The sequence below is a fragment of the Luteimonas pelagia genome (assembly GCF_054776035.1).
The window spans coordinates 624,430-732,487 of record NZ_BAAHCG010000001.1 but is presented as its reverse complement, the minus strand read 5'-3'; the positions used below and the strand labels follow the sequence as shown (position 1 = coordinate 732,487).

Here is a 108,058-nt window from a genome sequence, read left to right as displayed (position 1 = left end):
GGCGAGGCGGAGGAGGTCAGCCACATGCTGTTCGGCGATGGCGTCGGGCTGGCGGGCTGGTTCGCCACGCACCCGCCGCTGCTCGAACGCATCCGGGCGCTGGAGCCTTCCTTCGATGCCAGCGGCCTGGCGGCGCTTTCCAGGCGCTGGGCCAGCCATCCACCGCAGGGGCTGGAAGAGGACGCACTGCTCGGGATGGCACCCGTCGATGGCCTGTCAACGGACGAGGCGGAATTCCGCATCGAGCCGGGGCGCGTGAGCGCGCAGGTCGCCGACCCGCGCGCGGACGACTACCGGCGGGCCGACGCGATCGTGGCGGCGATGCCGGCCGACCTCCATGCGATGGCGGTCGACCGGGGCACGGCCTTCGACGTGGTGCTGTCGCTGCTGCTCGACCGAGACCCCGACGTGGCGTCGCTCCAGCTCGAGGAGATCGCCGCGCGCCTGGGCACCCAGCTGTCCGAACGCGTGCGCGCGGCGGCTGAACGGAGCGCGGGCCTGCATCCACAGCTCCGCCTCCCGCTCGCGCAGATCGCGTTCCCCGCGTTGCGGCGTCGGCCGCGGCCCGAAGTCGCCGCGTTCCTGGACGTCGCGCACGCGATGGTGCATGCGGACGGCCGCGTGGCCCTGTTCGAGTACTGCCTCGGGCGGTTGCTGGACGTGCAGGTGCGCGAGGCGCTCGATCCCGCGGCCTTCGCGCGCCTCGGACGCCGACGGCTCCCGGATGTCGGCAGCGAGATCGCGACGTTGCTGTGCGTGGTCGCGCAGCACGGCCACGCGGACGAGGCCGGCGCGCGGCGCGCCTACCTCGCCGGGATCCGCCGCGTGCTCCCGGAGCAGGGCCTGCCCTACCTGCCGCGCCGCGACTGGGTTCGGCAGCTCGATGCGGTCTGGTGGCCGCTCGATGCGCTCGACCCGCTCGCCAAACAGCAACTCGTCGAGGCACTGGCCGACACGGTCGCCCATGACGGGCGGGTCTCGGTCGCCGAGGCCGAATTGCTGCGGACGGTCTGCGGCGTCCTGCACTGCCCGCTGCCGCCGATGCTGGAGCACTGACGCCTAGGCGTCCCCGAGGACCAGGTCCGCGGCACGCTCGGCGATCATCGTCACCGGGGCGTTGGTGTTGCCGCCGGGCAGCGTGGGCATGACCGACGCATCGACCACGCGCAGTCCGTCGACGCCGTGCACGCGCAGGCGCGGGTCGACGACCGACATGTCGTCCACGCCCATGCGGCACGTCCCCGCGGGGTGGTAGATCGTCTCGGCCTTCGCGCGGATGAAGTCCGCCAGCCCGGCGTCGTCCAGGTCGTCGCGCGCGGGCAGGACCGGGTCGCCGCGGAAGGCGTCGAAGGCCGGCTGGGCGAGGATCCCGCGGGCGAGCCGGGCCGCCTCGACCATCACGGCCAGGTCGTGGCCCGCGTCATCCGTCAGGTAGCCGGCATGGATCCTCGGCGGTTGCGTCGCGCGGTTGCCCGCCAGGCGGATCCGGCCGCGGCTGCGCGGGCGCAGGGCGCAGGCATGCAGGGTGTAGCCGCGACCCGGCAGGCGGTTCCGGCCGTGGTCGTCGAGCTGCGCGGGGACGAAGTGGAACTGGATGTCCGGGCGCGCGTCCGGCGCCAGCGACGAGCGCGCGAATCCGCCGGCCTCGGCGATGTTGCTGGTGCCCGGGCCGCGCCGGCCGCGCAGGTAGTAGTCGAAGGCGACGCCGAGGGGATTCAGTCGGTCGTAGCCCACAGGGCGGCTCGTCGACACGAGCGTGCAGATGTCGAGGTGGTCCTGCAGGTTCCCGCCGACGCCGGGCAGGTCGGCGACCCGGTCGATCGCGTGCGCGCGCAGTTCCGCCGACGGCCCGATCCCCGACAGCATCAGCAGTTGCGGGGAATTGACCGCCCCGCCGCACAGGATCACCTCGCGCGCGGCGGGCTGGTGGTACGCGCTGCCGCGCATGGCATACACGACGCCGTTCGCCCGTGCCCGCGTGCCGCGCGAGAAGGTGATCCGCACGACGTGCGCGCCGGCGTGGACCACGAGGTTGGCGCGGTCGCGGACGGGCGCCAGGTAGGCCGTGGCCGCCGAGCACCGGGCGCCGTCGCGCTGCGTCACCTGGTACGTCCCGACGCCCAGTTGCGCGGCGCCGTTGAAGTCGTCGTTCGCCGGCAGCCCGGACTGCACGCCCGCGGCGACGAAGGCGCGCGACAGCGTGTCGACGTGCCGCGGGTCGGACACCGAGAGGGGCCCGTCGGCGCCATGGAAGGCATCGGCGCCCCGCGCGTTGCCCTCCGAGCGGCGGAAATAGGGCAGCACCGTGGCCCAGTCCCATCCCGTCGCGCCCGACGCCGCCCAGTCGTCGTAGTCGCCGGGGGCGCCGCGCGTGTAGCACATCGCGTTGATGGCGCTGGAACCACCCAGGACCTTTCCGCGCGGCCACCACAGCCGGCGACCGTCGAGCCCGGGTTCGGGTTCGGTTTCGTAGTTCCAGTTGATGCGCCGGTTGCGCACCAGGCGCGACAGCCCGGCCGGCATGTGGATGAGCGGATTGGCGTCGCGCGGCCCGGCCTCGAGCAGCAGGACGCGGCAGGACGGGTCGGCTGACAGCCGGTTCGCGAGCACGCAGCCGGCCGACCCAGCGCCGATGATGATGTAGTCGAACACGCGTCGCAGGCCGCCCCCCGGGTGGACGCGCATTGTGCACCGCCCGGGCACGGTCGCCGGTCCGGCGCGATGGCGGCGCACGGACCCTTCGGCTACCGTGCTCGCCTGCTGCCGGCGCCGCGGTGCACCGTGAATCCAGGGGCCACGCCCGACCCGCGAGGAACAGGACGACCGACCGGGTCAGGCATGGCGCGGCTGCGCGCCGCGCTGGCCGGGTCACCGCCGCTGTGGTGGGCGCTGCTGTATTTCTTCAGCCTGCTGTGCGGCTACTACGTGCTGCGTCCGGTCCGCGACGCGATGGGGGCGTCGGGCGACATGGCCGCGCTGTTCCCGCCGGGGCTCGTCGCCTGGGCCGGGGCACGCGGCTTCGACCTGGCGGACTTCACCCTGCAGGTCCTGTTCACCGGCACGTTCGTGGCGATGGTGCTGCTGCAGCCGGTGTACGGGGCGCTGGTGGCGCGTTTCCCGCGGCGTGTGTTCCTTCCCGTGGTGTACGGCGTGTTCATCGCCTGCCTGCTCGCGTTCTGGATCCTGTTCGACCGCGATGCGCCGGGACGTGGCGCGGCGTTCTTCATCTGGGTGGCGGTGTTCAACCTGTTCGCCGTGGTGGTGTTCTGGAGCTTCATGGCGGACGTGTTCGACGACGTACAGGCGCGTTCGGTGTACGGGTACATCGGCGCGGGCGGCACCGTCGGGGCATTGCTCGGGCCAATGATCACGCGGCTGGTCGTCGAGCGCATCGGTGTCGCCAACCTGCTGCTGGTGTCGTGCGCCTTCCTCTGCATCTGCCTCGTCTGCATCCTCAAGCTGCGGCCGTGGGCCGTTGCCCGGGAGCGGAGGCAGGGCACGACCGACGGCGAGCGCGCGATGGGCGGGGGCGTGCTCGCCGGCCTGCGGCTCGTGTTCCGCGATCCCCTGCTCGGGGCGCTGGCGCTCGTGATGTTCTTCGGCGTTGGCGTCGGAACGCTGCTCTACAACGAACAGGCGGCGATCGCGCGCGCGCACTTCACCACCGCGGAAGCCCGCACGGCCTTCTACGCGGGCATCGACCTCGCGGTGAACACGCTCACGATCCTCGTGCAGGTGTTCGCGACGCGCTGGCTGCTCCGGCGGCATGGCGTCGCGCCCGCGCTGCTCCTGCCGGCCGGCGCGATCCTGGTCGGCTTCTGCCTGCTGGCGGCCTCGCCGCTGCCGGCCCTGGTGGCGATGGTCCAGGTCGCCACCCGCGCGGGCGAGTTCTCCCTGGCCAAGCCGGCGCGCGAATCCCTCTACACGCGAATGGACCGCGAAGCGCGCTACAAGGCGCACGCGGCGATCGACACGGCCATCTACCGCGCGTCGGACCTGTCGTTCGTCTGGCTGCACAAGGGCCTCGCGTTCGCCGGGTCGTCCGCGGTGTTCGCCGCGGGCGTGGGCGTGGCGGGGGCGCTGGCCTGGTCGGCCTGGCGGGTCGTCCGGCGGCAGCGCGACCTCCCGGGCGGCGGGGGCGTGCCGGCGGTCGGCGGCGCGGGTGCCCGCGCGTGATGCGCTGGCAGTGGCGGCGCCGGGCGCTGCAATGGTCGGCCTGGGTCGGCGCGCTGGCGCTCGTGGCCTTCTGCGTGCGGGGGTTCGTGTGGGAACCCGCGCAACTGGTGGAACGCGACCACGTGCTCGCCGGCCTGCCTGGCTGGACAGCCGAATGCGAAGGGCTGCGCGTCGATGTCCTGGCGGACATCCACACCGGCTCGCCCGGCAACGGCATCGACAAGCTCGACCGGATCGCGGCGACCGTGGCGGGAGGGGACGCCGACCTCGTGCTGCTGGCCGGCGACTACCTGATCCTGAGCGTCTTCCTCGGGGAATACGTGCCACCCGAGGTCGTGGCCGCGCGCCTGCGCGGGCTGGCACGGGCGAAGCCGGTGTTCGGCGTGCTCGGCAACCATGACTGGTGGAAGGGCGGGGCCAAGGTGCGCGCCGCCTTCGAGGCCGCGGGCATCCCGATCATCGACAACCGCGCGGTCCCGGTCGAAGTCGATGGCTGTCGCCTCTGGCTCGCGGGCATCGGCGACCTGTGGGAAGGGGACCCCGACATCGAGTCCGCCTTCGAAGGCATCCCGCCGGCGGGCGCGCCGGTGTTGGCGCTCACGCACCACCCGGACCTGTTCGCGCGCATCCCCGCCCGGGCATCGCTGCTCGTGGCGGGGCACACCCATGGAGGCCAGGTCAGCTTCGCGCCGTTCGTCGACCCGCGCGTCGGCACGCCCTGGGTGAACGGCCACTACGTGCGGGACGGGCGGCACCTGTTCGTCTCGCCCGGCCTGGGCACCAGCATCCTGCCGCTCCGGTTCCGCGTGCCGCCGGAGATCTCCCGCCTGACACTCTCGCGATGAAGGCGGCCGGCCCCTACGCCGCGGCGCGATTCCCGCTGGTGGAGATCTCGGCCTCGTAGTAACCGGCCGCGCGCAGCTCCCAGGCGGCGAAGTCGTCGACGCTGATCGCGTCGAGCGTCATTGCGCGCAGCTCCTCGAGCTGCGCCTTCTCGTCCTGGGTAATCCAGCCCTCGCGCACGCCTTCCTCGAGCTGGGCCCCGAAGTCCAGCGCCTCGATGTCGCTGTGCTTGAGCGCCTTGGCGAGCTTGCGTTCCACCGGCTCGGCGAGGATCACCTTCTGCAGGTAGCTGTTGACGCGGCCGGCCGGGTTGTTCGCGGTCGGCGTGGTGAACACGCCCTCGGCCAGGCGGTCGCGCGCCTCGTTGGGCGACATGAGCAGGCTGGCGGCCTTGTGGCCGAGGCGGTCGCTGGGTGCCTGCGCGCGGCGGCCGACGGGGAAGACCAGCAGCCACAGCAGCCAGCCGACCGGGCGGATCGGGAAGTTGCGCAGCGCGGCGGACAGCGACGTCTCGATGCGATGCACGCTGTCGTGGAAGGCCCAGGCGAGGAGCGGCCGGTCGGCCACCGGGCGGCCCTGGTCCTCGTAGCGCTTGAGCATGGCGCTGGCGAGGTACAGGTGGCTGAGCACGTCGCCCAGGCGGCCCGACAGCGATTCCTTGAACTTGAGCTTGCCGCCCAGCAGCAGCATCGACGTGTCGGCACACAGTGCCAGGACCGCGGAGTAGCGGTTGAGCTTGCGGTAGTAGCGCCGCGTGTAGGCATCGCCGGGCGCCTTGCCGATGCGCGCCGCCGTCAGCCCGAACCAGAAACTCCGCACGGCGTTGGAGATGGCGAAGCCGATGTGGCCGAAGAGGTTGCGGTCGAATTCCTCCAGCCGTTGCGCCTCGTCCTCGAGCGCGGCCGCGCGCATTTCCTTGAGCACCCACGGATGGCAGAGGATCGCGCCCTGGCCGAAGATCATCAGCGAGCGGGTCATGATGTTCGCGCCCTCGACGGTGATCGAGATCGGCGTCGCCTGCCACGCCCGGCCCAGGTAGTTGCGCGGGCCGAGGATGATGCCCTTGCCGCCGTGCACGTCCATGGCGTCGATGACCACGTCGCGGCCCATCTCCGTGCAGTGGTACTTCGCGATCGCGGACGGGACGGCCGGCTTCTCGCCCCGGTCGACCGCGGCCGCCGTCGCCTCCGACAGCGCGCTGATCGCGTAGGCCTTGCCGGCGATCCGCGCCAGCGCCTCCTGCACGCCCTCGAATCGGCCGATCGACAGGCCGAACTGCTTGCGGATGCGCGCATACGCGCCCGTCGCGATGGCGCCCATCTTCGATCCGCCGCTCGCGGTGGAGGGCAGGGTGATCGACCGGCCGATCGACAGGCATTCGACGAGCATCTGCCAGCCCTTGCCCGCGTAATCCTCGCCGCCGATCAGCTGGCTGAGCGGGATGAAGACGTCCTCGCCCGAGACCGGTCCGTTCTGGAACGGCGAGTTGAGCGGGAAGTGGCGGCGCCCGACCTCGACCCCCGCGGTGTCGCGCGGCAGCAGCGCAAGCGTGATGCCGATGTCGTTCGTCTCGCCGATCAGGCCCTCCGGGTCGTACATCCGGAACGCCAGGCCGATCACGGTCGCCACGGGGGCGAGCGTGATGTAGCGCTTCTCGAAGGTCAGCCGAACCCCGACCACGTTCGCGCCGTTCCACTCGCCCATGCAGACGATGCCGTAGTCCGGGATCGAGGTCGCGTCGGAACCCGCGAAGGGGCCGGTCAGGCCGAAGCAGGGCACCTCGCGGCCGTCGGCGAGCCGCGGCAGGTAGTGCTGCTTCTGCTCATCCGTCCCGTAATGCATCAGCAACTCGCCGGGTCCGAGCGAGTTGGGCACGCCCACGGTCGAGCTGACGACGGTGGAGATGGATGCGATCTTCTGGATGACCTTGTGGTGCGCGAGCGCGGAGAACCCGAGGCCGCCGTATTCCTTCGGGATGATCATCCCGAAGAAGCGCTCGCGCTTGATGTAGTCCCACAGCTCCGGGGGCAGGTCGGCGTGCACGTGCGTGATCTGCCACTCGTCGATCATGCGGCACAGCTGTTCGACCGGGCCGTCGAGGAATGCCTGCTCCTCGTCCGTCAGTTGCGGTTTCGCCTGCCCGAGGAGCACGGACCAGTCGGGCCGGCCCGAGAACAGTTCCCCCTCGAAACCCACGGTGCCCGACTCCAGCGCGGTCCGCTCCGTCGCGGAGAGCGGCGGGAGGATGCGCGTGTAGAAGCGGAGCAGGGGGGCGGTGATCGCGGGCTTTCGCACCGACGGGACCAGGAGGGGAATGGAGACCAGGCCGAGGAGCACCAGTGCGATGGCGGTCGCGGCGGGGTCCGCGCCGAGGAGCCAGCAGGCGACCAGGCCGGTCGCGGTCGCGGCCGCCCAGGTGGCGAGGCGCCAGCGGTGGTAGGCCGCGATGCCTGCGAGGACGAGAAAGGCGATGAAGGGCGTGGCGACGTCCATGGAGACCTCCTCGGGACGCTGCGGGTCCCAGTGCGCGGCGGGATGGCGGCGTGGTCGCGGGTCCCACACCACGGCGCCTGACCATACGCTGAAGTATGGTATTGCCGGTTTTCCACTGTCAACGCACCCGCCTGCCACTCGGGCCACGGTCCATGCTGTTCGTCGCCGGGCGGCCACCACGAACATACTGCCGCCCGCCCGACCGTACGGTTACACTCCTGCCATGCCGCCCGCCGCCGCCCGCACGCCCACCGCCGAGTCCGGCAAACGTCCTCGCCAGGACGGTAGCGGGCGCCTGAGCGCGACGGACTGGGCACAGGCGGCCCTCGACCAGATCGCCGAGGGCGGCGTGGCCTCCGTCGCGGTCGAGCCGCTCGCCCGGCGACTTGGCGTCACCAAGGGCAGCTTCTACTGGCACTTCCCCTCGCGCGACGCCCTGCTCCAGGCGGCGCTCGAGCGTTGGGAGACCGTCGAGCAGCAGGAAGTCTTCGGCCAGCTCGAGGCCATCCCGGATCCCCGCGAGCGCCTGCGCGCGCTCTTCCGCCTGGTCGCCAACGAGGCGACCTCCCACATCATCTATTCGGAACTGCTCAAGGCCCTCGACCACCCTGCGGTGCAGCCGGTGATCGGCCGGGTCTCCCAGCGCCGCTTCGACTGGCTCGCCGCGTCGTTCCGCCAGGCGGGACTGACGCGCACCGATGCACAGCATCGCGCCCGCCTTGCGTATGCCGCGTACGTCGGCTTCCTGCAGCTCAACCTGCAACTCCACCACGCACGGTTGCCGCACGAGGAGTTCGACGACTACGTCGAACACGTGATGGCGACGCTGATCCCCCCGGACTGACGTCCGGTCGGAACGTGGCGCCGGTGGCGTGCGAGCCGCCGGCGTCGCTGCTTTCCCGACGCGCCACGCGCGACTCGCACGCACTCCATCCGCAGAGCAAGGAAACACCGCCGTGAACGCCGTTCCCCAGTCCGCCAACCCGGAATCCGCCCGTGCCCCCTCGCGCCTGGAGGCACTCAATGACTGGGTGGCCGAAGTCGCGGCGCTCACGCAGCCGGACGCGGTGCACTGGTGCGACGGCAGCGACGCCGAGAACGACCGGCTCGTGCAGGCGATGCTCGCGGACGGGACGTTGCAGGCGCTCAACCAGGAGACGAATCCCGGCAGCTTCCTGCATCGCTCCGACCCGGACGACGTCGCGCGCGTCGAGCACCTGACCTTCGTCTGCACGACGCGGCAGGATGACGCGGGCCCCAACAACCACTGGATGGCGCCGGACGAGGCGCACCGCAAGATGGACGCGCTGTTCGAGGGCTGCATGCGCGGACGCACCATGTACGTCATCCCGTACTGCATGGGCCCCATCGACTCGCCGCTGTCGCGCTGCGGCGTCGAGGTCACCGACTCGCCGTACGTGGTCGCGAACATGCGGCTGATGACGCGCATGGGTGCGCCCGCGCTGCGCCGCATCGAGGATGAGGGCACGTTCGTCAGGGGCCTGCACTCGATCGGAGAACTCGATCCCGGGCGCCGCTTCATCATGCACTTCCCCGAGGAACTGACGATCAAGTCGTTCGGTTCGGGCTACGGCGGCAACGCGCTGCTCGGCAAGAAGTGCCACGCGTTGCGCATCGCCTCGCACCAGGCGCGCAACGAGGGATGGCTCGCCGAGCACATGCTGATCGTCGGCGTCGAGAACCCGCAGGGCGAAACGCACTACATCGCCGCCGCCTTCCCCTCCGCCTGCGGCAAGACCAACCTGGCGATGCTGATCCCGCCCGCGTCGTACCGCGAGAAGGGCTGGAAGGTGTGGACCGTGGGCGACGACATCTGCTGGATGCGCCCGGGCGACGACGGCCGGCTCTACGCGATCAATCCCGAAGCGGGCTTCTTCGGCGTGGCGCCCGGCACGAGTGCGAAGTCGAACCCGAATGCCCTGGCGACGCTGTCGCGCGACGCGATCTTCACCAACGTCGGGCTGACCGCGGACGACCGCCCGTGGTGGGAAGGCCTGGACGACGGCAGCACCCCGGCGATCGACTGGCGTGGCGAGGACTACGACCCGTCCAAGCGCCCGGCCGCGCATCCCAACGCCCGCTTCACGGTCAGCGCGAAGCAGTGCCCTAGCTATTCCGTGCAGGCCGAGAACCCGAAGGGCGTGCCCATCAGCGCGATCGTGTTCGGCGGGCGCCGGCCCTCGCTCGTGCCGCTGGTGTTCGAGGCGCGCGACTGGACGCACGGCGTGCTCGTCGGCGCGGCGATGGGTTCGGAAACCACCGCCGCCGCGAGCGGCGCGGTCGGCGTCATGCGCCGCGACCCGATGGCGATGAAGCCGTTCTGCGGCTACAACTTCGCCGACTACTTCGCGCACTGGCTGTCGTTCGACGACGGCAGGAACGCGCTGCCGAAGATCTTCCACGTCAACTGGTTCCGCAAGGGCGACGACGGTTCGTTCCTGTGGCCGGGCTTCGGCGACAACCTGCGCGTGCTCGAGTGGATCATCGGGCGCGTCAGGGGCGAAGCCGGCGCGACCGAAACACCCATCGGCAGGTTGCCCGGCCCCGGGGACCTGGATCTCGAGGGGCTGGCCCTCGACGGGGAAGCCGAGGCCAAGCTGTTCGGCTTCGACCGCGACGGATGGCGCGCGGAGTTCGCCAGCATCGCCGAGTACCTCGAGAGCTTCGGCGCGAGGATGCCGCCGGCGCTGCGCGAGGAATGCACGCGCGTCTCCGGTGCGCTCGATGCCGGCGCGCCGTGACGCCTCCTGCGGCGCACGACGCGTATTCAGGTGCGATTGTGCAGCGCACCACTGTGTCCCTTCGCGATCGATTTCCAGCGCAAGTGACTGTTGCGGAAGGTATTTCACGGCGTTTTAGCAACCCGTGGTGCAGGCCCTTCCATCGCCCGTAAAAATTGCGTTATGCTCGGCCGGGCCAGGCATTGGGCTGGGCTTCATATCGTTGGCCAGCGTGATCTTGGGCTGCTGCACTTACCAAAAATTTTTGGAGAGAAAGCGAGATGATCAACCTTAAGAAGCTGCCGAGCGCGATCCAGTTCGCGCTGTTCGTCGGCGCCGCTTCGCTGGTCTCGGGCAACGCGCTTGCCCAGGACGACCAGGAAGAGGAGTCCGACCAGCAAGCCACCACCCTGGATCGCATCCAGGTCACCGGCTCCCGCCTGACCCGTGCCGACATCGAAGGCGCCGTGCCGGTCGTCACCATCGACCGCGAGGACATCGACGTCTCCGGTGACGTGTCCGTCGCCGACGTGCTGCGCGACACCACCTTCGCGTCGTTCGGTAACTTCAAGCCGCAGTCGGGCTCCTCCGCCCAGGCGCTGGCCACCATCGACCTGCGTGGCCTGGGTTCGGGCCGCACGCTGGTGCTGATCGACGGCCGCCGCGCCCCGACCAGCCCGATGGCCGCCTCCTCCGGCGTGGACGTCAACGCCATCCCGCTGGCCGCGGTCGAGCGCATCGAGATCCTGTCCGACGGCGCGTCCGCGGTCTACGGCTCCGACGCGATCGGCGGCGTGGTCAACATCATCCTGCGCAAGGACTTCGACGGCGCCGAGCTGCGTTACGGCATCGGCCAGACGAAGGTCACCGGCGGCGACACCGAGGAAGCCTCGGCCGTCTTCGGTGCGACCTCCGAGCGTGGCCGCATCGTCGGTGGCGCCGGCATGTCGCGTCGCGGCATGGTGTTCACCCGCGACCAGATCGGCGGCAGCACCCGCGGCGTGTCGACCTACGGCAACAACTACTACGCCTGGGCGTTCGACGCCGACGGCGACCTGGTGGGTGCCTCGATCGAGGCGGCGCCGGGCTTCTCGTGCGACCAGGGCGCGTTCTACTTCCTGGGCAACACCACCGGCCAGCCGGCGTTCTCGCCGAACGGCAACTGCTCGTTCAACTTCAACTCGGTGGCGGCCAACGAGGCCTCGATCGAGAACGAGTCGGTGTTCCTGCGTGGTGACTACCAGATCAACGACAACTGGAACGTCTACAGCGCCGCCAGCTCGACCAAGACCGAGTCCTTCGGTCGCTACGCGCCGGTCCCGGGCGTGGTCCGCGTCGAAGACGGCACCCCGAACGACGTGAACTTCGGCGAGCGTTGCGATTCGACCCCGGGCGCCTGCGCCTCGGATGGCCTGCCGACGTACTACTTCCACCGCTTCGCGGCGGCCGGCAACCGCGACAACTTCACCGATTCGACCAACCGTGACTTCCTGCTGGGCTTCGAAGGCCAGCTGACCGACACGATCGGCGTCGACTTCGGCATCCGTCGCACCGACTACAAGTACCTCGAGCTGGGCCGTGGCTACATCGTCGGCAGCCTCGCCAACGCGGCGGCCAACAACGGCGACTACCTGCTGAACGATCCGTTCGGCGCGGACGAGTCGGTCCTGAACAGCTTCAAGGTCACCATCAACCGCGAGTCGCGCTACTCCAGCGACGAGATCTACGCGCAGACCTTCTTCGACGTGTTCGAAATGGCCGGCGGCATCTCCAACGCGGTCATCGGTGCCGAGCACCGCGAAGACACCTTCACCGACCAGTACGATTCGCTTTCCGAGGCCGGCGTCGTGCTGGGTTCGGCCGGCAACTCGTCCGGTGGCGAGCGCAGCGTCTCGGCGGTGTTCTTCGAGTGGCTGTTCCCGTTCACCACGACGTTCGACATGACCGTCGCGGGCCGCTACGACAACTACAGCGACTACGGCAACGACTTCTCGCCGAAGGTCTCGTTCCGCTGGCAGCCGCTGGATGCGCTGACCTTCCGCGGTTCGTACGGCCAGGGCTTCCGCGCCCCGCCGCTGGACATCCTGTCGCAGAAGACCACCTTCTCGGCCGAGCCGGTCAACGACCCGCAGTCCTGCGCCGCCCTCGGCCAGCCGACGACCTGCCAGCTGCAGGTCGACACGTTCTTCGTGGCCAACCCGGACCTGCTGTCGGAGCAGTCCAAGCAGTACAGCCTGGGCGTTGTCTGGGCCCCGCTCGACTGGCTCGACATGAGCCTCGACCACTACAACATCACGGTTGAGGACACCATCGTCGCGATCGGTGCGCAGGACATCATCAACTCCGACCTCGATCCGGGCACCTACGGTCCGATCCCGGCCGGCCTGGGCCTGGTCCGCAACCCGCTGACCGGTCGCATCACGTCGATCACCGCGGGTTACGCCAACGCCGGTGAGCTCAACACCAACGGTTACGACTTCCGTCTGAACACCAACTTCGACCTGGGCGCGATGGGCAACCTGCGCAACCAGCTGATGGTGTCGTACATCGACGAGTACGAGATCACCGACCCGAACGGCGTCAAGACGGAGTACACCGGCCTGGAGGGCACGCCGCACGGTCGCGCCAGCCTGCGCAACGCGTGGGGCATCGGTGACTGGACGTTCGGCTTCAACAGCAACTACATCCACCACCAGCCGACGGTGACCTCGTCGGGCCGTGGCCCGGGCGGCTACACCACCCACGACGTCCAGATCGCCTGGGAAGCGCCGTGGAACGCCACCGTCGCCGTGGGTGCGATCAACGTCGGTGACCGGTACCCGGAGCTGAACGCGTACGATGGTCGTCCGTGGAACTTCTACCTCTACGACGCCAACGGCCGCACCACGTACTTCCGCTACACCCAGCGCTTCTGATCCATCGAACCGCTGTTGCGTCACCAGGAAGGGCCCCGAAAGGGGCCCTTCTTTTTTTGTGCGCATGGCGGCCATCGCGGAGAATGCCCGCCATGGAGATCGATCCGGAAGAAGCCGTACCCGGCAAGCCGACGGGGCAACGCCGCGCCGCATGGGACCAGTACTGGTCGAGCGGCGCACTGCATTCGTGCGTGGGTTCGTTCGACGGGAACTACGGCGGGGCCATCGGTACGCTCTGGGATGCAGTCGCCGACCATCTGGCGCCCGGCGCGCGCGTCCTCGACCTGGCGACGGGCAATGGCGCCTTGCCCCGGCGGCTCTGGGAACGCAGGGGCGGTGAGGCGAAGCTCGAGATCGATGCCATCGACCTCGCCAACGTGCGGCCCGCCTGGCACGACCCCGCAAGGCATGCCGCGATCCGCTTCCACGCCGGCGTCGACATGTGCGCCCTCCCGTTCCCGGATGACGCCTTCGACTGGGTGCTCAGCCAGTTCGGGTTCGAGTACGCGCCACGGTCGGCCGCATTGCATGAAGCGCTGCGCGTGCTGTCGAGCGACGGCGCGTTGTACCTGGTGATGCACCACGCGGACTCGGTACTGGCCACCGTCGCGCGCGAGGAACTCCGCAACCAGCAGGCGCTGCTGGCGCCCGGCGGCGTGCTGGAATCCGCCGAGGCGGTCGTGGGGTGGATCGCACGCGCGGCAGCGGGCGAGCAGGTGGCGGGCGACCCGCGCGCGGAGTCAGCCAGGCACGCCTACAACATGGCAATGCGGGACATCGATCGACGGATCGCCGGAAGCGCCGTGCCCGACCAGCTGCACGCCACGCGCGATTCCGTGCATGCGCTCCTGGCGAAGCGCGATCTCCGGCCCGCCGCGGCGATCGAGGCGTTGCGGGAGCACGGCCGCGCGCTGCTGGCTGCATCGTTGCGGACGGGCGAACTGCTCGATCACGCCCTGGACGCGCCACAGGTCGAGGCCCTGGCGGCCGAAGTCGGCGCCCTGCGCCCGGGCTGGCGTGTTCGCGCCTCGCCCGTGTCGCAGGCCGAGGGGCTGCTCGCGTGGGTATTCGCCGCTGGCCCAGCGGCGGATGGCCTGGAACTCAGTTGAGTTCCGCCAACAGGTCGTCGTCCAGTGCCTCCAGGAGCGGCGCGATGTCGTCCCGGTAGTGGCGCCAGCGCCCGACCGAGCGGGCGTGCAGGGGTTCCCGGACCTGCCACCGGCTCGGGGTCTGCACCGCGCGCGTGCTGCGGTGGAAGGACAGGCAGGCCGGATCCCAGTCCAGCCCGGCGAAGTCGACGAGGGCGCGCGTGCGCGCCTCGGGCTCGGCGACCAGCGCTTCATAGCGGAACTCGACGATCGGCAGCGGCAGCACGGCCTGCCAATGGCGCATCAGCCGATGCTGCAGGCTGATGTAGCGACCCAACCCACGGAAATCGGTTGCGAGCGTCTCGTCGAGCGCGAAGTTCTCGCCATAGATCGAGATGGCCACGTCCCGGGGGTCGCGGCGGCACCAGATGACGCGCGCATGGGGGAAGAGCCGCGCGATCCAACCGAGCTGCAGGAAATTCAACGGCTCCTTGTCGACGATGCGCACCACGTCCGGCGGCGCGCTCCGCGTCAACGCCTCGAGATAGCGCGAGGCCGCCGCGGCCAGCATGGGTTGATCGACGTGCGCGGGGTCGGGAGGGAGCCGCCGCGCGACCAGCTCCATGTCCGGCAATTCGCCCGCGCCGTGGACGCGTGGGTGCCTTGCAATGATCTGCTCGGTGAGCGTCGTGCCACTGCGGGGCATGCCCACGATGAAGACAGGCCGCGGGTCGTGCGATCCCGTCGCCGTTCCGCGGAACGAGGATGCGTCGAAGTGCCGGATGGTCGCCTCGACGCGCGCGCGAAGGGGCTCCGGATCCGGGGGGCCGATCATTCGCTGGCGGGCCAGGTTCGCATCCCGCCATCGCCGCATCGCATCGGCGTGCGCGCCACGCGCATCGAGGGCACGGCCCAGCGCGTAGCCCAGCATCGAACGGTCATGGTCGTCGAGCCGATCGCCATCGAGCTGGCGCGCGGCTTCCTCGAGCCATCGGCTCGTCGCGTCGCCCCGCTGCAGGCCGAGCAGGCAGGCGAGGGGATAGGTCCAGCCCGGTCGACGGTCCAATGCGGCTTCGTAGGCCCCGGACGCACCCTGCCGATCACCGTCGTCCTCGAGCGCCTGGCCGAGTGCGAGTTGCAGGCCCGGATCGTCTGGCGCGGCCTCCAGCCCCACGCGGAAGAGCCCGGCCGCCTCGGCTTGGCGACCCAGGCGGCTCAGGCACTCGCCGGTCTTCAGCCGGGCGTCGACGTCGTTCGGTGCGCGCGCCAGCACGCGCTGCCAGAGGGGAAGGGCATCCGCGGGAAACCCGTGGTCGAATTCGAGCCGCGCGAGGGCGGGCAGGCTCGCGCCCGCGTCGCCTTCGAGGTCGCACGCGCGCGCCAGTGCCTCCCGCGCGCGCGGGATCTCGCCCCGGCGATGTTCGGCCAGGCCCAGCAGGTGCCATGCGCGCGCGTTCCCGGGTTCGAGTGTGGCGGCCGCGGACAGGTGCCTTGCCGCGAGGTCGAACCGCCCTGCATGCGCCAGGAGGCTGCCGAACTGCAGCCGGGTGTCCGCCTCGTCGGGCGCGAGTTCGACCGCGCGTGCCATCGCCTGCAGCGCACCTGGCGCGTCGCCACGGCGCAGCGCGACCCGGGCCACGAGGCGATGCACCCGCGCACTCCGGGGATGTGCATCCAGGAGCGCCTGCGCGACGCGCCGAGCGTCGACGATCGCGCCACGCGCAAGCAGGGCTTCGCCCTCGCGGATGCGCGCGTCGATTTCCAGGGCGTGGGCAGGATCCGTCATCCCCGCATTCTAGGGGTGCGTACGGAACTCACGAAGGTTGGCGATCAAGTCCGGCGGCCCGCGCGTTGCTGCCTTTGGCGCGGCGTCGCGTCGGAGCGCCCGTGCCGGCACGAGGCTGCCACGGCAGCGTCAGCGCTCAGAGATCCTGTTCGTACCTGACGTACGGGATCGCGCCTTCTTCCTCGCCATTGGCCTGCGGCGAGAAAGGATTGCGCCCGCGCGTGACGACGTTGTCGGCACCGACGCTGAGCTTGCCGCTCCAGGGCGTGCGCCACGTCAGGCCGACGCCATAGCCCTGCCAGTCTTCCGGCTGGCCTGGCACGTCGACGACGCGGCCGACGATGCTCGCGCCGAAATTGCCGATGCTGCCGCCCACGCGGAGGGTCCGGCTGCTCCACCGGTCGGCGAGCATCGGCACCTCGCCGGGCGACACGATGCGCGCGCGCGCGAGCGTGCCGCCGATCGAGACGACGCCCTCGCTGCCCACGTTGCGCTCGGCGAAGACGGTCAGGTCGGTCTGCTCGACGCGGTCGCCGCGCGGCGTCATCCACGCGGGCAGCCGCGAGAGCGACTCGCCCACGGACAGGCCGAACCGGCCCGACGGGCGCGAGATGCCGGCGCCGAGCGTGGCGACGCTGCAGTCCGACAGGCTGACGAGCGAGCTGCCGATGCCACGGTCGCAGAGCAGTCCGAGGGACGACTGCGAAGACGCCGGCGTGCGACCGAACTGCCATCGCGCCTCGCCGTTCTTCTGCGGCTCAAGGAGGAGGAAGCCCTGCAGGCGGTCCTGGTGCCAGATCGGCAACGCGGTCGCGTCGGCGGCATCCTGCGCACGTGCGCCGGCCACCGCGCCGAAGGCGAGGACGAGGGCGAACGCTGCGCGCGCGAGGGTCAGGGACATGGCTTGGGATGGACCGCTTCAGTGCCGGAATCGTTCCCCTGTTCCGGGCATCCGATGGTAGTCGATTTATGGTTCTTTAACAATCCATCCCGGGTCGTTCCGACCGCGTGAAGACGGCTACTGCAGGCGGTCCGGTGCCGCGCCCTCCACCCCCGCGGGGAACAGCCCGGCGATGGCATCGGCATCGAAATGGTAGCGCTCGCCGCAGAACTCGCAGCGGATCTCGGCCACGCCGTCGGCGGCGGCCGCCAGCGCCTCCTCCTGGCCCAGCGAGGCCAGGACCTCCGCCACCCGGGCCCTTGAACAGGAGCAGCCGAACTGCAGGGGGCGCGCCGGGGGCAACCGGACCTCCTCCTCGTGGAACAGCCGCCTGAGAAGCTCGAGGCCGGGAACCTCGAGCAATTCGGCCTCGCCGAGGGTCTCCATCAGCGCGGAGGCACGGGCCCAGCCGTCGGCGTCGCCCGGCGCGCCATGGCCGCCTTCGCCCGGGATGCGCTGGAGCAGGAGCCCCGCCACCCGCCCGCCGTCCACGGCCAGGAGGATGCGCGTGGGCAGTTGCTCGGACTGCCGGAAATAGTCCTCCAGCGCGCCGGCGAGGGTGTCGGACTCCATGGGCACCAGCCCCTGGTAGCGCCTGGCGTCCCGGCCCGGGGCGCCAGGATTCTCGATGGTGATCGCCAGCACTGCGCCGGTGCCCAGTTCCCTCAGGTCGCGGGTGAGGCCGCCTTCCGGCGGTTCGCCGTCCACCTGCGCGATGCCGCGGACCGTGCCTTCCCCCGTGCATTCGGCGAACAGCAGCCGGATGGCACCGCTGCCGCGCAACTGCAGCGACAGCCGGCCCTCGATCTTGGCGTGCGCGGTCAGCAGCGCGGCGGCGGCCAGCGCTTCGCCCAGCAGTTCGGTGACGGCGACCGGGTGGTCGGCCCGCGCCTCGATCTCCCTCCATGCACCATCCAGCCGGACGTGCACGCCACGGACGCCCGCGCCGTCGAGCACGAAGCGGGTGAGGCGGTCATCGGTGGGAAGCGGGGTTGTCGTCAAGGCGTATGTCCGGCGGGAAGGCGTGGCCGGGCGCGATACCATGCCGCGCCCCGGGAAACATCCACAGTATGAGGCCAGCTGGCATGCAGCACCGTCACCGTTCGACCGGCCGACCCGCGAAGCGCGGGCGCTGGTGGCGCTGGCCCCTCCTCGTGGTGGCGGCATTCATGGTGCTCAGCGTCGCGCAGGTGCTGGCCCTGAAGTTCATCGACCCGCCCGCGAGCGCCTACATGGCGGCGCGCTGGATCGAGGCCACCGTGGATCGCGAGCCGGATTTCGCGCTCCGCCACGAGTGGCGCGACCTCGACGCGCAATCGGCGCACCTGCTGCTCGCGGTGATCGCCGCGGAGGACCAGCGCTTCGCGGAACACCGCGGCTTCGACTTCGAACAGATCCGCAAGGCACGCGAAACGCACCGGCGGGGCGGCCGGCTGCGCGGCGCCAGCACCCTCACCCAGCAGGTCGCGCGCAACCTGTTCCTGTGGAGTGGTGGCGGCTGGTTCCGCAAGGGGCTGGAAGCCTGGTACACGTTGCTGATCGAGACGTTCTGGAGCAAGTCGCGGATCATCGAGCTGTACGTCAACGTCGCGGAGTTCGGCGATGGCACCTATGGCGCCCAGGCCGCGGCCCGGCGCTATTTCGGCAAGGACGCGGCGCGCCTCGCGCCGTCGGAGGCGGCCCGCCTCGCGGCCGTGCTGCCGAGCCCGCGGCGCTACAGCGCGGCCAACCCGGGCCCCTACGTCCGGCGCAGGACGGCCCAGATCCAGCGGCAGATGCGGCAGATCGGCGGGCCGGGCTACCTGGAGCGCCTGGACTGACCGCACGGGCACGCGTGCCCGCGAGGGCGCCGACCGCTACCATCCCCGCATGGACCGCCCCGCGCACGCCAGTGACGACCGCCTGACGGTCGTGGTCGCCGCCTTCGACGAGGAGGCCGTGCTGCCGGCGGTGCACCCGCGGATCCTCGCCGCGCTGGATGCGTGCCGCCGCGATTTCGGGCTCGAGGGAACCGTGTTGTACGTCGACGACGGCAGCGCGGACGGCACGTGGCCGTTGCTCGAGTCGTTCGCCGCGGCGGATGCGCGCGTCTCGGTGCTGCGGCTGAGCCGCAACTTCGGCAAGGAGGCCGCGCTGACGGCGGGGCTGGACCACGTGCATGCCGGCGCGGCGATCATCCTGGACGCCGACGGGCAGGATCCGCCGGAACTGATCCCCCGGTTCGTCGAGAAGTGGCGGGAAGGCTTCGACGACGTCCACGGCACGCGGATCGAGCGGGACGGCGAGGGCTGGCTCAAGCGCGCCACCGCGCACGCCTTCTACCGCGTGATCGGGCGCCTGTCGAAGACGCCGATCCCGCGCGATACCGGCGACTTCCGGCTGCTGTCCCCGCGGGCCCTCGCTGCGTTGCGACAGTTGCGCGAGCGGCACCGCTTCATGAAGGGACTGTTCGGCTGGGTGGGGTACGAGCGCACCGCGATCGCCTACCAGCGCGACGCGCGCGCGGCGGGCCGGAGCAAGTTCAATTTCTGGCGGCTGTGGAACTTCGCGCTGGAAGGCATCACCAGCTTCACCACCGCGCCATTGCGCGTGGCGACCTACCTGGGCGTGCTGACCGCGGTGCTCGCGTTCGCCTACGGCACCTGGATCGTGGTCAAGGCGCTGCTCTGGGGCGACCCGGTCGCGGGCTGGCCGACGATGATGGCGGTCATCCTGTTCCTGGGCGGCGTGCAACTGGTCGCCCTCGGGCTGATCGGCGAGTACCTCGGCCGGCTGTACGAGGAGGCCAAGCAGCGCCCGCTGTACCTCGTCGACGCCTGGCGGCCGGGGACGGCGGTATCCTCCGGCCAGCCCGCCCACCAGGCGCCACTCCACGCCGTCGGAGGAGAAGACCATGCGCACCGTCCGCCAACTGCTCGAGGCCAAGGGGCCTGACGTCCACGCGATCGCGCCGGACGCGCCGGTGATCGACGCATTGCGCCTCATGGCCGAGCGGGGCATCGGCGCCGTCATGGTGATGGAGGGCGGACGCCTGGTCGGCGTCGTTTCGGAGCGGGACTACGCCCGCAAGGTGGCGCTCGAAGGGCGCTCGTCCGCGGACACGCCGGTGCGCGACATCATGACCCCGGACGTCATCCGCGTCGCGCCGGAGGACAGCGATGCGCGCTGCATGCAGCTGGTGACCGAGCGGCGCATCCGCCACCTGCCGGTGTGCGAGGGCGACGCCGTCGTCGGCGTGGTCTCGATCGGCGACCTGGTCAAGGCCGTGATCGAGGACCAGCAGGTCGAGATCGAGCAGCTCCAGCGCTACATCGCGAGCTGAGCCGGATGGCCGCGCCGGGCGGCCTCAGGCGTCCATCAGTGCCTGGGCATGCTCGCGCGTGGCCTCGAAGCGCAGGTCGGGCCAGCGCTCCTGCGCCAGCTGCAGGTTGACCCGGGTGGGCGCCAGGTAGACGAGCTGCCCCGCGGCATCGAGCGCGAGGTTCATCGCGTTCTTGTCCCGGAACTCCTCCCGCTTGCGCGCATCGCCGCCTTTCACCCAACGGGCCGTCGCGACCTGCACCGGCTCGAACGACGCCTCCACGCCGTACTCGTCCTTGAGCCGGTAGGCGACCACGTCGAACTGCAGCATGCCGACAGCGCCCAGGATCAGGTCGTTGCTCATCATCGGCCGGAAGAACTGCGTCGCGCCTTCCTCCGACAGCTGCGCCAGGCCCTTCTGCAGCTGCTTGAGCTTGAGCGGGTCGCGCAGGCGCGCGCGGCGGAACAGTTCCGGCGCGAAGTTGGGGATGCCGGTGAAGTGCAGCGCCTCGCCCTCGCTGAAGCTGTCGCCGATGGAGATCGTGCCGTGGTTGTGTATGCCGATGACGTCGCCCGGCCAGGCGTCCTGCGCGATCTCGCGGTCCGAGGCCATGAACGTCAATGCGTTGGCCAGCTTCACGTCCTTGCCGGTGCGCACGTGGAAGGCCTTCATGCCGGCGGTGAACCGGCCCGAGCACACGCGCATGAATGCCACGCGATCACGATGCTGCGGATCCATGTTGGCCTGGATCTTGAACACGAAGCCGGACAGCGCGGGTTCCTGGGGCGCGACCTCGCGGGTCGCCGTCTCATGCGGCTGCGGCGAAGGCGCGTGCGCGACGAAGAAGTCGAGCAGCGGCTGCACGCCGAAGTTGTTGACGGCCGAGCCGAAGAACACCGGCGTCTGTTCGCCGCGCAGGTAGGCGTCCTTGTCGAACGGGTGGCTCGCGCCCTGGACGAGCTCCAGCTCGTCCCGAAGTTCGGCCAGCATGTCCGCGCCGATCGCCGCGGCGACGCCCGGGTCGTCGATCGACGGGAAGATGGTCGAATCCTGGCGGGTGAAGTTCCGGCCCTGTTCGTACAGGTGGACCTCGCCGCTGACCAGGTGCACGACGCCCTTCAGCCGCTTGCCCATGCCGATGGGCCAGGTCACGGGCGCGCACTGGATGCCGAGCACGGACTCGACCTCGTCCAGCAGCTCGATGGGTTCGCGTCCCTCGCGGTCGAGCTTGTTGATGAAGGTCATGATCGGCGTGTCGCGCAGCCGGCAGACCTCCATCAGCTTGATGGTGCGCTCCTCGACGCCCTTGGCCACGTCGATGACCATCAGCGCCGAATCCACGGCCGTCAGCACGCGGTAGGTGTCCTCGCCGAAGTCGGCGTGGCCGGGCGTGTCGAGCAGGTTGACGATGCGCCCGCCGTACGGGAACTGCATCACCGAGGAGGTCACCGAAATGCCGCGCTCCTTCTCCAGCGCCATCCAGTCGGACGTCGCGTGGCGCGCCGCCTTGCGGCCCTTGACGCTGCCGGCCATCTGGATCGCGCCGCCGAACAGCAGCAGCTTTTCCGTCAGCGTGGTCTTGCCCGCGTCGGGATGGGAAATGATGGCGAAGGTGCGGCGGCGCGCGGCCTCGCGGGCGACGTCGGACATGGCGAAGGCGCGCGGGCGGCGCGGGGGCGGTGCGGGGAGGGGCGCGATTATACCGGCCCGCGGCGCCGATGCCGGGACGGGCTGCCCGGCCTCAAGTCCCGTCCGCCACGGCCGTTAACGGCTGCGTCCAGCCAGCACAGGGAGCCCGGGTGTATATCGTCATCGCAGGAGAGAAGGGCGCGGCGCGCGCCGATTTCGAGCAGGCGCTCCGGGACTTCGACCTCGAGTGGGAGGTCGCCTGGTGCGATGACGCGACGGCGGCGCTCGCCGTGCCCGCGGACCGCGCGGTGGACGTCGTGGTCGCCGGCTCGGCCGCCAACGACATGCCCGGCGCGGGCCTGCTGGCGCGCATGCGCGAGCTCTGCCCCGGCGCGGTCCGGATCCTGCTGCTGGACGGCGACGCCGACGGCGACGCCCAGCAGGGCCTGGAGAGCGCCCATCGGCTCCTGCGTCGGCCACTGGAGCCGGGCGAACTGATCGAGGCGGTCGAAAGCGTCGTGGAACTGCGCGAGCTGCTCGACAGCCCTCACCTGAAACAGGCCATCGGCGGGGTCGAGTCGCTGCCCACGCCGCCGCACCTGTACATCGACCTGTGCCAGCTGCTGCAGGACCGCGACACGGACACGGCCGACGTGGCCGAACTGCTGAGCCAGGACCCGGCCACGGTGGCGAAGGTCCTGCGCCTGTGCAATTCGGCGTACTTCTCCGCCGGGCGCGTCGTCACCGATATCCGCTCCGCGGTCGTCCGGCTCGGGTTCCAGGCGATCAAGCGCCTGGTGCTGGCGGCCGAGGTGTTCTCCAAGCAGCGCGCCGGCGGGGTGGACCGCGAGGCGATGCAGGCGCGCGCGATGCTCACGTCGCGCCTGGCCGGCCAGATCCTCGCCGGGCCCAGCGCGGAACTCGCCGCCACCGCGGGCCTGCTGTGCGAGATCGGCCTGCTGCTGCCGGGCATCGAAGCGGCGCCGGGCGACGGATCGAAGGGCGCGGATCCCGCCGCGCCGCATTACGCCGAGGCCGGCGCCTACCTGCTCGGGCTGTGGGGCGTGCCGATGCCGATCGTGGAGGCGGTGGCGAGCCACCACGCGCCGGGCCGTCTCCGCATGTCGGGGTTCTGGGTGGCCGGTGCGGTGCACGTGGCGTCGGCGCTGGTCGGTGGCACGCCGCTCGACGAGGAGTACCTCAAGGCGGCCGGCGTCCATGACCGCCTGCCGCGCTGGCGGGCGCTGGCCGAGGATGCCCTCGCCGAAGCCGCCTGACGGGGCTAGCGCAGGCGGGTCTGCCGCGCGTCGGCTTCGAAGCGGAACGGAATCGAGACCAGGCGCATCCCGCGGTTGACCTGCACCACGAAGTGCAGATGCGGGCCGGTGGTGAACCCGGTATTGCCCGACAGCCCGATCTGCTGGCCGGCGCGCACCGCCTGGCCCACGCGCACCATGACGCCGCCTTCCTTGAGGTGCGCGTACAGCGCCATCGTGCCGTCGGCGTGCAGCACGCGGACGAAGTTCGCCCGGCCGGCGTACGCGTCCCGGTCGAGTCCCGCGCCATCGAACCCGGACTCCACCTGCATGACCACGCCCTCGCGCGCGGCCAGCACCGGCGTGCCGACGGGTGCGTCGAAATCGACGGCATGCCGGTTCTGGGCGTCGTTGTGGCTGAACTCGCCGCCGAACCCCTGGTGGATCCGCGCGGTCGGCAGGGCGAGCGGCATGCCGTACTCGACGTCCACCGGCGCGGCCCGCGGGTCGCCCGGCACCACGTCCAGGCGCAGTTCGAACCCGCCGTCGCGCATGGGGTCCACGAGGCCCAGTCGCGACACGAGCGCGGAGCCGCGCGCGGGGACCGTGGCACGCGCGGGGAGCTCCGGCGCGCCCGCGACGTTCTGCCGCTCGCTGAAATGCAGCATCACCTCGACCGGTCCGGCGAGCGCGTTGTCGGCCCACGCCGCGTAGAGGGCACCCTCCCGGTCCACGCGCAGGCGCGCGATCGCGCCGGCCTCGGCGCGCACCGGAATGACCCTGATGTCCATCGGCGTGGCGCCCGCGGGCGGGCGGTCGCCGTAGTGGGTCACGCCGTCCCTGTCCTTCCAGCGGTAGACGCCAGCCGCGACGGCGGGCGCCGCCACGGCGGCGGCGCACGCCAGCAGCGCGAGGCGGGCTAGAGCGCGCACTCCGGCGCGAGCCCGAGCGTGCGGGCCACGTCCGCGAGGTCGAAGGCGGCGACGGCCTTGTCCGCGTGGACCGCATAGAGGGCGCCGGCCGGGAAGGCGGGCGTCGCCGCGGCGTGCAACGCGATGCCGTCGGTCCAGGACGTGGCTTCGCCGGTGAAGCTCGCGACTAGCGCGAGGCCGTCGCGCTCGAACAGGTGGAAGGTCGTCAGCGGCGAGATCTGGTCGACGGCGACCCAGTACCCAACGTCCGGGTCCCCTCCGTCGCAGGTCCACAGCGCGACGCCCTCGGCTTCGGCCGCGAAGCTGTCGCTCGGCAGGCTGCGCCCGGCGTAACGGCCATCGAAGCCGTAGTCGCGCAGCGTCGAACCGCCCGGGGTGAATTCGTCGGCGATGAGCAGGCGCCGGTGCGCGGGATCGCCGGCGATGGATTCGACCTTGCGCAGCGCGCCGGCGCCGGTGTCGCCGAAGCTGCCGAGCAGGCGCGCGCGCACGGGGCCGGCGCCGTCGTCCACCACCTCGAAGCGGCGCACGCGCTCGTCGAGTTCGTCCGCCCCCGGCACGACGTCGTAGGCCTCGCCGTACATGAAGCTGTCGGTGACGAAGACTTCCAGTTCGCCGGGACCGGTCTCGTGCAGCCAGATCCCGTACGGGCTGCGCAGCTCGTCCGCACCGAAGATGCCGGCGGGTTCGAAGCCGGGCAGGCGGAAGGCCTGCACGCGATGGCCGTCGCGCTCGACCACCAGGGCCAGGTCGCCGTGGACCGCGATGCCATTGGGCCGGATGAACTCGCCCGGTGCCTCGCCGCGCCGGCCGACCGTCCGCAGCCGCGCGCCGGTGCCGCCGTCGAAGACCACCAGTTCGTGCGATCCCTTGGCCGTGGCGATCACCCACAGGCCGCCCTCGGGCGTCGGCCAGGTCGCGAGCGAGTCCAGTTCCCCCGGCGTGTCGCCGGACACGAAGCGCTCCGGCAGCGCGACCGAATCCCGCGCGGCGGTGGCGGCGCCGGGTGCGGAGGCATCGGGGGGTGCGCCGGATTCCGCCACGGGACGCGTCGCGCATCCGGCGGCGATCAGGGCGGCGAGGACGGTGGCGGTGGTGGCTCGGAGGGGCCTGGCGTGCATCGGTGGAGTATGCGGAATCGTGCGTGCGAGTGGCAGCGGCCGCGGCCCGGTCGCCGGGCTCAGCATTCGATGACGTTCACGGCCAGCCCGCCCCGCGACGTTTCCTTGTACTTGTCGCGCATGTCGCGGCCCGTGTCCCGCATCGTCTTGATCACCTTGTCCAGGCTGACCTTGTGCTTGCCGTCGCCCCGCATCGCCATGCGCGAGGCGTTGATCGCCTTGACCGAGCCCATGGCGTTGCGCTCGATGCAGGGGATCTGCACCAGCCCGCCGATCGGGTCGCAGGTCAGCCCGAGGTTGTGCTCCATGCCGATCTCGGCGGCGTTCTCCACGCGGTCCGGGTCGCCGCCCAGCGCGGCGGTGAGCCCGCCGGCGGCCATCGAGCAGGCCACGCCGACCTCGCCCTGGCAGCCGACCTCCGCGCCCGAGATCGACGCGTTCTCCTTGTAGAGGATGCCGATCGCGGCCGCGGTCAGCAGGAAATCGCGGATGCCCTGGCGCCGCGCGGCGTCGTCCGCGCCGTGCGCGCAGAACCGCTCGTAGTAGTGGAGGACGGCGGGGATGATGCCGGCCGCGCCATTGGTCGGCGCGGTCACCACGCGGCCGCCGGCCGCGTTCTCCTCGTTCACCGCCAGCGCGAACAGGTTGACCCAGTCGAGCGTGGTCAGCGGGTCTTCGGCGGCGGCCTCCGGCCGGGCCTCGAGTTCCGCATGCAGCGCCGGCGCGCGCCGGGCGACGTGGAGGCCGCCCGGCAGCGTGCCCGGCGAGCGGATGCCGCGCTCCACGCACGACTGCATGGCGGCCCAGATCCGGTCGAGCCCCGCGTCGATCTCCTCGCGCGTCCGCCAGCACTGCTCGTTCGCGTACATCAGGTCCGCGATCGTGATGCCCTCGCGCTTGCAGGTCTCGATCAGCTGGTCGCCCGAGTCGAACGGGTAGGGGACCGCGGTCGTGTCGGCGACGATGCGGTCCTCGGCGGCCTCGTCCTGGTTGACCACGAACCCGCCGCCCACCGAGTAGTAGTCGCGGCTTGCGATCTCGTTGCCGTCGGCGTCGTACGCGGTGAAGCGCATGCCGTTGGTGTGGTAGGGCAGCTTCTGCCGCTTGTTCATCACCAGGTCGCGCTTCTCGTCGAAGGCGATCTCGTGGCGGCCGAGCAGGCGGATGCGGCCGCTGCCGCGGATCCGCTCCAGCGCGCCGGGAATGAGGTCCGGGTCGATCTCGTCGGGCCAGTGGCCCTCCAGTCCCATCAGCACCGCCTTGTCGGTGCCGTGGCCGCGACCGGTGAGCGCCAGCGACCCGAAGACCTCCGCCCGCACGCGCGCAACGTCCGCCAGCCGCCCGGCCTCGTCCAGCCACTTGCCGGCGAAGCGGGCAGCCGCCCGCATCGGCCCCACGGTGTGCGAGGAGCTGGGCCCGATGCCGATCTTGAACAGGTCGAAGGTACTGACGGCCATGCGTTGCGTCGTCCGGTGGGTGCCGGGGATCCGGCGCCATGCGCCTATTCTATGCGCCCGCCGCGCGACGCCCCACCGCCCCGCCATGTCCCTGCGCCTCTACCAGCGCGACGACTGCCACCTGTGCGACCTCGCGCTGGAGGTGCTGGCCGCCGCGCGCGTGCCGGACTTCGAAAGCGTGTTCATCGACGGCGACGCGGCGCTGGAGGCGCGTTACGGGATGCGCGTGCCGGTGCTGTCGGACGGACCCGGCAGGGAGCTGGCGTGGCCGTTCGACGTGGCGCGCGTGCAGGCCTGGCTCGGAGGGGACGGCTAGTCGGGCCGCGCCGGTGCGAACACGACGCGCGTGCTGACCGCGATCGCGTCGGGGAGGACGCCCGTGTCGGCCCAGTCCCCGCCACCGATGCCGAACGCCAGCCGCGACACCGTCGCCCGGCCCTGGAGGACGGGGCGCGGCCCCGCGGACCACGTGAATTCGAGCGGCACGGGCAGTGACACCCCGCGCAGTGTCAGCGTGCCGTCGGCGCGGTACCGGCCCCCGCCAAGCGCCTGGACGCCCGCGGCCTCGTAGCGCGCTTCCGGAAAGCGCGCGGCATCGAAGAAGTCGCGTCCGCGCAGGGTGTCGTCCCGGTCGCGGCTGTCGGTGTCGACGCCGGCCAGCGGGATGGTGACCGCGAGGCGCGCCTCCGCGGGCGCGGCCGGATCGAAGCTCAGCGTCGTGCGGAAGCCGGGGAACCGGCCGGTGAACACCTCGCCCTCGTATTCACCCGCGAACGCGAGCGTGGACCCCGGCGCCTGCAGGTAGTCGGCCGCCTGCGCCGCCGGCGCGCAGAGCAGGAGCAGGACCGCGCCCCGCGACACGACGCGCCGCGCGATGCGTTCAGCCACGATCGGCCTCGCGCGGGTCGGCCCCGCGCAGCCAGCCGCGCGGCAGCATCCGGGCCAGCGTCGCGTCGCCGCGGAACAGGTGGTGGTAGAACGCGGCCAGCACGTGGAGCGCCACGACGCCGAGCAGCACCAGGAACAGCGTTTCGTGCAGGTCGTGCGCGTCGTCGGCCAGCGCCTCGTCCGGGGAGGCCAGCTTCGGCACCCGGAACAGGCCGAACCATTCGAGTGGACGCAGGCCGGAGGCCGAGTCCATCAGCCAGCCCGACAGCGGCATCGCGAAGATCAACACGTACAGCAGGGCATGCGCCGTGGTCGCTCCGATGCGCTCGATGCGTGGCACGCCGGGCACCGGCGCGGGGGCGCCGGCATACAGGCGCCAGGCCAGCCGGACGACGGCGAGGCCGAGCACCGTGAGCCCGGTGGACTTGTGCAGGTCGTAGACCCACAGCGAATCGGGCGAACGCGGGAGCGAATCGAGGCTGAGCCCCACGATCGCCAGCACGACCACCAGCAGGGCGATCGTCCAGTGCAGGACCTGGCTGACCGGTCCCCAGCGTTCCACGTTGCGCAGCGTCATCCCGGCGTCTCCCCGTCGACCGGGCCATCCTGCGCCGCATCACCGTCGGGCGCCACCGTGTCGCCGTCCGGCGCCGGTCCCGCGTGGCGTGCCTCGACCTCGATCCGCAACGCCACCTCGTCGCCGACCATCCGTGGCCAGTCGACGATGCCGAAGTCGCTGCGCCGCAGGGACGCGGTGGCCGAGAAGCCGGCGACGAGGCGGAACGGCGGCACCGAATGGCGCGCGACCCGGTTCGCCTGGACGTCCATGCACAGCGGGCGGGTCACGCCGTGGAGCGTGAGCTCGCCGCACAGGCGGCGCGCCCCGGCCGCGTCCACCGTGGCGCCGCCGGGGCCGGCCACGAACCGCGCGAAGGGATGCACGTCGGTTCCGAGCATCCGGCCGACCGCGGCGTTCCAGCCCGCGTCGCCGAAATCCAGGCGCGACAACGGCACGCTGGCTTCGATCCGCGACTGGCGCCAGTCGTCCGGATCGAAAACGAGCGTGCCCTCGCTTCCCGACACGGTGCCCATCGCCATCGAATAGCCGCCGTGTTCGATGACGGCGAGCACCCGCGTATGCACCGGGTCGAGCGTGTAGCGCGCCGGCTCGGCGAGGCAGGGTGCCGACGCGCCGGTGAGCAGGACGAGCGCCGCGGCGATCCGCGCCCGAAGGCGGCTCGCGGAGCGCGCTGTGTTCGACGGGGCCATGCAGGTGCTCCTCGCGGGACGGATCGATTCTATGTCCGTGGAATGGCCGGCGCCGACGCGCCGACTTGCGTTCATGTCGAGCGGTTGCCACCATCGCGCCCGCGCCTGGACGGCGCAGGGTCCTTGGCCGGGAGTGGGAACGGATGCCGATCGATCGGAAGGGATGCTGGTTCGCCGGCGCGCTCGCCGCCGCGTGTTTCGTGTCCGATGCGACCGCCGCATCGTCCGGCCGGCTCGACGTCGGGGAGGTCCTCCGCCAGGTCGTGGAGCGCGCGCTTCCGGGCGGCGACGCATTCCGCGGGGCCATTCCGGCACGGCCGGTGGAAGGGCTCGTCCCCCTGTCGGGATTCCGGGGCTCGTCCGGGGCCGCGACGCCCGAACTCCCCGGGATGCCCGACCTTCCCGCGCCGCTGGCCGACCGCGACACCTGGCCCGTCGAGGCCGTGTTCGTCGACGCCGAGGACCGGCTGTGGTTCGCCGTGGGCGAGGAGGGCGACTACGCGCTGCACCGGATGGCGTGGGGCATGTCGAACGTGCGTGCCGCGGCGGCGTGCCTGGTGGCGCTGCTTGTGGTCGTGGCGTGCTGGCGCATCCGTCGCTCGGTGCGCCGCCGCGCGCGCCTGCGCAGGATCGACGCGCGGCGCGTGCAGGCGGAGAACGCCTCGCGCGCGAAGTCCAGGTTCCTCGCCACCCTCGGCCACGAGGTCCGGACCCCGATGACCGGCATGCTCGGCATGTCGGAACTGCTGATGGAGACGCCGCTCGACGCCCGTCAACGCCGCTACGTCGAGTCGATCCTGCGCGCGGGCGGCCACCTATTGGCGCTGCTCGACGACGCCATCGACGTCGCCGGCATCGAGGAGGGCCGGCTGGCGATCGCGACGGAGGACGTCGACCTGCGGGCGCTCGTCGACGACATCGCACGCCAGGCCGCGCCGCTCGCCGAACGCAAGGGCCTGCGCTTCCGCTGCGAGGTCGCCGACGCGGCGCCACACGCCGTGCTCGGCGATCCGGTGCGGCTGCGCCAGGTCGTGATCAACCTCGTGTCCAATGCCCTGAAGTTCACCGTGCGCGGGGGCGTGGTGCTGCACGTGGGCAGGCTGGGGGGCGGGGGCATCTGCCTCCGGGTATCGGACACGGGACCGGGCGTGGACGCGGCCCAGCGCGCGCGCCTGTTCACCCGCTTCGTGCAGGTCGGGAAAGGCGAGGCAGGCGACCGTCGCGGCAAGGGGCTCGGGCTGGCGATCAGCCGCGAACTCGTCGAGGCCATGGGGGGCGCCATCCGGGTCGAAAGCACGCCCGGTCGCGGCTCGTGCTTCGTCGTCGAACTGCCGCTCGCCACCCCCGCGTCCGACGCGGATGCGCCGGTCCGCGCGGGATTCAGCCCGTGGCGGCGCGGGTCGCGGGCAACCGTGTCCGGCAAAGCAGGGTGATGCCGAGCAGGGCGGTCCGGTCGTTCCAGGCGATTTCGCGACCGCCGCCCGCGCGCGCGAGATCGGCCACCACCCGGGCCGAGGCCGCGCGGCTGGCGGCCGCGGTCCAGTCCTCGTCGCCGCCCGCGGCGGGGGGCTCCGGCAACCGGAGCCGGTCACCCGGCCGCAACGTCTCGACCAGGTAGCAGGATTCCACGAGCGCGGCGCGGTACTCGTCGTCGTCCCGCGAGAGCGCGGGCGTGAGGGCGCCCGCGGTGGCGTGGCTGGCTTCGTGCAGGGCCGTGGCGAGCGCGCGGCCCAGTTGCGCCGACGGCGCGGTACCCGCCGCCGGATCCAGGGGCGCGGCGATGTCGATGGTGGTCGCGCCGGCACCTGCGTGGACGCGGCGCTGCGAAAGACGGTGGCCGTCCCCCACGAGGGTGAGCACGATGCGTGCCGGGGCGTGGCCATCCGGCGCCAAGCGCGCAAGCCAGTCGACGGCGCGATCGAGTTCGCGATCGACATGCCGCGGGTCGGCGGGCAGCGAGGCGCGCGCGGCGCCGTCGGCCCGGATCGACACGGAAGCGTGCCCGCGCATGCGCCGGGCGAACGGTGTCGCGGCCAGCGCGCCGTCGCGATCCGAACCGCCGGTGTTGATGACGCTGATGCTCTCCACGCGACGCGTGTCGCCCGTGCCCGTCGTCCGTACCTGCCAGTGGTCGACCGCCGGCGCCGAACGCAGCCCGGGCACGCAACATGCCGCCACGAGGGCGGCGGCGATCAGGAACTTGGCGGGACTGGCGCGGGACACACGCATGGCGCCGATGTTGGACGCGCGCGCGCCCGCGTGCATGAACGCGCGCCGGCCGGGCCGGCCGCGCGTCGGGATCAGGCGAGCGTGCGCACCGCGCTGCCCGCGTGGACGGCCTCGACCAGCGCGGCGACGTGCGCCGGATCCATGTCGGGAGACAGCCCATGGCCGAGGTTGAACACGTGGCCCTCGCGCGATCCGCCGTTGCCGCGGGCGTAGTCGTCGAGCGCGTCCTGCACCTTCGCGGCGATGGCCTCCGGCGATGCGTACAGCGTCGCCGGGTCCAGGTTGCCCTGCAGCGCCACCCGGCCGCCGGTGCGGCGGGCGGCGTCCTCGAGGGTGACCGTCCAGTCCACGCCGACGCCTTCCGCGCCCGAGGACGCGAGCGCCTCCAGGTACGGCGCGTTGCCCTTGCCGAACAGGATCAGCGGCGCGCGGTCGGCGCCGTCGCCGCGCGGCAGCTCGCGCGCGATGCGTTCGAGCGAGCGCAGCGAGAACTCGCGGTACATGGCGGGCGAGAGCACGCCGCCCCAGGTGTCGAACACCTGCAGCACCTGCGCGCCCGCGGCGTGCTGCGCCGACAGGTAGGCGATCACCGCGTCGGTCACCACGTCGAGCAGGCGATGCATCGCGGCCGGCTCGTTGAGCGCGAGCGCCTTGACGCGGCCCCAGTCCTTGCTGCCGCCGCCCTCGACCATGTAGCAGGCGAGCGTCCAGGGGCTGCCGGAGAAGCCGATCAGCGGCACGCTGCCGTCGAGCTCGCGGCGGATCGTGCGCACCGCGTCCATCACGTAGCGCAGTTCGGACTCCATGTCCGGGACCGACAGCCGCGCGATGTCGGCGGGCATGCGCAGCGGGCGCTCGAACCTCGGGCCCTCGCCGTCGGCGAAGTACAGGCCCAGGCCCATCGCGTCGGGGATGGTGAGGATGTCCGAGAACAGGATCGCCGCGTCCAGCGGGAAACGGCGCAACGGCTGCAGCGTGACCTCGCAGGCCAGTTCCGGGTTCTTCGCCAGGCCCAGGAAGCTGCCGGCCTGGCGGCGCGTTTCGCGGTACTCGGGCAGGTAGCGACCGGCCTGGCGCATCAGCCAGACGGGGGTGCGGTCCACGGGCGCGCGGCGGAGGGCGCGCAGCAGTCGGTCGTTTCGGAGTTCGGGTTGCGGCATCGTGGACATCCGGAAGTCGGGGGCGCGGGCGCGTCAGCGCCCCGGGGCGACGGCGCCTTCGCTGTAGGTGAGCTGGAAGCCCCGCTTGAGGTGCTGGTCGCGGGCCTGCTCGAACGCGGACACCGCGCCCGCCTGGTCGAGGAACTGCTCGCGGCGGACCTGGCTGCGGCCGCCGACCACGCCCGTCTCGCGGACCAGCGTCCACCCGCCGAGCAGGTCGCGCTGCAGCATGAGCTGGAGGAAGCGGGGCGGCTCGTCGCCGGCGGGGCGTTGCTGCAGGAACACGCGCATGGGACGCGGATTGTACGGGACGGGGCCGGCGGGATGCCGCTCCCGCGAGGGCCGTCAGCCGGCTTCGAGGACCCCCAGCACGGCACCGGGGTCGACACCACCGACGAGCCGGGCCGCGCCGGCACCGTCCCAGAGCACGAAGCGCAGCCCGGACGCATCCGCCTTCTTGTCCAGTCGCATCCGCGACAGCAGGGCGTCCGGCGCGAGTGGGGCCGGTCGCGTGGTGGGCAGGTCGAACCGCGCCAGAAGCCGCGCCAGGCGCAGGGTGTCGGCCTCCGGGGCCATTCCGAGGCGTGCCGAGAGACTGGCCGCGAGGACCATGCCCACCGCCACGGCCTCGCCGTGGTTCAGCGCACCGTCGGTCCCGAAGCCCTGCTCGGCCTCGATCGCGTGGCCGAAGGTGTGCCCGAAGTTGAGCAGCGCGCGCTCGCCCCGTTCGAGCGGGTCGCGCGCGACGATCGCCGCCTTGTGCGCGCAACTGCGCGCGATCGCCTCGGCGAGCAGGGCGGGATCGCCGGCCGCCAGCGCCGCGGCATTCGCTTCCAGCCAGTCCAGGAACACCGCGTCCACGATCGCGCCGTACTTCACCACCTCCGCCAGGCCCGCGCGCAGTTCGCGCGGCGGCAGCGTCCGCAGCGTCCCGGTGTCGGCCAGGACCGCGCGCGGGGGGTGGAACGCACCGGCGAGGTTCTTCCCGGCCGGCAGGTCGACTGCGGTCTTGCCGCCGACCGAGGAATCCACCATCGCCAGCAGCGTCGTCGGCAGCTGGACCACGTCGATGCCGCGCATCCAGCAGGCCGCGGCGAAACCCGCCAGGTCGCCGACCACGCCGCCACCAAGGGCATAGACGCAGGCATCGCGGGTCGCGCCGAGCGCGGCGAGCGCATCGAGCACCTCGCCGAACCGGGCGAGCGACTTCTCCGCTTCTCCCGGCGGCAGGACGTGCATCGCGACGCGTGCGTCGGGCCGCGCCGCCGCGAGCGCCGCCACCACGCGCCCGGCGTGCAGCGGTGCGACGTGCGCGTCCGTCACCACGAGCGCATGGTGCCCGCGCAGGGGCGCCGCCAGCCGCGCGCCGTCGTCGAGCAGGCCGTCCGCGATCGTGATCAGGTAGGGACGGTCGCCACCGACCTCGACCTCGCGCGGGTCATTCACGGCGCCGCCTCCGGTGCCCAGCACCCATCGAGTTCGCGCGCGAGCGCGTCCGCCGCCCGGGGTGCGTCCAGGCCGCCGGTGTCGAACCGGAGGTCCGCCACGTCCGCGTAGAGGGGATCGCGTTCCGCCGCGAGCAACTGCAGCACGGTCGCCGGATCGCCGGTCGCGAGCAGCGGACGTTCGCGGTCCCCGGCCACGCGCCGCAGTTGCTCGTGCAGCGGCACCCGCAGCCACGCGACGCAGGCGCGCGAACGAAGACGTTCGCGGTTGCGGGCGTCGAGGACGCTGCCGCCGCCGGTGGCCACGACCTGTCGCTCGCCGGCGAGCACGCGCGCCAGCTCCGTGCGTTCGCGCTCGCGGAATCCCGTTTCGCCCTCGCGCTCGAAGATTTGCGCGATCGACACACCGGCAAGTGCCTCGATCGCGCGGTCGAGGTCCACGAACGGCACCCGGAAGCGGTCGGCGAGCAACCGTCCGATCGACGACTTGCCGGCGCCCATCGGACCGACCAGCACGAGGTTGGGGGCATTGCGCATCGACGGGATGCTAGCAGCGCGGGCCGTGCGCCAAGGCCGCCGGCGGGAAGGACGCGACGCCGTGCCGGGCGCCCCCGATCCGGGTCACGCGCGACCCCGGCCGGCGTCGTGCACCGGCTCGCGCGTGGCGTCGATGCGCACCACGCGGTCCGCGATCGCCGGCAGGGTCGCCAGCGCGTGCCTGCTGACGCGCTCGAAGAACCGGATGAACCGGTCGACCTGCGCCCGGTCCATGGTGCGACGGCCTGGATGGGCGGCCTGCAGGGTTCGTTCCTGCTGCCACCGCCAGTCGCGCACGACCTCGAAGCCCGGGCCCTGCAGGAACAGCAGGTGGGGCAGGCGGGCCCACAGCGGGGGGAAATCCCGCGCGAGCGCGTCGTTCGCCCAGCGCCGCCAGGTGCCGTCCGGATCCTCGACGCGTTCCAGCGCGTTCACCGGCACCGTGAGCTCGGACGGATGCTGCGGCGGGACCTTCAGGAACCAGCCCTCGAAGACGACGAGGTCGACGCCGCGCGCGTGCGGCCACCGGGACGGCGGCAGCCGGCGGTCGGCGATCTTGTCGAAGCTTGGCAGGCGGACCGGCCTGCGGTCGCGCAACGCGTCGAGGACTTCGCAGGCCAGCGCCACGTCGTGGGTGCCCGGCGGACCGCGCGTCGCGCACAGCGGGTGGACGGTGCGCGCCAGGCGGAGGCGCTCGCGGCGACCGAGGTAGAAGTCGTCGATCGAAAGCGCGACCGCGCGCAGGCCCCGCGCCTGCGTGGCCCGCGCCAGCTGCGATGCCAGGGTGGACTTGCCCGTGCCCTGCAACCCGGCGATCGCGAACGGCGCGCCCTCGCGCGCGGTCGCCAGCGCATCCGCGAGCATCGCGCCGATGAAGCCGGCGCCCCAGCCGGCCGGCGCGTGCGGGGACGGATGCAGTCGATGGGCCATCTGGCGACAATAGCCGAATGGACACGCCCGCCCATGGCCAGGACCCGGTCCGCATCGCGCGCAAGCTCGAGGCGCTGGAAACCTTCGACACGCTGTTCGCGGAGGCCCGTGCCGCCGGCGAGCCGGACCCGACCGCGATGGTCGTGGCGACCTGCGGCCTGGATGCCCGGCCCGCCGCGCGCATGGTGCTGTTGAAGGCCCACGACGAACTCGGCTTCGTGTTCTACACGCACCTGGACGGCCGCAAGGGCCGCGAGCTGCAGGAGAACCCGCGCGCCGCGCTGCTGTTCCACTGGCCGCGCGTGCGGCAGGGCGTGCAGGTGCGGATCGAGGGTGCGGTGGAGATCGTCTCCGACGCGGAGGCGGATGCCTACTTCGCTTCGCGACCGCGGGGCAGCCAGTTGGGCGCATGGGCGTCGAAGCAGTCCGAGACGCTGCCGTCGCGCGAGGCGTTCGAGGAGCGGCTGGCGCGGGTGGAGCTCGAATTCGAGGGTCGCGACGTCCCGCGCCCGCCGCGCTGGACCGGCCTCCGCGTGCGGCCCCAGTGCTTCGAGTTCTGGTTCGGCGCCGACCACCGCCTGCACGAGCGCCGGCTCTACGAGCGCGACCGCGGCGGGGTCTGGGTCACGCGGATGCTGTATCCGTGACCGCGGGCGGCCCCGGACCGCGGCGCATCGTCTGCCTCACCGAGGAACCGACCGAGGTCCTGTACGCACTGGGCGCGCAGGACCGCATCGTGGGCATCAGCGGCTTCACCGTGCGGCCGTCGCAGGCGCGCAGGGAGAAACCGAAGGTCAGCGCGTTCACCAGCGCGAAGATCGACCGGATCCTCGAACTGCGCCCGGACTTCGCGGTCGGCTTCTCCGACATCCAGGCCGACATCGCGGCCGAACTGGTCCGCCGCGGCGTGGAGGTCTGGATCGCCAACCACCGGAGCGTGGCCGGCATCCTCGACTACGTGCGGCGCCTCGGCGCCCTCGTCGGCCAGGCGCGGGAGGCCGAGGCGTATGCGGACGCGCTCGCCCGCGGACTCGACGCCATCGAGCGCGACGCGGCCCGCCTGACCCGGCGCCCGAAGGTGTACTTCGAGGAGTGGGACGATCCGCTGATCACGGGCATCCAGTGGGTGGCCGAGCTCGTCCGCATCGCCGGCGGCGACGACGTCTTCCCGGAACGCGCGGCAGAGCCGCTCGCGCGCGACCGGATCCTCGCGGACCCGGGGGAGGTCGTCGCGCGTGCGCCGGACATCATCCTCGGCTCCTGGTGCGGCAAGAAGTTCCAGCCTTCGAAGGTGGCCGCGCGCCCCGGATGGAGCGGCATCCCCGCCGTGCGCGACGGCGAGCTCCACGAGGTCAAGTCGCCGCGGATCCTGCAGCCTGGGCCGGCCGCGCTGACCGACGGCGTGGGGGACATCGCGCGGATCGTCTCCGCGTGGGCGCGTCGCCACGGATAGCTGCGGCGCCTTCACGCCGGTCGTGGCATACGGCGAAGGCCCGGTCCGGGGCGCATCGCAAGGGAGGAGTCGCCATGTTGCGCAAGTTCGTGCTGGTTCCGTTGCTCGTCGTGTCGCTCGTCTTCTCGGGCTACAGCGGCGCCGTGTCCGCCGCGGTCATCGGCACCCAGGAGGCCCTGTCGGCCGAGATGCGCGCCGTGGCCGAGGGCGAGGTCCGCGCCACGCTCGCGCGCGACGACGTGCGCCAGGCCATGGTGCAGCTCGGCGCCGACCCGCTCGAGGTGGACGGACGGATCGCCTCGCTGAGCGATTCCGAGCTGGTCCGCCTGCAGGGTGAACTCGATCGCCTGCCCGCGGGCGGCGACGGCGTCCTGGTCGTGATCGGCGTGGTGTTCGTTGTGCTGCTGATCCTCGAGCTGACCGGCGTCATCAACATCTTCAACCGGATGTGAGGTCGCTCCGGCGGAACATCGCGGCGGCGGTCCTCGCCGCCGCGTTCGCGTGCACGGGATGCGCGACGATCAATCCGTCGATCGACCTCGCCGACGCGATGCCGCCCGGTTCGCCGGGGGCCGTGCGGCTCGACGCGCCGTTCCATCCCCAGACCGAGTACCAGTGCGGCCCGGCGGCCCTGGCGGGCCTGCTGGGCGAGAGCGGCGTGGACACGCACCCGGACGCGCTCGCGCCGCGCGTCTACCTCCCCGGGCGCCGGGGCAGCCTGCAGCTGGAGCTCGTCGGTGCCACGCGGCGGGCCGGCCGCATCCCGTTCGAGGTCGAGGCGACGCCGGATGCCCTGCTGGCGGAGCTGCAGGCCGGTCGGCCGGTCCTCGTGCTGCAGAACCTGCTCACGCGGACCGTGCCCAAGTGGCACTACGCGGTGCTCGTGGGCGCGGATCCCGCCCGGAACCGGATGCTGCTCAACAGCGGCACGACCGAAGGCCTGGAGGTGAAGGCGCCCTCCTTCCTGCGGACCTGGGACTGGGCCGGGCGCTGGGGCCTGGTGGCGCTCCGCCCCGGCGAGTTGCCCGCGCGCGCGACCCCGGCGGGGTACCTGTCCGCGGTCGCGGATTTCGAGGCCGTGGCGGGTGCCGACGCCGCGGCGCCGGCCTATGCCGCCGCGCTGCGGCGGTGGCCGCGCGAGCCACGCGTGCACCTCGCGCTGGGCAACCAGGCCCATGCCAGGGGCGACGTCGCGGCGGCCGCGCGCCACTTCCGCGACGGGCTCGGTTTCTCCCCGGGCGACCCCGTGCTCGGCAACAACTATGCGAGCGTGCTCGGCGAACTGGGTTGCCCTGCGCGTGCGCGACGCATCATCGCCGACACGCTCGCGGCGACGCCGGTGGACGGACGCTGGCGTGGCAGCCTGGAGGCGACCGCGCGGGAACTGGAGGACGCACCGCCGCAGCCGGGCGTGGATTGCGACGGGTTGTGATGTCCCCCGCGGCGTCAGGGACGCCCGAAGTCGCGCTGCAACTGCAGTTCGCCGCGCCGCGCCGCGCCCCAGTCGGCCTCGATGTCGAAGCGCAGGGTCTCCGGCGGCGCGTACTCGACCGTGCCCGCATAGTCGACGAGTGCCGCGTCGCCCTCGCCGCTGCGCAGCTCGCGCAGCGCGACGGGGCGGGTGTTGCCACGCAGGTCGGTCACGGTCGCGCTGACCCGCGCGGGCAGCGCCTGCTCGCCGGCGCCGTCGCCACGCCGCACGCCGACGAACAGCAGCGCCACGCCGGGCCTGCGCTCGATGCCGTAGCGGCGCGCGACCTCTTCGCCCAGCGTGCCGGTCTCGACGACGTTGGCGCGCAGCGTCACGTCGCCCACGCGCACCGAGGCCTGCGCCGGCGCCGCGTCGACGGGTCGCGCGGGTTCGGGACGCTCGCCGCCGCAGGCCGAGAGCGTCGCGATCGCCGCGAGCAGGAGGGCACCGGCGGGCAGGCGCGGCAGGTTCATGCATTGGCCTCCGACAGTTCCCGACCGCGCACGCGCGCCGCGTGGACCGCCTTGGCCACCAGTTCGCGCAGCCCGCCCGACTCGAAGGTTTCGATCGCGGCCTGCGTCGTCCCGCCCGGCGACGTGACCCGGCGGCGCAATGCGTCGGCCGGTTCGTCGCCCTCGGTGAGCATGCGTGCCGCACCCAGGATGGTCTGCGACGCGAGCAGACGCGCGGCCTCGGCCGGCAGCCCTTCCGCCTCGCCCGCGGCCTGCATCGCCTCGGCGAGCAGGAACACGTAGGCGGGACCACTGCCGGACACCGCGGTCACCGCGTCCATCAGCGCCTCGTCGTCGACCCAGACGGTTTCGCCCGCCGAGGCCATCAGCGCTTCGGCGACCGTGCGGCCCGCGTCGTCGACGGCGGCGTTGGCGTACAGCCCGCTGACGCCGGCGCCGAGCAATGCGGGCGTGTTCGGCATCGTGCGCACGACGGCCTGCCGCGCGCCGTCCGCGTCGCCCAGCCAGCGCGCGATCTGCGCCGACGTGATGCCCGCGGCGATCGACACCGCCGTCGGCCGCCGCTCGCGGGCGGTCGCGGCCAGCGCCTCGCAGGCCTGGCGCATCACCTGCGGCTTGACCGCCAGCATCCACACGTCGGCCGCGCCGGCGGCGTCGGCGTTGTCCGCGTGCACCTGCACGCCGAACTCGCTCGACAGCGCCTTGCGCTGTGCTTCCGACGGGTCGGCGACATGGATGGAACCGGGGGGCGTGCCCCGGGCCAGCAGCCCGCCGATCAGGCTGCGGGCCATGTTGCCGCCGCCGATGAAGGCGACGGGCCGGTCGAAGGCATGGATGCACGCGGGCGGCTGTGCCATGGACGTCCTCGCGGAATGGATCGACCTGCCAGTCTAGTCCCCGCCGCGCCGAGGCGCAGGCGTCGTCAGTCGCGCGGGCCGAAGAGGGCGGTGCCGATGCGCACGAGCGTGGCTCCTTCCGCGATGGCCACCTCGAAGTCGTCGCTCATGCCCATCGACAGCGTGTCGACCGACGCGTGGTCGCGCGCGAGCCGTTCGAACAGGACGCGGCAGCGCGCGAACGCAGGGCGCATCGCGTCCGGGTCGTCGCGCGGCGCGGGGATCGCCATCAGTCCGCGCAGCCGGAGGGCCGGCAGCCCGGCCACCGTGTCCGCCAACCCCGGAAGCGCATCCGCGGTGCATCCGGCCTTGCCCGGCTCGTCGTCCACGTTCACCTGCAGCAGCACGTCCAGGGGCGCATCCGCGCTGCGGTGGCGGGCGAGCGACGTGGCGATCTTCGGCCGGTCGATCGACTGGACCCAGTCGAAGGCGTCCGCGGCGTCGCGCGCCTTGTTGGACTGCAGGTGGCCGACAAGGTGCCACTCGACCGGGACCCCGGCCAGGGCGTCGCCGAGCGCCGCGCGCCGCGCGAGGGCCTCCTGGACGTAGTTGTCGCCGACCAGCACGTCCCGCCCGGCGGCGTGCAGGGCAAGCGCCAGTTCCGCGACCTCGGTCGCGGACCGGGTCTTGGCGACCGCCAACAATCGGGGGGCTGGCCGGCCCGCCGCGCGCGCGGCGTTATCAATCCGTTGCAGGACGCCGTGCAGCGCGGACCCAGGGTCCGGGCGGAGGGCTTGCGGTGGCGGCGGGGCGCTCATTTCCGGGCGCTATACTGCCCGCGGGGTCGCGCCGACGCCAACGGGCGTCGTGCCGCGGGGGCATCACAACGTCTCGGTGCGGGGGAGCACGCATGGACATCGCCGAACTTCTGGCGTTCTCGGTCAAGAACAAGGCTTCGGACCTGCATCTGTCCGCGGGCCTGCCGCCCATGATCCGGGTGGACGGCGACGTGCGCCGGATCAACATCCCGGCGCTGGACCACAAGCAGGTGCACGCGCTGGTCTACGACATCATGTCGGACAAGCAGCGGCGCGACTACGAGGAGTTCCTGGAGGTCGACTTCTCGTTCGAGATCCCGGGCCTGGCCCGGTTCCGCGTCAACGCGTTCAACCAGAACCGCGGCGCCGGCGCGGTCTTCCGGACGGTGCCCTCGGAGGTGCTGACCCTCGAGGACCTGGGTTGCCCGCGGGTGTTCAAGGAACTGATCGACCAGCCGCAGGGCCTGATCCTGGTCACCGGGCCGACCGGCTCGGGCAAGTCGACCACCCTGGCGGCGATGGTCGACCACATCAACAAGAACGAGTACGGGCACATCCTCACCATCGAGGACCCGATCGAGTTCGTGCACACCGCGCAGAAGTGCCTGATCAACCAGCGCGAGGTGCACCGCGACACCCACGGCTTCAACGAGGCGCTGCGCTCGGCGCTGCGCGAGGACCCGGACTACATCCTGGTCGGCGAGATGCGCGACATCGAGACCATCCGCCTGGCGCTGACCGCGGCGGAGACGGGCCACCTGGTGTTCGCGACGCTGCACACCTCCAGCGCCGCCAAGACCATCGACCGCATCATCGACGTGTTTCCCGCGGGCGAGAAGCCGATGGTGCGCTCGATGCTGTCCGAGTCGCTGCGCGCGGTGATCAGCCAGGCGCTGCTCAAGAAGGTGGGCGGCGGCCGCACCGCGGCGTGGGAGATCATGGTCGGCACGCCGGCCATCCGGAACCTGATCCGCGAGGACAAGGTCGCGCAGATGTACTCGGCGATCCAGACCGGCCAGAACGTCGGGATGATGACGCTCGACCAGCACCTGCAGGACCTGGTCAAGCGCGGCATGATCATGAAGCCCCAGGCGCGCGAGTACGCCAAGGACAAGCGCCTCTTCGAATGATTGCAGTCGGGGATCGGGCATCCTGCCCGACCCCGACGATCCGGTTCCGGTACATGCCCGGAACCGGCTCCGGATCCAGCCGCAAGCGACTGGATCCGGGCGGTGCATCCAGGCACCGCATGCCACCAGGCGGGCCGGGCCCGCGGAGAACGTCCTATGAGCAGCATCGACTTCACCTCGTTCCTCAAGCTGATGGCGCACCAGAAGGCGTCGGACCTGTTCATCACCGCGGGCATGCCGCCGTCCATGAAGGTCCACGGCAAGATCCAGCCGGTGACCCAGAACGCGCTGACGCCGCAGCAGGCGCGCGACCTGGTGCTCAACGTCATGACGCCGCCGCAGCGCGAGGAGTTCGAGAAGACCCACGAGTGCAACTTCGCGATCGGCGTGGCCGGCGTGGGTCGCTTCCGCGTGAGCTGCTTCTACCAGCGCAACCAGGTGGGCATGGTGCTGCGCCGGATCGAGACCAAGATCCCGACGGTCGAGGAACTCAACCTCCCGCCGATCATCAAGACGCTGGCGATGACCAAGCGCGGGATCATCATCTTCGTCGGCGCGACCGGCACCGGTAAATCCACCTCGCTCGCCGCGATGATCGGCTACCGCAACCAGAATTCCACCGGCCACATCATCACGATCGAGGACCCGATCGAGTTCGTGCACAAGCACGAGGGCTGCATCATCACCCAGCGCGAGGTCGGCATCGACACCGACAGCTGGGAGAACGCGCTCAAGAACACGCTGCGCCAGGCGCCGGACGTGATCATGATCGGCGAGGTGCGCACCCGGGAGGGCATGGACCACGCCATCGCCTTCGCCGAGACCGGCCACCTGGTGCTGTGCACCCTGCACGCCAACAACGCCAACCAGGCGATGGACCGCATCATCAACTTCTTCCCCGAGGACCGGCGCGGCCAGCTGCTGATGGACCTGTCGCTCAACCTCAAGGGCGTGGTCGCCCAACAGCTGATCCCCACGCCCGACGGCAAGGGGCGGCGCGTGGCGATGGAGATCCTGCTCGGCACGCCGCTGGTGCAGGACTACATCCGCGACGGCGAGATCCACAAGCTCAAGGAAGTGATGAAGGAATCCACCAACCTCGGCATGAAGACCTTCGACCAGAGCCTGTTCGAGCTGTACCAGGCCGGCGAGATCTCCTACGAGGACGCGCTGCGCTACGCCGACTCCGCCAACGAGGTGCGCCTGCGCATCAAGCTTGCCCAGGGCGGCGACGCCAAGACGCTGGCGCAGGGACTGGACGGCGTGGAGGTGGCGGAGGTCCGCTGACTTCGGCGCCTTTTCCGGAAAGAAGGAGGCCGGGCGGATGCCCGGCCTCTTCCGTTCCGGCCCTCCGCGTGGACTCAGTCCGCGTCGGGTGGATCCGCGGATGCCTCGCCCTCCGCTGCCGGATCGGCGCCATCGGTCGCCGCGTCCGCTCCGGCGCCATCCCCGGGCGCACTCGGATCGCCGGCATACGCCGCAAGGCCGAGCGTTTCCAGGCCCTGCTCGAAGCGGATGTCGATCGGGATGTCGGCCTGCTCCAGGCGCTTGAGATCCCCCGCAAGCTCCGGGCCGACGTTGCCCATCTGCTCGGTCAGCGCCACGGCGGCCGTGTAGTCGCCGTCGCCCTGGATCGTCAGCAGGCGGCCGCCCAGTTCGTTGGTGGCCTCGCGCATCTTCTCGAAGTCGACGCTGTAGCGGCCCGTCTCCGGATCGCGCACGAAGGCGCCGCGCTCGGCGAAGAAGTTGAATCGCACCATGTTCGCCTTGCCGTGGGCCGAGCCCGCGCCGAAGCGCACCGAGCGCATGATCCCGGCCAGGAACGTCACGTAGTTGTCCATCAGCCGGTCGCGGACGGCCGCCTCTTCAGGCGCGGTCCCGGAGTCGTCGTCCAGCAGCCCGCGACGCGCCAGCGAATCGACCATGTACAGCCCGAGGATGTCCGCCTTGCCCTCCTCGAAGCTCGACGCCTGGTCCTTGAGCGCGTCGGTCACCGTGCCCGAGCCGTCGAGCACCTTCTTGATGCCCAGGCCGTGCGCGACCTCGTGGAACATGGTGTTCTGGAAAAAGGCGTCGAAGGTGACGTGCTCGACCTGGTCCTGCGCGATCAGTTCGTTGGCGATCGGGACCATGATCCGGTCGAACTTCGCGCGCATGACGTTCTCGAGCTGCAGGCGCCGCGTGCCCTTGGCGAGCTGGACCTCCGGGTCGTTGGGCAGGTTGATGGCGATCGTCTTTCCGCCGACGTTCGCGTTGCCGCCGTAGTACACGACGGTGTACGCGTTGAGGTCGGCATCCGACCCCGGCGTCTCGGCGCGGTAGCGCGCGTCCACCGGAAGCCCTTCCTGGAGCTCGGGCAGGTAGCCGGCGTAGCGGGCCAGCCGCTCGCTCCAGTCCATGTCCTTGATCAGCACCAGGCCCTCGTACGCGGCCTTGTAGCCGAACAGCTGGTCGTCGTAGCTCTCGATCGGGCCGATCACGACGTCGACCGGGTTCGACTTCATGTCCATCCACGCCATGTCGCTGGGCTGGAAGTCGTCGTCCAGCAGCGCGTCGGCGCGCATGCGCAGGTAGTCGGCGAATTGCGCGTCGGCGCTGACGTCGGCCGCGGCGCGCAGGTGCCGCGCGGCACGCTGCAGGTCCTCCGCATAGGCCTCGTGGTACGGCACGGTGACGAGCTCGCCGGCGTCGTCCCGGCGCAGGAGCGTGTACCAGGACGTCTTGTCGTCCAGGTCCGCGGCCTCGAACTCCTCGCGGGTCATGTTCGGCGGGTAGAACATGCCGCCGGGCGGGCGCGGGCCGATGTCCTCGAGGATCGGCGTGTCCTCGTTGAGCCGGTCCCACGGGCCGAAGTTCCAGGTCACCAGGTCGCGGGTCGCCGCGTCCGGCGCGCTGGCGAGCAGCGCCTCGCGGTCGCCATCCCAGGACTGGCGCCAGTAGATGTCGTCCATCACCTGCGAGGCCTGCACCAGGTGGGCGATCATGCGCTTGCCGTCCTCGTCGAAGGCCGACAGGTCTGCGGTCAGCGGGACGACCGCGTAGTCGTTGGCGTGCTGCTGTGCGTACGACGCCGTGTCCGCGCCGGACGCGGGTTCCGGTGCCGCCTGCGAGGTCGCGGGCGCGTCCCGGTCGCAGGCCGCGAGCGCGAGGGTGGCGACCAGCGCGGCGAGCAGGGCGCGCGGTCGGACGGCGGCGGGTGGTCCTGGCTGGCGCATGGGGGCGCTCCCTCCTGAAGGAAGCGGCCATCCTACGCCCGGCGCGTGCAGCGTCCGTCGACGCCTGCGCGCTAGAATCCCCGCCATGTCGTCGGCCGACTTCCTCGCCAACCAGGTCCTGATCGCGTTGCCCGCGCTCGGCGACCCCCATTTCGCGCGCAGCGTCGCGCTGGTCTGCCAGCACGATGCGGACGGCGCCATGGGCGTGGTCGTCAACCGGCCGTCCGAATACAACCTCGGCGACGTCCTCAGCCAGATGGACATCCCCTGTCCCGACGCCGCGCTGTGCGCGCAACAGGTGCTGTCCGGCGGACCGGTCCACCCCGAGCGCGGCTTCGTGCTGCACGACGGCGGGCGCGACTGGGACTCGACGCTGCGCATCAGCGACGACCTGGCGGTGACCACCTCCCGCGACGTCCTGGAGGCGATCGCCGCCGGCACCGGGCCCGCGCACGCGATCGTCGCGCTCGGCTGCGCGGGATGGGGCGCCGGGCAGCTGGAACAGGAGCTGGTGGACAACAGCTGGCTGACCGCGCCGGTCGCCGCCGACCTCCTGTTCGACGTGCCGCTGGAGGCGCGGTGGCAGGACGCCGCCGGGCGCATCGGCGTGGACATGACGCGGGTCGCGGACTACAGCGGGCACGCATGAGCGAGGGCGCGCCCGGCCCCGGCCCCGAAGGGATCCGCCGCGACGGCACCGTGCTGGGCTTCGACGTCGGTGCACGCCGCATCGGCGTGGCGGTGGGCAGCGCCTTCGGCAGCGGTGCCCGCGCGCTGGCGGTCGTCGACGTGCACGGCGCGGGCCCGGACTGGGGCGCGATCGACCGGCTGCGGCGCGAGTGGCGCCCGGACGGCCTGGTCGTGGGCGACCCCATGACGCTGGAGGGCGGCGACCAGCCGATCCGGGATCGCGCGCGCGCGTTCGCGAAGGCACTGCGCGGACGCTATCGCCTGCCGGTGGTGATGGTCGACGAGCGGAGCAGTTCGATCGAGGCCGCCCACCGGTTCGCCGACGACCGTGCGCAGGGCCGTCGCCGGCGTCGCGACGCGGCGGCCCTCGACGCCATCGCCGCCGCGGTCATCGTCGAGCGATGGCTCGACGCCCCCGGCGACGCCACCGCGGTCGACTGACGCGCATGCACGCCCACCAACCGATGCCCATGACCGAACAACTCGACGCGCACGGCCGCCTCCGGCACCTCCTCACCCTGGACGGGCTGCCCAGGGACGTCCTCCTCCAGTTGCTCGACCGCGCCCAGTGGATGGCGGAGAACACCCGCGAGCCCGCGCTGCGCGCGCGACTGGCGGGGCAGGCCGTGTGCACCCTGTTCTTCGAGCCCTCCACGCGCACGCGCAGCAGCTTCCAGCTGGCCGGCATGCGCCTTGGCGCGGACGTGCTGTCGTTCGACGCCTCCACCTCCTCGACCAGCAAGGGCGAGAGCGCGATCGACACGCTGCGCACGCTCGAGGCGATGGGCGTGCGCGGATTCGTCGTCCGCCACCGCGAGGACGGGGCGGTGGCCGCGCTCGCCGCGGCGGCGGGCGACGGGACGCATCTGGTCAACGCGGGCGACGGCCGCAGCGCGCATCCGACGCAGGGCCTTCTGGACATGCTCACGCTGCGCCAGGCCAAGGGCGACGATTTCGGCGGCATGACCGTGCTGGTGGTCGGGGACATCCGCCATTCGCGCGTGGCGCGCAGCGACCTGCACGCGCTCCGCACCCTCGGCGCCGGCGAGATCCGCGTCTGCGGCCCCGCGTCCCTGCTCCCCGACGACGGCACGCTCGAAGGCTGCCGCCGTTTCGACGCGCTCGACGATGCGCTCCGCGGCGTCGATGCGGTGATGATGCTGCGCCTGCAGCGCGAGCGGATGGAGGAGGGCCTGGTCGGCTCGCTCGAGGCCTACCACCGGGACTACGGACTGACGGCGGAACGCCTCCGCCAGGCCGCGCCCGACGCGGTCGTGATGCATCCGGGTCCGATGAACCGCGGCGTGGAAATCGACGACGACGTGGCCGACGGCCCCCGGTCCCTCGTGCTTCGGCAGGTGGCGAACGGCGTGGCGGTGCGGATGGCGGTGCTGGAGGCCCTGCTGGGCTGATCAGCGCAGCAGCACCAGCGTCGCCAAGCCGAGGAAGCTCAGGAAACCCACCACGTCGGTGACCGTGGTCAGCACGACGCCGCCGGCGAGCGCCGGGTCCACCCGCATGCGCCGCAGCACCAGCGGCACGAGCACGCCGGCGAGGGCCGCGACGACCAGGTTGATCATCATCGCGCCCGCGATCACGCCGCCCAGCATCGCGTCCCCGAACCACAGCGCCGCCACCGTGCCCACGACCACGGCCCACGCCGCGCCGTTGAGCACGCCGACCGAGGCCTCCTTGGCCAGCAGCGCGCGCAGGTTGCCGGTGCCGACCTGGCCGAGCGCCAGGCCGCGGACCATCAGGGTGAGGGTCTGCGTGCCCGCGACGCCACCCATGCTGGCGACGATCGGCATCAGCACCGCCAGCGCCACGATCTGCGCCAGCGTGCCCTCGAACCGGCCGATCACCCACGAGGCGAGGAATGCCGTGGCCAGGTTGATCCCGAGCCAGACCGCGCGGCGGCGCGCGGCGCGCGGCACCGGGCTGAACAGGTCGTCGTCCTCGTCCAGGCCGGCGGCGCCCAGCGCCTGGTGCTCGGCCTGCTCGCGGATGATGTCGACGACGTCGTCGATGGTGATCCGCCCGAGCAGGAAATTGCCGTCGTCCACCACCGGGGCGGACACCCAGTCGTGGTCGGAGAACTGTCGTGCGACTTCCTCGGCGGATTCGTCGATGCGCAGCGCGGTCAGGCTGTCGTCGATCAGCCGGTTGATCGGCGTGGAGGGCTCGCTGGTGACCAGGTCCTGCAGCGCGACCCAGCCGAGCAGCTGGTGGCGCCGGCTCACCACGTACAGGTGGTCGGTGTGCTCGGGCAGCTCGCCGCGCAGCCGCAGGTACCTCAGGACGACGTCGACCGTGGTGTCCGAGCGCACCGTCACCACGTCCGGGTTCATCAGGCGGCCGGCGGTGTCCTCCGGGTAGGACAGCGCCTGCTCCAGCCGCTCGCGGTTCTCGCGGTCCATCGACTTGAGGACCTCGTCGATGACCGTGTCCGGCAGGTCCTCGACCAGGTCGGCGAGGTCGTCGATGTCCAGGTCCTCGACCGCCGCGACGATCTCGTCCGGGTCCATCTCCGCCAGCAGGCTCTCGCGGACCTCGTCGCCGACGTGGACCAGCACCTCGCCGTCGTCCTCCGCGTCGACCAGGCCCCACACGATCGTGCGCTTGGCCGGGGGCAGCGACTCGAGGAGGTTGCCGATCTCGGCCGGCGAGAGCGTGTTGACCAGCCGGCGGACCGGACCCAGGCGGCCGCTGTCCAGCGCGTCCGACAGCAGGCGCAGCTGGCGCGCGGTCTTGTCGTGGCGGACGGCATCGGCCATGCGGCGCTCCGGGCGGGCGAGCGCATCCGCAGGGACGGATGCGACCGGGTCAGGTGTTCATGGCGGGATTATCGCCCGCGTTTCCGCGCACTGGAACCGGTGGCGCCGTCGGCGGCGGGGGCGGGCGCGGTCGACCCGAGCCAGCGTTCGATCGCGCCGCGGTCACGGGCGCGCAGCAGGGCGGACGACCGCGTGGCCAGGCGGCCGAGGTCGAGCGAGCGGATCGCCTGGCGCATCTCCAGCATCGTCGACGGGTGCAGGCTGAACTCCCGCAGGCCCAGCGACAGGAGCAGCGGCACCAGGCGCGGGTCGCCGGCCATCTCGCCGCACACCGCCACCGGGCGCCCCCGGCGCGCGCCCGTCGCGATGACGTCGCGCAGCACGCGCAGCACCGCCGGGTGCAACGGCGAGTAGAGCTCGCCCAGCGCCTCGTTGTTGCGGTCGGCGGCGAGCATGTACTGGACCAGGTCGTTGGTGCCGATCGACAGGAAATCCACGAGGTCGATGAAGGCGGGCAGGGCCAGGGCGGCGGCCGGCACCTCGATCATGGCGCCGAGCGGCAGTCGCTCGGCGATCGCGTGTCCCCCGCCGCGCAGGTCGTCCGTCACGCGCTCGAGCAGGTCGCGCACCGCCAGCAACTGGCCGCGCTCGCCGACCATCGGCACGAGGATGCGCACCGGCCCGTAGCCGGACGCTCGGACGATCGCCCGCAGCTGGGTCTCGAGCAGGCCGGGCCTGGCGAGCGAAAGCCGCACGCCGCGCACGCCGAGTGCAGGATTGGGTTCGTTCGCCAGCGCAAGGCCCGTGCGGTCGGCCTTGTCGGCCCCGAGGTCCAGCGTCCGGATGGTGACCGTCCGGCCGGTCATGCCGAGCACCAGGTCGCGGTAGGCGCGGAACTGGGCCTCTTCGTCCGGGAGCGTGTCCCCCTCCAGGAACAGGAACTCGGTGCGGTACAGGCCGATGCCGGCCGCGCCCAGCGCGTGCGCCTCGGCGACGTCCTCGCGCGATTCGGCGTTCGCCCAGAGCTTCACGTCGACGCCGTCGAGCGTCACCGTCGGTTCGCGGCGAAGGCGGTTGAGCTGCTTGCGCTCGCGACGCAGCTCGCGCACGCGGCGCCGGTGGGCGCGAAGGTCGTCCGCGTCCGGCTCGACGACGACCGTGCCGGCCTCGCCGTCGACCGCCAGCACGTCGCCGTCGTTGACGTGCTGGAGCACGTGCGCGACACCGGTCACCAGTGGCAGGTGGAGACTGCGCGCGAGGATCGCGCTGTGGGACAGGGCGCTGCCGGTCGCGGTGACCACGGCGAGCACGCCCTGCGCCTGGAGCTGCGCGAGTTCCGCGGGCGCGACGGCGTCGGTGACCAGGATCTCGCCGGCCACGCCCTGCAACGCCGCGTCGCGGCGGTGGAGCGCCGCGTGGATGCGCCCCATGACCTGGTCGATGTCCTCCAGGCGGCTGCGCAGGTACGCATCGTCCATGCCCTCGAACACCGCCGCCAGCCGGTCGCGGTGCACGCGCAGCGCGTAGTCCGCGCCATAGCGGTGCTCGCGGACGAGGGTGTCGAGCCCCTGGAGCAGTTCCGGGTCGTCGAGCAGCAGCGCATGCAGGTCGAGGAACTCGCCGATCTCCTGCGCGAGCGCCCCGTGCAGTCGCTCGCGCAGGCCGTGCATCTCCTCGCGGACGCTGGCGATCGCCCCGTGCAGGCGCGCGATCTCGGCGTCGACGGCATCCCCCGGGATCGTCTGCTCGACGACGTCCAGCACGTGCGGCAGGCGCACGCGCGCGCTGCCCAGCGCGCTGCCCTTGGAGGCGCCCTGTCCGGCGAACGCCTGCCTCATGCGCGACCGCCCCGGGGCGCGGTGCCGCCCCGCATCAGGCGTCCTCGTCGAAGCGGCGTTCGAACAGGTCCGCGACCGCGTCCGCGGCGGGCAGCGCGTCCTCGCCCTCCACGCGCAACACGACGGTGCTGCCCTGGCCGGCGGCGAGAAGCATCACGCCCATGATGCTCTTGGCGTTCACCTCGCGGCCCTTGGCCGAGAGGGTCGCCTCGCACCGGTACCCGGACAGCACCTGCACGAGCTTCGCGGTGGCGCGCGCATGCAGGCCCAGCCGGTTGGCCACCTGGAGCTCGCGCTCCACGCAGGTGGTTTCAGGCGTCGTCATGGATCACTCCGTTGCGGGCGCCGGCCGCGGCGACCGGGGGCAGTTCGTCGAGTTCGAGTTCGGCGTAGTTCATCACCCGCAGCAGCATCGGCAGGCTGAGCGCCGCGACGCGGCGGACGGGCGTGCCGAGGCGCGAGAGCCGCGCGGCAAGGTTGCTGGGCGTCGCCCCGTACAGGTCGGTCAGCACCAGCACGCCCTGGCCGCCGTCCACCCGCCGCAGCGCCGCGCTGGCCTGCGGCAACAGGGCGTCCGGGTCCGCGTCGAACGGGATTTCCAGCGCCTCGGCGCGCAGCGGCAGCTGGCGCAGCAGGCGGGTGGCCACCGCGAGCATGGCCGGGCCGATGCCTTCGTGGGTGATGAGGAGGATGCCGACGGACATCCCGGAAACTTAGCAGAGCGCGGCGGAGTCGGGGAGCGGGCGCGGCTGCCTGCGGCGCGCATCGCGCCGGAGACGGCGGTCAGTCGAGCTCGCGATGGTGGGTCGCGACCTCGTCCCAGCCCGCGTCCCGGAAATGCGCGGCGAGGTGCTCGGCGAGATAGACCGAGCGGTGCCGGCCGCCGGTGCAGCCGAAGGCGACGGTCACGTAGCTGCGGGTATCGGACTGCAGCCGCGGCAGCCAGGTATCGAGGAAGCCGGCGACCTGCGCCACGTACCTGCGCACGTCCCCGTCGGCGTCGAGCGCCTCGCGGACCTCGGCGTCGCGCCCGGAGAGGGGACGCAGCCGCGCGTTCCAGTGCGGATTGGGCAACGCGCGCGCATCGAACACGAAGTCGGCTTCCGGCGGCACGCCGCGCTTGTAGGCGAAAGACTCGAACAGCAGCGACACCGCGGCGGCCTGGCCCAGGCCGAACTCGGTGATCACCTGGCGGCGCATCTGGTGGACGTTGAGGTCGCTGGTGTCGATGACCACGTCCGCCAGCTGGCGCAGCGGCTTGAGCACCTGGCGTTCCAGCGAGATCGCGTCGGCGAGCGACAGGCCGAGGTGGCTCAGGGGGTGGCGGCGCCGCGTGTCCGCGTAGCGCTTGAGCAGGACCTCGTCGCGCGTGTCGAAGAACACCAGGCGCGGATCCAGGCCCATCGCGCCGACCGCCGACAGCCATTCCGGGATGCTGGACAGGTCCGAGTGGCGGTTGCGCACGTCGATGCCGACCGCCAGCCGAGGCGCCGTCCCGTCGCCGCCGAGCGCGCCGCGGACGAATTGCGGCAACAGCTCCGCCGGCAGGTTGTCTACGCAGTAGAAGTCCAGGTCCTCGAGCGTGTTGAGGGCGACCGACTTGCCGGAGCCGGACAGGCCGCTCACCACGATGAGCGTGGGGGACTGCGCGGGGCGCGCGGGACCGGGGGATTCGCCGGGCATCATTCGCCGCCGCGCTCGAGGAAATGGCTGTGCCGCGCCATGAAGGCGGCGGCCGGGTCCACGCCCTTGGCGCGGAGGATGTGCGTGCGCGCGGCGGCCTCGGCCAGCACCGCGAGGTTGCGGCCGGGCATCACGGGCAGGGTGATCGTCGGCACGTCGAGGTCCAGCACGCGGCGCGCGCCGAGCTCCCCGGTCAACCGGCCGAGCCCGTCGCCGTCGCCACCGTTGCCCGCCGCGAGCGCGGGCTGCGTGAGGTGCACGATCAGGCGCAGGTACTTGTTCCGCTTGACCGCGGTGTCGCCGAACATCTCGCGGATGTCGAGCACGCCCAGGCCGCGCACCTCGAGCATGTCCTGCAGCATTTCCGGGCAGGTGCCGTCGAGCACGTCCGGCGCGATCTGGGTGAACTCCGGCGCGTCGTCGGCGACCAGCCGGTGCCCGCGGGTGATCAGCTCGAGCGCGAGCTCGCTCTTGCCGGCGCCCGCGTCGCCGGTGATGAGCACGCCGATCGAATAGATCTCCATGAAGACGCCATGGAGGGTGACGCGCGGCGCGAGCTTGCGCGCCAGGTGGTACTGCAGGTGGTTGAGCAGCTCGTGGCCGCGCCGCGGAGAGCCCCACAACGGCGTGTCGGATTCGTCCGCCGCCTCCACCAGGTCGGCGGGCGCGGGCTGGCCCTTGCTGATCACCAGTGCGAGCGGGCGGAACTGGATGATCTTCTCGATCGTTTCCCAGCGCTGGCGGGAGTCGAGCGTGTCGAGCCACGCCAGTTCCTCGGTGCCCAGGATCTGCACCTTGTTGGGATAGATCTTGTTGAGGTAACCGGCGAGCGACGGCCTGCGCGCCACCGTCTGCACGGCCTCCAGGACGCGGTGTTCGCCCTGCTGGCCGGCGATCCACCGCAACCCGAGCCGCTCGGACTGCTCGTCGAACAGTTCGCGGGCGCTGATCTGCGCGGTCACCGGGCGTCGCCCCCCGCGAGTCCCCCCGGCCCGAGCAGGGCCCGCCGAAGTGATTCGACGTCGCCGGCGGCCCGCAGCGCCTCGCGCAGCGCGGGCTCGGCGAAACGCTGCGCGAGTTCCGCAAGCAGTTGCAGGTGCTCCTGGGTGAAATGCCTGGGCACCGCCATCGCGAAGACGAGGTCCACGGGCTCACCGTCGCCGGCGCCGAAATCGACCGGGTCGGCGAGTCGCAGGAACGCGCCGCGCGCCTGTTCGAAGGCGTCCGTGCGGCCGTGGGGAATCGCGATGCCATGCCCGATCGCCGTGCTGCCGAGCCGCTCGCGGGCGCGCAGGCTGTCGCCGATCTGCGCCGTCGTGGCGGGCGCGGCGTCCGAGAGCAGGCGCGCGGCCGCGTCCAGCACGTCCTCGCGGTCCGCGGGCTCGACGAGGATGACGATCCTGTCGGCGGTAAGCAGGTCGGCGAGCGCCATCCCCCCGGGCCCGGTCAGCCGAACTCGCCGGTCCGGGCCACGCCTTCGCCCCGATGGTGGTCGACCATCTTTTCCTTGTGCTTCATCAGCAGGCGGTCGAGCTTGTCGGCGAGCAGGTCGATCGCGGCGTACATGTCCCGGCCGCTGGCGTCGGCGTGCAGGGTCCGGCCGGACAGGTTCACGGTGGCCTCGGCGCGATGGTCGGGCTTGTCGAGGCTGAGCTGGGTGCGGACGTCGAACGGATGGTCGAAGTGTCGCCCGAGGCGCGAGAGCTTGGACTCGACGTAGTCGCGCAGGGCGGGCGTGACCTCGATCTGCTGGCCGTGGGTCTCGATGCGCATGCGTCCTCCTGGCTCGCGAACGGGCGACCAGCATATCCCGCCCGGCCGTGCCGCGCGGCCGTTCAGATCCTCAGGCGGTCCTGCGAGGAGGGCAGCCCGATCGCCTCCCGGTACTTCGCGACGGTGCGGCGGGCGACCGGCACGCCGGCGGCCTTGAGCGCGTCCGCGAGGCGTGCGTCCGAAAGCGGCTTCCGCGGGTCCTCGTGCTCGACCAGGCGCCGGATCATCGCCTGGATCGCGGTACTCGAGGATTCCTCGCCCGAGTGGCCGACGCCGGAGGCGAAGAACGCGCGCAGCGGGATCGTGCCCCGGGGCGTGCGGACGAACTTGCGCGCCACGGCACGCGAGATCGTCGATTCGTGCAGGCCGACCTCGGCGGCGACCTCCCGGAGCGTGAGGGGCCGCAGTGCCTGCTCGCCGAACTCGAGGAAGGCGGACTGCTGCCGCACGAGGCATCGCACGACCCGGACCAGCGTGTGCGCGCGGGCCTCCAGGCTGCGCAGCAGCCAGCGCGCTTCCTGCAGGCGGCCCTTGAGGTAGGTCGCGTCCGCCTCGCTGGCCGAACCGGCCATGGCTTCGTAACCCCGGTGGATCGCGACGCGCGGCCGCGCGTCGGACGACAGCGCGATGCGCCACGTGCCGCCCTGGCGCCACACGACCACGTCGGGGACGACGTAGGTATCGGTCGGCAGCGCCGACAGGGCCGCGCCCGGGCGGGGCTCCAGGCTCCGCAGCAGCGCCACCGCGGCCTCGACCTCCGCCGCCGGCAGGCGCAGCGACGCGGCCAGGCCGCCGACCCCCGACTTCGGCAATTGCTCGAGTGGCCCGGACGCGATGCGCGCGGCGAGTTCGAGGTGCGGGGTGTCGGCCGGGAGGACCGCCAGCTGCAGCCGGAGGCACTCGCCGAGGTCGCGCGCGCCGACGCCCGGCGGGTCGAAGGACTGGATGCAGCGCAGCACCGCGACCACTTCCGGTTCGGCCACGCCCTCGTCCGCGAGCATGCGCGCGACCGCGTCCACCGGCTCGCGCAGGTAGCCGTCGTCGTCGATCGCCTCGACCAGCGCGGCGCCGATGGCGCGGTCCCGCGGCGACAGGTGCGAGAGGTGCAGCTGCCAGAGCAGGTGGTCGTGCAGGTCGTCGTCGGGGGCCGCCTGCTCAGGCGAGAAGTCGTCGTCCGACACGTCCGCGGGACCGAGCCGGGGTTGCCATGCATCCCCGTCCTCGAGCCGCCACTCGCCGTCCGGCGGGGCCGGGTCGGCGCCGTTCGCGCCCGGGTCGCCTTGGCCGTCGTGTCCCGTGCGACGGTCCACCGCGAGCCCGTCCACCGTGACCGCCTGGCCGGGTTCGACCCAGTCGAGCAGGGGGTTGGTCTCCACGGCCTCGGTCAGTTCCGCCTCGAGTTCCGCCGTCGACAGCTGCAGCAGGCGGATCGCCTGCTGCAATTGGGGGGTCATGACCAGCTGTTGGCCGAGGGTGGCCTGCAGGCGGGGCTTCATGTCGGATGAGTACGCGAGCGGAGGGGGTCCCCGGCCGCCCGGCTGGACGCCCGGCCCCGCACCGCGCCCTGGCGCGGTCCTACAGCCGGAACGCTTCGCCCAGGTACACGCGGCGCACGTCGGGATTGGCCAGCAGCGCCTCGGGAGCCCCCTGCGCCAAGACACCGCCTTCGTTGAGGATATACGCGCGGTCGCAGATACCCAAGGTCTCGCGGACGTTGTGGTCGGTGATCAGCACGCCGATCCCGCGGTCCTTGAGGTGCTGGACGATGCGCTGGATCTCGCCGACGGAAATCGGATCCACGCCGGCGAACGGCTCGTCGAGCAGCATCAGCCGGGGATTGGCCGCGAGCGCGCGCGCGATCTCGACGCGGCGGCGCTCGCCGCCGGACAGGCTGGCGCCGTGCTGGTCGGCCACGTGGGCGACCTGGAGTTCGTCCAGCAGCTTGGCCAGTTCCCGCTCCCGGCCTTGTGCATCCAGGTCCTCGCGCAGTTCGAGGACGAGGCGGATGTTGTCGGCCACGCTCAACTTGCGGAACACCGAGGGTTCCTGTGGCAGGTAGCCCACGCCGAGCCGGGCGCGCACGTACATCGGCTCGGAGGTGATGTCGCGGCCGTCCAGCACGATCGCGCCCGCGTCCGCCGGCACGAGCCCGACGATCATGTAGAAGCAGGTCGTCTTGCCGGCGCCGTTGGGGCCCAGCAGGCCCACGACCTCCCCGGCCGCGAGCGTGAGGCCGAAGTCGTGCACCACTTCGCGCGCGCGATAGCGCTTGCGCAGCCCCTCGGCGACGAGCATCAGCCTTCGTCCCCGCTGGTCGCCGGTTCGTCGGCCTCGGTGCCGGACGTGTCGCCGCCGGTGTTGCGTGGCAGGATCCGCATGCGCACGCGCCCGTTGCCCTCGCCACCGCTCTCCACCCGGCCGGTGCGCAGGTTGTAGACGATGCGCTCGCCGCCCATCGTGCCGCGCGGCTGCTCGATGCGGACGTTGCCGGTGAACACCACGACCTCCGTGCGGAGGTTGTAGTCGACCTTGGTCGCGCGCGCGGTCATCGGCGTGCCGTCGTCCATCTGCTGGGAGAGCGTCACCGGGCTGCCGGTGAGCACCGCGCGCGTCGGATCGCCGCCGACGAGCGTGATCTCGGCGCGCGCCGCGTCGATGTCGAGCGTGCCCTGTCGGATGTTCACGCCGCCGGAGAGCACGTTGACCGCGTCGCTGTCGAACGAGCCGGACTGCGCGCCGGCATCGATCTCCATGGCCTTGTTGCGGTCGGAGGAGCGCGCCTGCGCGCCGTCCAGCGGGACGGCCAGCGCGAACAGGACGACGAGTGCGACGGTCAACCTAGCGGGATGGGACATAACGGGACTCCACGTCGGCAAGCAGGGCATAGCGTCGGGTCGCGAGGTCGACTTCCAGTCCGCGACCCCGGATGGTCGTGCGCCCGTCCACGATCCGCACGCGCGCGTCGGTCCGGGCCTTGTCGGTGCGCGGGAACACGGTCAGCCGGTCGGTCTCCAGCGTGGCCGGTCCGCCGCCCGAGCCGGGCCCTTCCGCGCGCACCTCGCGCTTGAGGCGCACCTCGTCGCCCCCCGGACTGACCCAGCCTTCGCGCGCGGTCATGCGCCAGCGCGCCCCGCCGCCCGCTTGCGCGGGGAACAGGAAGACCGGCGCGGTGAGTTCGAGCGCTTCGCCGGCGGGCAGTCGCTGGAGCTCTGGCGCCCGGAGGGTGAAGGCCTCCTTGCCGGCGTCGTCGAGGACGAGCAGTTCGAAATCGTAGAGCGTATAGGCCGAACGCCCGCTGGACGGCCCCGCCTGCGGTTCAGGTGCGCGTTGGCGGATGACGGCCCAGCCGGACGCGATCGCGGCCGCCAGCAGCACCATCCCGAGCACGCCGCGCCAGCCCATCATGCGCCCGCCCCGGCGCCGCACGCGCCGTCGAGGATGGCCTGGGTGCGCCCCTGCGCGGCGAGCACGAGATCGCAAAGTTCGCGGACCGCGCCTCGACCGGCGCGGGCCTGGGTGCGCCAGTGGACGCGCTCGCGGATCCAGGCGTGCGCGTCCCCCGGCGCGACCGCGAATCCCACGTGGCCGAGCACGCCCAGGTCCGCCAGGTCGTCGCCCATGAACGCGGTTTCACCGAGCGTGACGCCCAGGCGGCCGGCGATGTCCCGGACGCAGGCGAGCTTGTCCCGGACCTCGGCATGCACCTCGGCGCCGAGTTCCGCGCCGCGGCGCGCGGCAATGCCGCCGGGCCGCGCCGTCACGAATGCGAGCGCGATGCCCTCGCGCCGGAGGAGGGCGAGGCCCTGGCCGTCCTGGACGTGGAAGGCCTTCATCTCCCGACCGTCGGCATCGAAGTAGAGGCGGCCGTCGGTCAGCGTCCCGTCCACGTCGAAGCAGGCCAGCCGCACGCGCGAGGCGCGCTCGCGGACGTCCGCGGGGTAGTCGTCGTGGTGGTCGTAGGACATGGGCGGCGATTCGCGGGGGCGGCCTTTAGACCACCCGGGCTCGCAACAGGTCGTGAATGTTGAGCGCGCCGACCACGCGCCGATCGCCGTCCACCACCAGCAGTGCGTTGATCTTGTGCGCCTCCATCAGGCGGGCGGCCTCGACCGCGAGCGCGCCCGCGTCGATCGTGCGCGGGTCGCGCGTCATGACCTCGCCCACGCGGGTCGCGCGCAGGTCGACCGTCGTGTCGTCGAGGGTGCGGCGCAGGTCGCCGTCCGTGTACAGGCCGAGCAGGCGCCCGTCGCCGTCGACGACCGCGGTCATGCCCAGGCGCTTGCGGCTCATCTCCACCAGCGCCTCGCTGAGCGTGGCGTCCGCGCCCACGGCCGGGATCCCGTCGCCGGCATGCATCACGTCGGTGATGTGCAGCAGCAGGCGCCGGCCCAGCGCACCCGCGGGATGGGACCGCGCGAAGTCGTCGGCGGTGAAGCCGCGCGCCTCGAGCAGGGCGACCGCGAGCGCGTCGCCCATGGCCAGCGACGCGGTGGTGCTGGCGGTCGGCGCCAGGTCGAGCGGGCAGGCCTCGGCGGGGACGCTGACGTCCAGGTGCACGTCCGCTTCGCGCGCCAGCGAGGAGCCGGGGCGGCCGGTCATGGCGACAAGCACGTTGCCCTGGCGCCGCAACACGGGGAGCAGCAACAGGATCTCGTCGCTCTCACCCGAATACGAAAGCGCAAGGACCATGTCGGCGTCGGTGACCATGCCCAGGTCGCCGTGGGCCGCTTCGCCGGGGTGGACGTAGAAGGCGGGCGTGCCGGTCGAAGCGAGCGTGGCGGCGATCTTCCGCGCGACGTGCCCGGACTTGCCCATGCCGATGCACACGACGCGGCCGCGGCAGGCCAGCATGTGCCGGCACGCCGCGGAGAAGGCGCCGTCGAGTCGACCGGACAGGGCCTGAAGGCCCCGGGTCTCGATGTCGAGCACGCGTCGTCCGCTGGCCGCGAAGTCGCGGCCGGCCCCCGCGTCGTCCGCGTCGCTGCCTTGGCGTCGGGCCGCATCCGGCGTCATGCGCGAAGGTCCATCCGTTAGACTGGCCCGCCATTCTAGGCGGCTTTGCCCGCCGGCGTCCCGGCGCCGTCCCCATGATGAATCCCGACACGATCCGCGAACTCATCGAGGCCGGCCTGCCCGGCGCCCGCGCCACGGTCCAGGGCGACGACGGCGTCCATTTCGAGGCCACCGTGGTCTGCGACGCCTTCGCCGGCAAGCTGCCGCTGGCGCGCCACCGGATGGTCTACGCCACGCTCGGCGACCGGATGGGCGGCGAGATCCATGCGCTGTCCCTGCGCACCGTCACGCCCGCCGAGGCGGCGGCCTGATGCAGAAGATCCTGGTCGAGGGCGGCGCCCGGCTGGCGGGCGAGGTCCGCATCTCCGGCGCCAAGAACGCGGTCCTGCCGATCCTGTGCGCGACCCTGCTGGCCGACGGGCCGGTCGAGATCGGCAACGTGCCGAACCTCTACGACGTCAAGACGACCCTGCGCGTGCTCGCGGAGCTGGGCGCGGCGATCACGATGGACGACGCCTTCGACCTGTCGATCGACCCGCGCAGCGTGCACAGCCATGTCGCGCCGTACGAGCTGGTCAGGACGATGCGCGCGTCGGTGCTGGTGCTCGGACCGCTGCTGGCGAAGTTCGGCGCGGCCGAGGTCTCGCTGCCGGGCGGCTGCGCCATCGGCTCGCGCCCGGTCGACCAGCACATCAAGGGCCTGCGTGCGCTCGGCGCGGAGATCGTGGTCGAGAACGGCTACATCAAGGCACGTGGGGACCGGCTGCGCGGCGCGCGCTTCGTGTTCGACATGGTCAGCGTCGGCGCGACCGAGAACGTGCTGATGGCCGCGGCGCTCGCCGAGGGCCGCACGGTGCTCGAGAACGCGGCGATGGAGCCCGAGATCGTCGACCTCGCCGACTGCCTCAACGCGCTGGGCGCCAACGTGCAGGGCGCCGGGTCCAACAAGATCGTGGTCGAGGGCGTGGAGCGGCTGCATGGCGGCACCCATTCGGTGCTGCCCGACCGGATCGAGACCGGCACCTTCCTGGTCGCCGCCGCCATGACCGGCGGCCGCGTCACCACCACGCACGCGCGTCCCGAGACGCTCGACGCGGTGCTCGACAAGCTGCGCGAGGCCGGCGCCGAACTCGATTGCACGGAAGACAGCATCACCCTGGACATGCATGGCCGCCGTCCGCGCGCGGTCGACGTCACCACCGCGCCGCACCCGGGCTTCCCGACCGACATGCAGGCGCAGTTCATGGCGATGGACTGCGTCGCCGAGGGGGTGGGCGTGATCAACGAGACGATCTTCGAGAACCGCTTCATGCACGTGCAGGAGCTGCAGCGGCTGGGCGCCGACATCCGTGTCGACGGGCCGACGGCGGTCGTGCGCGGCGTGGCGAAGCTGGGCGGCGCGCCGGTGATGGCGACCGACCTGCGGGCGTCGGCGTCGCTGATCCTGGCCGGGCTGGTCGCCGAGGGCGAGACCACGGTCGATCGCATCTACCACCTCGACCGCGGCTACGAGGACATCGAGGGCAAGCTCTCGAAGCTGGGCGCCCGGATCCGACGGGTGGATTGATCCGGTCCGGCCGGCGCCGCGACTGGCAGGAAACGGAAAAGCCCCGCGCGAAGCGGGGCTTTTCGTAAGCAGGCTGGGGCCGCGGTCAACGCACCGACAGGATCCTCAGGTCGAGCGCGTCCTTGCCGTCCTTGCGCTGCAGGATGCGGGCCGGCACCGGCAGGTCGTCCACGAGCCACGCGACGATCTGCTTGTCGCCGTCCTGGCTGACGACGCGCGTGGCGGCGTAGTCGCGCCCGCCCACGGATACCGTTTCCTCGCCCGTGACCTCGTAGTGCATGGGCTTGGCCCGGCCGTTGTCGACCAGCCGGTAGTGCAGCGGACGGCCCGCCGACAGGTCCCGGGGCAGGGCCAGGTTGACCAGCATCGCGTCCAGGTCGCCGCGCTTCAGGCGCACGGGCCCCGCGCGCTCCGGCTTCACGTCGCCCGTCCAGCGCGCCACGCCCGCCGACCAGTCGTACGTGGCGCTGGTGGTGCTGGACTTGAACAGCATCTTCGACGAGTCGCTGCTCGAGATCGGTCGCCACTGCCCGTCGACGACCTCGAAGGTGGTGCGCTGCGCGATGTCCGCGCCGGCCACGGCCGCGAGCCCGGCGGTGCCGCGGATGTCGAGCCGGTATTCCCACTTGCTGCCGCCGGCCTGCGACAGGCGCATCGTGCCTTCGCCCTGCGGCTTGCCCTCGTAGAACACCGCGTACTGCGCGGTGAACGGCTTCATCATGGCCTTGGCGGCGATCGCCGTGCCCGCGAGCGCCATCGTGCCGGCCGCGAGCAGCGCGCCGGTGGCCAGGGTCCGGAAGGTGCGTCGATGATTGGGGGTCGCTCGATTCATTCAGGCTCCTCGATAGTCCACGAGTCGAAGGTCGAAGGTGTCCTCGCCGTCCTCGCGCTGGAGGATGCGGATGGGGGTGGGGACGCCGTCGGCGATCCAGAACACGGTCTGCTCGTCCCGCTTGTCGGTGCGTTCGACGCGGAGGGCGTGGTAGCCGATGCCCTCAATCGAAATCGATTCCTTCTCGGCCGACACCACGTAGCGATGCCCGCGCGCGCGGCCATTGTCGACCACGCGGTAGTCGAGCGTCGCGCCGGGCGCCGCGTCCCGCACGACCGCGAGGTTGACCAGCAGGCTGCTCAGGTCGCCCGCGTGCAGGCGGACGGGCGCCTTGCGCTTGTCGCTCACGTCGCCGCTCCAGCGTGCATCCAGCGCGCGCCAGTCGTAGCGCCCGGTCGACGTCCTGTCGAGGAACAGCGCTTCGCGGCGCGTGTGCTGGACGAGGGGCCGGAACTCGCCGCCGTCCACGCGGAAATCGGTGCGCTGGTGCGCGTCCAGCCCGGCCAGGCCGAACAGGCCGCGCGTCGCATCGATGTCGAGCGACACGCGCCAGTCCGCGCCGTTCGCGGGCGCCAGCGTGAGCCGCGCGTCGCCGAACCGCTTGCCCGCCCGATGAACGGCATATTCCGCCTGGAAGGGCGCGAGCGGTCCGGCCGCGGCTTCGACCGCGGCGTGTCGTGGCTGGTCCCGGGCGCCGGCGAACCCGGTCGCGGCGGCACCGAGCGCCAGCGCGAGCAGCAGGGCGTGGGCGATGGGGCGGAACGTGCTGGAGCGCATTGAAGGGCTTCGGGGTCGAACGCCGGGCAGGTTCAGCCCGCCACGGGCAAGGCGTCGGACTCTAGGCGCAGCGGGCTAAACAGCGGGTGACCGTCCAGCAACACCGTCGCATCGCGTTCAGCCAGCCGCCCCGCGACCGCCAGCCGCAGCGTCTCCACGAGCAGGGGATGCTCCATCGCGAGCACGCGCGCGGCCAGCGACCCGGCATCCTCGCCGGCGCGCACCGCGAGCCGGGCCTGTGCGATGACCGCGCCGGCGTCGAGCTCGGGCGTCACGAAATGCACGCTCGCCCCGTGCTCGGCCACGCCGGCCTCCAGGGCCCGGGCGTGCGTCCGCAGGCCCCGGAAGTCCGGCAGGAGCGAGGGATGGATGTTCAGCACGCGCCCTCGGAAGCGTTCGACGAAGGCATCGCCGAGGATGCGCAGGTAGCCCGCGCAGACGACCCAGTCCGGCCCGGTGGCGGCGACGGCGTCGCCGAGCAGCCGGTCGAACGCGGCACGGTCCCCGAACGTGCGGGCGTCCCGGGACCAGCGCAGTCCCTCCGGAACGCGATCGAGCGCCGCGCACCCGGGGCGGTCGGAAAACACCCCGGCCAGCGTGGCGTGCAGCCGTCCACTGGCGATGGCGTCGATGATCGCCTGCAGGTTGGTGCCCCTGCCGGACGCGAGCACCGCGATCCTCGGGACGTCGTTGCGCGGTGCGCCCGGTTCCGGGCCGCCGTTCGGCTCGCTCATCCGCCGGTCACGAGTTCGGGCCACGCGAACAGCAGCGCGAGCACGAGGATCCACGGGAGCAGCCCCATGGCCGCGGCGACGGCCGCCTGCACGCGGCCCAGGCGGGGTCCGGCATCGGCCAGGAAGGACAGCCAGTAGGCCCCCAGCGCGACGATGGCGAGCAGGAACAGCCGCATCACGCGCAGCGGCGGCTCGGGCGCGATCCACTGCACGCCCAGCGCGACACCCAGCAGCACGAAGGCCAGCGCGAGGAGCAGCTTCGATCGCCAGCCGAGGTCGGAGAGGCCGAAGCCGATGAGCATCCGCGGGCTCCGTCAGCCGATCCGGACCCGGTCGCCACGCGCCTCGACCACCGAACCGATTGTCCAGTGCGCGAGGCCGAGGCCGTCCAGCGCCGCGCCCACGCGGGCGGCGGCGTCCGGGGCCACCACCAGCACGAAGCCGACGCCGCAATTGAACGTGCGCCACATCTCCGCCTTCGCGACGGCACCCTCGCGCTCGAGCCAGTCGAACACGGCCGGCTGCGTCCACGCGGTCGCGTCGATGTCCACGCCCAGGCCGTCGGGGACGACCCGGATGATGTTCTCGGTCAGGCCGCCACCGGTGACATGGGCCATGGCGTGGATCGACGCGCCGTGCGCGCCGCGCAGGAGCTCGAGCACCGGCTTCACGTACAGGCGCGTCGGGGCCATCAGCGCGTCGGCGAGCGCGGTGCCGCCGAGGTCCAGGTCGCCCGGTCGGCCCGCGCGGTCGAAGATCCGGCGGACCAGCGAGTAGCCGTTGGAGTGGGGCCCTGACGAGGCGATGCCGACCAGCACGTCGCCCTCGCGCACGCGCGAACCGTCGCGCAGCTCCGACTTCTCCACGCCCGCCACGCAGAAACCCGCGAGGTCGTACTCGCCCGGCGCGTACATGTCGGGCATCTCGGCGGTCTCGCCGCCGATGAGCGCGCAGCCCGATTCCTCGCAGCCGCGGGCGATGCCCGAGACCACCGCCGCGGCCGTGTCGACGTCGAGCTTGCCGGTCGCGAAGTAATCGAGGAAGAACAGCGGCTCGGCCCCCTGGACCAGCACGTCGTTGACGCACATCGCCACCAGGTCGATGCCGATGGTGTCGTGCCGGCCGAGCTGCTGGGCGAGCTTGAGCTTGGTGCCGACGCCATCGGTGCCGGACACCAGGACGGGTTCCCGGTACTTGTTCGACAGGTCGAACAGGGCGCCGAAGCCACCGAGCCCGCCCATGACCTCCGGGCGGCTGGTGCGCCCGGCGAGCGGCTTGATGCGTTCGACGAGGGCGTTGCCCGCGTCGATGTCGACGCCGGCGTCCCGGTAGGTGAGGGGCGTGGGGCTGGTCACGTGGTGTCCCGGCGCAGGGCCAGCATGGGCGACCGGCGATTTTACCAGCGTGCCCGGGCCCGCGCCCGCGGCGTGGACGCGCCGCGCCCGCTGCGGCACCATGCGACGGCTCCCGCCCGAACCCCGCCAGGACGGATCCCGAATGCGCGCATCTCCGAAATTCACCCTGCGCCTTGCCGCGCGGTGGCCGCGGACCGCCACGTGGTCCGCGATGGCGCTCGCCGTCCTGCTCTGCGCCGCGGCCCTTCCCGTGGCCGCGCAGCGCACCGAGGGCCAGCGCGCCTCGGCCAGCGGCATGTACCAGGCGGAAGTCGAGGTCAACAGCCAGGGCGAGGGCGAGCGCCGCGCGGCGTTCTCCCGCGCGCTGGCGCAGGTGCTGGGGAAGATCTCGGGCGACCGGGGCGCGGCGAGCCGCCCGGGCGTGGGCGAGGAGCTGCGCAACGCGGGCGAGTACGTCGACAGCTATGACTACCGCCAGGACGAGGGCCTGTCCGCGAGCGGCGCGCCGCGCTTCTCGACCACGCTGGTGGTGCGCTTCGACGAGGACGCGGTGAACGAGATGGCCGGCGCGCTCGGCGTGCCGGTCTGGCCGACCCCTCGGCCGAAGCCGGTGATCTGGCTGGCGATCGACGACGGCAGCGGGCCGCGACTGGTCGGCGTGCGCCAGGGAACGATCGCCAAGATGCTGACCGACCGCGCCATCGCGCGCGGCTACCGGCTGGGCCTGCCGCAGGGCGACGCGGCCGAGCAGGCGCTGGTGGGCGCGATCTGGCGCGGCGACACGGCCGCGGTCGCGCGCGCCTCGTCGCGCTACAAGCCCGACATGCAACTGGTCGGCAAGCTCTACCGCCACGAGGGGGGCTGGAAGGCCGACTGGATCTTCGTCGACGGCGGCCGCGAACTGGCGCGCTGGTCTGACGAGGACCGCAACGCGCGCCAGGCCCTCGCCTCGGGTGCCGACGGCACCGCCGACGCGTTGGCCAAGCGCTACGCCAAGGCACCGGAGACCGGGCCGCCCGGCGACTATCGCATCGTCGTCGAGGGCATCGACTCGGGCGACGACTACCTGCGCCTGTCGGCCTACCTGCAGGACCTGTCGGTCGTGCGTGGCATGACGCCCCTGCGCGCGACGCCGGGGCGGATGGAATTCGAGCTGTCGCTGGCCAGCGGCCTGTCCGGCCTGCGGCGGCTGGTGGCACGCGGCGACGTGCTCGCCGCCGCCGACGCGCCGATGGCCGGCACCGCGGAGGGCGATCCGGTCGCACCGCCGCCATCGCCGGGCGCGCAGGCGCGCTTCCGGATGCGCTGAACGGGACCCGCGCATGGATCGCCCGGGCATGGCACTCGACGAGATCGCGACGTTCCTGCGTCGGCTGCAGTGGACGCTGGTCGCGCTCGCGGTGCTTTGGCTGGCCTGGCTGCTCGCCCCCATCCTGACCCCCTTCGTGCTGGCCGCGCTGCTCGGGTGGCTCGGTGATCCGCTGGTGGACCGCCTCGAGCGGAGCGGGCGCAGCCGGTCGACGGCGGTGCTGCTGGTCTTCAGCGCGATGTTCCTCGTCCTGCTGCTCGCGGCCCTGTTGCTGGTGCCGACCCTCGAACGGCAGGTGGTGACCCTGGTCGAATCGCTTCCGCGCTACCGCGAGTGGTTCGTGGGCACGGTGATGCCGTGGTTCGAGGCGCGGACGGGGCTGGAGCTGGTCGAGTGGCTCGATCCCGCGCGCCTGTTCCAGCTGATGCGGCAGCACTGGGAGGAAGCCGGCGGCGCGGCGGCCGCCGTGCTCGGCTACCTGTCCAGGTCGGGTTTCGCGCTGCTGGTGTGGGTGGCCAACATCGTGCTGCTGCCCGTGCTGACCTATTTCTTCCTGCGCGACTGGGACCTGCTGGTCGAGCGCGTCGCCGCCCTCGTGCCGCGCGACCGGATCGACGTCGTGTCCCGCCTGGCGCGCGAGTCGGACGCGGTGCTCGGCGGGTTCCTGCGCGGACAGTTCCTGGTGATGCTGTCGCTGGGCATCTTCTACGCGGTCGGCCTGGCGGTGGTCGGCCTGGACCTGGGCATCCTGATCGGCATCGTCGCGGGCCTGCTGACCTTCATCCCGTACATCGGCCCGGCGACCGTGCTCGTGCTGGGGGGCATCGCCACGCTGGTGCAGTTCGGCGACTGGCCGCACCTGCTCGGCGTGGTGGCGGTCTGGGGCATCGGCCAGGTCATCGAGAGCTACTGGCTCACGCCGAAGCTGGTGGGCGACCGGATCGGGCTGCACCCGATGGCGGTGATCTTCGCGGTGCTGGCCGGCGGCCAGCTCTTCGGCTTCCTCGGCATGCTGCTGGCGCTGCCCGTCGCCGCGGTCGCCAACGTGCTGCTGCGCTTCGCGCACGAGCGTTACACCCACAGCCGGCTGTACGCCGGGCGACGACCCGGCATCGTGCTGGACGCCTACGTCGACCCGGACGACCCGCGCGGCGACGCGGGGCGGGACGTCGCGGACGCGCCGCGGGACCGCGCCTGACGATGGCCACCGATGCGCCACGCCCCGGCGCCGGGACCGGTGGCGGGCAGCTCGCGCTCGGGCTGCGCTATCCCCCGGACCAGCGATTCGAGACGTACGTCGGTGCCCCGCCGGGGGCGATCGCGATGCTCGGGGCGCTCGCGGCGGGGCGCGGCGCCCCCCAGCCGGTGTTCCTCTCGGGCATGCCCGGCACGGGCAGGACGCACCTCGCCCTGGCGGCATGCGCGGCCGCGGAGGCGGCGGGCCGCCGGGCGACGTTCGTGCCGGTGGCGGCCGCCGCCGGACGCGTGCGCGACGCCATCGAGGGCCTGGCGCATGGCGGGCTGTTCGCGCTGGACGGCGTCGATGCCGCCGCGGGCGACCCGCGCGACGCCTTGGCACTGTTCGACCTGCACAACCGCGCGCGGGCGGCGGGCGGTTCGCTCCTGTACACCGCGGGCGCGCCGCCGGGCGCGCTCGACGTCGCGTTGCCCGACCTCGCGTCGCGGCTCGCCCAGTGCACCCTCGTGACGCTCGCGCCGCTGGACGACGACGGGCGCCGCGCGGTCCTGCAGGCGCGCGCATGGCGCCGGGGACTCGTCCTCGACGATGCCGCGCTCGACTGGCTGATGCGTCGGCACGGGCGTGACCTTTCGGCGCTGACCGGCGTGCTCGACCGCCTCGACCGCGCCTCGCTCGCCGCGCAGAGGCGCGTCACGGTGCCGTTCCTGCGGGAGGTCCTGGGCTCGCCGGGTGCCGGTGTCAGCGGCAGCCTTCCGTGATCTCGGACCAGACCACCGGCTCCCAGTAGGCATTCGCGCGGATGCTCTCGCCGTCCAGCCGGTCGCGCAGCAGCCGCGCGCCCACCCGGTAGCTGCGGTCGGGGGCGACGTCCAGCACCAGCGCCTTGTAGGCGCCGGCGTCCTCGAACTTCTGCATCCGTGCGATCTGCGAGACCTGTGCGCTGCCCAGCCAGCTGCGGTCGATCAGTTCGCGGACCAGGAGCACGTGCCGTCCCGCGTCCACGCGATGCCGCGGGACCGGGTCCAGCGGCGTGCTGCGGCCATCGATGCGCAGGACCTGGGCGCGGTAGATGTCCCGGCTGCGTGGCGGGGGGCCCGCGGTATCCGACACATGCCCGCAACCGCCGGTCCGCGCGCCGCCGACGACCAGCGTGTAGGCCGGTACCGCGATCGCATCCGCGCTGCCCGCGAGCGAGAGCGTGCGTCCATCGCGCGCGGCGCTGACGCGCAGGCTGCCGCCGTCGGCGGCCACCGCCCGGGCGAGCGATTCGCCCGGCGAGGCGGCGTTGGCCAGGTCCACGCCATTGACCGCCCGCAGGGCGTCGCCCGGCCGGAGGCCCATGCGCTCGGCCGCGCCGCCCGGCGTGACCGCGAGGACGCGCGGGCCGCCTCGGGCCCGGCCGTCCACGACCGCGCCGAATTCGTAGCGGACCGAGGCCGGGGCTTCCAGGCGCAGGGGGCCACCCGTGCCGTCCAGCGCGCCACGCTCGGACGCCTTCACCAGGGCGCCTTCGATGTCGCGGGCCAGGTTGCCGGCATGCGCGTCCTGCGCGGCGCCGGCCGGCCCCGACGAGAGGAGCGCGACGACGAACGCGAGGGCGGAACAGCGGGTCGTGTGCATGTGGGGGATTCCGTGGTCGTCGGGTGGGGTCAGATTCGCAATGGCTCGACGGGCCCGGCGCGCCCACCGCTCGCCAGGAGCGCGCCGCGCGTGCGCCAGAGCCGTTCGATCTCCTCCGCGTGCGCCCCGGCCTGGTAGGCGGCCTGGAGTTCCCGGTCGATCGCGCGCACCTGCAGGACCACCGGCCCGGGGAGTGGCGCGCTGTCGACGCGCTGCGCCGTCGGCACGCCCGGTCCGTCAGGACCATTTCCGGGCAGTCGCGCCAGCAGGCCGATGCCGCCCGCCACCAGCAGCGCCGCCGCCACGCCGGCGAACCGGCGCCGACGCGCGAACAGGGCGCGCCGGCGCGCCTCGACGCGGGGCCAGAGCGCCTCGGGCAGTGCCGGTGCCTCCAGGTCCCGGAGGCGCGCGATGCGGGGGGTCGCGTTGGCGTCAGTCTCGTTCATGCGGGTCATCCTGGTGCGCGTCGCGACCCCCGGACAGTTCGGCCTGCATCGCGGCCAGGCCGCGGGAGAGGATCGACTTCGACCAGCTCGGGGTGCGGCCGAAACGCCGTGCCAGTTCCGGGTGGGTCCAGCCCTCGACCTGGTGGAGCCAGACGACGGTACGCACGACCGGCGGCAGGCGTCGCAGCATCGCCTCGGCCTCCGCGCCGACGTCCGGGCCGGCGCCGGGGTCCGCCCATGCCTGGGTCGCGGGGTCCACGGCGAGCAGCCGGTCGCGGCGCAGGTGGTCGATCGCGAGGTTCGAGGCCACGCGCTTGAGCCAGGGCCGCAGCGGCGCACCCGCGCGGAAGCCACCCAGGAAGCGCAGCAACCGGAGGAAGGTGTCCTGGGTGATGTCCTCCGCGAGCGCGGGCTGTCCCGTCAGGCGCAGCGCGAGGCCGTGGATCGCCCGGGCGTGCGCGCGGTAGATCGCCTCGAACGCAGTGCCGTCGCCGCGGCGCGCGCGCCGGACGAGTTCTTTTTCGGTCGGGTCGCCCCCGGGCGCGCGATCCATGGAGGCAGGGTACGCGCGGGCGAGGCGGATCGTCGCGGGCTCAGTCCAGCGACGCGCGCAATTGCTCGAGGCGTTCGGGCGTGCCCACGTCGGTCCATTGGCCGTGGTGGTGCTCGCCGGTGATGCGGCCCTCGGCCATCCGCGCCTTGAGGATCGGTGCGAGCGGGAAGCGGGGCGGCGTGCGGTCCACCCCGTCGCCGACACCCGGGACGTCGCGCCAGCCCGCGAGGATGCCGGGACGGTACACGCCGATGCCGGCATAGGTGAGTCGCGCGCCGTCCGCCTCCGCGAGGTGGCCGTCGGCGCGCAGCACGAAATCTCCGCGGGGGGCATGGACCGGCGGGTCCACCATCACCAGGTGGGCCAGGCCGTCGGGTTCGCGCGGCAGGCGCGCGAAGTCCACGTCGCAGAACGTGTCGCCATTGACCAGCAGGAAGGGCGCGTCGCCGAGCAGCGGCAGGGCGTGCAGCATCCCGCCACCCGTTTCCAGCGGCGTGTCGCCCTCGTAGGAGAAGTGCAGCCGCAGGCCCCAGCGCGCGCCGTCGCCGAGCGCCGGCGGGAACTGCCCGGCGAGCCAGCTGGTGTTGACGACCACGTCGGTCACGCCGGCCGCGGACAGCCGCTCCAGGTGCCAGGCGATGAGCGGCTTGCCGCCCGCGGCCAGCAGCGGCTTTGGCGTGTGGTCGGTGAGCGGGCGCATGCGCTCGCCCAGCCCCGCCGCGAACACCAGGGCCTTCATGCAGCCGTGGCCAGGCGGGGGCGGACGCGTGTGTCGATGAAGCGGTGCAGGGCCTCGAACTCCGGGTACCGCGGAAGGACGGCGTCGAGATAGGCGAAGAAGCGGGGGACGTCCTGCAGGTATTTCGGCTTGCCGTCGCGGTGGTGCAGGCGGGCGAAGATGCCGATCACCTTGAGGTGCCGCTGCACGCCGATCCAGTCGGCGTCGCGCGCGAAGCGCACCCAGTCCGGCACGGGCAGGCCCGCCGCCGCGGCGCGCGCGTGGTACTCGCGCAACCAGCGGGTGGCGTCGTCCTCCGGCCAGCTGCGGAACGCGTCCTTGACCAGGCTGAGGGGGTCGTAGGCGATCGGGCCGCGCACCGCGTCCTGGAAGTCGAGCACCGCCGGGCCGTCGTCGGCCGGCATCAGGTTGCGTGGCATGAAGTCGCGGTGCACCAGCACGCGCGGCTGCGCGAGCGCGGCGTCGACGAGCCGGCGGTAGGCGGCGTCGAGCAGTTCCAGTTCGGCGCAGTCCAGCGACATGCCGAGGTGCCGGCCGAGGAACCATTCGTCGAACAGGCGCAGTTCGCGGGCAAGCAGCGCGTCGTCGTAGGCGGGAAGGTCGTCGGGCGGGCGGATGGCCTGCAGCCTGAGCAACTGCCCGATCGCGTCACCGAAGACGCGGTCGGGCGTCGCGTCGCCGGCGTCCAGCGCCTGCAGGCACGTGCGGGTGCCCAGGTCCTCCAGCAACAGGAACCCCGCCTCGACGTCGCGTGCCAGGACCTGCGGCACGCGCACGCCGCCCGCCTCCAGCAGGTCGCGGATGCGCAGCCAGGGACGCACGTCCTCCAGGTCCGGCGGCGAATCCATCACCACCCGCGTCGGCCCCCCGGCGGTCCGCCAGTAACTGCGGAAGCCGGCGTCGGCGCTTGCGCGGACGAGTCCGATCGACGCGTCCCCCGTCGCCGCGTGGGCCCACGCCAGTCGCGCGCGGGCGCGGTCGTCGTCGGGAACCGGGGCGGCGGCGTCGTTCATTCGTCGGGACGGGGCGTGGCGGGAGCACAGGGTAAACTGCCGCGCCTCCCCCGTTCGAGCATGGAGCCGGGATGCGCGAACTCCGCACCGTGTTGCTCTCCGGCGGTTCAGGCACGCGCCTGTGGCCGCTGTCCCGCGAGGCCTACCCGAAGCAGTTCCTGCCGCTGGTCGGCGAGGACACGATGCTGCAGGCGACCTGGCGCCGCACCACCGAGCTCACCGGCGCGCCGCCGATCGTGGTCGCCGGCGAGGACCACCGCTTCCTCGTGGCCGAGCAACTGCGCCAGGCCGGCGCGAAGGATCCCGAGATCCTCCTCGAACCCGTCGGCCGCAACACCGCGCCGGCGATCGCGGCCGCGGCCCTGCAGGCGACGCGGGGCGGCGCCGATCCCATCCTGCTGGTACTGCCGTCCGACCACGTGGTGCGCGACCGGGCGGCGTTCGAGGCCGCGGTGCGCGCGGCCCTCCCGGCCGCGGAGGGCGGTGCGCTGGTGACCTTCGGCATCGTGCCCGACGCGCCGGAAACCGGCTTCGGCTACATCCAGGCCGCGCCGGGCGAGGGCGTGCGCGACGTGTCGCGTTTCGTGGAGAAGCCCGACGCCGACACCGCGCGCGGCTACCTGGCGTCGGGCGGCTATTACTGGAACAGCGGCATGTTCCTGTTCCGCGCATCGCGGTACCTCGAGGCGCTGGAACGTTTCAGGCCGGACATCCTGGCGGCGGTGCGGACGGCCTTCGATGCCGCGAAACGGGATGGAGATTTCGTTCGGCTCGACGCGGACGCGTTCGCCGGCAGCCCATCGGATTCGATCGACTACGCCGTCATGGAGCGCACGGACGCCGCGAAGGTGCTGCCGGTCGACATCGGCTGGAGCGACGTCGGTTCCTGGTCCGCGTTGTGGGACGTGTCCGAGCGCGACGCCGACGGCAATGCGCACCATGGCGACGTGATCGCCATCGACAGCCGCAACAGCTACGCGCATGCGCAGCGGCTGGTGGCGCTGGTGGGCGTGGACGACCTGGTGGTGGTGGAAACCGACGACGCCGTGCTGGTCGCGCGCAAGGACCGGGTGCAGCAGGTCAAGGACGTGGTCGCGCGGCTGAAGGACGACCGCCGCAGCCAGGCGGCGCTGCATCGCGAGGTGCACAGGCCCTGGGGCAGCTACGACTCGGTCGACGTGGGCGACGGCTTCCAGGTCAAGCGCATCAAGGTCAAGCCGGGCGGGCGCCTGTCGCTGCAGGCGCATGCACGGCGCGCCGAGCACTGGATCGTGGTGCGGGGCAGCGCACGCGTCACCCGCGACAACGACGTGTTCGAGTTGCACGCCAACCAGTCGACCTACATCCCGATCGGCGCGAAGCACCGCCTCGAGAATCCCGGGAAGGACACCCTCGAGCTGATCGAGGTGCAGTCCGGCGACTACCTGGGGGAGGACGACATCGTCCGCTACGAGGACGTCTACGGGCGCAGCTGAAGCGCGACGCGGCGCCGGAAAGGAAAACGCCCCGCCAGGGCGGGGCGTTCCTGCGTCGGGGGACGCGTCAGGCGGGCCGCGGCTTCTTGCGGCGGGCCATCTCGTACACGAAGAGCAGCACGATCGCCGCCAGGATGGCGATGGCCCACATCATCACCATGCTGGTGATGCCGAGCATGCCGGCGAGCCAGCCGCCGACCACGGCGCCGACGATGCCGAGCACGATGGTCATGATCCAGCCCATCGGATCGGCGCCCGGCTTGATCAGGCGCGCGAGCACGCCGATCACCAGGCCGCCGACGATGTATCCAAGGATGCCGTCGAACATGTCTCTCCCCATTGGCGGTTGCGGTTTGCAACCGCGGGCATCCTAGCCAGCGGGAGGGCGCGCGGCCATGCTGCAGTGCAGCGTGGCCGCGCCGCGCTCAGCAGCAGCCGTGCTCCCCGCGCTCCTGCGTGCTTTCGGCGACCGCGGCGCCGGTGGTCTCGCCGCGCACGCTCGCCGCGTGGTGGTCGGCGATCACGCGCGCCACGCACGCGGTCACCTTCTTGCCCATCGGGATGTGCAGGAATTCGTTCGGGCCGTGCGCGTTGGAATGCGGCCCGAGCACGCCGGTGATCATGAACTGCGCGCCGGGGAACTTCTCGCCGAGCATGCCCATGAAGGGGATCGAGCCGCCTTCGCCCATGTACATCGCCGGCTTGCCGTAGAAGGCGCGGCTGGCGTCGTCGATCGCCTTCTCCAGCCACGGCGACATCGCGGGTGCGTTCCAGCCCGTGGACGACTTCTCGAGGTTGAGCGACACGTGCGCGCCGTTGGGCGGGTCGCGCAGCAGCAGGTCCTGCAGCAGGTCGCCGGCGCGCTTGCCGTCGAGCGTCGGGGGGAGGCGCAGCGACAGCTTCACCGCGGTATGCGGGCGCAGCACGTTGCCCGCGGACGAGAGCGACGGGATGCCGTCGATGCCGGTGACCGACAGGGCGGGGCGCCAGGTGCGGTTGAGCACCAGTTCGGTCAGGTCCTCGTGCATCGGCCGCATGCCGTCGAGCAGCGGGAACTTGTCGAACACGGCCGTGCCCAGCACCTTCGCGGCCGCCCCGGCCTGCGCCAGGCGCTCGGCCGGGATCTCGGCATGCAGCCCGTCGGGGAGGATGCGGCCGGTGCCTTCGTCCTCCAGGCGCGACAGGAGCTGGCGCAGCACCCGGAAGCTCGACGGCACGATGCCGGACGCGTCGCCCGAATGGACGCCCTCGTCGAGCACCTTGACGGTGAGGTCGCCGCCGGCCAGCCCGCGCAGCGAGGTCGTGCACCAGAGCTGCTCGTAGTTCCCGCAGCCGGAATCGAGGCACACGACCAGCGAGGGCCGGCCGATGCGGTCGGCGAGGTGGTCGACGTAATGCGGCAGGTCGTAGCTGCCCGACTCCTCGCAGGCCTCGATCAGCACCACGCAGCGCGCGTGCGGCAGGCCCTGCTCGCGCAGCGCCATGACCGCCGCGAGGGAGCCGAAGATCGCGTAGCCGTCGTCGGCGCCGCCGCGCCCGTACAGCCTGTCGTCGCGCAGCACCGGCTTCCAGGGGCCGAGGTCGTCGTCCCAGCCGGTCATCTCCGGCTGCTTGTCGAGGTGGCCGTAAAGCAGGATGCAGTCGTCACCGGTCTCCGGCCCGGTCGCGGGGATGTCGAGGAAGATCAGCGGCGTGCGGTCGTCGAGGCGCACGACCTCGATCGCCATGCCGGGGATGTCCTGCGCGCGCGCCCAGCGCTCCATCAGCTGGACCGCGTCCTCCATGTAGCCGTTGGCGACCCAGTCCGGGTCGAACATGGGCGACTTGTTGGGGATGCGGACGTATTCGACGAGCTGCGGGACGATGTCGTCGTCCCAGCGCTCGGAGACGTAGCGGTCGATCCGTGCGGCGTCCATGGGGCCTCGCGCGCGTTGTGGGGCCGGCCATTCTAGCGTTCCGGGCCGGCACGCCTGTTTTCCCGCGCTGCCGCGGGGCGTTTCCCGACCGCGACGCGGGGGGATCGACGGCCCGTGGCGGGCCGGTCCGGCGATGACCCGGCGGCCACGGCACGGTGACGATTCCGGTCCCGGCGGTGCCATCCGGCGCCCCGGGGGAACGGCATCCCACCCGGTTCGCCGGGGACACCACCCAAGGAGGACACCATGAAACTGCCCGTGATCGTGACATCGCTGCTCTTCTCGCTGGCCCTCGCGGGCCCTGCGCTCGCGGCCGAGACCGTGGACATCAACACCGCCGATGCGGAAACCCTCGACAGGGTGCTCGACAACGTCGGCCGATCGAAGGCGGAGGCGATCGTCGCCTACCGCGACGAGAACGGTCCGTTCGAGAGCGCGGAGCAGCTGGCCCTCGTCAAGGGCATCGGCCTGGCGACGGTCGAGCGCAACCTGGACCGGATCGTGGTCGAAGGCGAGGACGCCGCCGCACGGCCCTCGGGCGGGGCGGCTTCGCGCTGACGGGACGCGCCCCCAGGGCCATCTCCATGGCGGATGCGTCCGCCGCGGCTGCGCGCCGGAATGCAGCCGCGGCGGCGTGTCCGCCGTTGGTCCGGGGAGCCGGCGCTACACTGCGGCGCGGAGCCGAGGGAACGCCGCCGCCATGCCTGAACGTCCCGTTGCGCGGGTCCTGCCTTCCAACGAGTACCGCCGCGTCCGCTGGCGGAACGGCCTCGGCTGGACGCGCGAGATCCATGTCCAGGATCCGGAGGCGAGCGACGGGGCGGGCGGGGATGGCTGGCAGTGGCGCGCGTCGATCGCCGAGATCGAACAGGACGGGCCCTTCTCGCGCTTCGACGGCGTGGACCGCATCCTCGTGCTGGTCGGCGGCAACGGGGTGCGGCTGCGGTTCGACGATGGCGAGGTGCGTGAACTGCTGCCGCCGCACGACGCCCACCGGTTTGCGGGCGAGCGTGCGGTGAGCGGCGAACTGGTCGACGGACCGACGCACGACTTCAACCTGATGTGGCGTCGGGACGCCTTCGAGGCCGATCTCTGGCACCGGCCCCTGGTGGGGCCGATGGTCGTGTTCGTCGACCCCGGGACGAGCTGGCTGGTGCACCTGCTCGCCGGCGACGCGCGCATCGACGGCGGCCCCGGTCTGCCCCCGATGGCCGGGGGCGACACGGCCTTGCTCGAAGCGAGGGACGCTCGCCGCCGCTACGTGCTCGACGGCGGCGGCGAGGTCCTGATCGCGCGGCTCGTGCCGCGCTGACCCGGGTCAGAACGCCAGCGTCGCGCTGAACCACGCCGCCCGCGGCGTGCCGGGCGAGATGTTGTTGTCGTTGTGCGCCGACGCGAAGTAGCGCTTGTCGAACACGTTCTCGAGGTTGAGTTGCAGCGACAGCGACGCGGTCGGCGTGTAGAACAGCGCCAGGTCGTGCCGCGTGTACGACTTCAGGCGCACGGCGTTTGACGTGCTGGCGAAGGTCTCGCCGCGGTGGATCGTGCCGATCCCGACGCCCCAGCGCGGGGTGAGGTCGAACCGGTTCCAGAGCGAGGCGGTGCGCTCGGGCAGGTGTGCCGGCGCATGGCCGCGCTGGCTGCCCTGCAGGATCTCGCCGTCCTGGAGCGCGAGGCCACCGGCCACGCTCCAGCGCTCGGTGACCCGGCCGGCGATGCCCAGCTCGAAGCCTTCGACGCGCTCGCCGTCGACCAGGATCGAGCGGCTGGCGTCGCTCGGGTCGGGCGCGATCACGTTGCCGCGGTCGAGGCGGTACACCGCCGCGGTCAGCGCCAGCTCGGGCAGCACGTCCCACTTCGCGCCGACCTCGGTGTTGTCGTAGGTCTCCGGCTCGAAGGCCGCGTTCGAGGGCGACAGGCCGTTGAGCTGCTCGCCCGCCCGCGGCAGGAAGGTGCGTGCGTAGCTCGCGTAGTACGACAGCCCGGGCGCCGGCTTGTACATGATCGCGGCGCGCGGCGACCAGACGTTGTCGGTGCGCGAGAGCGTCGAACCATTCCGGTTGTTGCGGAAGTCCACGTCGAAGCGGTCGAAGCGCACGCCCGCGATCGCCGACCAGCGTTCGGAGAGCGCCACCTGGTCCTGGATGAACACCGCCGCGGTGCGGGCCACGCCATCGTTGTCGGCGTCCGTCGCCGAGGGCGCGAACACCACGTCGCCGCGATAGCGGGGATCGGCCAACGGCACGCAGGTTGCGGACGTCGTCGCCCCGTTGCAGTCGTTCAACGGGAAGCTGCCGGTCTGGCGGAGGTTGCCGGTCTCCTGCCGCCCGAGTTCGAGGCCGGCCACGAGCTGGTGGTCGACCGCGCCGGTCGCGACGTCCCACACCAGGTCGGTCTGGTGCAGCAGGTTGGTGCGCTCGGTCGCGTTGTTGTACGCCTTGATCGGAACCACGTCGCGGCCCAGCGCGTCCGACGTGACCGGGTCGCCCGGGTACACGTTCTGGTAGAACTTGTCGTACCGCGCCCATCGCGTCGTGCTGCGCAGCAGGGCACCGCCATCGAAGGCATGCTCCACGCGCAGGGTCGCCGCGTCGACGGTGGCGTCGGCCCGGCTGTCGGACGGCTTGCCGAAGAAGACGTCCTGCGGGACGTCGACGGGGAGGCCGGTGCCGGGACGCGACGGCACGCCGCGATCGACGACGCGCTCGTCCTCGAAGTGCTCGACGTCGAAATGCCAGGTGGTGCCGGCGCCGGTGCGGAACGCGACCGACGGATTGATCCCGAAGCGTTCGAGCGACACGTCGTCGCGGAAGCTGCCGCTGTCCTCGGCCATGGCGGCGAGGTGCACGGCGAACGTGTCGGAGGGCGCCGCGCCGAGGTTGGCGACTGCGCGCTCGCGGTCCCAGCTCCCGAGGTCCACCCGCAGCTCGCGCTCGGGGTTCCAGCCGGCCCGGCGGGTCACGCGGTTGATCACGCCGCCGGTGCCGCCGCGCCCGAAGGCGAGGGCATTCGCGCCCTTGAGCACCTCGACGCGGTCGACGTTGTACAGGTCGCGGAAGTACTGCACGTCGTCGCGCATGCCGTCGATGAACAGGTCCGCGGTCGAGGTGTTGCCGCGCAGGACGGGGGCGTCGCGATGGCCTTCGCCCTGCGCCATGCCGGCGCCGGGCACGTACTGGACGACGTCGGCGAGGCCGCGCATCGCGGTGTCGTCGATCAGGTCGCGGGTGACCACCGACACGGACTGGGGGACGTCGACCAGGTCGGTCTCGGTGCGCGTCGCGGACGCGGTGCCGCGCTGGACGTAGTGGTACTCGGACTTGCCCACCACCCGGACCCGGTCCAGCTCCACCGCATCGGCACCGAGGGCGGCGACGGTCCCCCCCTCGTCCGCGAGCGCGGCGGGTGCGGCGATCGCCGCCAGGACGGCCAGGGAGAGACGGTTGCGGAGCGCGTGCGGGGTGGGCATGGGTCACCTGTCGGGTGCGGCGGGGCCGCGGAGGCGACGCATGTTAGTGAGAACAATTCGCAAACGCAATCGGTTTGCATTTCTGGGGCGGTCAGTCGCGATCGTCGCGGGTCCAGACCGCCCCATCCTCGACTTTGACCGGGAACGTGGTCACGGGGGCGTACGCGGGGGCGCAGAGCGCCCTGCCGTCGCGCACGTCGAACTTCGCGCCATGCAGCACGCACTCCACCGTCGCCTCGTCGCCGTCGTACGAGCCGGCCGACAGCTCGAAGTCCTCGTGCGAGCAGCGGTCCTCCAGCGCGTAGAAGTCGCCGTCGTAGTTCACGACCAGGATCGCGGTGTCACCGTCCCAGGCGACCCTGGACTCGCCCGGCAGCAGGTCGGACGTGGCGCAGACGCGGATCCAGTCGGGCATCGGGCGGACTCCTTCAGTTGGAACGATCGGAGGGCGGTTCGCGGCGCGCCGGTCAGAGCGCCTTCTCGAGTACCTCGAACCGCAGGTCGTCCCGGCGCGGGCGGCCGAAGCGCTCGTCGCCGTACGGAAACGGCTTGAAGCGACCGGTGCGACGGTAGCCCCGGCGCTCGTACCAGGCGATCAGTTCGGCGCGCAGGTCGATCACGGTCATGCGCATCATCGCCAGGCCGAAGTCCTCGCGCACGATGCGCTCGGCCTCGGCGAGCACCGCGTTGCCGAGGCCGCGCGACTGCAGGCCAGGCCGCACGGCGAACATCCCGAAGTAGCCGGCGCCGTCCTGCTCCGCGACATGCGCGCAGGCCAGCAGCGACCGGTCGCCCGCGTCCTCCAGCAGGATGATCCGGCTGCGCGGCCGCGCGATGTCGGTGCGCAGGACGCCCGCGTCGATGCGTTCGCCGTCGAGCAGGTCGGCCTCGGTGGTCCAGCCGGCACGGCTGGCGTCGCCACGGTACGCGGACGTCACCAGGTCGACGATTGCCGGGACGTCGGTTCCGGCCGCGTCGCGGAACACCGGCGTCGCGGGGGCGTCCGTGGCGGGCAACGCGTGCGTGCCGGTCATGCGAGCAGCGTCCGGACCTTGCGCAACGCCGCGGCGAAGGCCTCGATGTCGGCATGCGAGTTGTAGAAGGCCAGCGACGCGCGGCAGGTCGCCGGTACGCCGAAGTGCTGCATCAGCGGATGCGCGCAGTGGTGGCCGGAGCGCACCGCCACGCCCTCGAGGTCGAGCAGCGTCGCCAGATCGTGCGCGTGCGCGCCCTCGAGCAGGAACGAGACGACGGCGGCCTTGCCCGGTGCCTCGCCGAGGATCCTCAGGCCGTCCACGGCATGCATCTCCTCGGTCAGGTGCGCCAGCAATTCGGCCTCGCGCAAGGCGACGTTCGCCATGCCCAGGCCGCGCAGGTAGTCGACCGCCGCGCCGAGCCCGACGTGGCCGGCGATGTTCGGCGTGCCGGCCTCGAAGCGGTGCGGCGCATCCGCGAAGGTCGTGCCGTCGAAGCGCACCTCCCGGATCATCTCGCCGCCGCCCAGGAACGGCGGCATGTCCGCCAGCAGTTCGCGGCGCGCCCACAGCGCGCCGGTGCCCGTCGGGCCGCACATCTTGTGCCCCGTGAACGCGTAGAAGTCGCAGCCGATCGACGGGATGTCGACCGCCATGTGCGGCAGCGCCTGCGACCCGTCGACCAGCGTCGCGATGCCACGACGGCGCGCCTCGCGGCAGATGTCGCGGACCGGGTTCACCGTGCCGAGCACGTTGGAGACGTGGGTGAGCGCGAGCAGCTTCACCTCGCCGGTCATCAGCGCGCGCAGGCCATCCAGGTCGAGCGCGCCCTCCGGCGTGATCTCCGCGACGCGGATCTCGGCCCCGGTGCGCTCTGCCACCAGCTGCCACGGCACGATGTTGGCGTGGTGTTCCATCCGCGTGAGCACGATCACGTCGCCCGGCCCCAGGCGCGGCAGCGCCCAGGAGTAGGCCACCAGGTTGATCGCGAACGTCGTGCCGCTGGTGAGGACGAGTTCGTCGGCGCGCACGTTCAGGTGCGCGGCGAGCTTGCCGCGCGCGGCCTCGTAGGCCTCGGTGGCCTCGCTGCCGAGGGCGTGCACCGCGCGGCTGACGTTGGCGTTGTGGCGCCGGTAGAAGTCGTCGACGGCCTCGATGACCGGCGCCGGCTTCTGCCCGGTGTTGGCCGAGTCCAGGTAGACGAGGGGCTTGCCGTGCACGGTGCGCGACAGGAGCGGGAAATCGTCGCGGACCCGGCGCCAGTCGATGCCGGTCGCGTGGGCGCTGGCGCTGCTCATGCCGGGAGCTCCTCGCGGTCGCCGTGGCTGCGCGGCGCGGAGACCACCAGCAGGTGCAGGTCGCCCGGGCCATCGTTGCGGATGCGGTGCGGCGTGCCGGGCGCGACCTCGAGGCCCGCGTCCGCGTCGATCGCGAGCTCGTCCCCGTCGATCTCCATCGTCGCCCGGCCCGAGAGCACGTAGAAGAACTGGCGCGCGGCGTGGTGGCGATGCCGCGTTTCGCCGGTGCCGGCCGGCAGGCGCTCGCGGATCACCGACAGCCCGGGCTGTTCGACCAGGTGCCAGCCGTCGCAGCCCGCGCCCCAGGCGTAGTGCCTCGCGTTGGCGGTGGTCGCGACCGCGGCGGTCACGCCGTCGGCTCCAGTCGGGCGAGGGCGCGCTCGAGCGCCGTGGCGAGGGTCGCCTGGAGCTTTTCGTCCTCGACCTTCACGACCTCGCGGCAGAACGCCGCGGTCAGGAGGCGCCGGGCCTCGCCCTCGGGCAGGCCGCGCGAGCGCAGGTAGAACAGCGCGATTGGATCCAGCCGGCCGACGGTCGCGCCATGCGCCGCCTGCACTTCGTCGGCGTGGATCACCAGGACGGGCTGGGTGTCGATCTCGGCGCCCTCGGACAGCAGCAGGTTCTTGTTCGACAGCGATGCCTCGCTTCCGTCGGCGCCGGCGTGGATCGTGATGCCGCCATGGAAGACCGCGCGGCCGCGGCCCGCGCCCAGGCCGCGCCACGCCAGGTCGCAGGCGGTGTCGCCGGCGACGTGGTCGATGGCCAGGCGCGTGTCGAGGTGGCGGCGGCCGTCGGCAAGCAGGACGCCGTTGGCCGCCAGGCGCGCGCCGGTGCCTTCCAGGCGCACGTCGAGCTCGTGGCGCGACAGGGCGGCGCCGAGTTCGAGGTCGAAGCGACGGTACCCGGCGTCGGCCAGCAGCGTCGCCGTGGTGCGCGCGAACAGCGTCGCGCGCGATGCCTCGTCCTGGATCCGCGCGTGCACCAGCGACGCGCCCCGCTCGACCTCGACCTCGACCGAGCGCGTGCCCAGGTCGGCGTGGTCGCCGGTCGCGCGATGGTGCTCGACCAGCGTCAGCGCGGCGCCGGCGTCGAGCGTGACGCGGACGCGTGCATGCGTCGCGACGTCGGCGTCGCCCGGCACGGCGAGGAAGACGATGTTGAGGGGGTGGTCGGCGCGGACGCCGGCGGGCACGCGGATGTCCACGGGATCGCCGGCCAGCGCGGCGTTGAGGCGCGCGAACACGAGGTCGGGGCGCGGGACGTCGTCCGCGGGCACCGTCGCGTCGCGAACCGCGCCCTTGCCGATGGCGATCTCCCCGCCCAGCCCGGACAGGTCCTCGAGCGTCGCGTCGCGCACGCCGTTGACGAACACCAGCCGCGGGGCCCGTACGTCCGCCAGCACCGCGCCGTCGATGGCCGGCGCCGTCGTGCGCGCCGGGGCGAAGGTCCGGCGCTCGAGCGCGCGCAGCGGCGTGTACTTCCACGCCTCGCTGCGCGGGCCGGGCAGGCCGTCCCGCAGCGCGGCCTCGAGCAGGCCGCGGCGGCCGGCGTCGCCGTCGAAGCCTTCGGCCAGCGAGGGCAGCAGCGTCGGCATCAGGCGCGCGCCTCCGGCGACACGCGCTCGCGGATCCAGGCGTAGCCGTGTTCCTCGAGCTCGAGCGCCAGTTCCGGGCCGCCACTCTCGACGATGCGGCCGTCGGCGAGCACGTGCACCGCGTCGGGGCGGATGTAGTCGAGCAGGCGCTGGTAGTGCGTGATCACCAGGAAGGCACGGTCCGGGGCGCGCAGCGCGTTCACGCCCTCCGCGACCTGGCGCAGCGCGTCGATGTCCAGGCCCGAGTCTGTCTCGTCGAGGATCGCCAGCTTCGGCTCCAGCACCGCCATCTGGAAGATCTCGTTGCGCTTCTTCTCGCCGCCGGAAAAACCCTCGTTGACGCTCCGGTGCAGCAGCTCGTCCTTCAGGTGGAGCACCGCGAGCTTCTCGCGCACCAGCTTGAGGAACTGCATCGAATCCAGCTCGGCCTCGCCCCGCGCCTTGCGCTGCGCGTTGAGGGCGCTGCGCAGGAAGTAGGTGTTGTTCACGCCCGGGATCTCGACCGGGTACTGGAACGCGAGGAACACGCCGGCCGCGGCGCGCTCCTCCGGCGGCAGCGCCAGCAGGTCGCGGCCCTGGAAGGTGACCGTGCCCCCGGTGACCTCGTAGCCCTCGCGCCCGGCCAGCACGTGGCCGAGCGTGGACTTGCCGGCGCCGTTCGGTCCCATGACGGCGTGGACCTTGCCGGGCGCGAGGTCGAGCGACAGGCCCTTGAGGATGGGCTTGCCGGCGACGGAGACGTGGAGGTTGTCGATCTTCAGCATGGTGGTCCGTGAGTTGTCGTTCCGAACCGCAGGCGGGGAACCTGCTCTTGCGGCCGGAGATTGGAAAAAAATGAAGCAGGTCCCTCGCTGCGCTCGGGTCGACAGGGGTGTCAGCCCACGGCGCCCTCGAGACTCACCTCGAGCAGCTTCTTGGCCTCGACCGCGAACTCCATCGGCAGCTCGCGGAACACCTGCTTGCAGAAGCCGTCGACGATCATCGAGACCGCGTCCTCCTCGCCGAGCCCGCGGGCGCGGCAGTAGAACAGCTGGTCCTCGCTGATCTTGGACGTGGTCGCCTCGTGCTCGACGGTGGCGCCGGGATGGCGCACCTCGATGTACGGGAAGGTGTGCGCGCCGCACTGCTTGCCGATCAGCAGCGAATCGCACTGGGTGTGGTTGCGCGCGCCCTCGGCGCTGCGCTCCACCCGCACCAGGCCGCGGTAGGTGTTCTGGCCGCGGCCGGCGCTGATGCCCTTGCTGACGATCTTGGACTTGGTGCGCTTGCCGACGTGGATCATCTTGGTGCCGGTGTCGGCCTGCTGGCGGTGGTGCGTGAGCGCCACCGAGTTGAATTCGCCGACCGAGTCGTCGCCCAGCAGCACGCACGACGGGTACTTCCAGGTGATCGCCGAGCCGGTCTCGACCTGGGTCCAGCTGATCTTGCTGCGCGCGCCGCGGCATTCGCCGCGCTTGGTCACGAAGTTGTAGATGCCGCCGCGGCCTTCCTCGTCGCCGGGGTACCAGTTCTGGACCGTCGAGTACTTGATCTCCGCGTCCTCCAGCGCCACCAGCTCGACCACCGCCGCGTGCAGCTGGTTCTCGTCGCGCATCGGGGCCGTGCAGCCCTCGAGGTAGGACACGTAGGCCCTGTCCTCGCAGATGATCAGCGTGCGCTCGAACTGGCCGGTGTGGCCGGCGTTGATGCGGAAGTAGGTGCTCAGCTCCATCGGGCAGCGCACGCCCGCGGGGATGAACACGAACGAGCCGTCCGAGAACACGGCGGAATTGAGCGCGGCGAAATAGTTGTCGCCCGTCGGAACGACCGTCCCGAGGTACTTGCGCACCAGGTCCGGATGCTCGCGGATCGCCTCGGACATCGAGCAGAAGACGATGCCCTTGTCCGCCAGCTCCTTCTTGAAGGTGGTGCCCACGGACACGGAGTCGAACACGGCATCGACCGCCACGCCGGCGAGCTTCGCGCGCTCGTGCAGCGGCACGCCGAGCTTGTCGTAGGTGTCGAGCAGCTCCTGCGGCACGTCGTCCAGGCTGTCGTACTTGGCCTTGGGCGCGGCGTAGTAGCTGATCGCCTGGAAGTCGATCGGCGCGATGTCGAGCTTGGCCCAGTGCGGCACCGGCATGGTCAGCCAGTGGCGGTAGGCGGCCAGGCGCCATTCGGTCATCCACTCGGGCTCTTCCTTCTTGGCGGAGAGCAGGCGGATGACGTCCTCGTTCAGCCCGGGCGGCAGGCTGTCGGATTCGATGTCGGTGACGAAGCCGGCGTCGTACTTGCGGCGCAGCCGCGCGTGGATCTCGCGGTTGGCGTCTTCGGTCCCGGCGGGCGGGGCGGGGGCGGCGATCGTGTCGGTGGCCATGGGGGCTGCCTACTGCGGTCAGGTGGCCAGGCGCAGGTCGATACGCCGGGCGTCGTCGGGGGATGGGGTCGGCGGCGGGGCCGGGTCGAGCATCTGCGCCAGCGTGACGCCGCGCAGCGCGTCGACCACCACCGCGTTGATGCGGCGCCAGTTGGCGCGCACCCCGCAGTGGTCCTCGATCCCGCAGGCGCCGGCATGCACGCTGCACTCGGTCATGCCGAGCGGGCCCTCGATGGCCTCGACCACCTCGATCAGCGAGATGGCCGCGGCGGGCCGCGCGAGGCGGTAGCCGCCGCCGGCGCCGCGGAACCCCTCGACCAGGCCGGCCAGGGCGAGCGCCTTGAGGACCTTGCTGACGGTCGGCACTTCCAGGCCGAGGCGCTCGGCCAGGCCGGACGCGCTGTGGACGGCGGCCGGGTCGGCCGCCAGGCCCGTCAGGACGAGGGTGGCGTAGTCGGTGAGCTTGGTGACGCGGAGCATGGCCGCCGCCGCGGGATCTAAAACGTACCGAAATTGTACGTTTTATCCTCGGCGGATGCCATGGGGGCCCGGACGCGGGTCAGCTTTCGACCGGCGCCTCGGGATCCGCGGGCGGCGCCGCAGGGCCGGGGGGCGGCGCGGCGTCGGCGGGGCCAGGACCCGTGGGCGCACCCTCGGGCAGGACCAGCTCGAAGAACGGCGGTTCCGGGCGGGTGCCGGGCGGCAGGTAGGCCGGCGCGGGCTCGCCCGCGGGGCCGAGGGAGCGCACGAAGCGGTAGATCGCGCGCCGGTCGTCCGCGCTCATGTCGCGCACCGCGAAATCCGGCATGAGCGGCCGCGTCCGCAGCGTCGCGCTGTAGTCCATCCACTGGGCCTCGTCCATCTCCGCCAGCCGGAGGCGCAGGTTGGCCGGGAACGTCGTGCCCCACGGGCCGTGGAAGCCTTCCGGCGAGCCGACCAGCCAGAGCGCCTTGTCGACGTTGCCCTGCTGCGCGGCATAGCCCGGGGTATGGCAGTCGTTGCAGCCGGCGATCTTGACCAGGTACTCGCCCCGCGCGACGAGGTCCGCGTCGGACAGCGTGGCGGGCGACGCGGTCGCGTCGGCGGACGCCGCGGCGTTCGTTGCCCCGGCGTCCGGCGCGCCGCCACCGACCGTGCCCGCGCCGGTGCAGCCGGCGATCGGAAGCGCGGTGGCAAGCGCGATGGCGGTGGCGAGGGCCGCGGAACGGCCCGCTCGGGGCGCGAGGGTCGGGGCGGGCATGGCGGCTGGCTCCGGAGGGGTGGCGCATGGCCACGATGGCCCCACCAACGCGGCCACCGCGCGCCGCCGGCCAGCGTGGTGGCCCCGGGACGCGCCCACGGGCGACAATGGCCGCTTTCCCGCAACAGGACGTCCCATGCCCCGGAAGATCGCCGCCCGCCGCTCCGCCATCCACGGCAACGGGGTGTTCGCCCTGGTCCCGATCAAGAAGGGCGAGCGGCTGGTCGAGTACAAGGGACGGCGCCGCACCCACGAGGACGTGGACGCCAGCGACAGCGGCGACGTGGAGAGCGGGCACACCTTCCTGTTCACGCTCAACGACGAGTACGTGATCGACGCCAATTTCGAGGGCAACAGCGCGCGCTGGATGAACCACGGCTGCGCCCCGAACTGCGAGGCGGTACTGGAGGAGCACGATGGCGGCGACCGGCGCAGGGACCGTGTGTTCATCGAGGCGATCCGCGACATCAAGCCGGGCGAGGAACTGGTCTACAACTACGGGATCACGCTCGACGAGCCGCACACCGCGCGCCTGAAGAAGATATGGGCCTGCCGCTGCGGCGCCCGCAAGTGCACCGGGACGATGCTCCAGCCCAAGCGCGCGCCGAAGCGCTGACGCCCGGGCCGGCGGGCCCCTGCCGTTGGTTGCATGACTTCCGTCCCGCGTGCGCGGCGCGCCGCGCCGCTAGGCTGCGCGCACCCGCAGCTGCAGGCGCCCCGCGCGTCACCGGACCCATGACGCCGACCCGAACGCGCCCCGTGCTCCTGCTCGCCGGCCTGGCCGCCGCGGGTGCCACCCACGCAGTCGAGATCGACGGCGTCATCGACGCCGCCGAGTGGGAGGGCGCGCGGCATGTCACCGATTTCCGCCTCACGCAACCCTTGTCGCGCGCACCCGCGCCGTACGGCACCGAAGCCTGGATCAAGGCGGTGCCCGAGGGCCTGGCGATCGCCTTCCGCAACCTGCAGCCGGCCGGCGTGCCGCGCACGCGCCAGCAGGCGCAGCGCGACCAGGGCGGCCCGGTGGACCGGGTCAACCTCTACGTCGACTTCGACGGCGACGGCCGCACGGGCTACAACTTCACGCTGCTGCTGTCGGGCAGCATCATCGACACGACGATCACCAACGAGAACCAGTTCAACAGCGACTGGGACGGCGACTGGCGGCACGCCACGCGCGAAGACGACGCAGGGTGGTCGGCGGAGATCCTCCTGCCATGGCACATCGCGCCGATGCGCCGACCCGATGGCGACTCGCGCAGGATCGGCATCTCGCTCGACCGGGTGGTCGGCGCGACGGGCGAACGCATGTCGTGGCCCGCGATCAGCTTCAACGAGCAACGCTTCCTGTCCGTCCTCGAGCCGATCGAGGTGCCGCGCTACAGCCAGTCGTTGCTGGCGGTGACGCCCTACGTGGTCGGCGTGCACGATGCCGTCCTCGGCGACACCGAATTCGACGGGGGTGGCGACGTCTTCTGGAAGCCGAACGGCCAGTTCCAGCTCAGCGCCACCGTGAATCCCGACTTCGGGCAGGTGGAGAGCGACCAGATCGTCGTCAACTTCGGCGCCGTGGAGACGTTCTTCAGCGACCGTCGCCCGTTCTTCACCGAGAACCAGAGCTTCTTCGACGTCCCCTTCGGCGGGCTGGGCAACGCCAACCGGCTCCTCTACACGCGCCGCGTGGGCGGGCCGTCGGACGACGGCGGGGCGGCGGCGGACGTGGCGGCCGCCGCGAAGGTCAACGGCAGCGTGGCCGGCTTCAACTACGGCGTGTTCGCCGCCACCGAGGACGACGACGCCGGCCGGGACTTCCAGGCCGTGCGCGCGACCCGCGACTTCGACGGCCACGGGATCGGCGCGATGGTGACGCGCGTGGACCGGCCGTTCCTCGACCGCGAGGCCCGCGTGTTCGAGTTCGACCACCGCTGGTCGAACGATCGCTGGAACATCCGCTCGACCGCGGTGGCGTCGTCGGTCGACGATTCCGGCCGGAGGACCGACAACAGCGGCGCGCAGGTCCGCTTCGACTACGACCACGGGGATGGCCGGCGGCAGCAGCTCTACGCCCTGCACATCGGCGACGACCTGCAGCTCAACGACTTCGGCTTCCTCGAGCGCAACGACTTCAACTACCTGCGCTACGAGTTCGCGCGGCGCCGCACGGACCTGCCCGAGGCCTCGCCCTTCTCCTCCCACGACTGGCGCTACGCGGTGTCGCGCCGCGCCAGCGATTCCGGCGTGTTCATCGCCGACGCGGCGGCCGTCTCGCGCTACAGCGAGCGCCGTGACGGCGGCAACCAGTTCATGGAGGTCGCGGCGTGGAGCGCCGGACACGACGACCTCGTCACCCGTGGCAACGGCGTGGTCGACATGCCGGCCAAGCTGTTCCTGTTCGCCGAGCGTTTCCGTCCCCGCAAGGGCGACTGGACGCTGTACGGCAACGTGCGCTACGCCGCGGAGGGCCTCGGCGGCGTCGACGAGGGCGCGACCACGGTCTACTTCGAGCCCACCTGGCACGCCAACGACAGCCTGAGCGTCTTCGCCGGCCTGCAGGCGCGCCACAATCCCGACTGGCTGCTCTGGCGGGGCGGCAACCTGCTCGGCACCTTCCGGTCGGACATGCTCTTCCTCAACGCGGGCGTGACGTGGCTGGTCGACCCGAAGCAGGAACTGCGTGTGCGCCTCGAGGCGCTGGGGCTCGATGCGCGGGCACGGCAAGCCTACCGGGTGCAGCCCGACGGCACGCCGCTGCCGGTGGACGAGGCGATCAACGACTTCGCCCTGCGCAACCTCGCGTTCCAGGTCCGCTACCGCTACGAACTCGCGCCGCTGTCCTACCTGTACATCGCCTACGTGCGCGGCGGCTCGCTGTTCGACGAAGCGCCCGGCGGGCTGCCGGGGATCGATCGACTCCTGGGCGATTCCTTCGAGCTGCGCGACAGCGAGCAGTTGTTGGTGAAGCTGTCCTATCGCTTCGAAATCTGAGCAGTCGGATCAGGGCGGGGTTTCGCTGAGCTCCGTCGCGGCGATCCGCCAGCCATCGCCCTCCGCGCGCAGCGTGTAGCGGCCCGAGTATTCGCGCGTCGAGCCATCGCGCCCGTGCGCGGTGACGCGCACCGGGACGTCCGCGTAGGCCACCCCGGTCGAGGTGTCGACGCGGTCGGGGACGATCACGCGCACGTCCATCGCGGCCGTGTCCGCGAACCCGCCGGCGAACTGGGAGGGCGACTGGCCGCTCGCGCCGCCGCCGTCCGCCCACAGGCTGCGGGCCTGGTCGTACCGGCCGGCATTGAGCGCCTGGTAGTAGGCCTGGATGACGGCGGCCGCGGCATCCGTGCCGGGGTTCGGCGTCGGCGCCGGGCCCGCGCTCGTCGCCGCGCCCGTGATCGCCGGCGTGGCCTCCATGCCGTCCGCCATCGTCGTGGCGTCGCCTTCGGAGACGATGGCGGTGTCCGGCGCGAGGCCGTCGACGGGCCCGGCCACCGGACCGGCGTCGCCGCCGAGGGAGATCGTGCCCTGACCGGGATCGGCCGGCATGCCCGTCACCGATCCGCGCGCGCCGGTCGGCGCGGGCAGTGCGTCTTCCGTGCCGGTACCGCCCGATGCCGTGGCGTCCGCGTCGTCGTCGTCCTTGCCGCACGCCGCCAGGACGGCCATGCACGCGAGCAGCGCAAATGCGCGGATCGTGGCCGCGGAGCGCGCCATGTCACTCACTGAACTGCACCACGACCTGGCCGTTGCCGATGGTCGTCGATTCCACCGTGCGCCCCGGCCCGAGCGTCTGGAACACCTTGTCCTCGATCCGGTAGACCGGGTCGTCCTGCGCCTGGTCCTGCAGCCAGCGGTTCACGAGGTCGCGCCCGGTGTCGTTGAGCGCGCCGCCGAGCTTCGGGATATCGAGCATCTCCAGGCTCGGATTGGCCAGGTGCAGGCCGCGCGTGTTCGCGTCGTAGCGCAGGCCGCTCGCCACGCCGATGCGCCCGACGGGCGAGCTGCCGTCGCTGCCGAAGCCCCGGAAGCCGATGTCCAGGTCGAGGCGCAGTCGGGTGTCGTTCGCGGGCAGGCTGATGCGCGGGTTGAGCAGCGTGAGCGTGACCGGCCCACGCGCGTAGTCCTTGGGGAAGCGGCGGTCGACGTACGACTGCAGCTGCGGCGCGCCGAGGACGAGCTGGTTGTTCAGCAGGCCGGCGACGGCCGCGAGCGTCGAGCAGCCGGCCGCGACGACGGCGACGCCCCCGGCAAGGAGCAGCGCGAGGACGGCGCGCCGGCGCCGCTGGGACGGTTCGGATCGGGGCATGCGTGGTCTCCACCCGGCGAGGCCGCCACGATCCGCGCGGCACCGTGAACGCATGGTCAGAACCGCATCCGCCGCGTCATTCGATGGCCGCCCGACCGTCCGCCGCGCCCTGCGTCCCGTGCGCGCGCATGCGGGGCAGGGGGTCGACCGCCCCGCCGCGTGCATACACGCCGTAGTGCAGGTGGGTGGGCGTGCCGCGCGCATTCCCGCTGTCGCCGACGCCGCCCAGTGGCGTACCGGGCCACACGACCGTCAGGCGCGACAGGCCGGGTGCCCAGTCATCGAGGTGTGCGTAGTAGTGGCGCTCGCCGCCGGGACCCAGCACCCACACCTGGCGTCCGCCCAGCCCTGTCTCGGCCATGCGGAGGACGATGCCCCGCGTCGTGCTGGACACCATGGTGCCCCGCGGCGCGAAGATGTCGACGCCCTCGTGCCTGCGACCGGTGCCGCGCGGCGCACCCCAGGTGTCGACGATGCGGCCGGCCTCCACGCCGGCGACCGGCACCGGCAGCGTCGCCGGCGCGGGCATCCGCGACAGTTCGAACAGCGTGCGGGGGTAGGCCATGAAGGGTTGCCGCCAGGCCCAGCTACCGGCGGCCGCGAGAAGCGCGGCCAGCGTGGCGGTCCACGCGATCCGGCGCGCGGCGGGCGCGAAGTCGCGCCTGCGCGGGCCTTTCGGCGCGTCGGTGGGCGGCCGGTCAAGGTAGGGCATTCGCGCAGCCTGCCGGCGGCGCCGACAGCGCCGCGTCAACCGGCAACGGCCGCTATCGTGTCGACTCCCGAACGCCGGAGTGCCGCGATGCCCCTAGTCGAACCCTTGCCCGCCGATGCCGACGCGGAGGTCGCCCGCCTCGCCGCGTTCTTCAACGAGACCCTCGGCTTCTGCCCGAACAGCGTGCTGACGATGCAGCGGCGGCCCGGGATCGCCAAGGCGTTCATCGCGCTCAACATGGCGGTGATGGAGAACCACGGCCGCGTCACCAGCGCGCTCAAGCGCCTGGTCGGCTACGTGGCGAGCCACGCGGCCGGTTGCCGCTACTGCCAGGCGCACACGATCCGCGCGGCGGAGCGTTACGGCGCGCCGGACGACCAGCTCGCGCATGTGTGGGCGTACCGCACGCACCCCGCGTTCTCCGAGGCCGAGCGCGCCGCGCTCGACTTCGCGGTGGCGGCATCGAGCCTCCCGAACGCGGTCGACGACGCCATCCGCGACCGCCTGCACGCGCACTGGGACGACGGCGAGATCGTCGAGCTGCTGGGCGTGATCGCGCTGTTCGGCTACCTCAATCGCTGGAACGACAGCATGGCGACCACGCTGGAGGAGGGCGCCGTGGCGTCGGGCGAGCAGTGGCTGGGCGCGGTCGGCTGGGAACGCGGCAAGCACGCCTGAGCGGCGCGCGGCGGCACCCATGAAAAAGGCCGGATCCCGAGGGATCCGGCCCTTCGTGTCGCGCGCGGCGCGCGGTGCGCGCCCGGCGGATCAGGCGGCGGCGTCCTTGAGCTTCTTGAGCGGACGCACCTTGAGCTTGACCGAGGCCGGCTTGGCCGCGAACCACTGCTCTTCCTTGGTGAACGGGTTGATGCCCTTGCGCTTCGGCTTGGCCGGCACGTTGACGGCGGTCACCTTGAACAGGCCCGGCATCACGAACTGGCCCGCGCCCTTCTTGCTGACCGAACCGGCCATCGTGTTCTCCAGCGCGCCAAGCACCGCGCGCACGTCGCGGCTGGCGACGCCCGAGGTGTCCGACAGGTGGGCGACCAAGCCCGACTTGTTGAGCGTCTCCTTGATCGGCTTCGGCGCGGCCGGCTTGGCGGCGGCCTTCTTCGGGGCGGCTTTCTTGGCGGGGGCTTTCTTCTTGGCCATGGGTTCTACGGTTCCTCGTCAGTGGTTTGTCTGGGCCGGTCGGGGCCGGCAGGCCGAATGTAGGGCAATCCTTCGCGCGCAGGAAGTCCTGCGAGGCCTTTTTTTCCAGTGTTTTCGACGTGCGGTGGCGGATGGCGCCGCGTGGGGCGGCCTCGCAGGCCGCCACCGGTCAGCGGGGTCGCGTGCCACGGCGCCCCGGCGGCACCAGGAACCAGGTCGCCACGACCAGCAGCGCGAAGCCCGTGTAGGCCAGCAGGAAAACCCATGCCGGGAGGTCGAAGAAGATCGCGCGCGACACCCAGTGCTCGACGAAGCCGCGCTCGTGGCCCTGTTCGCCCGCCATCCGGCGCAGCGACTGCTCCCACACCGTGAGCGGGCACAGCGCGCCCGCCCAGGCCTGCACGGCGACATAGAGCATCAGTACCAGGTGGGCGACGCGCAGGCGCAGGTCGCGGACCCATCGCCAGCCGCGCACGCCGCCGGCAAGGAACAGCAGCTCGCCGACCAGGACGAAGCCCACCACGCCCGCGTGCAGCACCAGGAGGGCATCGGCCAGCCCCGCGGCGGCGGGCGCGGGCAGCGCCACCGCCGCGGTGGCCGGGGCGATCAGTCCTCCTCGGCGCGCGGCCGCCACGATTCGGCCAGCTTCTGCTGGACCTGCGCCGGCACCGGCTCGTAATGGCTGAAGTCCAGCGAATAGCGGCCGCGCCCGGCGGTGACCGACTTGAGTTCGGCCGCATAGCCCTCGAGCTCGGACAGCGGCACCTGCGCGTGGATGACGATCTCGCTGCCCTTGATCGCGTCGGTCCCGCTGATGCGCGCGCGCTTGGACGCAAGGCCGCCGCTGATGTCGCCCATGTGCTGCTCCGGCGCGGCCACCTCGAGTTCGACGATGGGCTCGAGCACCTGCGGGCGGGCCTTGACCACCGCGTCGAGGAAGGCCTTCTTGCCGGCGGCGACGAACGCGACCTCCTTGCTGTCCACGCTGTGGTACTTGCCGTCGTACACCACCACGCGGACGTCCTGCATCGGGTAGCCGGCGATCGCGCCCGAGGCCATCGCCTGGCGCACGCCCTTCTCCACGGCCGGCAGGAACTGTCCCGGGATGGTGCCGCCCTTGATCTCGTCGACGAACTGGAAGCCGGTGCCGCGGGGGAGGGGCTCGACGCGCAGGAACACTTCGCCGAACTGGCCCGCGCCGCCGGTCTGCTTCTTGTGCCGGTGGTGGCCTTCGGCCCTGCCGCCGATGGTCTCGCGGTAGGCGATGCGCGGCGGGCGCGACTTCACGTCCACGCCGTGGCGTTCCTTCAGGCGGTCGAGCATCACCCGCAGGTGCAGGTCGGACAGGCCGCGCACGACCGTCTCGTTGGTCTCCGCCTCGTGCTCGACCTGGAAGCAGGGGTCCTCCTCGGCCAGCTTGTGCAGGGCGGTCGCCAGCTTCTGTTCCTGGCCCTTGCTGGCGGCCTCGACCGCCAGGCCGAACATCGGGCGGGGGAACTCGGTGGCCTGCAGGTGGATGTGGTCCTCGTCGTGGCTGTCGTGCAGCACGGCGTCGAAGTGCAGGTCGTCGACCTTGGCGACCGCGGCGATGTCGCCCGGCACCGCGCGGTCGACCTCCACGTGCTCCTTGCCCTTGAGCTGGAACAGGTGGCCGACCTTGAACGGCTTGCGGCCGTCGTCGACGAACAGCTGGGTGTCCTTGCGCACGGTGCCCTGGTAGACGCGGAACACGCCGAGCTTGCCGACGAAGGGGTCGTTGACCAGGCGGAACACGTCGGCGATGACGTGCGCGTCCGGGTCCGGCGCGGGCTCGAGCGGGACGGCGTCGTCGCCGCTGCCCTTGGCGAACCGGGGCGGGTTGGCCTCGCCCGGGTGCGGGAACAGGCGTTCGGCCACGTCGAGCAGTTCCCTGACGCCGACGCCGCTGCGCGCCGAGCAGAACACGACCGGCACGAGGTGGCCCTCGCGCAGGCACTGCTCGAAGGCGTCGTGCAGTTCCTCGCCGGACAGGCCGTCCTCGCCGAGGTCGAGGTAGTGGTCCATCACGGTCTCGTTGACTTCCACGACCTGGTCCAGGATCCGCTGGTGCCACTCGGCGACGGACCCGAGGTCGCTGTCGCCTTCCGCGCTGCCGAAGCAGTCGACCACGCGCGCACCGCCGTCGGCGGGCAGGTTGAGCGGAAGCACTTCGGTGCCGAAGGCGTCGCGCAGTTCCTCCAGGACGCGGCCCGGGTCGGCGGCGTCGTGGTCGATCTTGTTGATGGCGATGGCGCGGCACAGGCGTCGCGCCTTGCCGTGTTCCATCATCCGACGGGTGCCGTACTCCACGCCGGTGTCGGCGTCGACGACCACCAGCAGGGTCTCCACCGCCGCGAGGGCGGCGAGGGCGGGGCCGCGGAAGTCCGGGTAGCCGGGCGTGTCGACGAGGTTGACGTGGATGCCGCCGTGGTCGGTCGAGGCGATCGCCGCGTCGAGCGAGTGGCCGCGCTGGCGTTCCATGGGGTCGTGGTCGGAGACGGTGTTGCCGCGCTCCACGCTGCCTGCCGTGGGAATGGCGCCGCCGGCATGCAGCAGGGCTTCGAACAGCGTGGTTTTGCCGGCGCCGGGGTGGCCTGCCAGGGCCACGTTGCGGATCTGTTCGGTGGTATGGGACATGAGGCCGTTTCTCCCGTGGGTCGGGTGGAAGTGGCCGTCATGGCTGTCCGCGGCGAAGCGCTTTCCGTCCGAGCGGGCGCTCGGCGGGCGGTCATGGCGGAGCCGGCAGCGTGCCGGGAGGGGAAGCCTCCCGCAGTGGGGCGGGGTGGTCAAGCGGCGGCCGCTGCCGGATGCCCTGCGATCCGGTGGTTCGATCCGTGGCGCCAGCGCCAGCGCTGGCGGATCGCGGAGCGGAAGGTTCGCGCGTGGCGCGACCGGGCAGGGTGCCCGGCAGGACACGCCGTGGATCCGTCCCTGGAGGCTCATTGGCGACATCCATGTCGCCAACGGTCCTGCCGGGCACCCTGCCCGGTCACGCCCTCGACATGGCCGGCGCCCTCTCCTCGATGGCACCCCGGCGTAACAACTCGCGGGATAGGCTCGGGTTCCCTTTCCCCCACGAAGGAATCCGACATGGGCATTTCCCGGCATGCGCTCGCCCACTGGGAGGGCGACCTCAAGAACGGTTCCGGCACGATCAGCACGCCGGCGAGCGGGTTGATGGACAAGACCGCCTACGGGTTCAACAGCCGGTTCGGGGACAGGAAGGGGACCAATCCCGAGGAACTGATCGCCGCGGCGCACGCGGGCTGCTTCACCATGGCGCTGGCGAACAAGCTGGCCGAGGCGGGGCATCCGGCCGAGGCGCTCGATACGCGGGCCGAGGTGGACCTGTCGATGGAGGGCGGGCCGTCGCTGTCGGCGATCCGGCTCAAGCTCAAGGCCAAGGTGCCCGGCATCGCGCCGGAGAAGTTCAGGGCGGTGGCGGAGGACGCGAAGGAGAACTGCCCGGTGTCGCGGGCGCTGTCCGCGGTGCCGATCGAGCTGGAGGCCGAACTGCTGCGGTGAGCGGGCGCTTCAGCGTGGATTGGGCCTGGGGCCTGCGGGTTCAGTCGTGTTTAAGAGGCGTGAAACGAGGATGGCGCCTCACGTCCGTCCCGGAGTCCGCCATGCGCCGTCCCGCCAGGAACCGCCTTGCCACCGTCGTCGTCGCGCTCGTGGCGGCGACCGCCATGGGCTCGGCATCGGCCCAGTCCTATTACGACCAGTACCGCGACCGGCACTACGACGGGTATGCCCGCGACGGGTACGGCCAGCCCTATCCCGACCGCTACGGCAACAGCGGCGGCGCGGTCTACGACTACGCGCGGGTGCTGCGCGTCGATCCGGTGATCGACTCCCGCTACGGCTACGGGGATTCGCGTTACGGTTATGGCGGCTATCCGGCGTCCGGCCAGAACTGCACCTACCGCGAGGCCAACACCTACGCGGGCAGCGATCCGTACTACTCGCGCAGCTACGGCAGCGATCCCTATGCCGGCGGCAGCCAGGCGGGCGCGACCGTCGCCACCGTGATCGGCGGCATCGTCGGCGCGGCGATCGGCAGCCAGGTCGGCGGCGGGTCGGCGCGTTACGCGACCTCCGCGCTGGGGACGATGGTCGGCGGCATGGCCGGGCGGCAGATCTACGAGCAGAACCGCCGCGATCGCTACCGCTCGGGCACCGTCCGGGTGTGCGACCCGGTCCCGACCGGCGGCTACGGCAGCTATCCGACCGGCGACGGGCGGGTGGCCGGGTACGACGTCACGTACGAGTACGCGGGCCGCACCTTCCGCACGCGCACCGACTACCACCCGGGCGACCGGATCCGCGTGCGCGTGGACGTGCGTCCCGACTGACGCTCGAGACAATCCCCCGGGGAAGGGGGCACTGGGGCCGGTTCCGACCGGCCCCTTTTCTTTTGCGCTACCAGTCCAGCGTGCCGCGCACCACCGTCACGCAATGGCCGCCGGACCAGACGTGGCCATCGTCGTCCACGCGCATCGACAGGCGCGCGTCGAAGCCCACTTCGCGTCCCTGGCTGACGACGTAGCGGCCGCCCTCGCCGGGCAGGGCGTCGTTCCGCGCCAGCCAGTAGGCGAGTGTCGCGTTGGCGGCGCCGGAGGCGGCGTCCTCGAATCGGGCCGGCGCGCCGACGAACGCGCGCACCACGAGGTCATGGGGTCCGCCCGGCGCCGCGCGTGCGAAGGCGCACACGCCCATGCTGCCCGTGTCGGCCGCCAGGCGGGCGATGGCGTCCCAGTCCGGCGCGGCGCGGCGCAGTCCCGCCTCGCTCGCGACCTCGACGAGCCACCAGCGCCGGCCGCCATCGACCAGCGCGGGGGGCAGCCCGCCGGTCGGCATGCCGGCAAGCGCCGGCGCAAGGCGCGGGTCGCCGGCGGTGGCGACTTCGACCACCGTGGCATCCGGGGTCCGCACCGCGATCGTGCGCGCCGGGCCATCGCCTTCGACGGCCAGGGGCAGGACGCCCGCGGCGCCGGACTGGTGGAGCCTGCCGCCGGAGGGCTGCGCGAGCCCCGCCTCGAGGACGGCGTGCGCCGTGCCGACGCTGGGATGCCCGGCGAAGGGGACCTCGCGGCGCGGGCTGAACATCCGCAGCGCATAGTCCGCGCCCGGTCGGTCCGCGGGCAGCACGAACGTGGTCTCGGGCAACCGGGTCCACCGCGCGATCGCCTGCATCGCGGCGTCGTCGAGCCCTTCGGCATCGAGCACCACCGCCAGCGGATTGCCCGCGCCGGGGCGGTCGGCGAAGACATCGAGTTGCAGGAAACGTCGGCGGGCCATGCGGGTCTCGTCGTGGGGGCGACGCGGGGCTTCGACTAGAATGCGGCGCCTTGCCCGCGCCGCGGGCCGCATTCTACGGCCGCCATGCCATCCCCGCCGCCCGCCGCCGCGAAACCGACCGACCCGGCGCCCGGCGCGCGCTGGACGGTGCTCAAGTTCGGCGGCACGTCGGTGTCGCAGCGGCACCGCTGGGACGCGATCGGCCGGATCGCGCAGGCACGCGCACGGGCGGCGCCCGACGGGCGCGTGCTGGTCGTGGTGTCCGCGCTGTCGGGCGTCACCAACGCGTTGCAGGCGATCGCCGACGGAAAGGTGCCGGCCGTCGACGGCGTCGCCGCTCTGGTCACGCGGCATCGCGACTTCGCGGCGGAGCTCGGCCTGGACGCGGACGCGGTGCTCGGCGAGCGCCTGGACGCGCTGCGCGCGCTCGCAACGGATGCACGCGCATCCGCACGACCGTGGGACTGGCAGGCGGCGGTGCTGGGGCAGGGCGAACTGCTGTCCTCCACGCTCGGCGCGGCGTACCTGCGCTCGCAGGAGCTCGACTTCGGCTGGTGCGACGCACGCGACTGGCTCGCCGCCGAGGCGCTGCCGAACCAGAGCGCCTGGGCCGGCCGACTGTGCGTGTCCTGCCGCGTCGACGGTTCGCCGGAAGGACGCGTGCGATTCGCCGCCCAGCCGGGGCGGATGCTGCTGACGCAGGGCTTCATCGCGCGCCACGGCGATGGCGGGACGGCGATCCTGGGCCGGGGCGGTTCGGATACCTCCGCGGCCTACTTCGGCGCGCTGCTGGGCGCGGACCGGGTGGAGATCTGGACCGACGTGCCGGGCATGTTCAGCGCGAACCCGCGCGAGGTGCCGGACGCGCGTCTGCTTGCGCGGCTGGACCACGCCGAGGCGCAGGAAATCGCCACCACCGGCGCGAAGGTGCTGCACCCGCGCTCGATCGGCCCCTGCCGCGAGGCGGGCGTGCCGATGGCGATCCTCGACACGGACCGGCCGGACCTCCCGGGCACGCGCATCGACGGTGGCGAGGCGACGGTTCCCGGCGTCAAGGCGATCAGCCGCCGCGACGGCATCGTGCTGGTGTCGATGGAAACCGTCGGCATGTGGCAGCAGGTCGGCTTCCTGGCCGACATCTTCGAGCGCTTCCGCCGCCATGGCCTGTCGGTCGACCTGATCGGCTCGTCGGAGACCAACGTCACCGTGTCGCTCGACCCGAGCGAGAACCTGGTCAGCGGCAACGTGCTCGAGGCGCTGGCCGCGGACCTGGCCGAGGTGTGCCGGGTCAAGGTCATCGTGCCGTGCGCGGCGATCACCCTCGTCGGGCGCGGCATGCGCTCGCTGCTGCACCGGCTGTCGGACATCTGGGCGGCGTTCGGGCGCGAGCGGGTGCACCTGATCTCCCAGTCGTCCAACGACCTCAACCTGACCTTCGTCGTCGACGAGGCCGACGCCGAAGGCCTGGTGCCGCAGCTGCACGCCGAACTGGTGCGCAGCGGGGCGATGCCGATCCACGACCCCGGCGTGTTCGGGCCGAGCTGGCGCGAGATCGTGCAGGGGCCGGTGGCGCGCGAGGCGCCCTGGTGGCGCGGCGCGCGGGCCGAGCTGGTGCGGCGCGCGGAGGCGGGCACGCCGCGCTACGCCTACCACCTGCCGACGGTGCGCGACCGCGCCCGCGCGCTGGCGTCGGTCGGCGCCATCGACCAGCGCTTCTACGCGCTCAAGGCCAATCCGCATCCCGCGATCCTGCGCGTGCTGGAGGCGGAGGGCTTCGGCTTCGAATGCGTGTCGGGCGCCGAACTCGCGCACCTGCGCGCCGTGCTGCCGGCGCTCCAGCCGTCGCGCATCCTGTTCACGCCCAGCTTCGCGCCGCGCGCCGAGTACGCCGAAGCGTTCGCGGCCGGCGCGACGGTGACGCTCGACAACGTCGAGGCACTGGAACGGTGGCCCGACGTCTTCCGCGGCCGCGACCTCTGGCTGCGGCTCGACCTCGGCCGCGGCGAGGGCCACCACGAGAAAGTGCGCACCGGGGGCAGCGAGGCGAAGTTCGGCCTCCCGCTTTCGAAGTTCGCCGCGTTCCTGTCCGCCGCGCGCGCGATCGACGTGCGCGTGACCGGCCTGCACGCGCACCTCGGCAGCGGGATCGAATCAACCGGTCACTGGCGCGCCGTGCTCGGTGAGCTCGCCGCGCTCGCAGACGCCATCGACACCGTCGAGGTGCTCGACGTCGGTGGCGGGCTGCCGGTGCCGTACGCCCCGGACGCGATGCCCTTCGACCTGGGCGCCTGGGGCGAGGGCCTGGCCGCGGTGAAGGCGGCCTACCCGCGATTCGCCTTGGCGATCGAGCCGGGGCGCTACCTCGTCGCGGAGGCCGGCGTGCTGCTGCTCGGCGTGACCCAGGTAGTCGAAAAGGACGGCCTGCGGCGCGTCGGCGTGGACGGCGGCATGAACGCGATGCTCCGCCCGGCGCTGTACGAGGCGTGGCACGACATCGCCAACCTCACGCGCCTGGAAGAGACCGCCGACGCGGCCTTCGACGTCGTCGGCCCGGTGTGCGAGAGCGGCGACGTGCTGGGCCGCGCGCGGCGGTTGCCCGCGGCGACCACCGAAGGCGACGTGCTGCTGCTGGCGGATGCCGGCGCCTACGGCCACGTCATGGCCAACACCTACAACCTGCGGCCGCTGCCGGCCGAGGACGTGATCGAATGACCGACTGGACCTTCCACCGCGACGCGATCGGGGCCTTCCGCTTCGTGCGCCACGGCTTCGACCCGGCGACCGGCGTCGCCGAACTCGCCTACGCCTTCGACGACGGCCCCGAGCTGGTCGAGACCGTCACGTTCCCCGGCGCGCCGTTCGCGCTCGACGACGTGCGCGCGGCCGCCGTCGACCGCGCGTTGCAGCTGCTGCACCTCATCGCCGGCGTCAGCTACTACAAGGCGGCGGTGCCGGACACGATCCGGATCGAGAGCGGGGCGATCGATGCCGCCACCGCGGCGCTGGTCACGGCCGTCTACGAGAACGGGCTGGGCGAGTTCGCGTGGCGCAACGGGCTGCACCTGCGCGGACGGATCCGGTTCCCCGCCGACGCGCCCGAGGCGTCGGACGCGCCGGCGGTCGGCCTCGGCGACGACGCGATCGTGGCCATCGGCGGCGGCAAGGACTCGCTGGTCAGCATCGAGGCGCTGCGCGCCGCGGGCGTGCAGCAGACCGTGGCCTGGATCGGCGGCTCGCAGCTGATCCGCGCCTGCGCCGAGCGCACCGGCCTGCCGACGCTGGCGATCGGCCGTCGGCTCGCGCCGGAGCTTTTCGAGTTCAACCGGCAGGGTGCGTGGAACGGGCACATTCCGGTGACCGCGGTGAATTCGGCGATCCTTGTGGTCGCAGCGCTGCTGCGCGGCGCGGGCCAGGTCGTGTTCTCGAACGAGCGTTCGGCGAGCTACGGCTCGAAGATCGTGGCCGAGGACGGTTCGCTTGCCGCCGAGGTCAACCACCAGTGGTCGAAGGGCTGGGATTTCGAGCGGATGTTCGGCGAGCACGTCGAGCGGCGCTTGGCCGCCGACCTGCACTACTACTCGCTGCTGCGGCCGCTCTCGGAGCTCGCCGTGGCGCGGCAGTTCGCGCGCAGCGAGCGCTACGACGCGCATTTCTCCAGCTGCAACCGCAACTTCCACATCCTCGGCGAACGCCCGGTCAACCGCTGGTGCGGGGTCTGCCCGAAGTGCCACTTCGTGTTCCTCGCGCTGGCGCCGTTCATGAGCAAGCCGCGCCTGGTCGGCATCCTCGGGCGCAACCTGCTGGACGATCCGGCGCAGGCCGCCGGCTTCGACGCGCTGCTCGAGTACCGCAACCACAAGCCGTTCGAGTGCGTGGGCGAGGGCCGCGAGTCGCGCGCCGCGCTGGCCGCGCTGGCGCAGCGCCCCGAATGGCGAGAGGACGCCCTCGTCCAGCGGTTCGCGCACGAGGTCCGGCCGCAGCTGGACATGGACGAACTCGAGATCGCGCCGCTGATGGCCCCGTCCGGCGAGCACCGGATCCCGCCCGCGGTGTGGGAGCGGCTGCGTGCGCGTTTCGACGATTGAATCGATCGCGGCCGGGGGTGGCCGCATCGCGCTGTGGGGCTGGGGCCGCGAAGGCCGGTCCGCCTACCGCGCATTGCGTTCCCGGCTGCCCGACCTGCCGCTGACGCTGGTCGGGCCCGAGGGCGACCTGGCCGACGCGCGTGCGCTGGGCGATCCGCGCCTGGAAACGGCGGAGGCGGCGACCCCCGAGGTCCTGTCGACGTTCGCGGTCGTGGTGAAGTCGCCCGGGATCAGTCCCTACCGCCCCGAGGCCGAGGCGGCGCGCGCGAACGGGACGCGCTTCATCGGCGGCACCGCGATCTGGTTCGCCGAACACGCCGCGCAGGACGGCGTGGTGCCCGGCACGGTCTGCGTCACCGGCACCAAGGGCAAGAGCACCACGACCGCATTGCTCGCGCACCTGCTGCGCGCAGGCGGCGTGCGCACCGCGCTGGCGGGCAACATCGGCCTGCCCCTGCTCGAACTCCTCGATCCGTCGCCCGTGCCGGACGCCTGGGCGATCGAGCTGTCGAGCTACCAGACCGGCGACGTGGCCGACAGCGGCGCGCGGCCGGAGGTCGCGGTGGTCACCAACCTGTTCCCGGAACACCTGGACTGGCACGGGAGCGAGGCGCGCTACGTCGCCGACAAGCTGCGGCTGGTCACCGATGCCCGGCCACGCATCGCGGTGCTCAATGCCGCGGACGCGCGCCTGGCGGCGCTCGACTGCCCGGAAGGAACCGTGGTGCGCTGGTACGGCCGCGAGGACGGCTGGCACCTGCGTGGCGACACGCTCCACCACGGCGACGACGCGGTCATGGACACGCGCGCGATCCCGCTGCCGGGCCGGCACAACCGCGGCAACCTGTGCGCCGTGCTGGCCGCCATCGAGGCGCTCGGCCACGATGCGCGACGCCTCGCCACGGCGGCCGAAGCGTTCGCGCCCCTGCCGCACCGGCTGCACTCGCTGGGCATGCGCGACGGCATCGCGTTCGTCGACGATTCGATCAGCACCACGCCCCACGCCAGCCTCGCCGCGCTCGCGTGCTTCGGCGACCGGCCGGTGGCGCTGCTCGTCGGCGGGCACGACCGCGGCCTGGACTGGTCCGCGTTCGCCGATGCGGTGCGCGCCGCGCCGCCCGCCGCCATCGTCACGATGGGCGCGAACGGGCCGCGCATCCGCGAGGTCCTCGCGCCGGTCGCGCGCGAAGCGGGGTTCACGCTTGAGGCCGCGGGTACATTGCCCGAGGCGGTCGCGAAGGCCCGCGACGCGCTGCCCGGGGGGGGCGTGATGCTGCTGTCGCCCGGCGCCCCGAGCTTCGGGCCGTACCGCGACTACGTCGCCCGTGGCCGCCACTTCGCATCGCTGGCCGGCTTCGATCCGGACGAGACGGCGACGATCCCGGGCCTGGGCATCGCCTGAGCCCGGTTCACGCACGGCGAACGTCGCGCGCGCGAGCCTGCCGGCTCACGCCCATGACCAAGCAGGAGCCCGCCATGCGACGCTTCGCACTGACCGCCGTCCTCGCCCTGTCCTGCGGCAGTGCCCTGGCCGCGATGCGTGCCGAACCGGTCGAATGGCGCCACGACGGCAGCACCTTCGCCGGCGTCCTTGTGTGGGACGACACCAATGCGATCCCGCGCCCGGGCCTGGTGATGGTGCCGAACTGGCGCGGCGTCAACGAATCGGCGGTCGAGAAGGCGAAGGCCGCTGCCGGCGACGACTACGTGGTCCTCGTCGCGGACCTCTACGGCAAGGACGTGCGGCCCTCGAGCGACGAGGCCGCGGCGGCCGCGTCCAGGCCGCTGCGCGAAGACCGCGCCGAGATGCGCGCGCGGATGCAGCGCGCCGTCGAGATCCTGCGTACGCGCCATGGCGACGCGCCGCTCGACGCCGACCGCATCGGCGCGTTCGGCTATTGCTTCGGCGGGACTGCGGCGCTCGAGCTCGCCCGCTCCGGCGCCGACGTGGCGGGCGTCGCCAGCCTGCACGGGGGGCTCTCCACGCCGGTGCCCGCCGCCGCGGGCGCGGTCAAGGCACCGGTGCTGGTGCTCAACGGCGCGGCCGACAAGGGCGTCAGCGACGCCGACATCGACGCCTTCAAGCAGGAGATGGACGCGGCCGGCGCGGACTGGACCTTCGTCGACTTCTCCGGCGCGGTGCACTGCTTCGCCGAGGCCGACGCGGGCGACGACCCGGAATCGAACTGCCGCTACGACGCGCGCGCCGCCAGGCGCGCCCACGGGATGCTCTCGGACTACTTCGCGGAGTGGTTCGCGCGCTGAGGCGTCAGCGGTCGCGCTCGACGGCGTAGCGGGCGAGGCCGCGCAGCGCCGCCACGGCGTCGTTCTCCGCGAGCGGCGCCAGCGCGTCCTCGGCGGCGGCGGCGTAGGCGAGGGCGCGTTCGCGGCTGTAGTCGAGGCTGCCCGCCGTGCCGATCGCCGCCGCGACCTCCGGCAGCGCGTCGCGGTCGCCGGCCTCCACGATCCCGCGCAGTCGCTCGCGTCGTGCGTCGTCCGCGTGCGCCATGGCGTGGATGAGCGGCAACGTCGCCTTGCCTTCCGCGAGGTCGTCGCCGAGGTTCTTTCCCAGCGTGTCGGCGTCCGATGCGTAGTCGAGCACGTCGTCGGCCACCTGGAAGGCGTAGCCGAGGTTCATCCCGTACGCATGCAGCGCATCGCAGGTGGCCGCGTCGGCGCCCGCCAGCAGGGCGCCGAGCCGCGTGGCCGCCGCGAACAGGACCGCCGTCTTGCGCTCGATGACGCGCAGGTAAGCCGCCTCGTCGGTGTCCGGGTTGCGCACGTGCAGCAGTTGCAGCACCTCGCCCTCGGCGATCGCGTTCGTGGTGTCGGCCAGGATCCGCATCACCTCCATGCGGTCGAGTTCGACCATCAGCTGGAAGCTGCGCGAATACAGGAAGTCGCCGACCAGCACGCTCGCCGCGTTGCCGAACAGGGCGTTGGCGGTGCGGCGTCCGCGCCGCAGGTCGGACTCGTCCACCACGTCGTCGTGGAGCAGGGTGGCGGTGTGGATGAACTCGACGACCGCGGCCAGCTGGTGGGCGTCGGGGCCGCGGTGGCCCAGGGAGCGCGCGGCGAGCAGCAGCAGCAGCGGCCGCAGGCGCTTGCCGCCGGCGCCGACGATGTACTCGGCGACCTGGTTGACCAGCACGACGTCCGAGGCCAGGCGCCGGCGGATCAGGGCGTCGACCGCCGCCATGTCCTCGCGCGCGAGCGCCTGGATGTCGGGCAGGGCGAGGGAGGGGGGCGGGACGACGGAAGCCATGCGCGGGCCGGTGCGGGCGAGCGGCGATTATACGGACGCCCAGCGTGTCCTCCGACGCACGGCATCGGCCTTTCCCGACCCGGGCCGCTGTTGGCCGGTGCCGGGCAGCCTCCGGGCCGGCCGCTATAATCCGGCCTCCCTTGCCCGGCGAACGGGCGCGACAGGACGGAATCCAATGGCACGCGGCATCAACAAGGCGATCCTGGTCGGCAACCTGGGCAACGACCCCGAGACCAAGTACACCCAGGGCGGCATGGCGATCACCAAGATCAGCCTGGCCACCACCAGCGTGCGCAAGACCCGCGAGGGCGAGACGAAGGAAGAGACCCAGTGGCACAGGGTGACCTTCTTCGGGAAGCTCGGCGAGATCGCCGGCGAATACCTGCGCAAGGGCTCGCAGGTCTACATCGAGGGCGAGATCCGCTACAGCGAGCACACCGGCGACGATGGCCAGAAGCGCTACTACACCGACATCATCGCCAACGAGATGCAGATGCTCGGCGGGCGCGGCGAGGGCGGTGGCGGTGGCGGTGGCGGCGGTGCCGGTCGCGGGGAGTTCCGCGGCGGCGGGCGGCCGTCCGGCGGCAGGGAGCAGTCGGGTGGCGCGCGCGAGCAGTCGCGTCCGGCGCCGGCGAAGGACTTCGCGGACGATTTCGCGGACGACGACATCCCGTTCTGAAGCAGGCCATGCGCCGGCTCGTGCGCTCCTGCTTGCGCGTCCCGCGCGCGCGACGGCAAGCTGGCGCGGGTCGCCGGCGCTCGCGCGCGGCGCGATGGTCGATGCCGGGAGTGTCCCGGGGGGGCGTGGCATGAGGACGTGGCTCGTGACCGGTGGTGCCGGTTTCATCGGCGGCAACTTCGTGCTGGAGGCGGTCGCCTCCGGTGTCCGCGTCGTCAACCTCGACGCGCTCACCTATGCCGGCAACCTCGACACGCTGTCCTCGCTGGATGGCAACCCGGACCACGTGTTCGTGCGGGGCGACATCGGGGACGCGGCGCTGGTCCGGCGACTGCTGGCCGAGCACCGCCCCGACGCGATCGTGAACTTCGCCGCGGAGAGCCATGTCGACCGCTCGATCGACGGACCGGGCGCGTTCGTGCAGACCAACGTGGTCGGGACCCTGAACCTGCTCGAGCGCGCGCGGGACCACTGGCGTGGGCTCGACGGGGCCGCGAAGGATGCGTTCCGCTTCCTGCACGTCTCGACCGACGAGGTCTACGGCACGCTCGGCGAAACCGGGAAGTTCACCGAAACCACGCCCTACGCCCCGAACTCGCCGTATTCCGCCTCCAAGGCCGCCTCCGACCACCTGGTGCGCGCCTTCCACCACACGTACGGGCTGCCGGTCCTCACGACCAACTGCTCCAACAACTACGGCCCGTACCAGTTCCCGGAAAAGCTCATCCCCCTGGTCATCGCCCGCGCGGTGGCGGGCGAGCCGTTGCCGGTCTACGGCGATGGCCGGAACGTGCGTGACTGGCTCTACGTCGGGGACCACTGCTCGGCGATCCGCGAGGTGCTCGAGCGCGGGCGGGTGGGCGAGACCTACAACGTCGGCGGCGACGCCGAGCGCGAGAACATCGTGGTGGTCGAGACCCTGTGCCGGCTGCTGGACGAACGCCGTCCCAGGGACGACGGGAAGCCGCGCTTCTCGCAGGTCACCTACGTGGCGGACCGCCCCGGCCACGACCGCCGCTACGCGATCGACGCCTCCAAGCTGAAGGAAGAGCTGGGCTGGCGCCCGGCCCACAGCTTCGAGCAGGGCATGGCCGACACCGTCGACTGGTACCTGTCCAACCAGGACTGGGTGGCCCGCGTGCTCGACGGCAGCTACCGGCTCGAGCGCATCGGCGGGGTGGCGGCATGACCGCGCGCAAGGGCATCGTGCTGGCGGGCGGGTCGGGCACGCGGCTCTATCCGCTCACCCAGTCGATCAGCAAGCAACTGCTGCCGGTGTACGACAAGCCGATGGTCTATTACCCGCTCAGCGTGCTGATGCTGGCGGGGATCCGAGAGGTGCTGGTCATCAACACCCCGCACGAGCAGGACCTGTTCAAGCGGCTGCTCGGCGACGGCTCTCAGTGGGGCATGCGCATCGAGTACGCGGCGCAGCCGAGGCCCGACGGGCTGGCGCAGGCGTTCCTGATCGGGGAAGGCTTCCTCGACGGCGGCCCGAGCTGCCTGGTGCTGGGCGACAACATCTTCCACGGGCCTGGCATGGGCGACATGCTGGCGCGTGCCGATGACCGCACGCACGGCGCGACCGTGTTCGGCTACTGGGTCAGGGAGCCAGGACGCTACGGCGTGGCGGAGTTCGACGGGTCCGGGGCGGTCATCGGACTGGAGGAGAAGCCGGCGAAGCCGAAGTCGAACTATGCCGTGACCGGTCTCTACTTCTACGACGGGCGAGCGCCCGCGTTCGCCGCGGAACTCGTGCCTTCGGCACGCGGCGAGCTCGAGATCACCGATCTCAATCGCCGCTACCTCGAGGAGGGCAGCCTGCACCTCGAGCGGCTTGGCAGGGGCTATGCATGGCTCGATACGGGCACGCACCGGTCCCTGCTCGAGGCGAGCACCTTCATCGAAACCATCGAGGCGCGGCAGGGGCTGCGCGTCTGCTGCCCGGAAGAGATCGCCTGGAGCAACGGCTGGATCGATGACGCCCAGCTCCAGGCGCTCGCCAGGCCGCTCGCCAGGAATGGTTACGGCGAATACCTCCTGGCGCTCGTGGAGCGGGGCGTGGTGCGATGAAGGTCCACGGCACGGACCTGCCCGGGTGCCTTCTGGTCGAGCCCCAGGTCTTCGGAGATGCGCGTGGCTGGCTGTTCGAGAGCTGGAACCGCGCGAGGTTCGCCGAAGCAGGAATCGACGTGGACTTCGTCCAGGCCAACGTCTCGCGGTCGACGCGCGGGGTGCTGCGCGGGCTGCACTACCAGTGGCCGAATCCGCAGGGGAAGCTCGTCGGCGTGCTGGAGGGCGAGGTCTGGGATGTCGCCGTCGACATCCGCCGGGGTTCGCGGACCTTCGGCAAGTGGACCGCCGCGCTGCTGAGCGCGGGGAACCGCCGCCAGTTCTGGATCCCGGAAGGCTTCGCGCATGGTTTCGTGACGCTGTCCGAGCATGCGTTGTTCACCTACCTGTGCACCGCGCCCTATGACCGCGACGCCGACGCCGGGATCCGTTGGGACGATGCGTCGCTCGCCATCGACTGGCCGGTCGCCGAGCCTTCGCTGTCGCCCAAGGATGCGAAGGCGCCGTTCCTGTCCGGGGTGCCGGAGGCGCGGCTGCCGGTCTTCGAAGGATGAGCGCGCGTCCCCGGCGCATCCTCCTGCTGGGGGCCAATGGCCAGGTGGGCACGGAACTGCGCCGGAGCCTTGCGCCGCTCGGTGAGGTCGTCGCTGCGACGCGAAGCGGCCTGCTTCCGGACGGCACGCCATGCGAAATCGCCGATCTCGAGGCGCCGGACAGGCTGGCCACGCTCGTCGCGCGGTTGGCGCCCGATGTCGTGGCCAACGCGGCCGCGTACACCGCCGTGGACCGCGCCGAGGACGAGCCGGCGCGCGCTCACCGGGTCAACGCGGAGGCGCCGGCGGCGTTGGCGCGAGCCTGTGCCTTGGTCGACGCCTACCTGGTGCACTTCTCCACGGACTACGTGTTCGACGGGCGTGGCACGCGGCCGTACCGGGAGTCCGATCCGACCTCGCCGCTGGGTGTCTACGGCGCCAGCAAGCTGGCCGGGGAACACGGCATCCGGGCCGCGGGCGGGGCGCATGCGATCCTGCGGACGGCCTGGGTCTATGCGGCACACAGCCACAACTTCCTCCGCACCATGCTTCGCCTCGGTGCCGAGCGGGAAGAAGTCGCGGTCGTGTCGGACCAGGTCGGGTGCCCGACGCCGGCGGGGATGATCGCCGACGTGGTCGCCGGGATCCTGTCGCAGCCGACGCGCCGGACCGGAACGTGGCACCTCGTGGCCGAGGGCCAGACGAGCTGGCACGGCTTCGCCGGGGCGATCTTCCAGCGCGCCCATGCGCTGGGACTGGCCACGCGGATTCCGCGCGTGCGCGCGATTCCGACCACTGAATTCCCGACGCGGGCCGCGCGCCCCGCCTATTCAGTGTTGGACACCACGCGTTTCAGGCATGATTTCGGGATCGGGCCGTGCCACTGGACGGACGGCCTGGGGAACGTGCTGGGCGAACTCGCCCGGCGCATGGACGCTCAGTGACGCGGTGGCCAGGCCACCGGCAATGCCAGGGGAGCAACAACCAATGAAGCAACTGTTCGCGGCCGCCATGCTGGCGGTCTTCTCGTGCGCGGCCATTGCCGCGGAACCCGTCGACCTCGAGGCGCACCTGCGCATCAACGAGGTGAACGACCTGAAGATCTCTCCGGACGGAAAGTACTTCGCGGCCACCGTGCCGGCCGAGGACCGCTCCGTGCTCACGATCATCCG

At 72.2% G+C, this 108,058-nt stretch carries 111 protein-coding genes (2 of these 111 running past the window's edge); 45 read left to right on the top strand and 66 right to left on the bottom strand.

Translation table 11 applies throughout. The features are described from left to right. On the top strand, window positions 1-1,056 hold the 3' portion of the coding sequence (locus ACYU7H_RS03405; RefSeq protein ID WP_460812495.1) for a M48 family metallopeptidase. The gene continues 837 nt to the left of window position 1, outside the view; 1,056 of the gene's 1,893 nt are visible here — the last part of the coding sequence; its start codon lies beyond the left edge, outside the window; its stop codon occupies window positions 1,054-1,056. Window positions 1,057-1,059: 3 nt separating this feature from the next. Here the strand turns inward: ACYU7H_RS03405 and ACYU7H_RS03400 are convergent, their stop codons facing one another. Beyond that, window positions 1,060-2,652 (bottom strand): GMC family oxidoreductase, encoded by a 1,593-nt coding sequence (locus ACYU7H_RS03400; RefSeq protein ID WP_460813052.1) that lies wholly within the window; start codon window positions 2,650-2,652, stop codon window positions 1,060-1,062. 186 nt (window positions 2,653-2,838) lie between these two features. On the opposite strand from ACYU7H_RS03400, the gene ACYU7H_RS03395 reads away from it, so the two are divergent. Both ACYU7H_RS03395 and ACYU7H_RS03390 read left to right on the top strand, forming a co-directional pair. Continuing rightward, a complete protein-coding gene (locus ACYU7H_RS03395; protein ID WP_460812493.1) occupies window positions 2,839-4,176 on the top strand; it encodes an NTP/NDP exchange transporter in 1,338 nt (445 codons plus the stop codon). Continuing rightward, window positions 4,176-5,021, top strand: a complete 846-nt coding sequence (locus ACYU7H_RS03390) for a metallophosphoesterase (RefSeq protein ID WP_460813050.1) — start codon at window positions 4,176-4,178, stop codon at window positions 5,019-5,021. The genes ACYU7H_RS03395 and ACYU7H_RS03390 overlap by 1 nt, the downstream gene beginning before the upstream one ends. 13 nt (window positions 5,022-5,034) lie before the next feature. On the opposite strand, the gene ACYU7H_RS03385 is transcribed toward ACYU7H_RS03390, so the two are convergent. Further along, window positions 5,035-7,512 carry an acyl-CoA dehydrogenase gene (locus tag ACYU7H_RS03385; protein ID WP_460812491.1) on the bottom strand — a complete coding sequence of 826 codons (2,478 nt, stop codon included), beginning with the start codon at window positions 7,510-7,512 and terminating at the stop codon, window positions 5,035-5,037. A 223-nt stretch (window positions 7,513-7,735) separates the two neighbouring features. Here ACYU7H_RS03385 and ACYU7H_RS03380 point away from each other — a divergent pair, with 223 nt between their 5' ends. From ACYU7H_RS03380 to ACYU7H_RS03365, 4 genes are all read left to right on the top strand, one after another. Continuing rightward, window positions 7,736-8,356 (top strand): TetR/AcrR family transcriptional regulator, encoded by a 621-nt coding sequence (locus ACYU7H_RS03380; protein WP_460812489.1) that lies wholly within the window; start codon window positions 7,736-7,738, stop codon window positions 8,354-8,356. A gap of 112 nt (window positions 8,357-8,468) precedes the next feature. Continuing rightward, the gene (locus ACYU7H_RS03375) at window positions 8,469-10,274 is read left to right on the top strand and encodes a phosphoenolpyruvate carboxykinase (GTP) (protein ID WP_460812487.1); all 1,806 of its coding nucleotides are present in this window, start codon (window positions 8,469-8,471) and stop codon (window positions 10,272-10,274) included. A gap of 260 nt (window positions 10,275-10,534) precedes the next feature. Further along, complete coding sequence (locus tag ACYU7H_RS03370) at window positions 10,535-13,168, top strand: TonB-dependent receptor plug domain-containing protein (protein ID WP_460812486.1); 2,634 nt, start codon at window positions 10,535-10,537, stop codon at window positions 13,166-13,168. Window positions 13,169-13,260: 92 nt separating this feature from the next. Further along, entirely contained in the window at window positions 13,261-14,277 is a 1,017-nt protein-coding gene (locus tag ACYU7H_RS03365; RefSeq protein ID WP_460812484.1) for a class I SAM-dependent methyltransferase, read from the top strand. Here ACYU7H_RS03365 and ACYU7H_RS03360 read toward each other — a convergent pair. From ACYU7H_RS03360 to hslO, 3 genes are all read right to left on the bottom strand, one after another. Next, window positions 14,270-16,042, bottom strand: coding sequence for a tetratricopeptide repeat-containing sulfotransferase family protein (locus ACYU7H_RS03360; RefSeq protein ID WP_460812483.1), 1,773 nt, complete (start codon window positions 16,040-16,042; stop codon window positions 14,270-14,272). The genes ACYU7H_RS03365 and ACYU7H_RS03360 overlap by 8 nt on opposite strands. 136 nt (window positions 16,043-16,178) lie before the next feature. Then, entirely contained in the window at window positions 16,179-16,943 is a 765-nt protein-coding gene (locus ACYU7H_RS03355; protein WP_460812481.1) for an XOO1806 family protein, read from the bottom strand. A gap of 117 nt (window positions 16,944-17,060) precedes the next feature. Next, window positions 17,061-17,984 carry an Hsp33 family molecular chaperone HslO gene (gene hslO, locus ACYU7H_RS03350; RefSeq protein ID WP_460812479.1) on the bottom strand — a complete coding sequence of 308 codons (924 nt, stop codon included), beginning with the start codon at window positions 17,982-17,984 and terminating at the stop codon, window positions 17,061-17,063. Between the two features lie 68 nt (window positions 17,985-18,052). On the opposite strand from hslO, the gene mtgA reads away from it, so the two are divergent. The 3 genes from mtgA to ACYU7H_RS03335 are packed head-to-tail and all read left to right on the top strand — an operon-like array spanning window position 18,053 to window position 20,304. Further along, complete coding sequence (gene mtgA / locus ACYU7H_RS03345) at window positions 18,053-18,802, top strand: monofunctional biosynthetic peptidoglycan transglycosylase (protein ID WP_460812478.1); 750 nt, start codon at window positions 18,053-18,055, stop codon at window positions 18,800-18,802. A 49-nt stretch (window positions 18,803-18,851) separates the two neighbouring features. Then, window positions 18,852-19,916, top strand: coding sequence for a glycosyltransferase family 2 protein (locus ACYU7H_RS03340; protein ID WP_460812476.1), 1,065 nt, complete (start codon window positions 18,852-18,854; stop codon window positions 19,914-19,916). Further along, a complete protein-coding gene (locus ACYU7H_RS03335; RefSeq protein ID WP_460812474.1) occupies window positions 19,876-20,304 on the top strand; it encodes a CBS domain-containing protein in 429 nt (142 codons plus the stop codon). The genes ACYU7H_RS03340 and ACYU7H_RS03335 overlap by 41 nt, the downstream gene beginning before the upstream one ends. Window positions 20,305-20,328: 24 nt before the next feature. On the opposite strand, the gene ACYU7H_RS03330 is transcribed toward ACYU7H_RS03335, so the two are convergent. After that, window positions 20,329-21,933: a peptide chain release factor 3 gene (locus tag ACYU7H_RS03330; protein WP_460812473.1), complete on the bottom strand. Its 1,605-nt coding sequence runs from the start codon at window positions 21,931-21,933 to the stop codon at window positions 20,329-20,331. A 149-nt stretch (window positions 21,934-22,082) separates the two neighbouring features. Between ACYU7H_RS03330 and ACYU7H_RS03325 the strand changes: the two genes are divergently transcribed. Continuing rightward, window positions 22,083-23,189: an HDOD domain-containing protein gene (locus tag ACYU7H_RS03325; RefSeq protein WP_460812471.1), complete on the top strand. Its 1,107-nt coding sequence runs from the start codon at window positions 22,083-22,085 to the stop codon at window positions 23,187-23,189. 5 nt (window positions 23,190-23,194) lie between these two features. Here the strand turns inward: ACYU7H_RS03325 and ACYU7H_RS03320 are convergent, their stop codons facing one another. Genes ACYU7H_RS03320 through ACYU7H_RS03310 form a run of 3 tightly spaced genes read right to left on the bottom strand, consistent with a single transcriptional unit; the run spans window position 23,195 to window position 26,678 of the window. Next, window positions 23,195-24,100 carry a peptidoglycan DD-metalloendopeptidase family protein gene (locus ACYU7H_RS03320; protein ID WP_460812470.1) on the bottom strand — a complete coding sequence of 302 codons (906 nt, stop codon included), beginning with the start codon at window positions 24,098-24,100 and terminating at the stop codon, window positions 23,195-23,197. Then, on the bottom strand, window positions 24,088-25,221 hold the full coding sequence (locus ACYU7H_RS03315; protein WP_460812468.1) for an NHL repeat-containing protein: 1,134 nt from the start codon (window positions 25,219-25,221) through the stop codon (window positions 24,088-24,090). The genes ACYU7H_RS03320 and ACYU7H_RS03315 overlap by 13 nt, the downstream gene beginning before the upstream one ends. Window positions 25,222-25,280: 59 nt before the next feature. Continuing rightward, window positions 25,281-26,678: an L-serine ammonia-lyase gene (locus tag ACYU7H_RS03310; RefSeq protein WP_460812467.1), complete on the bottom strand. Its 1,398-nt coding sequence runs from the start codon at window positions 26,676-26,678 to the stop codon at window positions 25,281-25,283. 85 nt (window positions 26,679-26,763) lie between these two features. On the opposite strand from ACYU7H_RS03310, the gene ACYU7H_RS03305 reads away from it, so the two are divergent. Continuing rightward, window positions 26,764-26,994 carry a glutaredoxin family protein gene (locus ACYU7H_RS03305; RefSeq protein ID WP_460812466.1) on the top strand — a complete coding sequence of 77 codons (231 nt, stop codon included), beginning with the start codon at window positions 26,764-26,766 and terminating at the stop codon, window positions 26,992-26,994. Here the strand turns inward: ACYU7H_RS03305 and ACYU7H_RS03300 are convergent. The 3 genes from ACYU7H_RS03300 to ACYU7H_RS03290 are packed head-to-tail and all read right to left on the bottom strand — an operon-like array spanning window position 26,991 to window position 28,835. Beyond that, window positions 26,991-27,554, bottom strand: a complete 564-nt coding sequence (locus ACYU7H_RS03300; RefSeq protein WP_460813048.1) for a YceI family protein — start codon at window positions 27,552-27,554, stop codon at window positions 26,991-26,993. The two genes, ACYU7H_RS03305 and ACYU7H_RS03300, sit on opposite strands and share 4 nt — an antisense overlap. A gap of 4 nt (window positions 27,555-27,558) precedes the next feature. Continuing rightward, the gene (locus tag ACYU7H_RS03295; protein WP_460812464.1) at window positions 27,559-28,143 is read right to left on the bottom strand and encodes a cytochrome b; all 585 of its coding nucleotides are present in this window, start codon (window positions 28,141-28,143) and stop codon (window positions 27,559-27,561) included. Continuing rightward, the gene (locus tag ACYU7H_RS03290) at window positions 28,140-28,835 is read right to left on the bottom strand and encodes a YceI family protein (RefSeq protein WP_460812463.1); all 696 of its coding nucleotides are present in this window, start codon (window positions 28,833-28,835) and stop codon (window positions 28,140-28,142) included. The genes ACYU7H_RS03295 and ACYU7H_RS03290 overlap by 4 nt, the downstream gene beginning before the upstream one ends. 143 nt (window positions 28,836-28,978) lie before the next feature. On the opposite strand from ACYU7H_RS03290, the gene ACYU7H_RS03285 reads away from it, so the two are divergent. Beyond that, window positions 28,979-30,268 carry a sensor histidine kinase gene (locus ACYU7H_RS03285; protein ID WP_460812461.1) on the top strand — a complete coding sequence of 430 codons (1,290 nt, stop codon included), beginning with the start codon at window positions 28,979-28,981 and terminating at the stop codon, window positions 30,266-30,268. Here the strand turns inward: ACYU7H_RS03285 and ACYU7H_RS03280 are convergent. The 6 genes from ACYU7H_RS03280 to ACYU7H_RS03255 form a co-directional block, all read right to left on the bottom strand. Then, window positions 30,216-31,064 carry a hypothetical protein gene (locus ACYU7H_RS03280; protein WP_460812459.1) on the bottom strand — a complete coding sequence of 283 codons (849 nt, stop codon included), beginning with the start codon at window positions 31,062-31,064 and terminating at the stop codon, window positions 30,216-30,218. The two genes, ACYU7H_RS03285 and ACYU7H_RS03280, sit on opposite strands and share 53 nt — an antisense overlap. Before the next feature lie 71 nt (window positions 31,065-31,135). After that, the gene (gene hemE / locus ACYU7H_RS03275; RefSeq protein WP_460812457.1) at window positions 31,136-32,224 is read right to left on the bottom strand and encodes a uroporphyrinogen decarboxylase; all 1,089 of its coding nucleotides are present in this window, start codon (window positions 32,222-32,224) and stop codon (window positions 31,136-31,138) included. Window positions 32,225-32,257: 33 nt separating this feature from the next. Next, a complete protein-coding gene (locus ACYU7H_RS03270) occupies window positions 32,258-32,515 on the bottom strand; it encodes a WGR domain-containing protein (protein ID WP_460812455.1) in 258 nt (85 codons plus the stop codon). A 54-nt stretch (window positions 32,516-32,569) separates the two neighbouring features. Beyond that, entirely contained in the window at window positions 32,570-33,670 is a 1,101-nt protein-coding gene (gene aroB / locus ACYU7H_RS03265; RefSeq protein WP_460812453.1) for a 3-dehydroquinate synthase, read from the bottom strand. Next, window positions 33,667-34,206: a shikimate kinase gene (locus tag ACYU7H_RS03260; RefSeq protein WP_460812451.1), complete on the bottom strand. Its 540-nt coding sequence runs from the start codon at window positions 34,204-34,206 to the stop codon at window positions 33,667-33,669. The genes aroB and ACYU7H_RS03260 overlap by 4 nt, the downstream gene beginning before the upstream one ends. A gap of 84 nt (window positions 34,207-34,290) precedes the next feature. After that, window positions 34,291-35,070, bottom strand: a complete 780-nt coding sequence (locus tag ACYU7H_RS03255) for a kinase (protein WP_460813047.1) — start codon at window positions 35,068-35,070, stop codon at window positions 34,291-34,293. 83 nt (window positions 35,071-35,153) lie between these two features. Here ACYU7H_RS03255 and pdxH point away from each other — a divergent pair, with 83 nt between their 5' ends. The 4 genes from pdxH to ACYU7H_RS03235 all read left to right on the top strand — a co-directional run bounded on the left by pdxH (window position 35,154) and on the right by ACYU7H_RS03235 (window position 38,021). Continuing rightward, on the top strand, window positions 35,154-35,783 hold the full coding sequence (gene pdxH / locus ACYU7H_RS03250) for a pyridoxamine 5'-phosphate oxidase (RefSeq protein ID WP_460812450.1): 630 nt from the start codon (window positions 35,154-35,156) through the stop codon (window positions 35,781-35,783). Then, window positions 35,780-36,589 (top strand): cobalamin-binding protein, encoded by an 810-nt coding sequence (locus ACYU7H_RS03245; RefSeq protein ID WP_460812447.1) that lies wholly within the window; start codon window positions 35,780-35,782, stop codon window positions 36,587-36,589. The genes pdxH and ACYU7H_RS03245 overlap by 4 nt, the downstream gene beginning before the upstream one ends. A 74-nt stretch (window positions 36,590-36,663) precedes the next feature. Next, a complete protein-coding gene (locus ACYU7H_RS03240) occupies window positions 36,664-37,041 on the top strand; it encodes a PA2779 family protein (RefSeq protein WP_460812445.1) in 378 nt (125 codons plus the stop codon). Then, window positions 37,038-38,021, top strand: coding sequence for a PA2778 family cysteine peptidase (locus ACYU7H_RS03235; protein ID WP_460812443.1), 984 nt, complete (start codon window positions 37,038-37,040; stop codon window positions 38,019-38,021). The genes ACYU7H_RS03240 and ACYU7H_RS03235 overlap by 4 nt, the downstream gene beginning before the upstream one ends. 14 nt (window positions 38,022-38,035) lie before the next feature. On the opposite strand, the gene ACYU7H_RS03230 is transcribed toward ACYU7H_RS03235, so the two are convergent. The 3 genes from ACYU7H_RS03230 to ACYU7H_RS03220 all read right to left on the bottom strand — a co-directional run bounded on the left by ACYU7H_RS03230 (window position 38,036) and on the right by ACYU7H_RS03220 (window position 40,187). Then, window positions 38,036-38,533 (bottom strand): DUF4426 domain-containing protein, encoded by a 498-nt coding sequence (locus ACYU7H_RS03230; protein ID WP_460812442.1) that lies wholly within the window; start codon window positions 38,531-38,533, stop codon window positions 38,036-38,038. Then, on the bottom strand, window positions 38,530-39,390 hold the full coding sequence (gene proC, locus ACYU7H_RS03225) for a pyrroline-5-carboxylate reductase (protein WP_460812440.1): 861 nt from the start codon (window positions 39,388-39,390) through the stop codon (window positions 38,530-38,532). The genes ACYU7H_RS03230 and proC overlap by 4 nt, the downstream gene beginning before the upstream one ends. Window positions 39,391-39,455: 65 nt before the next feature. Continuing rightward, window positions 39,456-40,187 carry a YggS family pyridoxal phosphate-dependent enzyme gene (locus tag ACYU7H_RS03220; RefSeq protein ID WP_460812438.1) on the bottom strand — a complete coding sequence of 244 codons (732 nt, stop codon included), beginning with the start codon at window positions 40,185-40,187 and terminating at the stop codon, window positions 39,456-39,458. A 92-nt stretch (window positions 40,188-40,279) separates the two neighbouring features. On the opposite strand from ACYU7H_RS03220, the gene ACYU7H_RS03215 reads away from it, so the two are divergent. Both ACYU7H_RS03215 and ACYU7H_RS03210 read left to right on the top strand, forming a co-directional pair. Next, window positions 40,280-41,317, top strand: a complete 1,038-nt coding sequence (locus ACYU7H_RS03215; RefSeq protein WP_460812436.1) for a type IV pilus twitching motility protein PilT — start codon at window positions 40,280-40,282, stop codon at window positions 41,315-41,317. A 156-nt stretch (window positions 41,318-41,473) separates the two neighbouring features. Further along, a complete protein-coding gene (locus ACYU7H_RS03210; protein WP_460812434.1) occupies window positions 41,474-42,604 on the top strand; it encodes a PilT/PilU family type 4a pilus ATPase in 1,131 nt (376 codons plus the stop codon). Between the two features lie 74 nt (window positions 42,605-42,678). Here the strand turns inward: ACYU7H_RS03210 and ACYU7H_RS03205 are convergent, their stop codons facing one another. After that, window positions 42,679-44,532, bottom strand: coding sequence for a dipeptidyl-peptidase 3 family protein (locus tag ACYU7H_RS03205; protein WP_460812432.1), 1,854 nt, complete (start codon window positions 44,530-44,532; stop codon window positions 42,679-42,681). A gap of 85 nt (window positions 44,533-44,617) precedes the next feature. On the opposite strand from ACYU7H_RS03205, the gene ACYU7H_RS03200 reads away from it, so the two are divergent. The 3 genes from ACYU7H_RS03200 to ACYU7H_RS03190 are packed head-to-tail and all read left to right on the top strand — an operon-like array spanning window position 44,618 to window position 46,634. Continuing rightward, window positions 44,618-45,181: a YqgE/AlgH family protein gene (locus ACYU7H_RS03200; protein WP_460812430.1), complete on the top strand. Its 564-nt coding sequence runs from the start codon at window positions 44,618-44,620 to the stop codon at window positions 45,179-45,181. Beyond that, window positions 45,178-45,663: a Holliday junction resolvase RuvX gene (ruvX, locus tag ACYU7H_RS03195; protein ID WP_460812428.1), complete on the top strand. Its 486-nt coding sequence runs from the start codon at window positions 45,178-45,180 to the stop codon at window positions 45,661-45,663. The genes ACYU7H_RS03200 and ruvX overlap by 4 nt, the downstream gene beginning before the upstream one ends. A 29-nt stretch (window positions 45,664-45,692) precedes the next feature. Further along, a complete protein-coding gene (locus tag ACYU7H_RS03190) occupies window positions 45,693-46,634 on the top strand; it encodes an aspartate carbamoyltransferase catalytic subunit (protein ID WP_460812426.1) in 942 nt (313 codons plus the stop codon). Here the strand turns inward: ACYU7H_RS03190 and mgtE are convergent, their stop codons facing one another. From mgtE to ACYU7H_RS03120, 14 genes are all read right to left on the bottom strand, one after another. After that, on the bottom strand, window positions 46,635-47,996 hold the full coding sequence (gene mgtE / locus ACYU7H_RS03185) for a magnesium transporter (protein WP_460812424.1): 1,362 nt from the start codon (window positions 47,994-47,996) through the stop codon (window positions 46,635-46,637). A 68-nt stretch (window positions 47,997-48,064) separates the two neighbouring features. Then, window positions 48,065-49,834: a phosphoenolpyruvate--protein phosphotransferase gene (gene ptsP, locus ACYU7H_RS03180; RefSeq protein WP_460812422.1), complete on the bottom strand. Its 1,770-nt coding sequence runs from the start codon at window positions 49,832-49,834 to the stop codon at window positions 48,065-48,067. A 34-nt stretch (window positions 49,835-49,868) separates the two neighbouring features. Next, entirely contained in the window at window positions 49,869-50,159 is a 291-nt protein-coding gene (locus tag ACYU7H_RS03175; protein WP_460812420.1) for an HPr family phosphocarrier protein, read from the bottom strand. Then, complete coding sequence (locus ACYU7H_RS03170) at window positions 50,146-50,538, bottom strand: PTS sugar transporter subunit IIA (RefSeq protein WP_460812418.1); 393 nt, start codon at window positions 50,536-50,538, stop codon at window positions 50,146-50,148. The genes ACYU7H_RS03175 and ACYU7H_RS03170 overlap by 14 nt, the downstream gene beginning before the upstream one ends. A 79-nt stretch (window positions 50,539-50,617) precedes the next feature. Then, window positions 50,618-51,517, bottom strand: a complete 900-nt coding sequence (rapZ, locus tag ACYU7H_RS03165) for an RNase adapter RapZ (RefSeq protein WP_460812416.1) — start codon at window positions 51,515-51,517, stop codon at window positions 50,618-50,620. Beyond that, window positions 51,517-52,479, bottom strand: a complete 963-nt coding sequence (gene hprK / locus ACYU7H_RS03160) for an HPr(Ser) kinase/phosphatase (RefSeq protein WP_460812414.1) — start codon at window positions 52,477-52,479, stop codon at window positions 51,517-51,519. Before hprK ends, rapZ begins: the two co-directional genes overlap by 1 nt. After that, window positions 52,476-52,949 carry a PTS sugar transporter subunit IIA gene (locus tag ACYU7H_RS03155; RefSeq protein ID WP_460812412.1) on the bottom strand — a complete coding sequence of 158 codons (474 nt, stop codon included), beginning with the start codon at window positions 52,947-52,949 and terminating at the stop codon, window positions 52,476-52,478. Before ACYU7H_RS03155 ends, hprK begins: the two co-directional genes overlap by 4 nt. Window positions 52,950-52,963: 14 nt before the next feature. After that, on the bottom strand, window positions 52,964-53,290 hold the full coding sequence (gene hpf, locus ACYU7H_RS03150; RefSeq protein WP_460812410.1) for a ribosome hibernation-promoting factor, HPF/YfiA family: 327 nt from the start codon (window positions 53,288-53,290) through the stop codon (window positions 52,964-52,966). A gap of 62 nt (window positions 53,291-53,352) precedes the next feature. After that, window positions 53,353-54,786, bottom strand: a complete 1,434-nt coding sequence (locus tag ACYU7H_RS03145) for an RNA polymerase factor sigma-54 (protein WP_460812408.1) — start codon at window positions 54,784-54,786, stop codon at window positions 53,353-53,355. A gap of 79 nt (window positions 54,787-54,865) precedes the next feature. After that, window positions 54,866-55,585, bottom strand: a complete 720-nt coding sequence (gene lptB / locus ACYU7H_RS03140) for an LPS export ABC transporter ATP-binding protein (RefSeq protein WP_460812406.1) — start codon at window positions 55,583-55,585, stop codon at window positions 54,866-54,868. Then, complete coding sequence (gene lptA / locus ACYU7H_RS03135) at window positions 55,585-56,127, bottom strand: lipopolysaccharide transport periplasmic protein LptA (RefSeq protein WP_460812405.1); 543 nt, start codon at window positions 56,125-56,127, stop codon at window positions 55,585-55,587. The genes lptB and lptA overlap by 1 nt, the downstream gene beginning before the upstream one ends. Before the next feature lies 1 nt (window position 56,128). Beyond that, window positions 56,129-56,695: an LPS export ABC transporter periplasmic protein LptC gene (lptC, locus tag ACYU7H_RS03130; protein ID WP_460812403.1), complete on the bottom strand. Its 567-nt coding sequence runs from the start codon at window positions 56,693-56,695 to the stop codon at window positions 56,129-56,131. Then, window positions 56,692-57,255 (bottom strand): KdsC family phosphatase, encoded by a 564-nt coding sequence (locus tag ACYU7H_RS03125; protein ID WP_460812402.1) that lies wholly within the window; start codon window positions 57,253-57,255, stop codon window positions 56,692-56,694. Before ACYU7H_RS03125 ends, lptC begins: the two co-directional genes overlap by 4 nt. A gap of 25 nt (window positions 57,256-57,280) precedes the next feature. Next, the gene (locus ACYU7H_RS03120) at window positions 57,281-58,303 is read right to left on the bottom strand and encodes a KpsF/GutQ family sugar-phosphate isomerase (RefSeq protein WP_460812401.1); all 1,023 of its coding nucleotides are present in this window, start codon (window positions 58,301-58,303) and stop codon (window positions 57,281-57,283) included. Between the two features lie 77 nt (window positions 58,304-58,380). On the opposite strand from ACYU7H_RS03120, the gene ACYU7H_RS03115 reads away from it, so the two are divergent. Further along, a complete protein-coding gene (locus ACYU7H_RS03115; protein ID WP_460813045.1) occupies window positions 58,381-58,614 on the top strand; it encodes a BolA family protein in 234 nt (77 codons plus the stop codon). After that, entirely contained in the window at window positions 58,614-59,870 is a 1,257-nt protein-coding gene (murA, locus tag ACYU7H_RS03110) for a UDP-N-acetylglucosamine 1-carboxyvinyltransferase (RefSeq protein ID WP_460812399.1), read from the top strand. The genes ACYU7H_RS03115 and murA overlap by 1 nt, the downstream gene beginning before the upstream one ends. A gap of 85 nt (window positions 59,871-59,955) precedes the next feature. Here the strand turns inward: murA and ACYU7H_RS03105 are convergent, their stop codons facing one another. The 5 genes from ACYU7H_RS03105 to purM all read right to left on the bottom strand — a co-directional run bounded on the left by ACYU7H_RS03105 (window position 59,956) and on the right by purM (window position 63,568). Next, window positions 59,956-60,627 (bottom strand): DUF3108 domain-containing protein, encoded by a 672-nt coding sequence (locus ACYU7H_RS03105; RefSeq protein ID WP_460813043.1) that lies wholly within the window; start codon window positions 60,625-60,627, stop codon window positions 59,956-59,958. A gap of 75 nt (window positions 60,628-60,702) precedes the next feature. Next, window positions 60,703-61,479, bottom strand: a complete 777-nt coding sequence (locus tag ACYU7H_RS03100; RefSeq protein WP_460812397.1) for a DUF3108 domain-containing protein — start codon at window positions 61,477-61,479, stop codon at window positions 60,703-60,705. A 32-nt stretch (window positions 61,480-61,511) separates the two neighbouring features. Further along, window positions 61,512-62,213: a phosphoribosylglycinamide formyltransferase gene (gene purN / locus ACYU7H_RS03095; RefSeq protein ID WP_460812395.1), complete on the bottom strand. Its 702-nt coding sequence runs from the start codon at window positions 62,211-62,213 to the stop codon at window positions 61,512-61,514. Next, on the bottom strand, window positions 62,210-62,515 hold the full coding sequence (locus ACYU7H_RS03090; protein ID WP_460812394.1) for a hypothetical protein: 306 nt from the start codon (window positions 62,513-62,515) through the stop codon (window positions 62,210-62,212). Before ACYU7H_RS03090 ends, purN begins: the two co-directional genes overlap by 4 nt. 12 nt (window positions 62,516-62,527) lie before the next feature. Continuing rightward, window positions 62,528-63,568 (bottom strand): phosphoribosylformylglycinamidine cyclo-ligase, encoded by a 1,041-nt coding sequence (gene purM, locus ACYU7H_RS03085; RefSeq protein ID WP_460812392.1) that lies wholly within the window; start codon window positions 63,566-63,568, stop codon window positions 62,528-62,530. A gap of 211 nt (window positions 63,569-63,779) precedes the next feature. Here purM and ACYU7H_RS03080 point away from each other — a divergent pair, with 211 nt between their 5' ends. Genes ACYU7H_RS03080 through hda form a run of 3 tightly spaced genes read left to right on the top strand, consistent with a single transcriptional unit; the run spans window position 63,780 to window position 66,836 of the window. After that, a complete protein-coding gene (locus ACYU7H_RS03080; protein ID WP_460812391.1) occupies window positions 63,780-64,877 on the top strand; it encodes a DUF2066 domain-containing protein in 1,098 nt (365 codons plus the stop codon). A 28-nt stretch (window positions 64,878-64,905) separates the two neighbouring features. Beyond that, a complete protein-coding gene (locus tag ACYU7H_RS03075) occupies window positions 64,906-66,075 on the top strand; it encodes an AI-2E family transporter (RefSeq protein WP_460812389.1) in 1,170 nt (389 codons plus the stop codon). 2 nt (window positions 66,076-66,077) lie between these two features. Next, the gene (gene hda, locus ACYU7H_RS03070; RefSeq protein ID WP_460812387.1) at window positions 66,078-66,836 is read left to right on the top strand and encodes a DnaA regulatory inactivator Hda; all 759 of its coding nucleotides are present in this window, start codon (window positions 66,078-66,080) and stop codon (window positions 66,834-66,836) included. Here hda and ACYU7H_RS03065 read toward each other — a convergent pair. From ACYU7H_RS03065 to ACYU7H_RS03045, 5 genes are read right to left on the bottom strand one after another with little or no spacing between them, the layout of a single operon-like run. After that, a complete protein-coding gene (locus ACYU7H_RS03065) occupies window positions 66,817-67,698 on the bottom strand; it encodes a PDZ domain-containing protein (RefSeq protein ID WP_460812385.1) in 882 nt (293 codons plus the stop codon). The two genes, hda and ACYU7H_RS03065, sit on opposite strands and share 20 nt — an antisense overlap. A 29-nt stretch (window positions 67,699-67,727) precedes the next feature. After that, on the bottom strand, window positions 67,728-68,144 hold the full coding sequence (locus ACYU7H_RS03060) for a hypothetical protein (protein WP_460812384.1): 417 nt from the start codon (window positions 68,142-68,144) through the stop codon (window positions 67,728-67,730). Then, window positions 68,131-68,697, bottom strand: a complete 567-nt coding sequence (locus ACYU7H_RS03055; RefSeq protein ID WP_460812382.1) for an RNA polymerase sigma factor — start codon at window positions 68,695-68,697, stop codon at window positions 68,131-68,133. Before ACYU7H_RS03055 ends, ACYU7H_RS03060 begins: the two co-directional genes overlap by 14 nt. A 40-nt stretch (window positions 68,698-68,737) precedes the next feature. Further along, window positions 68,738-69,436, bottom strand: a complete 699-nt coding sequence (murU, locus tag ACYU7H_RS03050; protein WP_460812381.1) for an N-acetylmuramate alpha-1-phosphate uridylyltransferase MurU — start codon at window positions 69,434-69,436, stop codon at window positions 68,738-68,740. After that, on the bottom strand, window positions 69,433-70,449 hold the full coding sequence (locus ACYU7H_RS03045; protein ID WP_460812380.1) for an aminoglycoside phosphotransferase family protein: 1,017 nt from the start codon (window positions 70,447-70,449) through the stop codon (window positions 69,433-69,435). Before ACYU7H_RS03045 ends, murU begins: the two co-directional genes overlap by 4 nt. Window positions 70,450-70,520: 71 nt before the next feature. Between ACYU7H_RS03045 and ACYU7H_RS03040 the strand changes: the two genes are divergently transcribed. After that, window positions 70,521-71,924 carry a mannose-1-phosphate guanylyltransferase/mannose-6-phosphate isomerase gene (locus ACYU7H_RS03040; RefSeq protein ID WP_460812378.1) on the top strand — a complete coding sequence of 468 codons (1,404 nt, stop codon included), beginning with the start codon at window positions 70,521-70,523 and terminating at the stop codon, window positions 71,922-71,924. Window positions 71,925-71,991: 67 nt separating this feature from the next. Here ACYU7H_RS03040 and ACYU7H_RS03035 read toward each other — a convergent pair whose 3' ends face one another. Together ACYU7H_RS03035 and ACYU7H_RS03030 are read right to left on the bottom strand one after the other, a co-directional pair. After that, window positions 71,992-72,252: a GlsB/YeaQ/YmgE family stress response membrane protein gene (locus tag ACYU7H_RS03035; RefSeq protein ID WP_460812377.1), complete on the bottom strand. Its 261-nt coding sequence runs from the start codon at window positions 72,250-72,252 to the stop codon at window positions 71,992-71,994. 97 nt (window positions 72,253-72,349) lie between these two features. Beyond that, window positions 72,350-73,840, bottom strand: a complete 1,491-nt coding sequence (locus tag ACYU7H_RS03030; RefSeq protein ID WP_460812375.1) for a M20 family metallopeptidase — start codon at window positions 73,838-73,840, stop codon at window positions 72,350-72,352. 246 nt (window positions 73,841-74,086) lie between these two features. On the opposite strand from ACYU7H_RS03030, the gene ACYU7H_RS03025 reads away from it, so the two are divergent. Together ACYU7H_RS03025 and ACYU7H_RS03020 are read left to right on the top strand one after the other, a co-directional pair. Then, on the top strand, window positions 74,087-74,398 hold the full coding sequence (locus tag ACYU7H_RS03025; RefSeq protein ID WP_460812373.1) for a ComEA family DNA-binding protein: 312 nt from the start codon (window positions 74,087-74,089) through the stop codon (window positions 74,396-74,398). 142 nt (window positions 74,399-74,540) lie between these two features. Further along, window positions 74,541-75,152 (top strand): HutD/Ves family protein, encoded by a 612-nt coding sequence (locus tag ACYU7H_RS03020; RefSeq protein WP_460812372.1) that lies wholly within the window; start codon window positions 74,541-74,543, stop codon window positions 75,150-75,152. 6 nt (window positions 75,153-75,158) lie between these two features. Here the strand turns inward: ACYU7H_RS03020 and ACYU7H_RS03015 are convergent, their stop codons facing one another. The 10 genes from ACYU7H_RS03015 to ACYU7H_RS02970 form a co-directional block, all read right to left on the bottom strand. Next, window positions 75,159-77,309: a TonB-dependent receptor gene (locus ACYU7H_RS03015; protein WP_460812370.1), complete on the bottom strand. Its 2,151-nt coding sequence runs from the start codon at window positions 77,307-77,309 to the stop codon at window positions 75,159-75,161. Window positions 77,310-77,400: 91 nt separating this feature from the next. Continuing rightward, window positions 77,401-77,724 carry a non-heme iron oxygenase ferredoxin subunit gene (locus ACYU7H_RS03010; protein ID WP_460812369.1) on the bottom strand — a complete coding sequence of 108 codons (324 nt, stop codon included), beginning with the start codon at window positions 77,722-77,724 and terminating at the stop codon, window positions 77,401-77,403. Window positions 77,725-77,776: 52 nt separating this feature from the next. Next, window positions 77,777-78,343, bottom strand: a complete 567-nt coding sequence (locus ACYU7H_RS03005) for a GNAT family N-acetyltransferase (RefSeq protein WP_460812368.1) — start codon at window positions 78,341-78,343, stop codon at window positions 77,777-77,779. After that, complete coding sequence (locus ACYU7H_RS03000) at window positions 78,340-79,581, bottom strand: cysteine desulfurase (RefSeq protein WP_460812366.1); 1,242 nt, start codon at window positions 79,579-79,581, stop codon at window positions 78,340-78,342. Before ACYU7H_RS03000 ends, ACYU7H_RS03005 begins: the two co-directional genes overlap by 4 nt. Then, window positions 79,578-79,931, bottom strand: a complete 354-nt coding sequence (locus ACYU7H_RS02995) for a cupin domain-containing protein (protein ID WP_460812365.1) — start codon at window positions 79,929-79,931, stop codon at window positions 79,578-79,580. The genes ACYU7H_RS03000 and ACYU7H_RS02995 overlap by 4 nt, the downstream gene beginning before the upstream one ends. After that, complete coding sequence (sufD, locus tag ACYU7H_RS02990; RefSeq protein ID WP_460812364.1) at window positions 79,928-81,175, bottom strand: Fe-S cluster assembly protein SufD; 1,248 nt, start codon at window positions 81,173-81,175, stop codon at window positions 79,928-79,930. The genes ACYU7H_RS02995 and sufD overlap by 4 nt, the downstream gene beginning before the upstream one ends. Next, window positions 81,175-81,939, bottom strand: coding sequence for a Fe-S cluster assembly ATPase SufC (sufC, locus tag ACYU7H_RS02985; protein ID WP_460812362.1), 765 nt, complete (start codon window positions 81,937-81,939; stop codon window positions 81,175-81,177). The genes sufD and sufC overlap by 1 nt, the downstream gene beginning before the upstream one ends. A gap of 110 nt (window positions 81,940-82,049) precedes the next feature. Next, a complete protein-coding gene (gene sufB, locus ACYU7H_RS02980; RefSeq protein ID WP_460812361.1) occupies window positions 82,050-83,531 on the bottom strand; it encodes a Fe-S cluster assembly protein SufB in 1,482 nt (493 codons plus the stop codon). Between the two features lie 18 nt (window positions 83,532-83,549). Continuing rightward, window positions 83,550-84,011 carry an SUF system Fe-S cluster assembly regulator gene (locus ACYU7H_RS02975; protein WP_460812359.1) on the bottom strand — a complete coding sequence of 154 codons (462 nt, stop codon included), beginning with the start codon at window positions 84,009-84,011 and terminating at the stop codon, window positions 83,550-83,552. Window positions 84,012-84,090: 79 nt separating this feature from the next. Next, a complete protein-coding gene (locus tag ACYU7H_RS02970; protein WP_460812357.1) occupies window positions 84,091-84,771 on the bottom strand; it encodes a hypothetical protein in 681 nt (226 codons plus the stop codon). 136 nt (window positions 84,772-84,907) lie between these two features. Between ACYU7H_RS02970 and ACYU7H_RS02965 the strand changes: the two genes are divergently transcribed. Beyond that, entirely contained in the window at window positions 84,908-85,387 is a 480-nt protein-coding gene (locus ACYU7H_RS02965) for an SET domain-containing protein (RefSeq protein ID WP_460812355.1), read from the top strand. A 119-nt stretch (window positions 85,388-85,506) separates the two neighbouring features. Further along, complete coding sequence (locus tag ACYU7H_RS02960) at window positions 85,507-87,756, top strand: DUF5916 domain-containing protein (protein WP_460812353.1); 2,250 nt, start codon at window positions 85,507-85,509, stop codon at window positions 87,754-87,756. 9 nt (window positions 87,757-87,765) lie between these two features. Here the strand turns inward: ACYU7H_RS02960 and ACYU7H_RS02955 are convergent, their stop codons facing one another. From ACYU7H_RS02955 to ACYU7H_RS02945, 3 genes are all read right to left on the bottom strand, one after another. Then, on the bottom strand, window positions 87,766-88,476 hold the full coding sequence (locus ACYU7H_RS02955) for a YybH family protein (RefSeq protein WP_460812351.1): 711 nt from the start codon (window positions 88,474-88,476) through the stop codon (window positions 87,766-87,768). Window position 88,477: 1 nt separating this feature from the next. After that, window positions 88,478-89,068 carry a hypothetical protein gene (locus ACYU7H_RS02950; RefSeq protein WP_460812350.1) on the bottom strand — a complete coding sequence of 197 codons (591 nt, stop codon included), beginning with the start codon at window positions 89,066-89,068 and terminating at the stop codon, window positions 88,478-88,480. 76 nt (window positions 89,069-89,144) lie between these two features. Next, window positions 89,145-89,780 carry a M23 family metallopeptidase gene (locus tag ACYU7H_RS02945; protein WP_460812348.1) on the bottom strand — a complete coding sequence of 212 codons (636 nt, stop codon included), beginning with the start codon at window positions 89,778-89,780 and terminating at the stop codon, window positions 89,145-89,147. Window positions 89,781-89,867: 87 nt separating this feature from the next. Between ACYU7H_RS02945 and ACYU7H_RS02940 the strand changes: the two genes are divergently transcribed. Beyond that, window positions 89,868-90,458 carry a carboxymuconolactone decarboxylase family protein gene (locus tag ACYU7H_RS02940; RefSeq protein WP_460812347.1) on the top strand — a complete coding sequence of 197 codons (591 nt, stop codon included), beginning with the start codon at window positions 89,868-89,870 and terminating at the stop codon, window positions 90,456-90,458. Window positions 90,459-90,548: 90 nt separating this feature from the next. On the opposite strand, the gene ACYU7H_RS02935 is transcribed toward ACYU7H_RS02940, so the two are convergent. The 3 genes from ACYU7H_RS02935 to fusA form a co-directional block, all read right to left on the bottom strand. Next, on the bottom strand, window positions 90,549-90,932 hold the full coding sequence (locus tag ACYU7H_RS02935) for an HU family DNA-binding protein (RefSeq protein WP_460812346.1): 384 nt from the start codon (window positions 90,930-90,932) through the stop codon (window positions 90,549-90,551). Between the two features lie 169 nt (window positions 90,933-91,101). After that, window positions 91,102-91,566 (bottom strand): DUF2784 domain-containing protein, encoded by a 465-nt coding sequence (locus tag ACYU7H_RS02930; protein ID WP_460812344.1) that lies wholly within the window; start codon window positions 91,564-91,566, stop codon window positions 91,102-91,104. Beyond that, complete coding sequence (fusA, locus tag ACYU7H_RS02925) at window positions 91,539-93,587, bottom strand: elongation factor G (protein WP_460812343.1); 2,049 nt, start codon at window positions 93,585-93,587, stop codon at window positions 91,539-91,541. The genes ACYU7H_RS02930 and fusA overlap by 28 nt, the downstream gene beginning before the upstream one ends. A 453-nt stretch (window positions 93,588-94,040) precedes the next feature. Between fusA and ACYU7H_RS02920 the strand changes: the two genes are divergently transcribed. Both ACYU7H_RS02920 and ACYU7H_RS02915 read left to right on the top strand, forming a co-directional pair. Continuing rightward, a complete protein-coding gene (locus tag ACYU7H_RS02920) occupies window positions 94,041-94,475 on the top strand; it encodes an OsmC family protein (RefSeq protein WP_460812341.1) in 435 nt (144 codons plus the stop codon). Window positions 94,476-94,576: 101 nt separating this feature from the next. Then, the gene (locus ACYU7H_RS02915; protein WP_460812340.1) at window positions 94,577-95,305 is read left to right on the top strand and encodes a glycine zipper 2TM domain-containing protein; all 729 of its coding nucleotides are present in this window, start codon (window positions 94,577-94,579) and stop codon (window positions 95,303-95,305) included. 67 nt (window positions 95,306-95,372) lie between these two features. On the opposite strand, the gene ACYU7H_RS02910 is transcribed toward ACYU7H_RS02915, so the two are convergent. Continuing rightward, window positions 95,373-96,251 (bottom strand): PhzF family phenazine biosynthesis protein, encoded by an 879-nt coding sequence (locus ACYU7H_RS02910; RefSeq protein WP_460812338.1) that lies wholly within the window; start codon window positions 96,249-96,251, stop codon window positions 95,373-95,375. Window positions 96,252-96,335: 84 nt separating this feature from the next. Here ACYU7H_RS02910 and ACYU7H_RS02905 point away from each other — a divergent pair, with 84 nt between their 5' ends. From ACYU7H_RS02905 to ACYU7H_RS02890, 4 genes are read left to right on the top strand one after another with little or no spacing between them, the layout of a single operon-like run. Next, window positions 96,336-98,963, top strand: coding sequence for a bifunctional aspartate kinase/diaminopimelate decarboxylase (locus ACYU7H_RS02905; RefSeq protein ID WP_460812336.1), 2,628 nt, complete (start codon window positions 96,336-96,338; stop codon window positions 98,961-98,963). Next, window positions 98,960-100,336 carry a UDP-N-acetyl-alpha-D-muramoyl-L-alanyl-L-glutamate epimerase gene (gene murL, locus ACYU7H_RS02900; protein ID WP_460812334.1) on the top strand — a complete coding sequence of 459 codons (1,377 nt, stop codon included), beginning with the start codon at window positions 98,960-98,962 and terminating at the stop codon, window positions 100,334-100,336. The genes ACYU7H_RS02905 and murL overlap by 4 nt, the downstream gene beginning before the upstream one ends. Further along, window positions 100,317-101,738, top strand: a complete 1,422-nt coding sequence (murD, locus tag ACYU7H_RS02895) for a UDP-N-acetylmuramoyl-L-alanine--D-glutamate ligase (RefSeq protein ID WP_460812332.1) — start codon at window positions 100,317-100,319, stop codon at window positions 101,736-101,738. Before murL ends, murD begins: the two co-directional genes overlap by 20 nt. Window positions 101,739-101,791: 53 nt before the next feature. Further along, window positions 101,792-102,601, top strand: coding sequence for a dienelactone hydrolase family protein (locus ACYU7H_RS02890; protein ID WP_460812330.1), 810 nt, complete (start codon window positions 101,792-101,794; stop codon window positions 102,599-102,601). A gap of 4 nt (window positions 102,602-102,605) precedes the next feature. Here ACYU7H_RS02890 and ACYU7H_RS02885 read toward each other — a convergent pair whose 3' ends face one another. Next, complete coding sequence (locus ACYU7H_RS02885) at window positions 102,606-103,601, bottom strand: polyprenyl synthetase family protein (protein ID WP_460812328.1); 996 nt, start codon at window positions 103,599-103,601, stop codon at window positions 102,606-102,608. 175 nt (window positions 103,602-103,776) lie between these two features. Here ACYU7H_RS02885 and ssb point away from each other — a divergent pair, with 175 nt between their 5' ends. From ssb to ACYU7H_RS02855, 6 genes are all read left to right on the top strand, one after another. Then, complete coding sequence (gene ssb / locus ACYU7H_RS02880) at window positions 103,777-104,280, top strand: single-stranded DNA-binding protein (RefSeq protein ID WP_460812326.1); 504 nt, start codon at window positions 103,777-103,779, stop codon at window positions 104,278-104,280. A gap of 130 nt (window positions 104,281-104,410) precedes the next feature. Beyond that, window positions 104,411-105,469 carry a dTDP-glucose 4,6-dehydratase gene (rfbB, locus tag ACYU7H_RS02875; RefSeq protein WP_460812325.1) on the top strand — a complete coding sequence of 353 codons (1,059 nt, stop codon included), beginning with the start codon at window positions 104,411-104,413 and terminating at the stop codon, window positions 105,467-105,469. Continuing rightward, on the top strand, window positions 105,466-106,353 hold the full coding sequence (gene rfbA / locus ACYU7H_RS02870) for a glucose-1-phosphate thymidylyltransferase RfbA (RefSeq protein WP_460812323.1): 888 nt from the start codon (window positions 105,466-105,468) through the stop codon (window positions 106,351-106,353). The genes rfbB and rfbA overlap by 4 nt, the downstream gene beginning before the upstream one ends. After that, on the top strand, window positions 106,350-106,907 hold the full coding sequence (gene rfbC, locus ACYU7H_RS02865) for a dTDP-4-dehydrorhamnose 3,5-epimerase (RefSeq protein ID WP_460812321.1): 558 nt from the start codon (window positions 106,350-106,352) through the stop codon (window positions 106,905-106,907). Before rfbA ends, rfbC begins: the two co-directional genes overlap by 4 nt. Continuing rightward, window positions 106,904-107,830 carry a dTDP-4-dehydrorhamnose reductase gene (gene rfbD / locus ACYU7H_RS02860; RefSeq protein ID WP_460812319.1) on the top strand — a complete coding sequence of 309 codons (927 nt, stop codon included), beginning with the start codon at window positions 106,904-106,906 and terminating at the stop codon, window positions 107,828-107,830. The genes rfbC and rfbD overlap by 4 nt, the downstream gene beginning before the upstream one ends. Before the next feature lie 43 nt (window positions 107,831-107,873). Continuing rightward, on the top strand, window positions 107,874-108,058 hold the beginning of the coding sequence (locus ACYU7H_RS02855) for an alpha/beta hydrolase family protein (RefSeq protein ID WP_460812318.1). Its footprint extends 1,810 nt past the window's final position; 185 of the gene's 1,995 nt are visible here — the first part of the coding sequence; its start codon is at window positions 107,874-107,876; its stop codon lies off the right edge, out of view.

Coding starts and splice junctions, on each gene's coding strand:
- ACYU7H_RS03395 (WP_460812493.1), top strand. CDS start 2,839: ATGGCGCGGCTGCGCGCCGCGCTGGCCGGGTCACCGCCGCTGTGGTGG.
- ACYU7H_RS03390 (WP_460813050.1), top strand. CDS start 4,176: ATGCGCTGGCAGTGGCGGCGCCGGGCGCTGCAATGGTCGGCCTGGGTC.
- ACYU7H_RS03385 (WP_460812491.1), bottom strand. CDS start 7,512: ATGGACGTCGCCACGCCCTTCATCGCCTTTCTCGTCCTCGCAGGCATC.
- ACYU7H_RS03380 (WP_460812489.1), top strand. CDS start 7,736: ATGCCGCCCGCCGCCGCCCGCACGCCCACCGCCGAGTCCGGCAAACGT.
- ACYU7H_RS03370 (WP_460812486.1), top strand. CDS start 10,535: ATGATCAACCTTAAGAAGCTGCCGAGCGCGATCCAGTTCGCGCTGTTC.
- ACYU7H_RS03365 (WP_460812484.1), top strand. CDS start 13,261: ATGGAGATCGATCCGGAAGAAGCCGTACCCGGCAAGCCGACGGGGCAA.
- ACYU7H_RS03360 (WP_460812483.1), bottom strand. CDS start 16,042: ATGACGGATCCTGCCCACGCCCTGGAAATCGACGCGCGCATCCGCGAG.
- ACYU7H_RS03355 (WP_460812481.1), bottom strand. CDS start 16,943: ATGTCCCTGACCCTCGCGCGCGCAGCGTTCGCCCTCGTCCTCGCCTTC.
- mtgA (WP_460812478.1), top strand. CDS start 18,053: ATGAGGCCAGCTGGCATGCAGCACCGTCACCGTTCGACCGGCCGACCC.
- ACYU7H_RS03340 (WP_460812476.1), top strand. CDS start 18,852: ATGGACCGCCCCGCGCACGCCAGTGACGACCGCCTGACGGTCGTGGTC.
- ACYU7H_RS03335 (WP_460812474.1), top strand. CDS start 19,876: ATGCGCACCGTCCGCCAACTGCTCGAGGCCAAGGGGCCTGACGTCCAC.
- ACYU7H_RS03330 (WP_460812473.1), bottom strand. CDS start 21,933: ATGTCCGACGTCGCCCGCGAGGCCGCGCGCCGCCGCACCTTCGCCATC.
- ACYU7H_RS03315 (WP_460812468.1), bottom strand. CDS start 25,221: ATGCACGCCAGGCCCCTCCGAGCCACCACCGCCACCGTCCTCGCCGCC.
- ACYU7H_RS03310 (WP_460812467.1), bottom strand. CDS start 26,678: ATGGCCGTCAGTACCTTCGACCTGTTCAAGATCGGCATCGGGCCCAGC.
- ACYU7H_RS03305 (WP_460812466.1), top strand. CDS start 26,764: ATGTCCCTGCGCCTCTACCAGCGCGACGACTGCCACCTGTGCGACCTC.
- ACYU7H_RS03295 (WP_460812464.1), bottom strand. CDS start 28,143: ATGACGCTGCGCAACGTGGAACGCTGGGGACCGGTCAGCCAGGTCCTG.
- ACYU7H_RS03290 (WP_460812463.1), bottom strand. CDS start 28,835: ATGGCCCCGTCGAACACAGCGCGCTCCGCGAGCCGCCTTCGGGCGCGG.
- ACYU7H_RS03285 (WP_460812461.1), top strand. CDS start 28,979: ATGCCGATCGATCGGAAGGGATGCTGGTTCGCCGGCGCGCTCGCCGCC.
- ACYU7H_RS03280 (WP_460812459.1), bottom strand. CDS start 31,064: ATGCGTGTGTCCCGCGCCAGTCCCGCCAAGTTCCTGATCGCCGCCGCC.
- hemE (WP_460812457.1), bottom strand. CDS start 32,224: ATGCCGCAACCCGAACTCCGAAACGACCGACTGCTGCGCGCCCTCCGC.
- ACYU7H_RS03270 (WP_460812455.1), bottom strand. CDS start 32,515: ATGCGCGTGTTCCTGCAGCAACGCCCCGCCGGCGACGAGCCGCCCCGC.
- ACYU7H_RS03260 (WP_460812451.1), bottom strand. CDS start 34,206: ATGCGCAATGCCCCCAACCTCGTGCTGGTCGGTCCGATGGGCGCCGGC.
- ACYU7H_RS03255 (WP_460813047.1), bottom strand. CDS start 35,070: ATGCTCGCGGATGCGCTGGCGACCGCGCGCGAGGGCGCGCCGTTCGCG.
- pdxH (WP_460812450.1), top strand. CDS start 35,154: ATGGACACGCCCGCCCATGGCCAGGACCCGGTCCGCATCGCGCGCAAG.
- ACYU7H_RS03240 (WP_460812445.1), top strand. CDS start 36,664: ATGTTGCGCAAGTTCGTGCTGGTTCCGTTGCTCGTCGTGTCGCTCGTC.
- ACYU7H_RS03230 (WP_460812442.1), bottom strand. CDS start 38,533: ATGAACCTGCCGCGCCTGCCCGCCGGTGCCCTCCTGCTCGCGGCGATC.
- proC (WP_460812440.1), bottom strand. CDS start 39,390: ATGGCACAGCCGCCCGCGTGCATCCATGCCTTCGACCGGCCCGTCGCC.
- ACYU7H_RS03220 (WP_460812438.1), bottom strand. CDS start 40,187: ATGAGCGCCCCGCCGCCACCGCAAGCCCTCCGCCCGGACCCTGGGTCC.
- ACYU7H_RS03215 (WP_460812436.1), top strand. CDS start 40,280: ATGGACATCGCCGAACTTCTGGCGTTCTCGGTCAAGAACAAGGCTTCG.
- ACYU7H_RS03210 (WP_460812434.1), top strand. CDS start 41,474: ATGAGCAGCATCGACTTCACCTCGTTCCTCAAGCTGATGGCGCACCAG.
- ACYU7H_RS03205 (WP_460812432.1), bottom strand. CDS start 44,532: ATGCGCCAGCCAGGACCACCCGCCGCCGTCCGACCGCGCGCCCTGCTC.
- ACYU7H_RS03200 (WP_460812430.1), top strand. CDS start 44,618: ATGTCGTCGGCCGACTTCCTCGCCAACCAGGTCCTGATCGCGTTGCCC.
- ruvX (WP_460812428.1), top strand. CDS start 45,178: ATGAGCGAGGGCGCGCCCGGCCCCGGCCCCGAAGGGATCCGCCGCGAC.
- ACYU7H_RS03190 (WP_460812426.1), top strand. CDS start 45,693: ATGACCGAACAACTCGACGCGCACGGCCGCCTCCGGCACCTCCTCACC.
- mgtE (WP_460812424.1), bottom strand. CDS start 47,996: ATGGCCGATGCCGTCCGCCACGACAAGACCGCGCGCCAGCTGCGCCTG.
- ptsP (WP_460812422.1), bottom strand. CDS start 49,834: ATGAGGCAGGCGTTCGCCGGACAGGGCGCCTCCAAGGGCAGCGCGCTG.
- ACYU7H_RS03175 (WP_460812420.1), bottom strand. CDS start 50,159: ATGACGACGCCTGAAACCACCTGCGTGGAGCGCGAGCTCCAGGTGGCC.
- ACYU7H_RS03170 (WP_460812418.1), bottom strand. CDS start 50,538: ATGTCCGTCGGCATCCTCCTCATCACCCACGAAGGCATCGGCCCGGCC.
- rapZ (WP_460812416.1), bottom strand. CDS start 51,517: ATGCCCGGCGAATCCCCCGGTCCCGCGCGCCCCGCGCAGTCCCCCACG.
- ACYU7H_RS03155 (WP_460812412.1), bottom strand. CDS start 52,949: ATGGCGCTCGCCGACCTGCTTACCGCCGACAGGATCGTCATCCTCGTC.
- hpf (WP_460812410.1), bottom strand. CDS start 53,290: ATGCGCATCGAGACCCACGGCCAGCAGATCGAGGTCACGCCCGCCCTG.
- ACYU7H_RS03145 (WP_460812408.1), bottom strand. CDS start 54,786: ATGAAGCCCCGCCTGCAGGCCACCCTCGGCCAACAGCTGGTCATGACC.
- lptB (WP_460812406.1), bottom strand. CDS start 55,585: ATGCTCGTCGCCGAGGGGCTGCGCAAGCGCTATCGCGCGCGCGAAGTG.
- lptC (WP_460812403.1), bottom strand. CDS start 56,695: ATGATGGGCTGGCGCGGCGTGCTCGGGATGGTGCTGCTGGCGGCCGCG.
- ACYU7H_RS03125 (WP_460812402.1), bottom strand. CDS start 57,255: ATGTCCTACGACCACCACGACGACTACCCCGCGGACGTCCGCGAGCGC.
- ACYU7H_RS03120 (WP_460812401.1), bottom strand. CDS start 58,303: ATGACGCCGGATGCGGCCCGACGCCAAGGCAGCGACGCGGACGACGCG.
- ACYU7H_RS03115 (WP_460813045.1), top strand. CDS start 58,381: ATGAATCCCGACACGATCCGCGAACTCATCGAGGCCGGCCTGCCCGGC.
- murA (WP_460812399.1), top strand. CDS start 58,614: ATGCAGAAGATCCTGGTCGAGGGCGGCGCCCGGCTGGCGGGCGAGGTC.
- ACYU7H_RS03105 (WP_460813043.1), bottom strand. CDS start 60,627: ATGGCGCTCGCGGGCACGGCGATCGCCGCCAAGGCCATGATGAAGCCG.
- ACYU7H_RS03100 (WP_460812397.1), bottom strand. CDS start 61,479: ATGCGCTCCAGCACGTTCCGCCCCATCGCCCACGCCCTGCTGCTCGCG.
- purN (WP_460812395.1), bottom strand. CDS start 62,213: ATGAGCGAGCCGAACGGCGGCCCGGAACCGGGCGCACCGCGCAACGAC.
- ACYU7H_RS03090 (WP_460812394.1), bottom strand. CDS start 62,515: ATGCTCATCGGCTTCGGCCTCTCCGACCTCGGCTGGCGATCGAAGCTG.
- ACYU7H_RS03080 (WP_460812391.1), top strand. CDS start 63,780: ATGGCGCTCGCCGTCCTGCTCTGCGCCGCGGCCCTTCCCGTGGCCGCG.
- ACYU7H_RS03075 (WP_460812389.1), top strand. CDS start 64,906: ATGGCACTCGACGAGATCGCGACGTTCCTGCGTCGGCTGCAGTGGACG.
- hda (WP_460812387.1), top strand. CDS start 66,078: ATGGCCACCGATGCGCCACGCCCCGGCGCCGGGACCGGTGGCGGGCAG.
- ACYU7H_RS03065 (WP_460812385.1), bottom strand. CDS start 67,698: ATGCACACGACCCGCTGTTCCGCCCTCGCGTTCGTCGTCGCGCTCCTC.
- ACYU7H_RS03060 (WP_460812384.1), bottom strand. CDS start 68,144: ATGAACGAGACTGACGCCAACGCGACCCCCCGCATCGCGCGCCTCCGG.
- ACYU7H_RS03055 (WP_460812382.1), bottom strand. CDS start 68,697: ATGGATCGCGCGCCCGGGGGCGACCCGACCGAAAAAGAACTCGTCCGG.
- murU (WP_460812381.1), bottom strand. CDS start 69,436: ATGAAGGCCCTGGTGTTCGCGGCGGGGCTGGGCGAGCGCATGCGCCCG.
- ACYU7H_RS03045 (WP_460812380.1), bottom strand. CDS start 70,449: ATGAACGACGCCGCCGCCCCGGTTCCCGACGACGACCGCGCCCGCGCG.
- ACYU7H_RS03040 (WP_460812378.1), top strand. CDS start 70,521: ATGCGCGAACTCCGCACCGTGTTGCTCTCCGGCGGTTCAGGCACGCGC.
- ACYU7H_RS03035 (WP_460812377.1), bottom strand. CDS start 72,252: ATGTTCGACGGCATCCTTGGATACATCGTCGGCGGCCTGGTGATCGGC.
- ACYU7H_RS03030 (WP_460812375.1), bottom strand. CDS start 73,840: ATGGACGCCGCACGGATCGACCGCTACGTCTCCGAGCGCTGGGACGAC.
- ACYU7H_RS03025 (WP_460812373.1), top strand. CDS start 74,087: ATGAAACTGCCCGTGATCGTGACATCGCTGCTCTTCTCGCTGGCCCTC.
- ACYU7H_RS03020 (WP_460812372.1), top strand. CDS start 74,541: ATGCCTGAACGTCCCGTTGCGCGGGTCCTGCCTTCCAACGAGTACCGC.
- ACYU7H_RS03015 (WP_460812370.1), bottom strand. CDS start 77,309: ATGCCCACCCCGCACGCGCTCCGCAACCGTCTCTCCCTGGCCGTCCTG.
- ACYU7H_RS03010 (WP_460812369.1), bottom strand. CDS start 77,724: ATGCCCGACTGGATCCGCGTCTGCGCCACGTCCGACCTGCTGCCGGGC.
- ACYU7H_RS03005 (WP_460812368.1), bottom strand. CDS start 78,343: ATGACCGGCACGCACGCGTTGCCCGCCACGGACGCCCCCGCGACGCCG.
- ACYU7H_RS03000 (WP_460812366.1), bottom strand. CDS start 79,581: ATGAGCAGCGCCAGCGCCCACGCGACCGGCATCGACTGGCGCCGGGTC.
- sufD (WP_460812364.1), bottom strand. CDS start 81,175: ATGCCGACGCTGCTGCCCTCGCTGGCCGAAGGCTTCGACGGCGACGCC.
- sufC (WP_460812362.1), bottom strand. CDS start 81,939: ATGCTGAAGATCGACAACCTCCACGTCTCCGTCGCCGGCAAGCCCATC.
- sufB (WP_460812361.1), bottom strand. CDS start 83,531: ATGGCCACCGACACGATCGCCGCCCCCGCCCCGCCCGCCGGGACCGAA.
- ACYU7H_RS02975 (WP_460812359.1), bottom strand. CDS start 84,011: ATGCTCCGCGTCACCAAGCTCACCGACTACGCCACCCTCGTCCTGACG.
- ACYU7H_RS02970 (WP_460812357.1), bottom strand. CDS start 84,771: ATGCCCGCCCCGACCCTCGCGCCCCGAGCGGGCCGTTCCGCGGCCCTC.
- ACYU7H_RS02965 (WP_460812355.1), top strand. CDS start 84,908: ATGCCCCGGAAGATCGCCGCCCGCCGCTCCGCCATCCACGGCAACGGG.
- ACYU7H_RS02960 (WP_460812353.1), top strand. CDS start 85,507: ATGACGCCGACCCGAACGCGCCCCGTGCTCCTGCTCGCCGGCCTGGCC.
- ACYU7H_RS02955 (WP_460812351.1), bottom strand. CDS start 88,476: ATGGCGCGCTCCGCGGCCACGATCCGCGCATTTGCGCTGCTCGCGTGC.
- ACYU7H_RS02950 (WP_460812350.1), bottom strand. CDS start 89,068: ATGCCCCGATCCGAACCGTCCCAGCGGCGCCGGCGCGCCGTCCTCGCG.
- ACYU7H_RS02945 (WP_460812348.1), bottom strand. CDS start 89,780: ATGCCCTACCTTGACCGGCCGCCCACCGACGCGCCGAAAGGCCCGCGC.
- ACYU7H_RS02940 (WP_460812347.1), top strand. CDS start 89,868: ATGCCCCTAGTCGAACCCTTGCCCGCCGATGCCGACGCGGAGGTCGCC.
- ACYU7H_RS02935 (WP_460812346.1), bottom strand. CDS start 90,932: ATGGCCAAGAAGAAAGCCCCCGCCAAGAAAGCCGCCCCGAAGAAGGCC.
- fusA (WP_460812343.1), bottom strand. CDS start 93,587: ATGTCCCATACCACCGAACAGATCCGCAACGTGGCCCTGGCAGGCCAC.
- ACYU7H_RS02920 (WP_460812341.1), top strand. CDS start 94,041: ATGGGCATTTCCCGGCATGCGCTCGCCCACTGGGAGGGCGACCTCAAG.
- ACYU7H_RS02915 (WP_460812340.1), top strand. CDS start 94,577: ATGCGCCGTCCCGCCAGGAACCGCCTTGCCACCGTCGTCGTCGCGCTC.
- ACYU7H_RS02910 (WP_460812338.1), bottom strand. CDS start 96,251: ATGGCCCGCCGACGTTTCCTGCAACTCGATGTCTTCGCCGACCGCCCC.
- ACYU7H_RS02905 (WP_460812336.1), top strand. CDS start 96,336: ATGCCATCCCCGCCGCCCGCCGCCGCGAAACCGACCGACCCGGCGCCC.
- murL (WP_460812334.1), top strand. CDS start 98,960: ATGACCGACTGGACCTTCCACCGCGACGCGATCGGGGCCTTCCGCTTC.
- ACYU7H_RS02890 (WP_460812330.1), top strand. CDS start 101,792: ATGACCAAGCAGGAGCCCGCCATGCGACGCTTCGCACTGACCGCCGTC.
- ACYU7H_RS02885 (WP_460812328.1), bottom strand. CDS start 103,601: ATGGCTTCCGTCGTCCCGCCCCCCTCCCTCGCCCTGCCCGACATCCAG.
- ssb (WP_460812326.1), top strand. CDS start 103,777: ATGGCACGCGGCATCAACAAGGCGATCCTGGTCGGCAACCTGGGCAAC.
- rfbB (WP_460812325.1), top strand. CDS start 104,411: ATGAGGACGTGGCTCGTGACCGGTGGTGCCGGTTTCATCGGCGGCAAC.
- rfbA (WP_460812323.1), top strand. CDS start 105,466: ATGACCGCGCGCAAGGGCATCGTGCTGGCGGGCGGGTCGGGCACGCGG.
- rfbC (WP_460812321.1), top strand. CDS start 106,350: ATGAAGGTCCACGGCACGGACCTGCCCGGGTGCCTTCTGGTCGAGCCC.
- rfbD (WP_460812319.1), top strand. CDS start 106,904: ATGAGCGCGCGTCCCCGGCGCATCCTCCTGCTGGGGGCCAATGGCCAG.